The sequence below is a fragment of the Bacillus sp. FJAT-27445 genome, assembly GCF_001510665.1.
Lineage (GTDB): Bacteria > Bacillota > Bacilli > Bacillales > Cytobacillaceae > Bacillus_D.
Map to the genome: position 1 here is coordinate 459,772 of NZ_LMTI01000001.1, position 115,343 is coordinate 575,114.

The following is a 115,343-nucleotide window of genomic DNA, read 5'->3' on the forward strand; positions in this document are numbered from 1 at the left end:
AGGTTTGGTTGTCAGATAAAGCCTGGATATGTGACAACCGCAGGTCAAAATCGGGTTTGGTTGTCAGATAAAGCCCGGATATGTGACAACCGCAGGTCAAAATCGGGTTTGGTTGTCACTCAAAATCATTTGAGTGACATTCTAAGGGGGAAATCCGGTTCGGTTGTCTCTCAACCCCCATTTGAGTGACATTCTAAAGGTAAAATCCGGTTTGGTTGTCACTCAAACTCCGGATGTGCAAAATCAATAGCCAATTAAAAAGAGAGGAAGCCTAAGTACCAAGGCTTCCTCTTTCCTTATAACTTTACTGCTGTCCCTTTTCAAAATTTAAATCCCAGATCACGCCGAAATCATCGCGGACTTTTGCGTATTTCGCTCCCCAGAACGTATCCTGGAGTTCCATAAAAACGGAGCCATTTCTAGAAAGCGCTTCGTAAACGCGATTGATTTCCTCTTCGCTTTCGAATTCTAGGACAAGCGAAACATTGTCGCCCGCAGTTACATCGCGGCCCGGCGATGAGTCGGATGCCATGATGACCAACTCGCCAACACGCAGGCGGCCATGGATGATAAGGTTATCCGCTCCGGGAGGGGTTGGGAAATCGGCTTCCCCGTAAGTTTGCATGCCCTCAAGTTCTCCACCGAAAATTTCCTTGTACCTTTCCAAAGCCGGCTTTGCATTTCCATTAAAGCTCAAATAGGGCGTTATAACCTGTTTCATAAACGTTCACTCCTCTTAAAATAGTTCTTTATATAGTTTCCATAATAAGATTGGAACTCCTGCACAAAACTAATATTAATTCAAGAAGGCAGGGATCCAAATGAAAAAGCTAATCCTCTTTATGGCAGCATGGCTGTTGTTCCTTTTTCCAACATACACTCTGGCGCAAAAGAAAATCCCCATCCTTGTTTACCACTCCATAGCTGAATTCAAAGGCACAGGGCAAAAAGAGCTGTATGTGACGCCGGAGAATTTTCAAAAGCAAATGGAGTACTTAAAAGCGAATGGCTTCACGTTGTTGACGTTTGAACGCTTGGGTGAAGCACAGCGATTCGAGAAACCAATTTTCCTAACATTCGATGACGGTTATAAGAACAACCTGAACGTGGGGGCCATTTTTACAAAAATAAGGGGTGAAACATTCCGGCCGGCCGCGACATTGTTCATCATTTCCGACTTTATCGGGAACAAAAACCGTTTGTCTAAAGAAGATATACAGCAACTTGCTGCGTCGGGGATGTTCTCAATCCAGTCCCATACAGCAAACCATCCGGACTTAACGAAAATCACAAATTACAATTACGAACTTGGAGAATCCAAGCGGAAAATCGAACAAATTACCAAAAAGCCAGTCATTGCGATTTCGTATCCTTACGGGAATGCGAACCGGAAAGTGATTGATGAAACAAAAAAGTACTATCAATTTGGATTGACGACAACGCCAGGCCCTTTTGTAAAAACTAATGGGCCAAATGAGAACTACGAGCTGCCGCGCACGTATGTAAAATATTCAACCACATTGGAGGAATTTACGCGTATTGCCGCTGGGGAATAAGGATTCTTCAGCGGAGCCAGCCTTCAGTTCAAGGCATAACAATTTCATCCACTTTCGCAACGTGATAAGATGGACATTAGAACAGAGAGAGCTTGGAGTGTGATTGAATGGATAAGGAACAATTGGACATCAAATTGATTGCACTGGACATGGATGGCACACTTTTAGATGACAGCCATCAGGTTTCCGATGAAAACCGCAGGGCAATCACGGATGCGGAAGCGAAAGGAGTAAAGGTTGTACTCAGCACCGGCCGAAATCTGGCAACGTGCAGGGACTATGCGGTTTCGCTCGCGTTATCTTCCTACCTGGTGACAATTAATGGAGCAGAAATTTGGGGGCCGGAAGGGGAGCTTGTAGAACGGAACCCGGTCAGCCTGCCATTGATGGAATGGATGTATGATATTTCAAAAAAGCATAAAACAAACTTTTGGGCGATCAGCACGGAACGAGTTTTCCGAAACGAGATGCCTGAAAACCTCGGCGACCACGAGTGGTTAAAATTTGGCTTCGATGTCCCTGAGGATGCAGTAAGGGAGACGGTTCTAAAACTCCTCCGCGATAAAGGCGAGCTTGAAATCAGCAATTCAAGCCCGACAAACCTTGAAGTTAACGCAATCGGCATCAACAAAGCGGAAGCACTGAAAAAAGTGTGCGAGTTTCTGGAAATCAAAATGGAAAATGTCATGGCTGTCGGTGACAGCATGAATGACATGTTGATGATAAAAGAAGCGGGTCTTGGAGTCGCCATGGGAAATGCCCAGCAGCTTGTTAAGGACGAAGCGGATTGGGTAACTTCCACCAACAATGAGTCAGGCGTTGGCAAGGCAATCCGAAAGTGGGTATTAAGCGAATAAACTGATTTACCCCTCGCAATTGCGGGGGGTTACTTTTTTCATTCGGGAGACAATTGAACACTCCCTATGGGGTTTTAATCTGCCTGAATTATTTTCAAAGAGGAGGAGATAATTTTGGGGGACGCAAAACTTCTGATATAATAAACGCAATATAGGATGAAAGGGGATTGCTATGGGAATCGTTGGCACTTCGATGTTCAAAGCCTATAAGAAAAAGATTTTTTCATTGCCATCCCCTTTACGGGACGAAGATTTGAGGAACAGGCAATTCCTTTTGGAAAAAGACGAGAAGAGGAAGCTTGAAATCTATTACACGCCATTTGACTACATAAATACAAATGCAAAAATCCTGATCGCCGGCATCACACCGGGCATGCATCAGATGCGGGTTGCATACCAAACCGTCCATAGTTTTTACAGCCGACAGGTTTCGGATGAGGAGATTCTTCATGAGGTGAAAAAGCGATCAAGCTTTGAAGGATCAATGAGGAGAAATCTCGTTGCGATGCTGGACGAGCTTGGACTGGCTGAACATCTTGGCATACAATCGTCGATGGAACTTTTCGGAAAAGAAAACCACCTTGTTCAAACAGCTTCCATCTTGCCACATGCGGTTTTTTTTGATGGCAAAAATTACAACGGCTCAAGGCCGGACCCGTGGAAAACGGACTTGCTCCGTTCCCACATCGAAACCTATTTCGCGAATGACCATTCGATATTGGAAACTCCGCTCATTATTCCGCTCGGAGTGAATGTCGCGCGTGTGTTCATGGAGCTTGGCAAAAGCGGCCGAATGGATACACGGCATATGGTGACAGGCTTCCCGCATCCGTCAGGCAGCAACGGACATCGCCACAAACAATTCGCGGCAAACAAAGAAAAAATGCGGCAGGAGATTGGCCACTTTTTCAAGTAATCACTGTCCCGCCGCATTTTCCGTTCAGTTCGTATCATTAACCAGAAATCCTCATCAAACGTTGGCTCGTCATCTCGTCGAGCAGCTTGTTATTGAGTGTCCTGGCCATTTTTTGCGTCATATCAAGGACGCGCCTCATGCCTTCCTTATAGCCGCGCATAATCGCCAGCTCGTCGCAGCGAATTTCGGATTCAACACTCAGCTGATCCCTCTCAACTGGATGGTCAATATGGCCGAGCTCATGCCAGATGATCGCTTCCTTGACCTCTGGGTCAGCGCAAAATTGTTTGTAATCGTAAACGACAATGAACCAGTCAATCCCAGGCATCATCGATTTATAAAACATTGTCAAAAGCCTCGTATCAATTCCGGCCAGTTCCAAAATACGTCCGCTTTTCAGCCCATACGCCTGCAGGATTGTATCCTGCCCTTCCAAAATGACAACCTTCCCGCTAAGCCCGTATTTATCCTTATCTAGCACCTCGCAAAAACAAATCATGCTGTTTTCCCCCGTTTGCTGTTTTTCTCTGTTATCATTGTTAAATGTATATGCACCATTTAAACAATGTTTTATAAAAATATTATTTTTGTAATTATACAACAGTGAAAACGCTTACTAAAAGAGTGAAATTTGTGAATTTTCAAAATAAATTACTTGACAAACGAAAAGAGGTTTTTCCATTTGGTTGACAAAGTTATCGTTTATACAATGAATGACTGTATTGAGTGCACAATGGTGAAAAGGGTTCTCGCGGAGGAGGGAATCCCGTTTGAAACGAGAAATATTTCCGAGGATCCTCTTTTTAAAAAAGAAGTCGAACAGTATGGCTTCCTGGGCGTGCCAGTAACTGTTTACGGAGAAAAAGCCGTAAAGGGCTTCAGGAATGAATTGAAAGAAATGATTGATCTAGCAAAAAGAAACAGGCCGCTGCCCTGATTAAGGGTGCGGCCTTTATTTATATTTTTCCTTAATCAAGCTTCCTCAAGGTCTCGCCCTTTGCCCGTAGAATTTCATCCACAAAAAAGAAAATCAGCGAGGCACCGAGGCTGTAGAAAACCATGAATTCGCCGCCAATTAGGACGAGCCCAAAGAGGACGTGTAGGATGAACCTTGTCAGGAAAGCCAGCTTTCCAGATGATATTTTACTAGAAACATATTCTGCGAAGAAGGCGGCTGCCAATCCATACGTCATAATGGCAATAGCGAAGACAAGCAGGATCATCCATATTGGTCCTATATCTATTTGTTTATAAAAATAAATGAAAACAGCAAGCGTGGATAAAGGAATCGCCAGCAAGCCAGCTTTAACTTTCCGCATCGCGATGGTCCAAACCATGGAATCAACCTCCCACATTGCATTTTCACCTTCTAAAAATTCACATAGACGATGGACAACGCCACGACAAAAAGAGGAATAAAGTAGCCATAAACCGCAGCTTTTTTAAAAGTGATGTATTTTCCTACTGAAAAAACGACCGCTCCGATGATCACTCCGTACGTGCCCGGGAAAGTCAGCAATCCGGTAAAGCTCTTTTCAAAAAGGCCAATACCAAAAACTATTGAGAAAAGGATTCCAGCCAATAAGCAATGAACGACATAATTCCAGCGGGATTTAAATTTTTTTATGAGTACATAGGAAAGCACCGTGGCAAGCGTAGTACTGTAGATAAACGGGATGGAATAAACGGACAAAACGATTAAGGAAAGCTCTTGATAATCACTGGTTATAAAAAGGATACTCAATACGAAATTCATAACGGTAACGGAAAGCAGAAAGGCGATAAAACTTAACGAACTGCCAATGAAATACCTATGCAAGGTCACCATAGTTTCCTCCTAACGCGGTAGTGAACAACCACATTCTTACAGTAGTATTTCGTCAAGTTGATTATTATTCCTTCTAGTTCGCGGAAATAGTGTTTGTTGAAGTACTCCTCTTTTTATAAAAATCCAACTGGGCGAAAGCAAAATGTTTCCTATTCCGCCAAGTCTGCTATACTCTTACGTATGGGTTAATTGGTTAACCTGCGATATTGTAATTTTTAGGAGTATTGAGATGTATCAGACTTTTACAACAAAAGAAAAAATCAAACAAATTTTCACCATGCTGATTCCAATCCTGATTACCCAACTTGGGATGTTTTCAATGGTATTTTTCAGCACGATTATGTCTGGAAAATACAATCCTGCCGACCTAGCCGGAGTGGCCATCGGTTCGGCGATCTGGAATCCGGTTTTTGTCGGCTTGAGCGGAATCCTGCTCGCGGTTTCGCCTATTGCAGCACAGAAATTTGGAGAAAAGAAAGACCACGAGGTTTCCTCAATCCTTTCACACGGAATTTACCTTGCGATTGCGGTTGCGTTGATTGTCATCATCGCAGGGGCGATAATTCTGAATCCATTATTAAACGCGATGGATTTGAATTCGCGTGTCCATGAAACTGCGCACAGCTACCTGGTTAATCTCGGGTTAGGAATCATTCCATTGTTTATCTTCAACGTACTGCGTTCATTCATTTACGCGCTTGGCAAAACGAGAATCGTCATGGTTATCCTCTTGCTAGCGCTGCCGGTCAATTTTTTCCTGAACTTTGTGCTTATTTTCGGAAACCTTGGATTTCCCGAGCTAGGCGGGGCGGGTGCGGGGATTGCAACATCCGCTACGTTTTGGGTGATTACGGGAATAACCGCCTACATTGTGAAAACAAAGGAACCTTTTTCGGCCTACGTGTCTTTCGCCAACTTCAAGGAATTTTCGAGTGAGCGTTTTTCGGAAATCCTGAAAATCGGCGTCCCGATGGGGTTGTCACTCTTTTTTGAAACGAGCATGTTTGCCGTCGTTACGATCCTCATTTCAAAATTCAATGTCACAACGATTGCGGCATATCAATCGGCTTTGAATATTGTTTCGTTCCTGTACATGATCCCGATTTCAATCTCAATGGCGCAAACTGTTCTCGTCGGGTTCGAAGTCGGCGCACGGAGGTACCGGGATGCCCGGGCTTACAGTTGGCTTGGCATTATCCTCGCCATCATCACCGCCACAGGCACGGGAATTCTCGTCGTGCTGTTCCGCGATCAGGTTGCCGGCCTCTATTCGAATGATGCGGCTGTAATAGCACTGACCGGATCGTTCCTGATTTACGCTCTGTTCTTCCAGATTGCCGATGCCATCCAGGTAACAGCGCTTGCGGCACTCCGCGGCTACAAGGACGTGAACCTCGCCTTCGTCATGACGCTGATTGCATACTGGCTTGTCTGTTTGCCAATCGGTTATATTTTGGCGCATAACACCGGGCTTGGCGCTCCGGGATACTGGATCGGACTGACAATCGGCCTTTTGGCAGCCGGAATCGCGCTGTCTTCAAGGCTCCTCTACATTCAGAAAAACAAATTTCCAAGCGAAGACGCTTTGGCAAAAAGCCTTTAATCCGGAAACGGGTTGAAGGCTTTTTTCTGTTTAAGGGCCGCTTTTTTGAAAAAAAAAAACCGTTTCTGTCCTTAAACCACGGTTTGGGCATTAAAATGAGGAAGTTCAGTATGAAAATGAGCATCTTCCCTGTAAAAAGGGCAGGGACCACCTTATATTCTAGTCATTATTGGAGATATTCTAGCGATTATTGAGAGTATTCTAGTCATTTTTCAAGACATTTTAGTTTATCTATAGAATTATGGAAATTGAACAGTCGGAATGCAATGATTCTCCACCTTGAATCAGCCGCACCATAACCAATTTTACGAAAAGCCTTTTATCAGCGCTGAACCACATTTAGAGATGAAAAACTAAGTTTAGCCAGCCACACTTAAACCCCTCTAAAAATATTTTCCACAAAATGCTTTCCCTTTTCCAAACCTTGGCTTATAATCAACTGTATTAAGAGTAGTAGTACACCTAGTACACGTAGTACAGATAGGGGGTCACCATGTTCGATCTTGACCTTAGGAGCCGGAAGCCGATTTATGAGCAGCTTGTTGAGAAGCTGAAGGAGTTGATTGTCAATGAAGTTTTAAAGCCTGATGAGCAGCTTCCGTCGGTGCGGACGCTTGCGCAGGAATTGACAATCAATCCGAATACAATTCAGAAGGCATACCGTGAGTTGGAAATTCAGGGGTTCATTTACTCGCTGAAGGGCAAGGGCAGCTTTGTAAACCCAATTGCAAAAGGGATGGAGAAGGAGAAGATTTCGCAGGTGAAGCAGGAACTAGAGAAGCTTATTTTAGAAGCATTGTTTCTTGGCGTGACGGTGGAGGAGCTGCAGGCCATGATCGTAGAGACAGATGCCAAGAAGGGGGCAGACTGAAATGATTCAAATGAAAAGCGTGGTAAAAGCATTTAACAGCCAGCCTGCCGTTCAACGTGTCGACATGAACATCGGGCAAGGATCCATATATGGTTTGATTGGTTCAAACGGTGCGGGGAAGACAACACTGATTAAGATGCTGGCAGGCATTTATCGTCAGGACAGCGGTGAGGTCACAATGGACGGGGAGCAGGTTTATGGGAACACAGCGTTAAAGGATAGGATCTTTTTCATCCCTGACCAGCCGTATTTTTTGCCGCAGTATACAACAAAGCAAATGGCGCAGTTTTATCGAAGCATGTATTCCCGCTGGAACGGACAGCGTTTTGAAAAGTTGAAGGAAGTTTTCGAGATTGATATGAACAAGAAAATCCATACGTTTTCAAAAGGGGTTCAGCGGCAGGTTGCGTTTTGGCTTGGGCTGTCCGCAATGCCGGATTTCCTGATTCTCGATGAACCGATGGATGGCCTCGACCCAGTCGTTCGTAGGAAGGTAAAGAACCTGCTAGTCCAGGATGTGGCCGAAAGGGAAATGACGATTTTGGTATCATCCCATAACTTGCGTGAGATCGAGGATTTTTGTGACCATATCGGGATTTTACATAAAGGGAAACTTCTTCTCCAAAAAGATATTGATGATTTGAAGTCAGACATCCACAAAGTACAACTGGCTTACAAGGATGGAATTCCAGAGGGCCTGACTGAACAATTGAACGTACTCCACTCCGAGCGAAGGGGTAGTGTACAAGTCCTGATTGTGAGGGGCAGCGAGGACGAAATAGTAGATTTAATCAAAAAGACCAGCCCGGTCATTTTCGATTGGCTTCCGCTTACCCTTGAGGAAATTTTCATCTATGAAATGGGGGATATTGGATATGCCATCAAGAATGTCATTGTTTAATAAGGATTTGATCCTCCAGATTGCACGGAGTGTCGGCTGGATTTCGATCGTGTATTTCCTCGTCCTCCTTTTTATCCTGCCAATCAGGATGTTGATGTTGTATTCGGATAGGGAACTGCATGTATGGACCCCAAGCGAAACTTTATTCCAATATGATTTTGGTATACAATTCGTCCTTGTGATTGCAGCGCCAGTGCTGTTGTCGGTTTTCCTGTACCGATTCCTTCACGTCAAGCAATGGTCGGACCTGATGCACAGCCTTCCGGTAAAAAGAACGCATATTTACCATTTTTATACGGTGGCGGGATTTGTTTTCCTTGTACTACCAATCCTGCTTATTTCGGCAATCATTCTTGCCATGCAAACGGCATATGGCTGGAATCTCTATATGTCTGTTGAAGATATCGCCGTTTGGGCTGGGCTGACGATTGTTTTTAATATTGTCATTTACCTCGCTGGGGTTTTCGTCGCCATGGTAACCGGCATTTCCGCGGTCCAGGCAGTACTAACATATATCTTCTTGCTGTTTCCTGCGGGTATCTCCCTATTGGTCATTTACAACCTCGGGATGTTGCTCTACGGGTTCCCGAGCAGTTATTACAGGATCAACAACATTGAATATTTATCGCCAATCACGCACCTGACGATCATGGAATCGGCAAATGGGCATATTGGCTGGAAACAAGCGCTGATTTATTTGGCAATATCGGCCGTTTTGTATGTACTTGGCCTATTTATCTATCAAAAAAGGAAAACAGAAGCAGCCTCTGATGCGATTGCTTTTGACTCACTAAAAGTAGTTTTTAAATTTGGCGTTACCGTCTGCACGATGATGCTAGGCGGAATGTATTTCGGGAACGGCCAGCACACTATGGGATGGATGGTGTTTGGTTATGCGTTTGGGGCATTCATCGGATACTTTGTTGCCGAAATGGTTTTGCAAAAAACATGGCGGGTTTTCGGGAATCTTCGCGGGTTTGCGGTATACGCCGGAGTAATCGTCCTGTTGATTTTGGGTCTCCAGGCTTTTGGCCCGTACGAAAAGCATATTCCCGCCCAAAACGAAATCAAAAGCGTAATGGTTACCGAATTTCTCCACAGGTATGAAGAAGCCGATTTGTTGTATCGCCCGGTTCCGCTGAAAGGCGAAAAGGCAATCGAAATGGTCCGGAAGCTTCATGCCGCCATTATCCAACGGGAAAAATCAAACTGGCAGGATCCGCGGATTACCCAGCAGTTTTTCTTTACGTATGAACTGGAAAACGGCAAAAAGGTTGTCCGTGAATACAACATCAACGCCGATGAATACAAATCATGGCTCAGGCCTCTCCAGTTAACAAAGGAATACAAGCATTCCATCAATCCGATTTTTAAATTAAAAGAGTCCTCGGTACGGAAAATTCGGATAAACGATGGCGTTGGATTAAACAAAAAAGTTCTGATTTCCGACAGCCAAGAGGTTAAAAAGGCTCTCGCCATTTTAAAAAGAGAAGTCGAAAATGAGTCGTATGAAGAATGGAAATACCCAATCGGCACAAAAGCGGTCATCGAAATCGAATCCTACCAGGGAGTGGTTCAGCTCGACTTAAAAAAATCATACAATGAGTTCGCCGCTTGGCTGAATGAAAATGAACTTTTGGAGGAAGCAACCGTCTCTGCAAATGATGTGGACTACATCGCAGTTATGAAAAATGCCCCGGATTTAATGCACCAATACGGAATCGAAGAATTGTTTGAAGGTCCGATGAAGCAAGATCCAAGTACATTAATCATAAAAGACAAAAAAGACATTCAGCAGGCATTGGACCAGTCAAGGAATGGCTGGAACGAAAGCGATGCCTATGTCACGGTCGTAGTTTATAAACCGTACGGAATGAAGGAATTGAGGTCATTTGACGAAAAGAATGTTCCGGATTTTATTAAAAGCCATTTTTAATATGTACTTTTTTACAAACGAAAGGTGGGCAACCGGATGAACGAGCTGGACTTTGACTATTTATATACAACCTACGCGGGCAAGCTCCGTCAAATCGCATATGGAATTATCAGGGACATCCACCTCGCCGAGGATGTTGTCCAGGAGAGTTTTTTAAAAGCATACAAAAAACTTGGTACGATTCAGGACACGGGTAAAATCGCCGCCTGGCTTGGTTCTGTGACAAGAAGGACTGCTCTTGATTTTGTAAGGGGAGAAAAACGGAAGCGCTGGATGCCTGCCGACCAAACGATTATGGAACAACGGATTTCGGAGCAGGGATCCGCTGAATCGACCGAGAAGAAGATTGAAATGATGGCGCTTAAGGAAGAGGTGCGCTGTGCCGTTTTCCGGATGGGGTTGGAGTACCAGAATGTGCTTGTGCTCCGGATTGATTACGGTTTGAAAGAGGATGAAATCGCGTCCAAGCTGAATCTTAAATCGGGTACGGTCAGGACGCGGCTCTACCGGGCGCGGCTCCATTTGAGAAAGACAGTCCTTGAGAAGCAGTCCGCATGATTCTTGTAAAATTTTTCAGATTAGGAGATTCATTATGATTACGATACAGAATTTGTCCCACGACTTTGAAATTGGGAAAAAGGGTAACAAGACGGTGATTCCAGTCCTTAAGGATGTTTCGCTTACGGTTGAAAAAGGGGAAATTGTTACGATCGTCGGTCGGAGCGGTTCGGGGAAATCGACACTTCTCAACCTTGTGAGCGGGTTTATCCGCCCGAAGAAAGGCGAAATCATCATTAACGGAACGAATGTTTCGAGCTTAAATGAGGCGAAGTTCGCTGATTTCCGGATCAGGCACCTAGGCTTTATCTTTCAAAGCTTTCAGCTGATCCCGAGTATGACGGCGTATGAAAACGTTGAATTGCCGCTTGTTTTACAGGGAATGAGCGAGTCCAGGCGGAAACAGAAAACGGAAGAGATGCTGGCGAAAGTCGGCTTGCTTGAATACAGGGATCACTATCCGGGAGAACTTTCCGGCGGCCAGCAGCAGCGGGTCAGTATTTCAAGGGCGCTAATCATCAATCCGCCAATCATCCTTGCAGACGAACCGACAGGAAGCCTGGATAGCGAAACGGAAAAGGAACTCCTCGATTTCATCGTCCAGCTGAACCGGGAGCTCGGCATCACATTCCTGATCATCACTCACGATGAACAGGTAGCGAGGATTGGGCACCGCACGGTTGAACTGAGGGATGGCAGGGTTTTTGAGGGGGTACACGCATGAAGCTGAAGGATCAGTTCCGGTTCGTCCGGCAAAATATGAAAAAAAGCAAGACCCGCGTTTTTATGACGATATTGGCAGCGGCGATGGGGAGCGCATTCCTTATTGTCCTCGCCTCAGTAGGGTTTGGCCTGCATTCATCGGTCGTAAAAGAAATCACCGAGCGGCAGATTGTAACGGAGATTCAAGTTCACGGGAAGTCGGAAAGTACAGATGGACACCACCAAGTTACTGATAAAGACATAGCCAAATTTGAGAAAATCAATAATGTTAAGGCAGTGACAAGGCGGAAAAGCCTTCAGCAGGAAGGGTACTTTGAATACGGCAGCCATGAAGCGTTCGCCCAGACCGTTGTTACCCATATGCCTTCCGAGCTGAAAGCCGGCTTTGAATTGTCTGAGGGCAAGGTTGCTGAAAAAGACAACGAAATCATCCTTGGCTACAATTTCCTCGATGGGTTTGTCCCGAAGAATTTTGAAGGCGACGACCTGTACGACAATACTGGGAAAATTAAGAAAGAGCACCAGGTTGGCGAATCATTGCTCGGAAAAACGCTGACACTGACGGTCCGGAAGTTCGAGGATGGCAAAGAAGTGAAAAAGCCGTTCGAGGTAATAGTGGCAGGCATAAGAAAAGAGCCTTCGAAACAATGGATGCATGACAGGACCGTTTTTATTTCCGAAGGCCTTATGAAGCAAATTGAAGCATTCACCGGAACGCCGCGGGGCATGATGAAGGACCAGAACAACCCAAATATGGAAGTCGAGCCGCGTCCGGATGATTCCTATGATGAAGTGAAAGTGTACGCTAAAAATCTTGAAGCGGTTAAAGCAATTTCAGATAAACTTGAAAAAGATAAGTATTATGTCTACTCGGTCGTGAGCGAGTTGAAAAATGTTAATACGATGTTCACGATTGTAAAAGCCGGATTGATCTTCATCGGCACCATAGCCGTCCTGATTGCCTCGATTGGCATTTACAACACGATGACAATGGCGGTCACCGAGCGCTCACAGGATATCGGCATCATGAAGGCAATCGGCGCGAATCCGAAAACAATAAAGAGCATTTTCCTTTTGGAGAGCAGCTACATCGGAATTATCGGCGCCATGATTGGAACGACGGTCGCCTATTTGATCAGCTTTGCCGTCAACTTCAGCCTCCCGCTCATCATCGAGCAGGCATTCGGTGAAACTCCGCCGGAAGGTCTAATGTTCAGCAGCATCCCTTGGTCGCTTCCCGTTATCAGCTTCGTCATTTGTTATCTAGTTACAATCATTTCCGGCTTACGTCCGGCAAAGCGCGCGACCCAGGTCGATGTGCTCAGCGCACTGAGAAGGGAAGTATAAGTTTGTTTGTGGAGCATCCTGGCTGGGTTGGGCTGGGGTGCTCTTTTTTTTTAGTTTGTTGCACAAAGACACTGTTGATGAACTCCGGTGGGTTCGGGGTTAACACGTGGCGGTTGTCACGATAATCCATGATGATTAGTGACAACCAATGGCTAAAACCCGTCTTGGTTGTCAGAATAAGCCCGGATATGTGACAACCGAGGGCCCAAATCGGGTTCGGTTGTCAGAATAAGCCCGGATATGTGACAACCGAGGGCCCAAATCGGGTTTGGTTGTCAGAATAAGCCCGGATATGTGACAACCGCAGGTCAAAATTCGGTTTGGTTGTCATTAAGTCAAGACGTGGAATTCTTGTAGTTAGGGCGGAGTTTTTAGTTAAGCGACATTTTGAGATAGCGAGTGCTAGCAGATAGATACCTATTGCTATCAATTGCTAAAATTCATAGATACAGACGGTTCTTACCCATGTGTCCCCAAGCTCTTGTTAGGAAACAGCTATTCTACAAATCCCCCCTCACCCCGCCATAACACAAAAAACCCCAAGCCGAAACCCGGCCCGGGGCACATAAATTTCTAGCAATACAACTCAACAAAATACTGCGGATTCAGTTTCTCGCCTGTTACCCGGGCGATTTTTTCGTTCCATGGATAGACGGCGCCTGGCTTGAAGAATTCCTCAATCAAGAGCCTGCCGGTTTCTTCAGTAAAGAAATCAGGTGAAATCGTCCGCTCAATGTAGCGCTGAAGCTGGGCGGCAGTAAGTTCGCCGAGTGCATAGTTATGATAATAAACCGGTGCTAGCGTGAAATGGATTTTTGCCGCCCAATCCGGATTGTCAACATCATCCGGCGGAGTGACAAGCTGGATGTCCTGGACGGTTTTCCACCAAAGGGAATTCAAATCCTGATCAGGATTGTCATATAGTTCTTTTTCAAAAAAGACGAAGGTAATGATCCAGCGGGCGGAAATAAGCATTTGCAGCTGCTGGAATTTTTCCAGTTCTGGAGCCAATTCAGAAATTGTCGCCTCATCAAGACCGAGGAAACGCGACAGCCAGCGCTGATCCTTGCCCATTTTTCCAAAAAGCATTGCAATGGCTTCGGTTGTCAGCGTGTGGCTGTAGGAACGAAGGGCAAACGGCAGGCTGGAATCAATGTATTTAAAATATGCGGCATGCCCGAACTCGTGAAGGTTCGTTTCCATCCAATACGCATTCTCGGTCAGGTTACACAGTACGCGGACATCGCCGGAACGGTCAATATCGGTGCAAAATGCGGTCGGGTTTTTCTTCTCACGCGGGTAAAGATCACTTTTTTCGTAAAGGTCAGTAACATCTATTCCCATCGCATTGAAAGTGTCCGATGTTAGTCCGACTAGGTCCTTACCTTTGTAAAAACTGTCGAGATTCGTTGCATCGGAAGGGGGAGCTTCCTGGAAAAACGGGTCCACGTAGTGCCACTGGCGGATTTCGGATACATCAATCCCGAATTTCTCCGCAAGCCGGCCATCGAGTTCCGCTTTCATCGAGCGGTAGGTAGAATCCGACTGCTCAATAAAATCCTTGAAGATGCCCATCACTTCATCACGGTCAAGCTCCTGAAGCTCAAACGCCATTTCGTAGTAATTGTTGTAGCCAAGCAGACGAGCTGACTCATTCCGCTTTTTAATAAGCTCAAGCAAATCCTTTTCGACTTCACGGCCCACTTCCTTGCTGGCGAACCAGACCTTTTTGCGTAGCTCTTGGTCGCTGCTGTTCATCAGCACATCACGAATATCATTTGCCGAATACGCCTTGCCATCGACTTCCGGTGAATAGGTATTAAAGCGCAAATTAAGTTCGGAGGACCGCTTTGACAGGTCTGCGAGGATTTCCTCAGGAAGCTGGTTCCGCTTCATGTTGTTAACAAACAGTTCAAGTTGTCGCTTCTGAACTTCATTAAGTCCATCTTCTTTTAAAAATTGCTGGGCTTTCTCATATGTATCCTTGTTGGCAAAAAATAAACTGAATGCAGTGCTTGCTTTTGTCAGCTTGCCAGCCCATTCTGGGTCCCCGGTTGTCTGTGCCATCCAGCTTGTGTTTGTCACGTTTTTTAAAAGTGTTTCCATTTCCTCATTTAACCCCTGCAAAAAAGTTTCAACACTAGACATTGTGCTCTCTCCATTTCTACCATAAAATTGTCTTAATACTAAAAATTGTATAACAATTATAATGAAACTACCATACATTAATATTTTTAGAAAAGGGGTCGTAATCATGGAGATCAAAAAACTGACAGAAAAAGATGCGGAATTATATAGGAACATTAGGCTGGAAGCATTACGTGCCCATCCGGAAGCGTTTGGCTCCAGTTATGAGGAAGAACTGGAATATCCGCTTTCTTTATTCGAGGAAAGGTTCAAGAACGGTCCCGCTGTGACACTCGGAGCCTTTGTGGAGGGCGAATTGGCAGTCACATCTAGCAATTCCCCAGCGAAAAAGCTGTACGAATCACTAGGATTTGTCACATATGGAGTGGACCGAAATGCTCTACTGATAAACGGGCAATACTACAGCGAGGATTTAATGGTGCTCAAGGTTTAGAAAAGAAATTGCGAATAGCGTATCAAAGTGACCGTGTTTACCTTAATAATAGGGGGAATTCTTTTGAGAAAAAGAACGTACCAGGACGGTTTCATGCAAAGAAAATGGTTAGTACTTCTTGCAGCAATCCTGATTGCCCTTTTGCTTTTTATTATCATTTCAGGAATTGCCGACAATAAGGAGATGACAATTTCGGAAGTAGCAGGCGAGGATTTTGAAAAAATCACAAAAATTGTTTTTAGAGATGGCAGAGGGAAGAATCAGCCATTCAGCCTCGAGGATGCCGGCAAAATAGACGAGTTTTTAGGACAAATCAACGGCTATGTGGTTAAAAAAGAGAAGAATCACGAAAAAACTGTTGGGTGGAATCACGGAGCCGACTTTTACATTGGTAACAAAAAGGTTATGAGCATTATTTTCAAAAACCCCCTTATTATTGATGGAAAATACTACGAAACTATAAAAGGGCAAATGAAGCCCGCTGATATCGATCACTTCATCCAATCCGTAAATCCGGAATGGAAGCTGCCCTAAATTAATGAGGAGAGCCTATACATGAGTAGAATCATAGACTTGCCAAAGGATTTTATAGAGAAAATAACCGGTGCTTTCGGAGTGGCGGGAGAAAAGTGGCTAGCTGGGTTGGAGGAACAAGTTCGCTACTATGCCGAAAAATGGAACCTGGAGATAGAAGGTCCGGTTCCAAACCTTTCCTATAATTACGTTGCTAAAGCGAAGGATAAAGGCGGAAAATCAGTCATCCTAAAGCTTGGGGTACCCAATTGGGAATTCACGAATGAGGCCAGGGCGGTAAGGACGTACAATGGAAACGGTTTTGTAAAATTGCTTGACGAGGATACCGAAAACGGAGCTATGTTGCTTGAGCAGCTGGTTCCTGGCCAAAATCTGTCATCAGTCTCAGATGAGGTGCAGGTGACAAATGAATTCATCAATGTCTGGAAAATAGTGCGCAGGCCGCTGCCGCCTGGCCATGCATTTCCATCGATCATGGATTGGGCTGCCGGACTAGACAGGTACAAGGGGATGTTCCCGGCTGGCGGGGAACCGATACCATTTGAAACAATCGACACAGCGGAAGCATTTTTCAAAGAGCTTGCAGAAATGGGTGATGAGCAGCTGCTTCACGGCGATCTCCACCATGAAAACATCCTTTATTCACAAGGGCGGGGCTGGCTGGCGATCGATCCAAAAGGTGTTGCAGGAAACCCGTATTTTGACCTCGTATCCTTTCTAGTAAACTACATAAATGAAAAACCCGATCCAAAGGGTTTGTTAAAGTTAAGAGTCGAGCTGATTTCAAAAGAGCTAGGTATTGACCGGGAATTGCTCCTGAAAGCGGCTATCGCACTCGCAACCCTATTCGCCTGCTGGGGCATTGAGGACAAAGCGGGCTGGAAGGAAACGTACCAGTGCGTACTTTGGTTCAAGGAACTTCTTGCCGAAACAATAATCGATAAAAAATAGAGAAGGTGAACCATTGATTTCACAGGGAGTTGTAATAAAAGGTAACTACGTATTAATGGTTAAACAATATGTCCAAAGGGGCGATATTGTTTGGAATTTCCCCGGTGGCGGGATTGAAATGAATGAAACGCCGGAATGGGCATGCATAAGGGAAATACAGGAGGAAACAGGCTATGAAGTCGCCATTACTAGACTACTCGCAAAGAACGACTCAAAGTATACATTCGAAGCGGAATTAATCGGCGGGAGCCTGCATGTAGACAAAGAACACGAAGCAAACAGCGATATCATTGATGCCGCCTGGATCAGCCTCGATGATAAGGAGAAATTCGACAGCTATACCACGCCCATAATTGAACTTTTGAATTTGAATGTTGGGTAGGAAGAGAAATGAAATTGCCATGCTATTATTTTTAGGTCGCTTAAAAACGATCGATCTTCCAACATGCGTAAGTTACATCCATTGAAGGGTGACACATTTTGAAAAAAGGAGATTCCTGGGAATGATTTAATGAGACCACTCCTTAAAGCTTGTCCTACAAACTAGGTGATTTAGATTGGCTTACTTGCTTTTATAAAAAGGAAAACCAGAAATGGGGTTTAGGATGAAAAGAGCTAGAGTTATAGTTGGTTCGATTCTAGTCTTACTTGCATTTTTGTTTTATACCCAAATAGGCAAAACCCATAATGTTAAAGTCAGTATTGAAAAATCCGATAAGTATTCTAATGAAGAAATAAATGAGGCTGTAAAAGCTGTAAAGAAGAAATTTCGGAGCTTTAAGGGATGTGAACTTACGGATCTATGGTATTCCGAGAAAGAATCCGATGCAGAGATTGAAGGCTATATTAAAAATGGTGGGGGAGCAGTAAAAGGGGTTAAACCTGAAAATGTAATAGTATTGAAGTCGAATTTTAAAGTGATTTCACCTGGCAGCAATAGCAGTTTTGAGCCGAATTCAACTCATACCGGTTGGAACTGGATATTAATAAGGGCTAGCAAAACAGATAAATGGCGGGTCGATGATTGGGGATATTGAATTCGCAGCATATTAGTTCTGCAAGAGTTAAACTCGTGGACAGATTCAGCGATAGTTAGATTTAAAAATGAGGCAATGGATACGTCCCCTGCTTCAATGGATACGTCCCCTGCTTCACTGCTTCACTTCACCTGCTTGGCTTCAAAATTACTACAAAGGTAGTAGTGAAAAACTGCTATGGTTGTATGGGAAGGTTGTTGTGGACTGCTTATAATAGGTTTAAGGCTATTATGAGTGAACGGGGGAACAGGGATGGTACTTGAGGAGAAAGATATAGAGCTATATGAAATTTGCAGGGATTTATCCCCTTTTGATGTGCTCCATATTGTTACGGGAGGAAATGTGCGGGGGCTTGATTTATTGGCGCTTAGGCGTTTACTGTCCAAGGGCAGGACTCAATCCGAGATTGTGAACGTCCTCCTCGTGTATTTTTATCAAACATTCGCAAATAAAGTTTTCGACAGGAATGCTTTGTTGAAAGTCTACGATTATTGGCAAAAAAACAATGTTTATACGTATAAACAGGCTATGGAAATGACAAAAAGGGACATCTATAGCATATTAAAAACGGAGAGCACGGCCTGAGTGGCCGATTTTTCAAAAACTGGCAGTTTCAGTTCTTGTCCTTTCGGGAAATTTCAGAGTAATTGATCGGAAGGAGGGAATGGAAATGAAAATAAAAGAAGTGATGACAACGGATGTGGAGACTTGTTCGCCTGATACGCCAATTAGTGAGGTTGCAAAGAAGATGAAGGAGCTGGATGTTGGCGTTATTCCTGTTTGCTATGGGGATCAGCTAACAGGCCTGGCAACGGACCGTGACCTGGTGGTAAAGGCGCTTGCGGATGGATTGCCGCTTGATACGCCTGTTTCGGAGGTTATGACGGAGGACCCTGTCCGCGGAACGCTCGAGATGTCCGCTGAGGAGGCCGCGGCGCTGATGGCTGAGGTCCAGATCCGCAGGCTCCCTATTGTTGAGCAGGGAAGGCTGATTGGAATCGTTTCTCTAGGTGATTTGGCGGTAACGTATGAGCTGGCGGATGATGCCGGTGAAGCGCTTGAAGAAATCTCGAACCCATCTGAGCCGAAAAAATATTAGTTGTTGAGCCCGCGCTCATGGAGTGCGGGTTTTTTGGTGTGCTGCGGTGAGGAATTGCAGTGCGGGAAAAAGTGGTTGGCACGCGATGTTTTTACACTAAGGAAGTTTGTCCGCCAACTTCGCAAAAACTTTCAGAATGTTGAAAAACGCAAATAAAGAGGCCCCATACAAGAAGCCCCCCTCAAACCGGATTTCCAATTAACCGCCAAAGAATAGGTCCAGCAAATTCGACGCAGTGCTTGTGTTCACATTGTAAAATTCGGAGTACCCGCAGTTATTGCAATAAATGACGGTAAACGTGTTTTTCTGGATATCAAACATTTTGGACAAACCCGTGCCTGTCATCGCCACATCCTTCGAGCCAGCGTCACGGCTGCCGCATTTGATGCATCCCTTTTCCTCCATACTTATCACTCCTCCTAGAATGTCATACGCTCACGAATGAAAAAAGTTTCCCTTGCCAAATAAAAATTTGGTATTCTAATGGAAAAGGAATGGAGGGATGAAGGTGCATCTTGAAGAAGGAGTGCCAGCCATGCTGGCGACAGGCTTTTATGGGATAATGGCGATTGCGATTTGTCTGCTTGCGTTTCTGATGATCCGATATAAAGCCGCAAAAATGGTTCCTTTTTTCATCTTCCTCATTCTCTTTTTGTCGGCGGGCCATTATCTTTTAAAAGCAATTAATGTGGTAAGAAGTGATGTCCCTCTAGCGATGCAATCAGAGGAGGCTTCCTTAAATATGGGCCTCGCAGGCGTTTTTTGGGCATTCGCCATGGCCGCCTTCCTTTTCGGAGCAGGCAGGTCGTTAAGGCATTCCAAGTAAATCATTCTTGTGAAAAAACTTGGCAGCATTTACCCAAGTTTTTTCTTCATTTTAAAAACATAAAACTTTTCAGCTGCGAAACTCGCTGCGAGTCCAATAACAAGTGGAAGAAGAGAGCCTGTGTTCATAAAGAACCCATTTGAAGTTGAAGTATAGTCATAGTGGAACATGAGCATTGGAATCTTAAACAAATGACCAATTAGATAAAGCATCCCCGCAGTCCCGATTAATGTCGAAATTGCCACAATAAACGTTTTTCCTTTCAACCCAACACCTCCGGCTTCATTTTGTTCATTTTAAACATATTTGGTTCGTCTTGGCAATTGTAAAGGGCGAAAGTCTCACTTTTCACTGAATGTGAAACTTTTAAAACCTCCCTGCGTCTAAGTTAATATCAAACGGATAAGGGTGGTTAGAGAAATGTCTAAAAATGTCGGAAAAGCAGCAATCACGATTCTTCTTGCAATCGGGTTAACTGCCTGTGGTTCTGGTGGGGAGAAAGCTGACAAAAAAGCAGTGAATGGCGGCGCAAATACGGAAAAGGAAACACCTGTGGCTGCTGAAGAAGTGTTGGATGCTTCATTGGTTGAAGCAAACGAGCCTGGGGAAAATGGAAAGTACGTGTTGAAGCTGAAAAATACAGGCAGCCAGGAAGCAGTATTGGAGCACGGATCATCCCAGTTATATGATTACACAATTAAAGATAGCACTGGAAACGTTGTTTATACGTATTCAGCCGATAAAATGTTTACCCAGGCGATCGTTGAGAAAAAAGTTAAGCCTTCCGAAAGCCTTGAGGTTGAAGTGGATACCGCTGAAGGATTCAAAGGGCTTGATAAAGGCCAGTACACGCTTGAAGTTTGGCCGGTGGCAATAGGTACGGCAGAGCTGAAAACAGTAAAGACCGTTGATTGGCCTGGGGAAAGCAAAGCCGTTTCCAATGAAACAGTAACTGCGGATGTGACCTATGTTGGCTTGATGGATAACCATACAATTGAAGTAACGGATAAAAATGGAGAAGCGATTGCACTGCAAATCGATGATACGATTCTAAAGCAACTCAAAAAAGCAGAAGCTGATCAGCCAATGACCGTCCACTATACCGATGACGGAGTGTCGAAAAAAGCGGTTAAGGTAGAATTGAAATAATATAATAGAGTCTATAAACGCTTGGAGTAATTTATCCAAGCGTTTTTTCATTGTTTCATTACTGAAGGAACCGTCAGGCGATAAATCCATGGAGAATGCTGATACTCTGATTTTGTTCTATATAAAACACATTTTTCGTTTGGATTCGGTCTAATGTAATGTTTTTCGGTCAAAGACGTGGACTTTTCGGTCTAAGAAACATTTTATCGGTCAAAAGCAGGGACTATTCGGTCAAACGCGCAAATTTTCCTACACTAACTAAACATAAAAAAACCAGCAAGCTTAGGCCCGCTGGTTTACCACTTTATTTAACTGAAACCGTGTATTCCTTATGATCATGAAGCTCGTCGCCTTTTTCCACATGGACGTTCACTGTCCAGTCGCCGGCTGAAGGGAAGGCGTGCTTCAATTCATACATACCGTCCGCGGTCTCCTTCGTTGGAAGGAACTCATGCTTTTGAACACCATCTTTCCAAACCTCGAAGGTGACCCTTGCACCCGTAAGTAGCTTGTCCTCATGTTTAACGTTTGCTTTTAACAATGATTCCTGCCCAACCGGTGCTGATGTTATCGGAAAGTCAATTGCAACGCTGCTGTGCTCGTGCCCGTCGCCATCCTCATGGCCTTCCGCAGCATCGGGAACAGGTTGATCATCCGCGCTATCAACTGAAGGATTGCCGACGACAAATTCTTTTTTCGGCATGTTGTGCATATCTCGTGCGGTCACGTGGCTGATAACGACATATGAACCTTCCTCGGGAAAAGTCTTCTTGATGGCGTAAATGCCATCGCCAGTGTGCTTCGCTTCAATCATCTCGTGATCTTTGTCACCGTTTTTAAAAATCTCGAATTTCACTTCGTTTGCATCCTCGACATTTTTGCCATCCTGGGTAACATGCGCTTTAATTTCGGTTTCCACGTTAGGGTCGGTTTTATCCGGAAGGAGGATGGAGACCTCGACCATCTTAGGCAAATCATCGCCCGAACTTTTATTATTATCCTTTGCATCAGAACATCCCGCCAATGCAAATGCCATTAAACCAATAAGTAGAACCATTAGCTTTTTCATGAACTGTCTCCTTTAGTCCGGTGTAGTATTTGCCCGCCAATCTATCGTCCATTTTACACTATAATGATAGAACATTTAAGGACCAACCAGGTTTACGAATAGCTGAAAAATGTGGCGATTTTATGAACGGTTCAAGAACACACTTGACTTCAGTCATGAGATGAATTGAACCATCTTTTTGTATTCAAAACAGTACACACGTTCTATAATAAAGGTAACATTATCCAAGAAAGGTGACTGTTTTGAACCATCACAAAGCCTATAAGTTTCGTCTGTATCCGACAAGAGTGCAAGCCGCATTAATCAACAAAACCATTGGCTGTACCCGTTTTGTGTTTAATCATTTCCTTGCCCAACAAAGGAAACAGGAAGGCTATTGGCGTATCACCGAAAAAATGGTTCAATATGGTCAGCTTCCCATGGTTTGCATCCACGCAAATCTGTTCGACTTGCGGGCATCAAAACAAGGAAGCCAAGCACCTTTCTGTCAGGGAGTGGACATGCCCGCATTGCGGAACTTGCCATGACCGTGACCACAACGCGAGCCAAAACATTCTGCACGAAGCCAAACGGCTCTTGACAGCATAAAGAATTTGGAACCGCAGGAACTGCGGAGATAGCCTGCTTACCTTGTTCCGTTAGGAACAACAGCGTAGGAATCACGTCACTTTAGTGATGTGAGGTTCAAGACAAAGGCTACTATTCTATGTAGGACATAATAATCTCTCCAAAAAGTAGCTTTCCTATCTCATTTATACCATACTTTAGAAAGGAAATTTAAAATGGCGAATGGGGATGCGCGATGAAGAGAGTAGATGTCGTCTATGGCCTGATTGTAAATGAAGAAAACAGAGTTTTAATGGTGAAAAATGAGGGGGCGGGTTGGACCCTACCCGGAGGAGCGGTCGAAAAGGGCGAAACTTTGACAACAGCATTGATCCGGGAAGTAATGGAAGAGACCGGCTTGGTAGTCGAGGCTGGTCGGCTCTTGGCTGTTAACGAAGCTTTCAGGCCGGACAGGGGGAGCCACGTTCTGTTTTTTACTTTTCAAGTAAAAGTTACCGGCGGTAAAGTTTCCATTTTGCATCCGGACGAAATTGAAGAGTTAAAGTGGGTAGACATGATTACCGCCGACTCACTCATGCCCTACCACGTGGGTGGAGTGGAAAAGCTGTTAGCAACGCCCGCAGGGTATAGGTTCCAAGAATAACGGAAATATTCATCTAGCTTCCAGGACGTAGACGGCCACCTTTGGGAAGTGGTTTATATTGAAGAAAGCACGGAAGAGTAGGCTTGGAAAAATAGCAAACGGAGCCTGTTCTGAGGAGCGGGCTTTATTTAGTTGCCAAGCCCAATTTTTATCGTGCAGTGTGAGGGGAAGGATGAGAAAGCATTTTAAGAAAAATTAGGAGGTAATCCATTGTCATTCGGACTTCTTCATCATATTGAACTATATGTTTCTGAATTAAAGAAGACAATTGAGTTTTGGGGCTGGTTTTTAGAAGAATTGGGATATGATACATACCAAAGCTGGGAAGGCGGCCACAGTTGGAAGCTTGGTGATACATACATCGTTTTTGTCCAGGCCGAGGACCAGTTTTTGGACACTCCTTATCACAGATGCAGAGTCGGCCTGAATCATTTAGCTTTTCATGGCAAGTCCCGCCAACAAATAGACGATATGACAGAAAAACTAAAAGAAAAAGGTGTGAACATTCTGTATGCGGATAGGCACCCTTTTGCTGGCGGGCCGGATTATTATGCCGTTTTTTTCGAGGACCCGGACAGAATAAAAGTTGAATTGGTAGCGCCCAAATGAGGGGGGTTTAGTGAGTGGATATTCTTAAAAACAAAAACTTTAAGGTAAAAGAAATGCCAAAAGGGGGAGTATTCTTAAGAAAAGAATGGGAAAATAACTTCGCCACTCATCTTAGCGATAAAGATAAAAGGTCCATTTATTTATATGACAATGAGGGTTATTCCGGTTATCTATGGCACCTCTTTAGTTTCAAAAAGAAGGATTGTCTTGAGGGTGGAGAAGCTGAAAAAGCTTTTCAAAATGTGCCGAAAAGTGAATGCTTTATCTTCTTCCAAAATTCAGATCACGCATTCCTGCTTGAGGATGCTTCAATGCTACACATTGATGACCTAAGTGATGAAACGGGCTTGGATGTTTATATTGTGGATAAGGAATTTCATTGGACTTTTGTACGAACACACGAAACAGGTTGGTGTGGACCTTTTTTTTGTAGAAAATGAGAGAATTAATGCAAAAACGCTTGGATAGCCAAGCGTTTTTTGTGTGGTATGTACTAAAAGAGCATTAAAAAAAGCAATCTACCTACCTTAAAAAGAACTCCAGCCAAATTGGCGGATTAAAATTTTCCTCGGATAGCTCGATGAATTGGCCCATAATCCCGAGATGGGATATCCCGTATTTTTCTCCAACGATGGGAGTGTAGATCGAAAAAATCAGTAGGTTGGTTTTTTCAATATCATCCGGCTTTGAACGGTCGGGAAGATTTTCAAATTTATCTTTCGTATAAGCTATGTAGTCGTTTTTTGTCGGGTTCAAGAATGCCAGGAACCCTGCTACCACCAGAATGACGGCAGCAAGACCAATTTTTTTGGCCAACATAAACATCTCCCTTAATGATGTAGGAAGTATAAGAATCCTGCAGCGGCCAGGTTGAGAGGCCGATCAAAAGAAAGAAAATGTCACCGCAAAGCCTCCTCCTGTTTTTACTTTGGCGATTGGTAAATCACTTACACAAATTCCAAAATAAACCACTATATTTAAATAGTAAGATTAACTTTTCATTTTTGCAATAGGTTTGCAATTAAATACATATTTTTGTAAAATTTCTAAAAATAATGAAAAATTATGTTTAAAGGCCGCTAAGTTGGGGAAAGTATAAGGTCGTGCAGAAGACATACAAATAATATTGTTGAAAAATACCAAGGCCTACTTTTTTTCAAAATAGCAGAGGATACTGTATACTTTATTTACACTATGTTCAAAGTATTAAATTAAACTACATTGTCGAGGGAGATTAAGATGGTATCTACATATAAACATGGGAACCAAATCTGGGAATATGTGTCGTATAACCGTGATGAGTTTAAAGAAATGCTCCTTTCGGAAGCGGTTGGGGTAGCATCAAAGATTAACGACATTCTCAGGCAAGGCAATATCGATCTTTTGAAGAATGCCGAAAAGCTAGCGAATTATGTGCTAGAGGAAAAAGAAGCTGAATTAATCGCGTTTGCCGAACAGGAGGGCATTGTTTGGGCTGAACACGCGCTGACACTTTCCTTTAAGCTTGAGTGGATTCAGGCAATCAGAAGGACGCTTTGGCAATTTGTCTATCGATTTGATGAAAGCAACGAAACCTTTTTGGAAAAGGAAGACTTCTTCATCCTTGAGAAAAAAATCAATGACAAAATTGACCAGTTTTTAAACAACTTTTTCCTTAGTTATTCGACGTTTAAAGACGAGCTCTTAAACACTCAGCGTAAAATGGTCGAACATCTCTCTGTTCCAATAATCCCGGTCAGCCCTGCTGTATCCGTATTGCCGTTGATTGGGATAATTGATTCGTACAGAATACAAACAATTGAAGAAAAGGCACTCACCGAAATTGGCAACCAAAAAGTACAGACACTGGTCATAGACATGTCCGGGATCGCGACCATGGAAATGGATGTCATCGACCATTTTCAAAAAGTATTAAAAGGTGTTGAAATGATGGGATGCAGGGCAGTCATAACAGGAATGCGCCCGGATCTCGTCAGAAAAATGATCCATTCCGGAATCAATTTCTCAGACAAGGCCGAAACAAAAGGGACACTTCAGGAAACGCTTAAGAAGTATCTTAGCCTTGAGTAATTCAGTGCTTTTACCTGTAACTAAATGAATTTTGGCCGCCTTCATACCAATGGGGCGGCCTTTTACTGCAGAAATCCTTCGTTTCGCTTTTCCTCACCATCAAGCTCGTCAAAAATGGATTGCCCGCTGTTTTTCTGGGGAGATGTGTCGGCGAATTGCAACTCAGGAAAATAAGCCTCCATCAGCTTTTTGAACTCCCCGACAGTAAGCGGCTTCGCATCATCCTTCAATTCATATCCAAGTTCCCCGTTTACTTCGAGTGTCGCGTTCTTAATATCCTTGAAATTTGATATCCCTTTAATACGCAGCCTCATCTCAAGCTGGTCAACCGTAATCCTTAATTTTTTCATCGTCTTCGTATCAAGCTGGCCGTTTTTGATTATCAGCTTTGATTTGCCTGTAATGAATTTTTCACATGCATTTGATTTTACCTGGATATATTCAAGAAAGACAACTCCAAAAATAAAAATGGCCAAACAGATTATTGTTTTTAGCAAACTGTTTTCGACAACCGGCTGGGCGATAATTGTACCGATAGCAAGCATAACAACCGTCTGGGCCAAGGTCAGCTGAGATATGGATTTCCGGCCTGCTATTTTCATTAGGACGATTCCTGCAAGAATTAAAATGAACGACTGCCAGATAAAATCCATCCCATCACCCTTTTTGAAAAGAAGTCTCTTCCTTAAAATTCGCATATTTCGCAATTCTATTCTTTTCTTAGAATGGAAATGGTTCTAAAAAATTGCCCTGGAAAAACGAAAAACGCCTCCGGAACCCGGGGCGTCAGTCTTATTTGTAGAACACTTTGTCGATATTGTATTTTGCCTTTAGGGAATTGATGGCATAGGTTTCGTAAATTTCACGGTCCATTGGCTCGTCGACCACCAGGACTGCGATTTTGTGGATTTCATCGCGGTGGTTTTTCAGCGGAGAAACCGTATCTTCAAAGTGCCTTTTTACACGAGGGCGCAGCTTACGCGCCTTGCCAACGAACAACAGATCATCATCCGCATTGAAAAATAAGATGATACCGCCCTTGTCCCTTGGAATGCGGTTGTAATCTGTAAAGCCATATTTGCTGCTGATTGGAGCCTCCACAGGTTCGCCCATTTGGTTTTTTCTTGTTAGGACGACTTCGGGTGTTGGCAATTCAATTTTTATCATCGTATCACTTCCTTGTCTTCACCTACTTTACCATAAGGAAAGCATGGAATCCAAGAGTACCAATTATTTTTTTTAAAAACGAAAAAGGATTTTGGTCAATAACATGGAATAAAATCATAAAGATGAGTTGAAAAAAATAGTGGTTTAAATGAGGGACATGTACAATGCGCCTTTTGGATAATTTTTCTACCGGTACATAATCAATTTGAAGGGAGGCATGAATATGCATATAGTCGATAAAGCGCTTCGGTTTGCGGCCGAGGCACATGAAGGGCAGTACAGGAAGGGGACGAAAACGCCTTACATATCCCATCCTGTCGGGGTAGGAATGCTGCTTTTAAAACATGGATACAGTGAGGACCTGGTCGCTGCGGGAATTTTACACGATACAGTCGAGGATACTGATGCCACACTCGAAGATATTAAAAGGAAATTTGGGCGTTTAGTCGCTGATATAGTCGCAGGTTGTTCGGAACCCGACAAAACACTCAGTTGGGAAGAACGAAAGGAGCATACTATTGAATTTTTGAAAACGGCTCCCTTGGAAATCAAGGCTGTCGCCTGTGCAGATAAGCTACATAACATAACATCAATCTTTGAGGATGTTAAAAAAGGTGGGGAAGAGGTCTGGAGCAGGTTCAACAGGGGCAGAGACAAGCAGGAGTGGTATTATCGAAGCCTTATTGACAGCTTGGGAAGCCAGGGTTCCTTTCCATTGCTCGAAGACTTAAAATCAGCCGTCGATAAAGCCTTTAAGTGAAGCAGGGGGCTGTGAAGGTTTTTCAGGAGTAGTAACAGCCCGCTTCTCCAGGAGTGAGTGTATCATAATAGGAAAGGCCTGTGGCAAGTGCCGCAGGCTTTATTCTATCTCCTAGTCCTATTTATTGTTTAAAATACCCCCGACCATAGAAAAATGATAAAATGAGCAGTAGATTCAACATACATTTAAAATAATGCAGCGATTGTAAAAATGGAGGCAATATGAAAAAGAGAACGATTGTATTTACTGGCGGGGGGTCCGCCGGACATGTGACCCCGAACCTCGCGATCATCAAAGAGCTAGATAAAAATACGTGGAACATTCAATACATTGGATCCAAGCAGGGAATCGAGAGGGAATTAATTGAAAAAGCCGAAGTGCCATACCATGGCATTAGCAGCGGAAAACTCCGCAGGTATTTTGATCTGGAAAATGCGAAAGATGTGTTTAGGGTTCTTCGCGGTTGTTTTGAAGCGAGAAGCATTTTAAAAAGATTAAAGCCTCGTCTTGTTTTTTCAAAAGGGGGCTTTGTCAGCGTCCCGGTTGTGATTGCGGCGAGGACGTTAAAAATACCAATCTTTATACATGAAAGTGACATGACGCCTGGGTTGGCAAATAAAATTTCACAGCGTTTTGCCACGAAAATTTTCACGTCATTTGAAGAAACAGTCAACTATCTTCCAGCAAATAAGACGCACGCCATTGGTTCCCCAATTAGGAGGGAAATACTGAGTGGTTCGTCCATGAAAGGGAAGCAGTTTCTCGTATTTGACTCCAAGAAACCAGTTCTTACAATCATGGGAGGAAGCCTAGGAGCAAGAAGGATTAACGAAGCCGTCAGGGCCGTGTTGCCAAAATTGGCGGCTGACTATCAAATTGTTCATATTTGTGGGAAAAACAATCTAGATGACAGCCTTTCTTCTGTGCCTGGCTACAGGCAGTTCGAGTACATCCATGATGAATTGCCGGATATTCTGGCGGCGACGGACATCGTGATCACCCGTGGCGGCTCCAATTCAATCTTTGAATTTCTCGCTCTTGAAATCCCAATGGTAATTATTCCACTCACACTCCAGCAAAGTAGGGGAGACCAAATCCTGAATGCGAGGTCGTTTGAGGAAAAGGGATACTCCATTACTTTACAGGAAGAAAATCTTACAGAAGAGAAATTGTTGGCAACGATTGAGGAGTTAAGGGAAAAGTCGAAAGAGGTAAAAAAGAGAATGCGTACTGCGTATCGAGGGAACGCGCTGGATACGCTTCTTGAGGAGATTTCAAAGGTGAAATCTTAATATATTGATTATTAAGGATGAAGGCCATTTGCCGGTAAAAAAACCGCTGCAAAGGCCTTCATCTGTAAGTAAATGTAAGATGAAGACCACATTCTGCTAGGAAACGAAGCAAAACGTCTTAATACCGCATTTTTCTTCAATAGTATGGCTGTTTTCGTAATAACATGTGTTACACTATAATTTATAAAATATTCAGAAAATAGCAAAGGGGTGTTCTTATCTATGTTATTTTTCTTTTTATTTGTTATACCATTAGTGGGTGTTTTATGGTTTTTAAATTTCACTACTTTTCTGAAAAACTTAAAAGGTGATAAAAGCACTGATAACCAAAGAGTGTTAGGGGCTGTTTTAACATTTATTTTCATATTTGCAGTAATGTACGGGTTCGCAGGATTACATTAACAACTAAAAAGCATCGTAAAAACAAACCTTCTAAATAATGGTTTGTTTTTTAAAACTATTCCTCTCAACAAATTGGCGGTTGGTATATTGGATTCTTGGCAACATGAAAGTCATATACGTCTTCCCACATCCTCAAGCGTCTCCTTAAACTCTATTATATAAACGAAATAGTATGGTCAAGTAAGCAACAATCTTTACGAAAACAGCCATTAGTAATAAGAAAATCAAAACACCCCCGCTCAATTTAGAGAGGGGGTGCCTTAATTAAGGGGTGAATCAGTTACCCTGTTTAATTTCACAGTATAGTTGATTTCAGCCTTAAAGTTTTACGGGAATAGTTATTCACTTACATGGTACACTAGCATGGCTACTAATTGCCCGTTTTGCTGGGAAATGTAGAATCCTAGGTCGGAAACGGTTTTAGTGCCTTCCCATGATGCTTCCAGGACCATATCATTATTGTTATTGGTCCAGTCATTATCTAGGACTGCCGGTTTTCCTTCATATTCCTCCAAATAGCCAGTGATTTCATTAAAGAACTCCCCTGCCTCGGAAGTATTATTAAATTGGAGTTTAAATACCACGGTAACATCGACCAATTTCCCATTTTTGAAGCCGTAGACTTCAAGTACCGGGTAATCAAAATAGTCGATTTCATCGAAAACAAGGGTGTCTGCCTCTTCTTTAATCAAAGTACCGTATTCTTCATTGACTTCTTTCACTTCAGCTTTTGTCATGCCAACGTACATTTCTTCATTCAAGTAAACCTTCAATGTTTCTGGAGCGAGAACTGGAATACTCTTGTGCTCAGTTGTTAGGTGCTTTTTCCAAACAAATGACTCATCAACCGAGATGGCGAAATTTAAGCTTGTTCCAAAGATACCACTTGATGTAATGCCGATTAGTTCGCCTTTGGTATTGAAAAGTCCGCCGCCTGAGCTGCCGAAAGAAATAGGAGCTGTTGTTTGAATATACTTCACTCCGCCTTCATCCCTGAAGCTGCTGATTAAGCCTTGGGAAATAGAGTTTTGCAATCCAATCGGGCTGCCAATCGCAACGACTGAGTCGCCTTTTTTGCTGTTGGCAACAGTGCCCAATGTGACCGGTTTAACGGTAACTGGTGTGGCAAGTTTAATAATTGCCAAATCTTTATCCTTGTCCTTCACCACAACTCCCGCGATATCAACCTCTTCACCATTCAGGAAAAGGGCTGTCATGTTCGGGTTATGGCTTACGACATGTTCATTTGTCAAAATTAAGCTTTTGCTGATCAGGACTCCGCTGCCCTGGCCGTCTTCACCTTTTAGCAACACAACTTTGTCATCATTTAGGGAGACAATTTCTTGAATGGTAAGCGTTTTGTCCTTATTATTATTGTTAGTGCTGCCAGTGGTATTGTTAATGCACTTCACCGCATCGAGCTTTGCTTTGCTTGGAGTCTCATACTTTACTTTTGCATCGCGGTTTACGAAATAGCCGCCGCCAACACTCAGCATGCCAGGCTTAAAGGCGTAAATTCTATAAAACTCACCTTTTTTTAAGGTTCTTTCAACTGTTTTCTTATCTCCGCTTACTTTATAAAGCGTTGTATTCTGTACAACTGTCAATCTGCCAATCTGGCCGGATTTCAACTCTACACCATTCCAAAATATTTTTTTCTGGCCCTTAAACTGCGCGCAAAATGCTGCATCTGCTGCTGATGCTTCTTGCGTGTTGAATAAAAAGATAGAACTAACTAAAAATACGAACGCTAGTAAAAACTTCCTCATTGACTGACCCCCTATATGTAATATCTAAATATTACCATATTTTAAAATATATTGTCTTTCAAATTTTTAAAGTTTTTCTGCTAAAATGTTAACTATTTCTATATTAAAATAATCATCGTATTTTTGTAGAATAAGGAGGATATTTTCATTTTAAGAAACCTTTTGAGCCCACATCCAACTCCTCATGCCAATCCTTTTACAAACAGTAAGGTAATGAAGGAATGCCTGGAGAACCGCACCCGCATTCATCCCCACAATGACTCCGTCCATATTTAACCCTGGCATTGAGCCTAGCAGAAAAACCGCCCCGAACGTAATTGAATTTGCCCAGATGCTGTGCAAAAAAGCATCCTTGATCAAGCCCACGCCAATTAAATACGCCTGGAGCGGAATTATGAAAAAATGAAACAGAAAACAAGGCCAGAGCAATTTTAAATAGTAAGCCGCCGCCGGTGAAGAAAAGAAAAGCGAAGATAATTCTTCGGCGAACATTTGCATGACAAATACGGATACAATCCCATACAGCATCGTCAGCCACATCGTTTGCCGCAATAGGGCATGAAGTTTGGCCGCATCCAACCGTGCAAATGCATCCGATACATTGGGAATTAAGGCAACCATTAGTGAATGGGCAATGAATGCCGGAAAAAAGCCGACCGACATGGCGACTCCCATTAACATGCCGAAATGCTCTGTTGCAGCAACCGCGGTAAAGCCTGACCGAATGAGCGTAGCCTGGATGAGAAAAGGCTGCACAGCATTGACAAATGACTGAAAAATACGCAGGCCAATTGTCGGAACGGATACCGCCATCAGCTTTTGGCGGGCTTGTGTTCCTGATAGTTCTGTGAACATTTCTGTTTTTAACCCATGCAGGTGAATAAGAAAAAAGCTAATCAAGTAAAGGAATACAACCAATTCGCTACCAACCAAAGCGCCAAGGGCAATAAGTAAGGAGGTTTCAATTGAAGTATCAAACAGGCTAAAGATAGTAACAAGCAAACCAAGCTGAACGAACTTCCTGAGAAAATTCGAAACAGCTATTTTGCTCATCTGCTGAATCCCCATAAAATACCCTCTGGCAATTGATGAAAAGGCTGCAATCGGGACAAGAGCAAACAGCAGCCAATGGATGTGTGCGGGAAACCTGCTTAACGCAGATGGAATTGAAGCAGCAACCGCGACCACGATAATAAAGAATAATGTTGAAAGCAGCCCGAGCCGCAGTGCGTGCTTTAACAGGCTCAAATGGGTATCGCGTTTATGTTCAGCTATGTATTTTGAAATTGAAATCGGCAGTTCCAGCCCTGCTAAAATAAAGATTAAAAAAACAATTGGCATGGCGGACATATACAAGCCCATGCCTTCCTCTTTAAGTTCCTTGGCCAACTGCATATTCACCAAGAACTCAACGCATTCACTCAAAAAAGCTGCGGCAATCAAAATTGCCGTTCCCCTTAAAAAAGTATTCACAGAAACACCCCCGATATATAAAACCATATGAGACGAGCCATGGAATTATCCCAATCTTGGCTGGCAGTAGCACCCATCTGATGGAAGATGCATTTTATGTAAAAAGAGCCCTTGCTTGGCTAATTCATGAAAATAGTGGGGAGAATAGGGGAATCAACGTTTAAGGAGGAATCCCTTTGGAGGCAGTATTGAAGATTGGTGATAGGGCCCCGGATTTTTCACTGGAAGCTACAACAGCCGAAAAAATTTCCTTGTCGGACTATAATGGGGAGAAAAATGTGCTTGTCGCATTTTACGGGATGGATTTTACCCCTGGCTGAATTAAGGAAATCGCCTCTTGGAAAGAGGATTATATACGTTTTGAGGAATTAAATGCGGAAGTTTTGGCGATCAGTGTCGACCACATTCATTCCCATCGCGTTTTCGCCGCCAGTATGGGTACACTTCCGTATCCCCTTTTATCGGATTGGAAGAAACAGACGATAAAGGATTACGGAGTTTACAATGAAAAAGGGCAGGTCGCGAAACGGTCTGTATTTATCGTGGATAAAGAAGGGAAGATTGTCTACCTGAACACATCGTTCAAGGCCGATAAGAAAGACGATTACGAAGCGGTTTTTGAGGCGCTTGGAAAAATGACAACCCATTAAATTCCGAAACCGTACCGGGGGATGTCCACTGGTACGGTTTTTTCCGCTCCCACATAAACTACTCAGGAAATGGTTTTTTGATTAAAGCCTAATCTGGATAGCAGGGGGTCAGCCATGGCAAATGAAAAGGATACGTTGGGCGGAAGGGAAACGCAGCTCCCGTTCTGCGCCCATACGAATGACGCCGCGCCATTATTTTCAGTCGAAGCATATGACAACCGAGAAAAAATGATAAAGCAAATCCGCCTCGCCGATTACCGCGGCCGATGGGTGGTTTTGTTCTTTTATTCCAGCAATTTCACATTTGTCTGACCGACAGAACTGGCGGCGGTCGCTGCCATTCACGATCAGTTCAAGGCGCTTAACACGGATGTGCTGGCGATCAGTACAGACAGCGTATATGCTCATAAAATTTTTACTGAAACATCACCGTCCGCGATGAAGGTGCAATTTCCCTTGCTAAGTGACCGGACCCATTCAATTAGTAAAGCCTATCGTGCCCTGAATGAACAAACTGGCGCAACCTTCCGGGTAACCGTCATCATCGACCCCGAAGGAAAAATCTGCGCCAAATTCGTCTACCCGCCTGAAGTCGGCCGCAACGTCTACGAAATACCCCGGGTCATCCAGGGAATCCAGTACGGCCGCATGACAGGGGAGGGCGTCCCCGCAAATTGGGTGCCAGGCACACCGGGAATCAAACGCGACCCGAAAAATATTGGGAAGTATTGATGACAACTGAGTGAAAACAGAATCAGTCCAAGGATCCTGGTATCTTTGGGCTTTATTATTTTTGGGGTGGCTGAATTGACCTCCTTTAGTCTAACGTCTTTAGACACCTGCTTTTAGTCATAATATTTATCGAATTGGTAAAAATAGCTCTAGAAAAGGAGGGATTCCAGAATGATTGTAAAAAGGTTAAACAGATTTGCCGTGTTACTCCTAATGATTATGGCTGTGAACACTTTAGGCTCCCTCAGTGTATTTGCCGAAACCAGTGTTATTACACAGCCTGTTGAGCGAGTGAATACGATTGAAGTCGAGTTGAACGATAATTATTTTAATCCGAAAATGATCACCTTGCCAAATGGACAAGAAACAACGGTTATATTGAAAAACAATGGTCAGAAAGAGCACACATTTACCGTGGACAGGCTCGGAATTGACGCCGTTATCCCGCCGGGAACAACAAAAACCATTAATGTAAAACCGAATACGCCGGGTACATATGATTTAATATGCCGGTACCATTTTCAGACCGGAATGGTTGGAAAAATAAGAGTCAAATAAACAGGAGCTAGGAAAGATTTTTATCACAGCAAAGGGCTACTAAGGTAGCTCTTTTTATTTTGAAAAAATACCAGGGTGTTTTTTGTCGAAAAAAGTAGTTTAATGTTCTTGTTTCTAAGGAATAGTAATAGTTAGAGTTCCGGGAATTTAGCAAGATAGGAGTGAAAGGGTTGGAAGTCAATAACACAAGGACATGGACGTCAGATACGATTAGTATTGGAGCTTTGGATGCAAATGCCATCAAAGTCATTGCGATTATCGCGATGATTGTTGACCACACGGCTATATGGCTGGTTGCGAATGGGACAACGCTGGACATTGTTATACATACTTTTGGAAGGCTCGCCGCACCTATTATGTGTTATTTAATCGCTGAAGGATACCATTATACTTCAAATTTAAAAAAGTATAAGAAACGCTTGTTTATTTTTGCGGTCATTTCGCACTTCCCCTTTGTTATGTTTCTAGGGCTGGAATGGTGGCAGGCGACAAGTGTCATCTGGTCCTTGCTGATGGGGCTCGTTGCCTTGGGGATTAGCCAAAGAGAAGATATTCCCCTTGCCTTAAAAGGAGTATTGGTCGGGGTATGCTGTCTGCTCGCCTGGACCGCTGATTGGAATTATATCGCTGTATTGTGGGTTTTGTTTTTCGGCATATTCAGAGGAAATTTCAAAATGCAAATGACGAGCTATGCAACGATTGGGATGCTTTTCTATATTATCCCTGGCATCTTTTCCATGGGATTAGATTCCATTTTCCGCTTTGGAATTTTTCTAGTCATTCCTCTATTGGCATTTTACAATGGGGAACGGGGCAAAAAATCGAACTTGATCAAATGGGGATTTTACGTTTTTTACCCGGCACACCTGATTATCTTGTATCTTTTTAGACATGTAATTTTTGGGTAATAGAAATTGAGGAGAAGGTTGATGTTTAATAGCAAAAATAAGTCTCTGCCTGCTTTTTTGATGGTATTCATCCTTATTCTTGCAGCCTGCACAACTAAACCGGACGGAGAGCGTTCTGGGAACGATCGACAAACACCGCCGGCTGCAGAGGATCAGGAAACCAATTCAAATGCATCAAAAAAGGAACCCGCCGAAAAAGAGGCAGTGGAAAGAAAACCATATATAGGTGAGCTGGAACTCCCGGTCGAAGGTGCAACAGGCTATACATCTGTAGCACTGGAATTAAAGGCTTCGGCAAATCCCGATGCAAAGACAATTGAAACAATGAAGGCTGGAACAGCTTTTGAAATCATAAGGGAGGAAGGGGGTTGGTGGTTCATAAAACGGGGGCCATCATCTGGTTGGCTGCCGCATCAATATTGTTTTATCAATCTGCCCGATGTCATTCCTTCGATTGTTTATGACAACACGAATACGTATTCATCAAAATTTGTCTCATCAGGCAAGGCCATTCCCACTATTTCCAACCGGGCTTTATACCCAGGGAAGACATTTAACGAGCGGCTGGGAAAAGAAGAATATATCATGCCAGTTCTTTATAAAATGTCGAAAAAAATCCACAACGCACAACAGCATGCATTGAAAAAAGGGGACTCCCTCAAAATATATGAAGCGTTCAGGCCTTTAATGGTGCAAATGGCAGTCGTTGACGGCTTAAGTGAATTGGCAAAAAAAGACCCGAACGTGATGGCGGGAATCAATACGCCGCCATGGGATATCACCTGGTTTATTACAAACGGTGTTTCGAATCATCAAAAGGGCTATGCCATCGATGTGAGTTTAGTAAAAGTAAATGGGAAAAAAGAGGTGCCAATTGGCGATTACACCGTTTCAATGATAACCGATTATACGGAGTATGAGATGCCGACACCGATTCATGAATTGAGCGGGGCATCGGCGATTTTTACCGCTCCAGTCCCATCGAGGTCAGCAACAGCCTGGAAGAATGCGGCGTATTCCGATTCCATGAATGAGGCTGCCATGAAATTGCAGACCTATTGTACAAGCGCCGGGCTAAGCCCGCTGGCTTCGGAATGGTGGCACTTTAACGATCTGGAGGCAATGAATGAAATAGCCGACAATCCCGGAGAGGGAAAGTTTATTTTAAATGAAAGCCATAGTTCGAGTCCAGATTGAATGTTTTCAAAACCTTTAAAGAAAACTAGTTAAATGATGTATTAATTTTACCATGTTAAGAAATGCTTAAGGGGGAGCTGATAAGCGCTCTCCATTTTATAACTGACCTTAACAAAATTATATAAATCGGGTTGCCTAATTGTTAGAATAAAGCGTCTGTTTTAATATGATCACTTGAACAAGCTTTCCCGTATAATGTTTAATCCGCCCCTTTAATCGCTAAGCGGTACCTAAAAAAACCAGATTGGTTGCCACAATAACCACCTTTAAGTGACAACCAACCCTGTGAGAGCAATATCAGTCCTGAAAAGCATGGAATTGGGACACAGATCATGTTGTGCCGCAATGATTCAGAAACAGCCCCGTCTTCTGACAGCTTTTTGGTTCTAAAGGCGATATGAGTCAGCAGATGCCTCGTCTTCTGACAGCTTTTCGTTTCTAAAGCCGAAATGAGTCAGAAGTAGCTCCCTCTTCTGACAGCTTTTCGTTTCTTAAACCAAAATGAGTCAGAAGTAGCCCCGTCTTCTGACAGCTTTTCGTTTCTGAAGCCAAAATGAGTCAGAAGATGCCACGTCTTCTGACAGCTTTTCGGTTCTAAAGCCGATATGAGTCAGAAAATGCTCGATTTGAAACTTCTCAATGGTTATTAGCACCTAAAGTAGTCAGAAGCAGCCCCGCTATCGGACGTCTTTTGGTTACAACCCCAACAAATTCCGCCCTTCTACCTATACCTTCTTAATAGGTTAACAACACGGTCGTGTGGTATACTGTTTTTGAGAACTGGTCTTAATACCAGGAGCTGAATTCGGTAAAGGCATATGGAACAGGTAACACCACTGGATATGAACTATGAACCATTTTTTACAAACATGGAGGGGCTATTTTGTTAACAAACCATTTAGATTTTAGACTTGAACCAAGATTGAGAGAGTTGTATGAAGAGCACAAGAAAAGGGCGGATAAAATCGATTGGGGCTATCATGAATTTTTGCCATGGGATAAAGCGATGGATTTCAGGCGAGTGCCGTGGGATCCAAGCCAGGTGACGCTTCCTTCATCCGTCATCACTGCTGTTGAAACAGCCCTGTTGACCGAAGTGAACCTTCCTTGGTTTACTTCCTATCTTGAGCAAACTTTTAAGGGCTCATTATCAGTCATAAAAGATTTTGTACATACATGGACATCAGAGGAAGACCAGCACTCCAATCTGCTGGAAACCTATTTACTGATTACCAGGAACGTCGATCCGATGCATCTGCACAAACTGCACAAACAAACGGTTGAGAATGGTTGGAACCCTGACTTTCACACTCCATTTGAAACAATGGTGTACACGTCGATGCAGGAGCTTGCCACGATGGTGTTTTATTACAATGTCGCCAAGGTTGCAGCCCCTCATGACAAGGACCTTTCCACCCTTCTAAGGCGGCTGGCAAAGGATGAAACGCTGCATTACGCCTTCTACCGGGAAGTTATCAAGTATCACCTCGAACTCGAACCGAATTATTGCTACCACCTTGCGAACGTCATCATGAATTTCCAGATGCCGGGAGCTGTCATGCCTGATTTTGAAAATCGGATGGCCATCATCGCCAAGGAAGCGAATTACGGGCCGCTCGAATATTTTGACCAGGTGCTCGATGTTATCATTGAATACTGGGATGTTGAAAACCTGCGTCCAATCGCGCCGGAAGCCGAAAAAGCGCGCCTTGATATTTTGAATTACCATGCGCGTCTGAAAAGAGTCAGGGATCGTTTTTATCGAAGTAAATAAAACTAGACCAGCGGGAAACTGCTGGTCTTATTAATTTTACATGGAATGCCCGCTAATCCTATAACTTCCGTCTCAACGCCAACAAAGAATCCGAAGAAAATCAACGTAAATTTGCATATCCGCCCGAGGTTGAGGCCGAAACGGTACTTTAGTAAAACACTAAAGTATCTTTTTTTATCCGTTTTTACGGACCATTTATAAAATTAAATTGATTTCGTTTCAATAATAGTGTACGATGCATAGTATATACTAAATACTGTACGTCATATAGTAAGAGAAAAGAGGTGGATGAATGAGTAATTTATTAAATTCCCTAATGATCGAGCTTAGAAGAGGAACTTTGACATTGGCAGTATTAAGCCAATTGCGAACCCCCCAGTATGGATATTCACTTGTTCAGTTGCTGGAAGAATCGGGCATTCCGATCGACCAAAGTACCTTATATCCACTGCTTCGCCGGTTAGAAAAACAGGAGTTGGTGTCGAGCAGCTGGGATACAACCGAGAGCAGACCCCGGAAGTATTATGTTTTAAGTGAATATGGCCATGAACTATTTTTGCAGTTGAAAAAAGAATGGATTAAGAATACAAATGAGCTTTACAGCTTATTAAAGGGGGATGAGGACGTTGAATCTAATTGACATTTATATTCAGGAAGTTACCCGAAGACTGCCGGAGAAAAGTCGTGAGGATATTGCGCTTGAGTTGCGGTCAACGATAGCGGATATGCTACCTGATGACCCAAGCCAGGAAGATGTGAAGGCTGCTTTGGAAAAATTGGGCAATCCAGTCAGTTTAGCGAACGGTTATCGGGATTGGCCTATGCACCTGATTGGGCCGCGCTATTTTGATGTATATGTGACGCTGTTAAAAATGATTTTCCCGATTGCGGCGGCGATTTCTCTCATTTCAGTCGTTGCTGAATTTTTTATTGGATATAGTGGAAATGAAGCTGTAATGGATGTCGTATTGAATCTTATGGGGAAAGCTATTTTGAGAGTCATTGATGTAGGTGTCCAAGTATTCTTTTGGTTAACGGTTGTGTTTGCGATTTTAGAAAGGACCGATAAAGGAAAAGAGGAGCAGCCTTTAACAGCAAGCTTAAAGAAATGGACTCCGGATGATCTGAAAAAAATTCCTTATATCCCTAAGAAAAAAGCTATTTCAAAATCAGAAGTATTTGGGTGTTTAATATGGACCGCAAGTTGGGCAACATTTTATTTCTATGCGGATCATTTAGTAGGCGTATATGAAGGCGGCAAAGGCGATCTTGACTTTGTGATACCAGCATTTAATCAGGAGGTTCTGCTTCGGTACTGGCCGATTGTTGTTATGATGATTGGCCTTGAAATTGCGCTATCCCTCTATAAATTAATAAAGGGGAGATGGACGAAGAGAATGGCGATTTACACTGCTTTTCTTCAGCTCATTCAAACAATCGTATTTATCGTAATCGTAGCCACCCCAAATATCCTAAATAATAAATTCCTTACTTATATGGCGGATTTATTTACCATTACAAATGATCAGTTTAAAACGGGGTTACTTGGCGGGGCAATCCTCTTATTCATTGTTTCAGCGGCATACAATGTATTTGATGGATTTCGCAAAGCTAACAAAAATTAGTGGGTAAAGCAAGGTCATTTACATTTTTCCCAATAGTGCCATTCTCCGTAAAATGCTTAATATACTATAAAGTACACTGGATTAAGCATTGGAACGAGGTGGCACGATGTATTTTTTTAAAAAGATTACCCCCGATATTCATTTAGCTCAGTTAAAAAGCGATACGTATTCACCAGCTATGATGCTAGTTTTAGGAGCGCTACTAGCGGGTATTGCAACAATTCTCCAATCAGCGGGCGGCATTTTTCCGGGGGTAGGCTATTTTATCAGTCCTTTAGCAACTGCTCCGATATTGTTCTGTTTCATCCTTTCATTTTGGACAGGGATGATTTCTTATGTCCTTACAAGCCTTTTGCTGCTAATTTTTCAACCAAGTGAACTCATTGTATTTCCTTTTACGACAGGCTTGCTAGGAGTGGGGTTAGGAATTGCTTTTTCGAGGCTTAATAAGAGATTGAACATCATCGGTATCGGAGCCGCATTTTTGACCCTCGGAATCATCACTCTCTTATACGTTTTTCGTTTTCCAGTCCTTGGCCCAGTTGTTTCTACTGCATTTTCATTCCTAACCATAAGCGGAATTTATCTCTTTGCATTCCTGTATGCGTGGATGTGGGTGGAATTCGTTTTGTTCTTTTTTAAAAAAATCAAGAACATCATCCCCTAGTTGCTTGCGAAATTCCTTTCACATTGCCAATTCTATTAAGGTAATCCCATCCGATTTAGCGAGATATTCTTTAAAGGCTGCTTCAAACTCATCCAAAGTAGAAACACGCTTGCCAATAATTCCAAAACTAGCTGCCAATTCAACAAAATCCGGATTTTGAAATGTAACCCCGTAACTTTCACCGAATTTCTTTTCCATTTGCTTCACTTCAAGTTTTAACATCGAGTCATTTATCACAATGATTAACAAGGAAAGTCCAAGCCTTACAGCAGTTTCAATTTCAGCAAAATTCATCAATGCCCCGCCATCTCCGGTCACTGCGACGACCTGGGAATCCGGACAAGCGAGTTTGGCGCCGATACAGCCCGGTATGGCAATGCCCATCGTAGCCAGCCCGTTCGAAATGATGACTCTGTTTGGCAACTTTGGCTGATACGTCCGGGCGATGGAAATCTTATGTGCACCAACATCCGAAATCAGCACGGTATCGTCAGGGGAGAGAGTTTGAATCAATTGAAGTATTTTTTCAAGCTTCATCGGCTCGCCGCCAGGCTTGGACTGATTTGGATTTAGCTGGTAGGCTTCAGCCATCGTGGCTTTAAGATTCCCGGAAGGTTCCCACGATTTCATCGGCACGTCTGACTGATTAAGCAATTGAAGGGTCTTTTTTATGTTCCCGACGAGTTCGACGGCTACCGGGTAAAATTCATTCGTTTCCGCTGGCAATGAATCAATATGTACAACCGGAAGCTTGTTCTTGTTCCAATGGCTTGGCAATGTCTCAACAAAGTCTAGGCCAATAACTATTATCATATCAGCTTCGTTAATACCGGATAAAACCTCATCTTTTTCACTAAACCCAATTGTAAAGTAATTGTGAGGATGGTCTGCCTCTAAAATCCCCTTTGCCATAAAACTGTGTGTAACAGGGGATTGGAGAGTATCAATAAACGTCTTTAGCTCGCTAACAGCATCCTGTCTAATCACCCCATTCCCAATGAGAACAAAAGGTTTTGAATGATTTTTTAAAAGACTGATGGCCGAAGTTAAGGTTTCCCCAGTTGGAACGCTCTCAGGCAGGGGAGGAACAGCCAAGGGAAGGCTGGCGATTTGCTGTGAAAGAATATTCTCTGGAAAAATAACCGCCGCCGCGCCAGGTTTCTCCTTCGTAGCCTGTTTGAAGGTTTTCCGAATGGCTGCTGGCAGCGTTTCAGGTTCAACGATTTGTATGCACACTTTCGTGACAGGTTCAAAAGTTTTAGGAAGGTCCACGTATTGATGAGATTCCGGATGAAGACGGTTCATGTCCGCCTGGCCAATTAGCGCCACTAAAGGGGAATGGTCCAACTGCGCACTCGCCACTCCGGTCAATAGGTTCGTAGCCCCTGGACCCAATGTTGACAAACAAACTCCGGCTTTCTTGGACAGCCTTCCATAAACATCGGCCATGAAAGCCGCACCCTGTTCATGCCGGACATTAACAAACTTTATTTGTTTTGAATCAGCCAAGGAATCCACAAACTCAAGGATCTCCTTGCCAACAACACCAAAAATAAATTCAACACCCTCATTTTCCAAACACTTGACCAATGCCTCCGCTGCTTTCATAGTACCTCCTAGAAAAATATAATATACAAACAGATATACCTCCTTTATTAGTTTGTTGAAACATATGGTACTTATTCGGTTTGTCCGGTAGAATCCTTGGAAACTAATCCTTTAATGTGAAAATGGATTCTCGATAAACCGGACGGAGCAAGAGAGGGTGTCCTCAGAGAATCGGGACACAGATTATGTTTTAGGAGCAACATGAGTCACAATAAGCCAGGAATCGGGACACAGCTAACGTTCTAGGAGCCATATGAGTCCCAATAAGACTGGAATCGAGACACAGATTATGTTTTAGGAGCAACATGAGTCCCAATAAGCCAGGAATCGGGACAGAGCTTACGTTTTAGGAGCCATATGAGTCCCAATAAGCAACATGAGTCCCGAAAATACTTTTTTAAAAGTTTACTACATAAATAGTGGTGCATTAAAAATTGAAACCAAATACTCCTCTTAAACGACTTATTAGCAAAAGGGAGCCAGGAGGGACATAGGTGAATGAAAACGCTTCTTTAATTGGCAGTTTGTATGAAGAATATTACAGAGATGTTTATCAATTCGCATTATATTTCACCAACAATAAACAGGAAGCAGAGGATATTACGCAGGAAACCTTTATTAAAGCAATGAAGAACATCCACCAATTAAAGGATCAGAATAAGAAGAAGACTTGGATTCTTTCCATTGCAAGAAATACAGCGGTCGACCTTAAGAGAAAGCAGAAAATGATCAGTTTTTTACCAAAAATCTTTTATGAATCCATGTCCAAGGATGAAAAATCCCATGACAGCGTGTTGATCAGCAAGGAAAAATGGACGGAGCTGCAACAGGCCTTGCTGCAGCTAAAACCTCATTATCGAAGCGTTGTCATTCTTAGGGTATTAAAGGATTTAAGTGTAAAAGAAACAGCCCAGGTTTTAGGATGCAATGAAATAAAAGTCCGGGTAGATTTGCATCGGGCATTAATCCAATTGAAACGAATTCTAAATTTACAAGAAGGGTGGAAGTACCTTGAAGAAACAAAATAACCATCCAAATGAATTCGACTTTTTGCTCCCACTTACGAAGAGAAATGATTTAGAGCCCCATGTTGATTTTGTGGAATCACTTAGGTCCAAGCTTACCCAAACTTCAAATGAAAAAATGAACCAACCTGACAAGATGCGCATTACCCTGGCAAGTTCACTAGCCCTTATTACATTTTGCATCCTGGCTTTTTCATTTTCAGATACAATCTCAATGAAAAATGAACTTTCTCAAAAGCGTGAACAAAGAATTCCGCCCACAGAAGTTCCAACTGCATCAGATATCGAAACTCCACCACCTTTAGAGACACACTCCTATGATCTCAATGAACTTTTAACAAACTATCCATACTACCATGACCTTTATCAATCACTTTCAAAAGCAATACAATCAGAAGAGGGTGCGAAGGTGTTTATCCTTTATCTGCATGCCCTTCAGCAAAATGATATGGACGAAATCAAAAAGCAAGCATTTACGAGAATGGAATCTGAAATTGAGGATTTAATTGAAATTTATAATAAAATCGATTATGCAACCATTACGATTGATAAGGCAATTCCAAGCAAAGCGGAGCCTAGTTATGAAGTTCAGCTTGGATATCAACTACGTGAAAGCAACAATCCAGAGAAGAGAACGATTCATATCCATCTCAACGACGGAGTTACGATTACGATTTATGAACCTGATATCGCACTAAATTAGTTTTTCGAGAATTTATTGAAAATGGAAAAATATGATAAACTCAAGGAGTGGAGCGAGGATGGCGTATGTAGTTGGCAGCTTTTTATTTATAGCCGTTTCGGTAATTCTGATGAAAAAGTTTCATGTGAGGGAGCCTTTTACAAAGGGAGCTGGCTTGTTTATCGTAATCGGGCTGCTTGCGAATATCAGCCTGGCGGAAAATATCGCAGCGAACCTTCATCCCGAACAAAACGATGGCCTCGCCATATCAAAAGGTATTGCCACCTGGATTCTCGGAGATGACGGAGGGATTATGGAAGACTTTCGAGCAGCATTCCAAACATCGATGAATTATACACTGGGATTCCTGGTTTTGTTTGTAATCATAGCCATTATAGAAGCAAGATTTTTGAAAAATAAGAGACAAGGAAACTAGCTTTTCCTATTTGCTCAATTGGAAGGCATCCCTTTTTAATTGGAAGGTATTTTAATTCAAATAATTTTAGTTAAAGTTTTAGAAGACCCTGATTTACCATTCTCACAAGACCATTTTTCTTGGATGGTACGCTTTAAAACAAAAGATGGTCAGGAATATAATGCCACACAACTTTACTTTGTAACCAATGAGGTTTGGAACAAAACTTAATGAGCTTCTTTAAGAACCACTTCGGATTGGAATAGTTTTTTCTTCTTCAACAAACGCGGAATTGAAAAGGTATTGGATTCTAAACCATATTTTTAATTCTGAAAGGAGTTAAGTAATGAGGAAGGTTATTAATGTTTTGTTGCTTGCAATTTGTTTTATTGCATTAGTTTCTTGTTCATTGAGTAATGAAAAAACAATGCCATTAAGCAATGCTCAATTAGATGACTTTATAAAGAGTAATGAATTAAACGTACTAGCCGTTGAGGAAATTGCCAATAGAATCACTGTTATAATGTTTGAAAATGAAACTACTTTGGGATTTTACACAGCGTATGTAAGGGATGGCAAAATTGAATCAGGAAATGTAACGCATAACAATAATACTGAATCCACCCCGATTTCAACTAGCGGAGTTGCTAGTGGAATTCCATTTGCCACAATCAAAATTAATGATCAAGGACTTATACAAAAGGCAGAAAAAATTAGAGTTACCTGGGATGATGGCAAGGAAATAGTTGAAACCGTAAAAAATCAGAATGCCCTTATCATTCCTTACGATGATAACAACTCTAATATAGAGAAAAATATTCAGGTTATCGAGCTTTTAGATGCAGAAGGGAATATTATTTTCCATCAATAATGAATAAATGAACAGTTGCTAGAATTTATTCAACTGGGAGTGCTTTAATCCAAGAAGGATTAAGTTTTTGTTAAATTTCCTATTGGCTAAGGGAGTTCAACAAATATGACAACAATAAAAAAGTGTTAAATGGATTGTATAATATGAACGGTTAAGAAAGGGGGAACGCAGAAGATGATAAACCTGCGGGAAAGCAAACCACTATTTCTTACTTTACGTTTTTTACTATCTGTTACAACCATCACTTTTGCCATAAGGATTTTTATAAATCCATCTTGGAATATAAACTCGGTATTTATAATCTTTTCTTTGGGTTTGCTTTTTGCAGTACAAGCGATTGAAATGATTTGTTTGAAACAAACCAAATATTTCACATTAACTCTTTTAACTTCAATATTTTTATTATTTGTAGGGTTTTATAGCTTGTGGACTTATATATCAGTAAATTAGCGGATTATATACGCCTGCTAATCAAGGCAGCTTTATAATTCACAAGAGGGAACTTATATAGAAATGTACAGTTCAAGGATACCTTCGGAAAAGATGTTAGAGATTGCGGGTCTATGAAGTAGTCCATCTAAAAACAAACGAACGGAAGCGTTGATCCAGGCAGGATTAATGCTATTTTTGTGATCCGACTTTTTTGGGCATTTTTTTATTCGACTGACAGGGAAGTTTAGTGTACAAGAATTAGTTTTTTCACCTAGTTGTTTCCATCAATTTAACGTCAATTATTTGCTCTGTTTTACTATCGAATATAATATTGACAAATACACCAAATTCTTTGTTGTTTTGTTTTAACCATAATTTGAACTTTTCTACGGAGGTATTTTCCCCTTTGTCCCTTCCAATATGAAGATAATCAATAATATTTGCTTGAGGATACTTTTCCTTTGTCTTATGCAAGGCGATTTGACCCCATTTAGCATATGGGGGAAATTGCTTTTGTTGTGCATATGCCGAATTGATAAAATTAAATGAAAAAAAATTATTAGAACTGAAAATTGAAGCTATAAATAAACAAACAAGCAGCCTTTTCAATTAACATCCCTCTTTGTTATTTTCTTTTATTTTTACATTCTTAAAGGAAATTATGTGTTGAAGTGTATATTATGGCGTAAACAAAAATATAGATAGAAATCAATGGTAGCGCACTTTTGTTTCAGCATGGGTGCTTTCTCCAATCCAAAAACGGATATATGATATTCTTAGACATAAGGACACCTTTTTCTTGAGTTGGTTGTGTGGTAACACCCATAGTACAAGAAAAGTGTTCTTTTTGCATTTATTCCACTGTATAAAACTGGTTAATTAACACGCTTGAAAATATAATGATTATAGGAGGAAATGAGGTGATTTTATTTTAGAGAAACTTAGAAAAATTAATATGAGAACTGCTGTAATTATGGGGATTATTTTTTACTTTTTGACTATCTTAATCCATGTTCTAGTTCTTAGCGGTATTATTCCATTCACATGGGTAAATGGCGGACGCTCTGATTCCTTCGCTACGCAGCTACCACTATCTATTATCAGTATCATTATTGCTATTATTGGAGGCGTGTTTACGCTGATTGTTGGCAGAAATATACGATATTTATACAAAAAGGGAATAACCCTTATATGCTGGTTTTTTGTCATACTTTGGTCCTTTGGGTTTATACAACAATTGTTTGGAACACCTTTTGAAAAAATGGTTTGTTCGATAATATTGCTCATTGGGGTCATCTCAAACTTACGTATGGCGATTGAAAAAAGATAACAGCAAAACAAAAATTATCAAGGTTGTGAAAGAATGCCTTAAACAACAGGTAGCTTTATTCACAACAAAAGGGCTGTTTTCGACAGTCCTTTTCATTGTGGCTTTTTAACGAACGGTGAGGTCCGTTATATTCATCATTTTATTATTGTCCTAGTAACTCCCTTGGAAATTTACCAGTTATTCTATCCACTATTCTCATTACGTGTAACTGACATTTAATATCAGTTCAATTTTTCTTGTATTCTTTAATAATAGCTTCAGAAGGAAAAAGCCTGCTTTGTTTTAAATAAAAGGGAGGATTATGAATAAAGCCGCGATACCAAAGTCAACCAGGTATCTTTTTTTGGCTTCTTTTTTTACAAAACCCTCTATGCCATCCACGATCCAAATACATCCGAAAGTAACCCAAAGGATTTTTAGAAAAACGGGAGGGAAACCCTTAAAAGCCGCCACCCCAAATACGGTCAACACAACCAGCATAATCAAAGACTTTATCAAAATAAAAGGCTTGCTGTTTTTTCTTCTTTCAAAAAATAACCCCATGTAAAAAACTCCTTAATATTTAATAATCTTAGCAAAATGATATAACTAGTATATCAGAGTGCCGACAACTTTAAGGGCTCTTTTCAGAGAGTATATAAGAAAAGCTTTTTCCGAGGTGAACTGATGTTCAGCCCAAAAAAACAGAATATGATTTCATAAATTCAATTGATGATTACAGATCGATATGTAAACCTGACGGAATCATGAATTTCGTCAGCTTCTTTCTGCATTCTGGCCTTTGTTAAATCAAAGTAATCTAAGCAAACGTAAAGTTTTTTAGTGATTTTGTATAAGTTTACTTTACTTTTATAAAAGTTAGTTTATAATTTTATTCAAGAGGTGAATGTCATGAAGAAAGATTTTGGTGATTCGATATCCAATAGGGTTTATGAATATCGTGTACTTGCCAGAATGTCTCAGCAAGAACTAGCAGAGCAAGTCGGGGTTTCCAAACAAACCATCTTCGTAATGGAAAAAGGAAATTATGTACCGACACTGCTGTTGGCTTTTCGAATTGCCGATTTTTTTAAAGTTGATGTAAACGAGATTTTTACTTATGAGAAAGGAAATGATCAAAATGATAACTAATTTTTTCTCAGATATCCATAAAGCAATTTTTCACCCTTTAAAGTCCTGGGCTGAACTATCTACTGGAAATTGGAATATCCTCATTGGAGTTGGTTTTTTAATACTTATGGGTAGTGCGATTTTTGCCTATGTATTTCATAAGAAGATGGGGCCAGCAGATGAACGGACAAATAATATCTCTTTGAAAAGTGCTTACTGTATATTGTTGGTAATTATTCTATGTGACTTGATTTTTCCCAAAGACGATATGTGGACCATCTATTTCTTGTTCAAATATGCGCTGGCATTTTTAGCTGGTGGAATTTACCTGGCTGTCCAATATAAAAAGGATTTTTTATAAGGAAAGGTTGAGAAACGAGGGTCTGCCATGAAGGGGGGATTAGACTATGTTGTTAAATATGCTAACTAAGCGATATCGAAGTTCAATAGTTTTAAACGATTTCTCTCTAGATTTCAACCAAGGAGAAATCCGTTGGTCTGATTGGCAGAAATGGCGCTGGAAAAGTACCCTGATGAAGATACAAATAAATGCCCTCCCAATCGGAAGGGCATCTTGCCTTTCTATTTATGCAAGTTCATTTCCTTCATTACATACATGAGCCCGCTGTTTAGCGACCCGAACGTTTTTATCTCCTTTAAATGAATGCCTAACCCAACAATGGTTTGGGCGATTTCCGGCCTCATCCCCACGATGATGCATTCTGTTCCAAGCAATTCAGCTGCCCTGGTGGAGTTCATGAGTGACTGGGCTACAAAGGTGTCGATCGTCGGGACCCCGCTAACGTCCAAAAAAACAATTTCCGCCTTATGCTTTTCAATTCCCTCCAGAAGGCTTTCTGTAATCGTGGCTGCCCGGTTCTCATTGATGTTCCCAACTAAAGGTATAACGATGATGTTATCAAAAAGTTGAATCGCCGGGGCGGACAATTCCTGGATAATTTGCCGCTGCTGCGAAAGGGCGTTTTCCCAATTGCCGGAACAATCGTTTACAATCTTGGAGATGATCGGATCGAACCAACGATCAAATTCGTAATAAACCTGAAGAACTTCCTCCTTGGTCAAATTTTCTTGAAGCAGCGTTTTTAAAGCAATCCTTCTAAAAACCTGAAATCCATAGGTCAAAAAGTTAAAGGAGCCATTGAAGTCTAGCAGTTTTGTATAAAAAGCACTCAGGTCAGTAGAGGATTCGGTGTCTACTTTTTTAACGCTTTCAAAAATAATTTCAAACAGATCATTTGCCAATATCCCTTCCGTATCCACTGTTTTAGGAAGGGCAAGACCTAATTCAATCCTCCAATTTGATAAAAGGTCACTTCGATGTTCATTTAAAATTTCAATAATCCTCGTTCGCATATTCACCCTGCCCTAAAAAATTATTGTTGTTTCCCAGTGAATTTACCCGTTTTTAGCTTGATGTAATCGCCTTTTAAGTCAATAAAGCAAATAGGCTATGTAGGACAGGAGTTTGTTTTGAAAATAATGGATTTTTGTCCGGGACAAGTCCACCCTTGGTGAATTAGATATATTGTCCGAACTTGAAAAAGGGGGGAGGTGTTTTGATGTTTAACCGAAATAATAGGTGCGGCTGCCATGGAATGGAGGAGGATGTAATTGTATATCCTACTGAAACCATCGTCAACACGAGGACCAATACCCGAGTGGTGAAACGTATTCACCCAACAGAAATCATTAATGTTCACAGGACGATTATCCGCAATGAAAACTTTTTCCCGGTAACGGAGCGGAATGTGAATGAAACGATTGAAGAAAACTTTGATTGCGGCCGGGATGTTAACAATCCCCGGTGCAGAAGAGTTTCCTATGGACCGGGCTTTGCCGGGACCAATAGGAGACCAGGCAATTGGCTGTTTAGACTATAATTTATTTTGCACCACTCGCAATAGATTTGGAGTTTATTAGTCTATTAAAAAACCAACAGAGCTCGGCTATTAACGGGTTGGTTTTTCGAGTACAAAAACTAAATTAGCACACCAATTCGCAGTCCAATTCGCAACTGAAATGGACTGCTTCTTTTTGTTGGCGAATTGACATTGAAATTAGAACAATTACTTCCGTCAGATTGTTAAAAGAGGTTCGAATTCGGGCACAATTTAGTCTTCGATTTGGTTAAAAACCCCTGTTTAATTAGGACGTTTTACGGAAGATTATTCTCAAAGAAAAAGCACCCTTTTTATAAAGGATGCGCCGATTTAGCTGCATTTAATTATTTCATTTGGCTTTAATCTTCTTCGTTTGAAATCAATAGGCTGCCACTCTAGGGATTTTTCATTGCTAAAAGTGATTGTCACTAAATCATTAGGAGGATTGTGAGCACCTTCAAATGTTCTTACCTGCACGGTAACACTAAATAAGTAAGTGCCTATGGGTAGCCTTTTAATTTGGATAATTTCACCACACTCATTTTGTTTTATTTCTCCATATTGCTTCTCCAATTCCTGTTGAATGGAGGGATAAAGCATAATGAAAATCAAGTCATCACGCAGCTGTATATCATTTTTAGTTACGGTTTTGGCTTTGACAGGGGAATAAGAGAAAAGCGTCAAGCAAGCAATCAATATTAAAAGGCTTTTTTTCATAAGAACCCTCCATTCAATGCTGCTCTTATTATGAACCATTTGAGAATTCTTATTTTACTAAGGCGCAGGTTAGTTGGATTTTCCGTTTTTTATAAATGTTTAAATTCAACATTAGGTGGATCCTAGCTGCCCTTAAAGTATTATTGTTTTATTTTTATCCTCCAAAAAATAAAAGAGACCAAAATAAGAATCACTGTGATAAATAAACCAATAGCTATCCAATGAGTTGAATTATTCGCTAGATCTCCATCTAAAGATAAAGATGCTGCTTCTTCAGATACAGGACCTTCGCTCGCTGGGTCTGGTATAGGTTGTACTTTTGGCAACTCACCTTGATAGATGGTTTCAGCAGCATTCGTATCCTCAATATTAATGATCCCATCGTAGTATTCTTTAGGAATGACCTTGGTAAGTTCCTTATTTTCGTATAACATAGCCCCAATTAAATGCATTGAATGTTCATTTGATAACCAAGTTTCTATATCACGATCCGTTGAAGCAGTAGTAAAATCTAAGAAGCTTATTGGATTGCCTGTTTCCTTGAAATAAGAACTAAATATTTTCTCTTTAGGTTCATCTAATTCGACTATCCCTAGTGTATTTCCCATATCATTTTCCCCAATTGTAACGAGACTGCCTTTATAAAATTCAAAGCCTAAGGAATAGTACCTATTTTTAAATTCATCTTTTAATAGACTTCCCATATTGGTGGAAAAATAGTGATTACTGATATGCCCGTTGTGAGCCCAGAGCATTATTTTATCATTCTTAAAATATTCCTTTTCATAATTGTGGATCCACTTCACATTTTCCGCCATGCTAGCGTCCCGAAAACTAAATGATTTACGATTGGTTTCCTCTGAATCCTCAGTACCGCTATCCAAAATAGTTGAAGAGATTTCTTCAAGATGAAGGTTTTGACTAATGATTTCTAATTCCCTGCGGATAATTTCATATTCTTCTTTAGATGATAGGGATACGTATGTATTTTTATTAGTTTCAAAGGCGTTAACCAGTTTTTCTAATAAAGGTTTAGTATATGACTTTTCAAATGGAGGGTAAAGATGACTGAAATCGGATGGAAGTTCACTAGTAGGATCTACTTTTTCTAGATAAGCCTGAATATTAGCAACAGTATCGTTAACGCCTTGCATGTCAAATCCATAAAATCGAATCTTTTCAATGTTATTGGGATTTTGATTGTAATCCTTCATCCAATCGATCATATCTGCAACTTCTTGAGTTGACCAAGTCCAAAATATCATCACAGAGATAACTTCTTCAATACTGCCAGTACCGTTTAAAATGTAATCATTTATTATCTTATGGATCCCAAATTCGGCCTCAATGGCAAAGGCTCGATAACCCATTTCTTCTACTAAAAATTCATACATTCTGTGCTTCATTTGAAAAAATTCCTTAGTACCATGAGTGGCCTCGCCCATACCCAGGATTTTAACACCTTTTAATATGTCCTTTAATGGTTGCAAATCTTCAAACCCATTACCTGCTTGAGCAGTCTTCAAAGGAATAATCATTTCTTTTAATTTTGGACTAATTGAATTAGGATCAAAGACAGAGTCAGCTTTTGAAATAGTAGTATGAAACGATCCCGTAAAAAAAATAATTATAGCCAATAAAAGTGAAAATGTTTTATTAAAATTTTTCATGTCATCCCTCCAATTATTTTTCTTCATTACGGCTTAGCTCTATAGTACCAAATTCCTAAAATTGTTAAAATATATATATATTGTAATTTTGATACAGATTATTGAACTTGCTTAATGCTTCACTTAAAGTACTAAAATTTCTCATTCCCGAGGAGGGCAAAAATAATTACGTCTGTTTTATCAGGAACTAATATTAATTTCTATTTTTTCTTGTGTATGGAAAATTTTCAGATTGGAAGAAGTGATTTATATGGGAGATGTCGGAATGACTAAATGGGATTATAGTGAAGTCAATGACAAAGATAGGTTGGGAGTATTTATAGGGGAAAGTAAAAAAGATAAATATCTACTTAAATTCGGCATGAAAGTTTATGATGAAAGTTGCAAAAACTTACCATATCGAGCAAAACTATCGTGGAATTGGAGTATAGAGAAAGATTTAAACTCTTTATCCTTGTTATCCCTCTTTTACATTTAGCAAAGTATAATGAATTAGATATGAGTCCAAAAAATCGAAAAAACAGGCCGTTGATCCAACAGGATTAGTGGCCTCTTTTATTGAATTGTATATTGAACGAACGGGTTAGGCTAGCTCAAGAAGCTTTGATTAGTTTTATTTATGAAATAATAGGAGAAACGTGTTTAGATATAGAAATTACTTAACAGGACATATTTAAGGAGGATGGTATGAGCAAATTTAGTTTATTAAACAAGTTTATGGTACAAGAAGGCGAAAGAGAAAAAATGGTTGATATTCTGTTAGAAGCGGCAGAATCAATGAAGAATCTGGATGAATGTGAGATATATCTTGTGAATATTTCTGAGAATGAACCAAGTTCTGTTTATGTTTATGAAGTGTGGGCTAATGAAAATTCCCATCAAGCTTCTCTAAGTCTTGAAGCTACCCAACAGTTAATAAGACGTGCGAAGCCAATTATTACTGGTATGGAAAGAATCTCCACTTTAATAACAAAAGGCGGGAAGGGCATTTAATCTAATTAGATTTAACTCCCGTACATATTAAATTGGAACTGGCTGTCGTTGTGACAGCTTTTTTTTATTCAAAGCAAAGATTGTGAACAAATGTAATTAAACCGAACCCGTTACTCAGCTATTAACGGGTTCGCTTTTCGAGTACAAAAACTGACTTAGCACACCAATTCGCAACTGAAATGGACTGCTTCTCTTTGTTGACATAGCAAGGTTTTAATTAAATTGAGGATTAAATAGCACCCGAATTCGAACCTCTTTTAACAGTTTGGCGTAAAGTTATTGTCACCATGCGAATTCGTACGTTAATTCTAATGCTAATTGGGATGTTAAAAATTCAAAGGAGGTCCATTGGTTATTTATGTTGAAATTAAAGGAAGCATATTTTTTAAAACGGGGAGTTTAGTGCCTTAAGGACTTATTTTAAAATGCAAATAATTTAGGAGACGGTAAGACTTTTAATTTGGTAAAAATATGATAAATTGGAGGGGATCGCATGAAAAAAAGGAAACGATTGGTATTTGGAATTGTAATTATAATTGTTTTGGTCTTCCTTGCGTTAACAAATCCTAATGAAACAGATTATTATAAAGAGTTTGGGGACCCTCATCTTGATAGCTTGTATATTTCCAAATTGGAGAGAATAAATTTTTTTGTTTTCTCTACCTATACTCCCTATTTTTTTACTGAACATGGAATAACTCATCTTGGTATAATGGGTAAATTTATTCAGATTTCAGATGGTCAGTTTGATTATCCATGGTGGTTGGAATTCTTCAACTAAAGGGTGCGCGCGACAAGTGTTGTTGTAACCGCTTTATGGCGCGAAAGACACAGAGGATTTTGATTCTCATCAAAATCCTAACTTTACAATGGAAGATGGGAATGACTGAACTATGTTTCCCGAAATAAACGGTGGCCAGTGTAAATTAAAGGTGTTGATAAAGAGCATCTTTTTCGGCTAGTTTAGTGTGAAAGGTCAAATATAAAATGGATAAATATGTTATAATAACAGTGGTTAAAGGAGGGGGAAAATTGAAATTTTTCATAAATTTTTTGCCTTTACTTTTAGTTGGTTTGGCTGTTATAAATTATATGTATTTAGCAAAAGACATTTTTTCCACTGCTGTACTTTTATTACTCAGTGTTATATTCGCGTTGTTTAATCTATATAAAAAGAAATATGTGATTTCTTTATTATCCATTGGAATTGTTATAAGTATAATAGGTTTATTTTCTTATTTGGTTAATGCGGGTATATAAAGTAATTGCAGAACTTAAAGCAATTGGAATAAGACACAATGATTGGGTTGCTGCGCCAGCCCTTTTTTCTGATTTCACAAAGGATGCATCATCTTACAATAACATTTTGAAATTCAGTTAAGCTAACGGTTGCGATTTTCCTGGCAGTTCAACAAGGTTAATTAACATTTGACCCCCTATCGGCTGTTTTAATTAAGGCGGACTTTTTCCGGGTTTGTTGTAATTTTTTGTTAAAGTGGAGATAGCCAACTAGTTGAGGGGGGAGAATAAAGTGATCAAATTCAATAAGCTGTTTTTTTTGTGTATTATGGCAATTGTTTTAATTACAGGATGTCTATCAAAAACAAATACACAAGTACAAATAAAGATGAAAAGCGAAGAGGAACAAAAAGAGATTTTCGTTACTTATACTTTTGATGATTATAAAAAAGTTTTTGATGATGCTGTATCTGAAGCGAATGAATTTGAAGGTGATGAAAAGCTAAAAAAATGGATTATCAGAACATTAGCTCAAGAAAAACTGTATTATGAAACAGATTTGACTGATGAGCAAGTAATAGAAGTATCTAAACAAGCGATGGAAGAAGATAAAGCGTGGAAGTCTATTGTAAAAGATGAATATGGTATTACTGTATCTGTTGAAGAAGTTAAAAATTTTATTAAGGAAGGACCCGATACAAGTGATTTGCCGCAACACCTGGCATATGCAGCTGCTTTAGGTTTAACATTGGAAGAACTTAATCACGATTTTGACAGAGATATTTATGAAAAGAATGTTATTTGGTTAAAGCTAAAACCTGAACTGGAAAAGAAATATGATATTACTGACAATAACAAACAGGTTGCAAAGTATGAAGAGGAAGTAAAAAAACACCTAAATTAGATAGAAATCATCACTATTATAAATAGTTTTATTTAGGGGGGAATCATATGGTTGAAAAAGCTAATACAAATAGTAATTCGGTAATTTCTTTAACAGTAGGAATTCTTTCAATTTTAATACCAGTAATTGGTTTAGTGCTTGGTGTTATCGGTGTTGTGGTATCAAGAAAGGCGATAAAAGAAATTGGGAAAACAAATGAGGATGGTAGAGGATTAGCGACTTCGGGTTTAATTTGTAGTTCGGTTGGAATTATTATTCAAATCTTTGCAGTGTTAGGTATTATTGCTTATTCTTCTCTAACTACCGTAGGATAATTTCACATTTAATTATTGTGCTAAGGGATTTCTTTAGCGCAACTATAAGTGAAAGGCTTGGAACCATATCAAAAATGGTCGCCAAGCCTTTTGTTGTGCAATTTTATCTTTGAAATCGCTTGCGAATTACTGTGCGAGAAGCGCAGTTAATTCGCATTTTATACTTGAAAACCGAACCGTTACTCTGCTAAAGGCGTTATCTTATTAAAAAAATTTATGCCTTTAATTTTAAACTCCTGACTGCCTGTCATAATTCCTGAAAAGCATGCCGTTTGATTTGAACATGCCGAACTTTTCATAAAAGGGGACGAGTTCGTCATCACAGCACAGGTCGATCATGTAATTGCTGCCGAGTTGTTCGAGCATCCGCTTAACGAGTTCCTTGCCGATGCCTTTTCCTTGGTACTCCGGCAGCACTTCCAGGAAAGGGATGTAAGCGGAAAGTACGCCATCACTGATTGCCGTGATGAATCCGACAACTTTTTCATCATCCACTGCAATCACAATATGGCTGCTGTTCTTCATCAGTTTCAAGTGCGTTTCCGGGCTCGGCGGATTTAGCCATCCAACGAAAAATCCGTGCAACATGTCAGGTATTATGCCATCAAGCGTATCTTTATAAATCATGCTATCAACTCCTATTTTTATTAAAATTGAATGGGAAGTTGATAGAAATCAATTGTAAAGTAACAAAGCGAATGCCTCCAAACATAGTGTACTCTCTAACACCATTCGGCATGAAATCGAAAAAACCTTTTTCTTGTATAAGCCAACATAACTCAGTACAGTAAAATGGATTGTCCTATAATCAGACAATCCATTTTTATAATTAATTCTCCAATTCAACCGTTTCATTAATATTAGCCGATTCCGCATTTTGCCCTGTCATACGTTTATACATAAACGCTACTTTCTTCGCAAAATTTCCGGTTTCCCAATATTCGGCTGCTTCCGCTTTAACCTTTATTAAGACAACGTCAGGATCATCATAAGAGGTTTGCATAATCTTTTCATAAGCTTTGCTCCACAATTCCTTTTTCTTGTTTATATCCTCAACGATTTCCGCTCTTCCACGGACGGAAACATAGGATTTACCCGCATACGCCACATTGACTTCTTGGTCATTTAAAATTTCTTCATATTTATTAGTCTCTTTTTTCGTGAAAAACCATAAGTCGCCATCGAACTCTACTTCTTGTGTTTTCATTGGACGTGAAACAAGCCCTTCATCCGTTACCGTAGTCAGCATGGCCGTGTCCACGTCTTTAATTAACTCTGTTAAAGTTTCCATTTCTTCTTGTTTCAGCATGTTAGACATTCCAAACACCTCATTCATGATCATAGAGGTATAGTACCCTTAGCGGATGCTTTTATTCCGGTAAGGCGGAATCAAGAGGAGTGTCCTTTTTTATCAAAGCTCATGTTCAAGATAATCTTTTAAAGGCTTCAAGAATGACTTCAGGTAGGGAATGTTTATTTTTTCTTCAATGTGAAATGCCCAGTTTCAAAGATGAAATAACTGAATTTTCGAATTATAATAAAGCTAGAATGCAGACTGGAAAGTGAAATCCAAACGGCGCTTTTTTTACAAAAACAAAGGAGGTTGTACGAAATGGCTGAGATAATGAACATTTCAATTGGCAGGCTACTCGAGGAAGCCGCAGCAAGTCAGCCGGAGCATGATGCAGTTGTTTATCCTGACAGGGGGTTGTGCTATACATACAGGGAGTTTGAAAAACTTTGCCGGGACGTTGCGAAGGGATTGATGAAGCTTGGCATCGAAGCGGGGGAGCATGTGGCCATCTGGGCGACGAACCGGCCCGAATGGGTGACTGCGCAGTTCGCGACAGGGAAGATGGGAGCAGTCCTCGTTACTGTGAACACAAGCTACCGGACCACAGAGCTTGAATACCTCCTGAAGCAGTCCGATTCGACAACCTTGATCCTGATGGAGAAATTCCGGGAAGCCTCCTACATCGATATGCTCTATGAAATCGCGCCTGAATTGAAAACGTCCGAGCCAGGGAAGCTGAAGTCGAAGAACCTTCCTTTTTTAAAAAATGTCATCGTACTCAGCGACAACCGCTATCCCGGGATGCTGCACTGGGACGATATACTCGCGCTGAAGGATGAAGTGGCCGATGAGGAACTGGACAGGCGGATGGACTCGCTCGATCCAGATGACCCGATCAATATGCAATACACCTCAGGCACGACCGGGTTCCCGAAAGGCGTCATGCTCACCCATAACAACCTAGTCAATAACGCCATCAACATCGCAGAATGCATGAAGCTGGGAGCGGCAGACCGGCTCTGCATCCCAGTGCCGTTCTTCCATTGCTTCGGCTGCGTCATCGGCACACTCGCCTGCGTTTCGGTCGGGGCAACGATGGTCCCTGTCCAGGTATTCGACCCAAAAAAGGTTCTTGAAGCGGTCGAAAAGGAACGATGCACCGCGCTGCACGGCGTCCCAACAATGTTCATTGCCGAACTGAATCATCCCGATTTTGATAAGTACGACCTTTCAAGCCTTCGAACAGGCGTCATGGCGGGATCCAATTGCCCAATCGAAGTCATGAAAGCCGTCATTGAAAAAATGGGCGCATCCGAAATCACCATCTGCTACGGCCAGACGGAAGCATCGCCTGTCATTACGCAGACACGGACAGACGACCCAATCGAACTGCGCGTCTCCTCGGTCGGTAAAGCACTCCCGAGTGTCGAAGTTAGAATCGTCGACCCGGTAACGAACGAAGAAGTGCCATTTGGTGAGCAAGGTGAATTGTGCACACGCGGCTACCATGTCATGAAAGGCTATTACAAAAATCCCGAAGCAACCGCGGAAGCAATTGACAAGGAAGGCTGGCTGCACACGGGAGACCTCGCTGTCATGGATGAATACGGCTACTGCCGGGTTACCGGCCGCCTCAAGGACATGATCATCCGAGGCGGCGAGAACATCTACCCGCGCGAAATCGAGGAATTCCTCTATCAGCACCCGGCCATCCTCGATGTCCAAATCGTCGGTGTCCCGGATGAAAAATTCGGTGAAGAAGTGGTGGCCTGGATCCAATTGAAAGAAGGCCAAACCGCTACTGCCCATGAAATTAGGGAGTTCTGCCTTGGGAAAATCGCCCGGTACAAGGTGCCGAGGTATATTGAATTTTGCGAGTCGTTCCCGACAACGGCGTCAGGGAAGATTCAGAAGTACAGACTGAGGAAAATGGCGGAGGAATTTGTTTTGGAAGACAGCAAAAAGTAACCGGGTGCTGCAGGAGAATTATTGCAACCTTTAAATCTAACAGCTGTGGACTTATTTTTATATCCAACTATATAAATGGCAGCCCAAACTGCTGACAATATTTGCCCAGTACTTTCGCTGGGCATTTTTCTGTGGAACGGCATAAACGAAATTCCTTCTCCAGGCTAAACCTGTGTATTTCTTTTTACAAATTTTATCTATAATTGAAACAAATGGCGACTTGTTTCGACTTGTTATATAAAGGGGGGGAGCCGGTGGAGGGGCAGCTGGATATTGAAACTTTGTTTAAGAACTACCATCGTGATATTTACCAGTTTTGTTTATATTTTACGAATTCCGTCGAGGACGCGGAGGATATAACCCAGGAAACGTTTATTAAAGCAATTAATAATATACGGTCACTATCAAATCCGGAACGAAGCAAATATTGGCTATTGGCAATCGCAAAGAATACAGCAATTGACCATTTGCGAAAAAGAAAGATGAAGGAGTTCCTGCCTGAGTTTTTTGAAAAAATCATAGCTGGCGATACGTCGCTGGACGACCAGGTCATTCGAAAGGAAGAATGGGCAGAAGTTCACCATGCCCTATTAAAAATGAAACCCCATTATAGAGCGATCATGATTTTAAGGGGAATACAGGAACTGACTATAAGTGAAACCGCAGAAATACTGCAAATAACAGAATTGAAGGTTCGAGTCGACTTCCATAGGGCAGTCAAGAATTTGAAAAAAGAAATGCAGTCCAGGGAGAGGATGGTGGTACAGGATGAAAGCGAACGACGAATTGACTCAAGAGGTTAAACAATTGCTGAGCCCGATCAAAAATCATCCTTCGCTTGAACCCCGGCAGCAATTTGTCTATGAATTACAGAACAAAATCAAAGACACGCAGTCAGCTAACAAAAGAGGATTCAGCCTAAAACCAGTTGCCGCTTTTTGTATTGCCGCGTTGCTTTTCACAATAGTCTTCCTATCCACTAATAACTTGCCAGATTTGGAGCTGGCGGGGGAAGCAGAAAAACCGTTTGCCATTAAAGAAGAGTCCAACTTAAAGCTGCTCCAGACAATTAAGTATGGGGACGGCGAAGGGGAGGCTGGCTTGAAATTCATTGGCGAAAACCAAACATTGCCCATCACGGTAACTAGCTTTGATGTGGAAGACGGTGCGTTTTATTTATTGGATGAGGCGAAGAGGCAGGTCCTCATTGTCGGTAAAAATGGCGTCACAGGTTCCTTTCCTATTAAAGGAAACAATCATACAACCGGTACACTTAAAGATATTCTTGTAACATCGGATAAACAAATCTACATTTTGAACACCTGGGATCCATTCGTTGTGTATCAATATACGGAGAAAGGAACGCTGGTTAAAACCCACAAGATAACAGCCGACCTGTTTCATCCGGATGAATTGGTTTATTTTAAAAATCGTGGAGTTTTCGTAAGCCAAAGCCAGGAAAGGTTTCTAAATCTCGAAACCGGAGAAATGGTCGAAGGAAACTCGCTTCCCTATCACCTGGCAACAATCCATCGAAAAGAAGCCGTTCTCACTATCAATGAGGATGGGCACCAAACGAAGCTGACCATACCTTACCAAGAGGGGAAAGGCCAAAGCGCGGTGGAATCCCTTAGGGAAGGCCAAATCATCTTTACGAAAACAGAACAGCCGGCGGTCTATAAACCCCTATCTGAAACGCATGTTTTCGCATATAACAAACAGGGCGGAACCCTTGGAGGCATTCGACTGCCAATCGAAAAACTTCTTGAAGTTCCTCAAACGATCGAATCGAACATCAAGGCGGATAAAAATCGGATCTATTTCCTTTCCCCTGAGAAGGAGCACTTAGCCATTTATGAATTAACCCTTGGGGAAAAATACGAAAGTTTCATTCAAAAACAAGCCGAAGAAGCAAAAGTCGGCTACGATTATAAAACCTTCGGACGGCCATTCCCGGAACTCGAGCAGGAGCTTAAAAAGCTGTTCACATCCGGCACGATTTTCTCGGAATACGGAGATGAAAACAGTGTAAACGGCGCCGCCATCGATGACTCCGGAACAGTCGTTATCGATTTCAAGGAATTCCATGCCGGTGGCCCATCCAGCCATCAGGCAGGGGAAATTGGCAAAGCATTGAATGAAGCGATTTTTCAAAAATTCCCGGAAGTGCAGACAGTTTATTTGCAGTTCGACGGAAGCTTCAGCGCCTGGTGCATTTGGATGCAATCGACCGAAGAGCCGTGGGTGCGGCCTTAAGCTTGGCTGTTCCGATGAAAAATATGGAAAAGTCCCTTTTGATTAAGAAGGAAATAAAGAAATTCCTAGAATAAAAGCAACGTCAATAAAGTCCTCCTTTCCTGTTTATTAGTCTAAATTCTGAACTATTGAGTATTATTTTATAAGATAAGGAGGGGGATTTGGTGAAACCAATTGGAATCTTGGGCGTAGGCCAGGCAGGTGGCAATATTGCGGAGGCGGCATCGGCCATGGGCTTTCCAACCGCACTTATCAATACGAACCAGCGTGACGGACTCGTCAATACGAGGGTTGAAAACAAGTATTTTGTTCCAGGGTATAACGGGGCCGGACAGGATCGGTCGATCGGTGCCCGGGCAGTACACGATAATTACAGGGAGATAGTCGAGTTTGTTGAAAAGTCATTCAAAAAAGTAAAGTTCCTGTTTGTGGCATTCTCCACTGACGGCGGGACCGGCTCGGGGATGAGCCCGCTCCTGATTGAAATGCTGCTGAACCAGCTGCCAAAGCTGAAGGTAGGAGCGATTGCTGTCGTGCCTGAACGGAATGTCCTTGCTGGCAACCGAATCAATGCAGCAGAATGCCTTGAAGAATTGTCCAAAATTGACGGGATTTCATCCACCTTCATGGTCGACAATGACCAGTTGCGCCGGACCAATCCCCAATCCAGCAAACAGCAAATTTACCGGGCTTCAAACCACAAGGCTGTGGAAGCAATCAACCATGTCCTGCAAATAACACGTAAAAGCTCTCTTTATGGAAATTTTGATGAGACAGACCTCATGAATATTCTTAGCACACGAGGCGTAACCGTCATCTCAACAAGTACAGTGACAGATGCCAAAACGACTTCAGATGTATCCCTCTTAATCCAGCAATCATGGGCAAACTCGGTTTTCTGCCCGGTTGAATCGCCTGGTGTCATCCGTGCCGGATTGATTTATGAAGGACCTGAGAATGTCTCAAAGCTGATTAACATCCCATCGATTTTCGAGAGGGTCGGGGAACCCCTCGAACTGTACGAAGGGACCTATATCTCAGAAACAGACCCTTCCATCACCACCATTCTCGCCGGACTAAGCTTCCCAACGCGTCGGCTTCAAGTAATGGAAGAAATGTTGATTAAAAACAGGGACCGGCTCCATGAGCTTGTGCAAAAGGAATACACACAGAAATATGAATCCAAAATCGGCTGGGCATCCAATCTAAAAGCAAGAAACAACTACAGGCCAACACGGACAGTCAATCAAAAACCGACAAAATCCAATAGCTAAATTAGACACTGGACCTTCCCAGTGTCTTTTTTTGTGAGCTTTCTCGCAAGTGCTGTTTATGCATTGAAGCTGAGCTGACACTGGAGTAAGGCGAAAATTCTATTTCCGTTCAAGCCAAAGGTTTGGCTGGCAATGAAACAACAGAAAAGGTAACTGTAAAAGTCTACTCCATTGCCCTGGTCATCACGATTGATTCACCAGTTGAAGGAGAAACCGCACGCAAGAAATCAGTTTCTGTCAAAGGGCAGGCAGTTGATATAAATCTGCAGTTTTTCAGGGTAAATGGCAAAGAAATTTGTGTGAAAAATGGTGTATTCAGCACAAATGTAATGTTAGAAACCGGTGAAAACATCATTCAGATTAGGACTAAAGACACCTCTAGAAATGAAGCTTGGAAACAAATTAAGGTCATTTATACGAGTAAAAACGGAAAATAATCGCTCAGTCCATTAAAATAGGATTGCCCTGTATCAAAAATGGGGCAATTCTATTTTATGTTTCTAAAGCTCATGAACCAATGAATGTTGCGGCGCATATCGTGTATGTATTGAAATGTATCCAATCCTTCATGTCCTCTCCTCAAAGATTTCCATCCATTTTTCCCTATCATCTACTCACCAAAAAATAGTATAATATCCTTTAAATAAACAAAATTCGATATATTTTGTAAATATAGAAAAATTTGAAAGAAATAGAAACCTATTAATAACTAATCCGTATAAAGACATACATATTTTTTCAAAATCTTACATAAATGATTTTGGATATTTAACCGGTTTATTTTCCGAATTTTTCCACCTGTGGAAAAGTTGAAATTATAAATAGTTTAGGGGGAGTGAAGGATGTCAAAAATTTGGAAATTGATTACGCTACTATTCGGGGTAACCCTTGCTAATGTAATTCTTCTTTCCCCTGGATTTATGGGGGTAAGGATTGTCGGCGGCAGTGCTCTTGAGACATCCTTTGGGGTGACGGTGCTGTTTGTCAGTCTCATTGTAATTCTTTTAAGTATTTATGGGATCCTGTTCAAAAAGGTTCCAGCCGTACATTTGAGGGAGCTAAAAACAAATGAGGATTATGTAAAAGCCCTTCAATCTTATCAAAATATTAAAGCATTAAGGGAAGACATTGTATTCGCTTTAGGGCAGGAGCTTCGCTTGAAAAAGAAAAAAGGCGGGCTGCTGACCCTTCTGGATGAGCGGTTCGACAAAACCGAATTAAGTTATCAAAAATTCGCCAATGTCGTAGCCGAAGTAGAAAAGCTCTTTTATTTGAATATCCGCAACATCCTCAACAAAGTCAGTACGTTCGATGAAACAGAGTACGAAAGCGTGAGTGGAAAAAATACGAGCCGTTTCTCTAAAGAAATTCTTCAGGAAAAAAAGGAACTTTATAATGAATACCTTTCTTTTGTCAAAAATGCAGTGAATATTAACGAAGAGATTCTTTTGTATATCGATAAACTTGTCTTGGAAATTTCAAAGCTGAACACCATTGATATTGACGATATTGACAATATGGCTGCAATGCAGGAAATGGATGCATTGATCAAACAAACAAAACACTATAAATACTAGAAGGAGCACTGGCTTATGAATAAAGGTAAATTTCTGATCGTCTCACTAATTGCTGTTGTTGTATTTTTTGGGGTTGTCTATGCTGGCATCTCGCTTACTTCGAATCTAGGAAAATCTAAAAAACAGATTACGGCTGAAAATGCTGAAGCACAGCTGGATAAAATGTATTCCAAGATCGATGTGACAAAAGGAAAGCCTGCTAAAGGGCAGATTGACTTAAATCCAGCGGATCTGGCTGAAGAACTGCCTGATATCAATAAGTTTCCTGTAACCGTCGAAAATTCAACCGAATCATTTGTTGAAATCTTCTCGTCGCCTGAAAAAACGGGCAAAGGGAATGATTCATGGCTAAACGAAGTAGCAAAAGACTACAACGCTGCAAAGCTCCAAGTGGATGGAAAGGTCGTCAGTGTGAAGATTCGAAGCATTGCCTCTGGTACAGCAACAGACTATATCAAATCAGGAAAATATGTTCCCGACGCCTTTACCCCTTCTAATGAGTTTTGGGGAGAGATGGTTAAAGATAGCGGGGTAACAGCTGAATTAATTTCAAAAAGGATGGTCGGAAACGTGCCTGGCCTTGTCATCAAGAAAAAGAAATATGACCAGTTAGTTGACAAATATGGCTCGGTAAATGTGAAAACTGTTACGGATGCGATGGCGAAAAATGATTTTGCCATGGGATATACCGATCCATTCGCAAGTTCGACAGGCCTTAATCTCCTTTTGACCGCTTTAAACACTTTTGACAAATCCAACCTTCTGGGGGAAAAGGCAGTACAGGGTTTCGAACAATTTCAATCGAATGTGCCATTCACAGCATCTACGACATTGCAGATGCGGGAAGCAGCCAAATCGGGTGCGTTGGATGGGTTCGTGCTTGAGTATCAAACATTCATCAATTCACCTGATTTGAAGGATTCATATGTATTCACTCCGTTTGGCGTCCGCCATGACAGCCCATTGTATGCCATTGGCAATATCTCTGATGAGAAAAAGCAAATCATTCAACAATTTGCCCAATTCTCCCAGGAGAAAAAGTATCAGGAACTCGGCAAGAAATACGGATTTAATGGCCTTGATTCTTACGCACCGGAAATGCAAACGGTTGACGGCGCCACTCTTTCGGCCGCTCAAAAGCTATGGAAAGACAAGAAAAACGCCAATAAGCCGATTGTAGCAGTGTTTGTTGCGGATGTTTCTGGAAGCATGAATGGAGAACCAATGAACAGAATGAAAGAAAGCTTGCTTAAAGGCCAGAAATATCTTGGCAAAAATAACAGCATTGGGTTGGTTACTTATTCTGATGATGTAGAAATCAATTTGCCGATTGCTCCATTCGATACGAACCAGCAATCATACTTTGTCGGAGCTGTCGAAGGCCTGCAGGCAAACGGGGGAACCGCGACATATGATGGGATTGTCGTCGCCATGAAATTGCTGAAGGATGAAATGAAGATGAACCCTGATGTGACCCCTCTCATTTTCGTTTTGAGCGACGGGGAAACGAATCGGGGACACTCATTGGACGACATCCGCGGATTAATTCAGGCTTATAAGGTTCCAATCTATACAATCGGATATAACGCTAACCTCAAGGCTCTTCAGACCATTTCATCGATCAATGAAGCAGCGAGTATTAATGCTGATTCAGATGACGTCGTCTATAAGATTAAAAACCTGTTCAACGTACAATTGTAATTTTCACGCCAATTAAAAGCATGAGCTTGTAAAATACACTATAACGGGGGGAAAACCTATGTCGTTTTCAATGACTGTTGCAAGTCCTGAAGAAGTAAAGGCGCTTATCGAAGAACAAGTCAAACCTGTTCCAGAGGAAATTTCAGAGCTGCAAAAGGCAGCCAATCAGAACGTTTCAACGATTATGGGATTGGATGTCGAATCACTTGATCAGCGAAGTGAAGTATTAAAAAGCATCGAAAGTTTCGGGTTAAACACAATGAAGGCTTCGTCCAACAAGAACTCACTTCTTCAAGTGTCGGTCGGGAACCTGGCAAAACAGGGCGATGAAGGAAGCCGTGTCGCAAAAGGCCTTACTGACCTTCAAACTCAATTGAAGGACCTCGATCCAAGTGTGATCGATTTTGCAAAAACGGGCTTTCTTGGGAAGCTGTTCAACCCTCTTCGGGCGTACTTCCAGAAGTACGAAAAAGCGGACAGCGTCATTTCGGATATTGTAACAAGCTTAGAAAAAGGAAAAGTGACTTTGAAAAATGACAATACGACGCTTCAAATCGAACAGCAGGGACTTCGGGATTTAACGAAAATCCTTCGAAAAGAAATTGAACTTGGATCGTTGATGGATGAAGCGATCGAAGCTCAAATCGAACAGGCTAAAACAAGAGGTGAAGACCCGGATAAAATTCGATTCATCACAGAAGAATTGTTATTTCCGCTCCGTCAGCGAGTAATGGATTTGCAGCAAATGCTCACAGTTAACCAGCAAGGGATTATTGCGTATGAAGTCGTCATCCGCAACAACAGGGAACTGATCCGTGGTGTTGAACGGGCTAAAACCGTTACGGTTTCCGCTTTGAAAATTGCTGTTACCGTAGCAAGTGCTTTGTACAATCAGAAGATTGTCTTAAAAAAGATCGAAGCCCTTAACGCAACAACGAACGATTTGATTGCAGGAACTAGCAAAATGCTGAAAGTGCAAGGTGTGGAAATTCAAAAGCAGGCAATGGAATCAAGCGTTTCTGTTGAGACATTGAAAGTCGCGTTTGCTGATGTAATCGAGGCGATGGACTCAATCAGTACGTACAAACAGGAAGCATTGCCGAAAATGCGTGAAACCATCAACCAATTCAAAGAGTTGGCTGAAACAGGCGAAAAACAGATTCAGCGTCTCGAAAAAGGCAATGAAGTAAACCTCCTAAGTAATTAAAATTATAAGAAATAATAATTCCCCTCAGCTAAATTAATCGTTTCAATCTGATCCGGTATACAATGACCCGGCCGTAACGAATATAGTTGCTGAGATTCTCCAAAATGCAAATGATAATAATATTTAAGAAGTAAAGGAATTCCCAGCCTTGCCGCCATCAGAAGACTTTGCTTCTTTTGCATTGCTCGTACTCCAAAAGGGGTGGAGTAGCCTTATTTTAACCATAACCCTAAATATGATATTGATGAAGAATCGCTGGTTGTCGCTGCCAAGGCAGTTGGACATATTGTATGTGGCTTTTATGGATTAGACTAGAAAAAATAGGTCTGGATAACCTTTTCCTCCTTGGGTTATAATGAGTTTTTGTTTTGTGACGAAAAGGTGAAATTTCAATCAGTGGAGGTTTTCATCCCTCCACTGATTTTTAGTTACATCTATTACGAATACACTCGGTGAAAGGAGGGGTGCGCTTTTACGTGGGACATACTTAATATCATTGGTACCCTTGCTTTCGCAATAAGTGGTGCCCTTATAGCCAGGGAAGAGGATTATGATATCCTTGGAATTTACGTTCTTGGGTTTACGACTGCTTTCGGGGGAGGTCTTGTCCGAAACTTATTAATTGGAATTCCGATTGAAAACACGTGGATGCAAGGGAACTTATTTCAAATAGCCTTTTTCGCGATTACGCTTGTCTTTCTGTTGCCCAATAAATGGCTTGACCAAATTAAAAATTGGATTGTCTTTTTTGATGCGATTGGTCTGGCGGCATTTGCGATCCAGGGAGCGAACTATGCAGTTTCGGTTAGTGCGCCTTTCATTGCCGTCATCATCGCCTCGACGATTACCGGTGCAGGCGGCGGGATGATACGTGATGTCTTTGCTGGCCGAAAGCCTATGATTTTTCATTCTGAAATTTATGCTTTATGGGCAGCGCTTGCCGGTTTCGCAATCGGTTTAGACTTGATACGTGGGCCTTACATGACAGCGTTCCTGTTGATTCTTATTGTATTCTTAAGGATTATATCGGTTCGCTATAATTGGAATTTGCCACATAACATCCCTTATGAAAATAAGAGAAGTATGGGTGGTTAAGCCAAATGGTAAAGCCTTAATTCACTGTTTATTATCATAGATAAACAATCGGGCACTCGTCTTTAGCAAAGATGAGTGCCTTTTAGTACATAATAATAGAACAAGTTGTACGGAACTTAGTTTTTTACGTATAGAGGAGGTATGTTAAGGGGAACCAGCGCCGTTACGAGTATCTGTTTGCGCGCCAATTTGTACTTCTATATTTCTCAGGCGCAATTCAAAGAACGATTAAGTTGCTAAAAAGCAAAATTAAATTAGACCGACAAAATTCATGTCGGTCTACTAGTAAAAAATTCTTAATCCCTCATTGCTCCTGCTTCACGCGAAGTCATTGCTCCTTGTCCTGCGTTTACATCTTGCTGTATATCCTGTTTCACTTTTCGGCTGTCGGTGCCTGTGGATTTAATAGCGTTGTTTCTGTTTTGCTGTTGATTCTGCTTCATTTTCGATAACCTCCTCTAATTTGGTTATCCATTATTATTAGCAAAATCGGACGTTGTATATTCTTGGTCTTCTTTTAAAGAAAGGGATTTACTGTATTTTTATGGAAATTTTTAATCCGTGGAAATATGTATTTAAATTATAGTTCCTTCGATGACACTGGCAAGAAAAGCTTAATTCCGCGTTTGTTCATTGGCAGGATTTTTAAATCTGCGATTAGGTGACTGACATAGCCTCCTAAACATGTATAGAATACCCCCTCGATTCCGAGTGATGCCTCCAATTTATAAGCAATGAATCCGAAGAAGATAACCCCCAGGAGTGAATGGGTGTAACTGCGGTGCGAAGAAAAGGACGCGATAATAACGTAGACTCCCAGTAGGATTAACCAAAGTTCGTCCAAGGAAAAACCTCCCGCAATGACCACAGCTCCGGTAATCGTCAGCATATGTTTTTGCTTTATAAACGATGCAACCACATTGATCATTACTCCGATGCCGAGTCCGAGCCATCTTTCAGTCGCTGTTTTCTCAATAAAACTGTACAAAATCATGAGTATGCCAATTAACTGGGCGGATAATCTAATCATCTTATGCGACAACGTAATTTTGCCGCGAAGCTTCCCGTCAATATCTAGATCAGGCATCAAGCCTGAAATGCCTCCTAATCCGACAAGCAAGAGTGTTGCGGACGGAGAGGCTGTAAATGAATTGGCTACAACAAACCCTGTTGCTGCTCCAATTGCTGCGTGCGATGTGCCATTCATATTCATTTCTCCTTAAAAATTTATGTAAAAAACCATAAATCTTATTGTACACCAAAACATTTGTTCTGTAGAGGGGTGATAGATAAAATACCAATCGAGGCCCCGTTCTTTTTGTAAAATCATTCATTTTGATTATAAAATCAGAGCATTTGGAGGACCATAATGCCATCGATACTGGAGGTGGTTTTATGGAACAAAACAAAAAGAATTTCACATCAGTCGGCACGGATATCGAAGAAGTGAAACGGCTGAACACCGAGTCCGGATTGTCCTATAACGAGGTAAAGGACCTACTAGCAAAAACAGGCGGAAAGGGAACAGCGATGTATAGTGATACGGATATCGAGGAAGTAAAACGGCAAATACATCCTGGCAGTGAAGAATAAATCTATGAGGAAACCCCATTCGGATACGATATTGTTTCGGAATGGGGTTTTTCTTCTGTTATTTTTTTAATGTTGATAATTGGGTAAATCTTAAGGAAAACCAACTTACAAAGGTTTCCCGATTTTAGTGTTGTTCTATTCAGTAGCGTTTATCTGCTCGCAAAGCCTTTCCCTACAACTGTTTTTTTGTCCAAATCAACAAAAACCGTAAGTTTTCCCGAGGAATCCGTCTCAGTATTATTAAAAGTAACAGAATAAACTTGGTCTTTGTCATATTCCTTATCTATGTAAGATTTGTTTTCACCACTAACTGTTATTTTCTCTACGATTGAATCTTTCGGGCTTACAGGTATTAAATGTTGTTCTTCATCTGTAAGACTATTGAATGCGATCATTTCAATCGGTAATTTTCCATTAGGTTTAATGAAATTGCAACCCATCACAGTTGAAAATAAAACAATTAACACTGGAATAAATACTAATTTTTTCAATATATCTGCCTCCTTTCCATAAGTGACGAACATACTTTATATTAGTTTCTTTTTAATTCCAGTTATTTATCAAACCATCTTTTCCAATTCTCATTATGTATTCATCTCCATCATCTGTCCTTACTGTCTTTACATATTTGAAACCAACTTTTTCATATGTTTTTATTGAGTTTTCATTATCGGGTTCAGGCCCTAATATACAACTATCTGAATCACTAAGAGAGAATACAATCTCCTTTAAAAACCTGCCAACGATTTGTTTGCCTAATCCATTATGAATGAACTCTTCTTCGCCAATGAATAGATCCAGACAGGATGCATTTTCATCTATTGCTACCTGTGTTGCATAATCAGGATAGTCGTTTATTTTATAAGTTTGTATATAGCCAATAGGCTTATTTTCATAAGAAATGATATAACTTTGTGTAGATTTTTCATTGTTTATGTATGGTAAGTACTTTTCTTTAACCTCATCAATGGTCATTTGTTTTTTGCCATACCATTGGGCAGCAAAACCATTGTTTAACCATTTATGCATTTTATCCAAGTCGTTACTATCCAGTTTTCTAAAGCTTAATAAATTGAAATCATAGCCCATAGCCAATTCCTCCAATTTTTTAATTTGCTTTTATAGCCCGGAATATTAGTGGAACTTTCCTCGTTACGAGCGACCTTCACCTTGCCCCTTGTGAATCAATAAAGGAAACCACACGTTTTTTCTAATTGTACCAACTCTTAAATTACTTGAATATAAAAATCAAATTCAACCTTTTGAAACACGTTTACAATTTTTCTCTATTATTGAAACAAATAACGATTTGTTTCGATTTGTTTTATAAAGGGGGGAGTCGGTGGGGGAGCAGTTGGAATTGAAACATTATTTTAGGACTAAAATCGGGATGTTTATCAGTTTTGCTTGTATTTTACGCATTCTGTCCAGGACGTTGAAGATATAACGCAGGAAACGTTCATTAAAGCAATTAAAAATATACGGACGCTGACGAATTCGGACCGGGGGAAGTACTGGCTTTTGGCAATCGCGAGGAACACAGCTATCGACCATTTGCGGAAAAGAAAAATGAAGGAGTTCCTACCCGATTTTTTTGAAAAAATCATCTCGGGCGAACAATCAATTGACGACCATATTCTTCGTAAGGAAGAGTGGGAAGAAGTGCATCATGCGTTATTAAAAATGAAACCCCATTACCGGGCAATAATGATCTTACGGGGAATCCAGGGACTGACGGTAAGTGAAACCGAGGAAATACTGAAAATCACAGAATTGAAGGTAAGGGTCGACTTTCATCGGGCCGTCAAGATTTTGAAAAAAGAAATGCAGGACAGGGAGAGAAAGGTGATAAGCGATGAATACAAACGATGAATTGACTCGTGAGGTAAAACAATTGCTGAGGTCTATTAAAAATCACTCTTCGCTGGAACCTCGGCAGCAAATTGTGTATGAATTGCAGCATAAAATATGGGAAGCCAAATCCAGCGACAAAACGCGCTTCAACCTAAAGCCGCTAGCAGCTGTTTGTGTCGCCGCATTGCATTTCGCACTCGTTGTCCTTTCCAATAAAGATTTACTTGATTTGGAACTCGCGGGGGAAACGGAGAAACCGTTTGCGATTGGTGAGGAATCCAGCTTAACGCTGCTACGGACAATTGAGTAGGGGGACGGAAAAGGCCAGGCTGGCTTGACGTTCATGGGCGAAAACGAAACATTACCCGTCACGATGACCAGCTTTGATGTGGAGGACGATACATTTTATTTACTGGATGAAGCGAAGAGGCAGGTCCTCATTGTTGGAAAAAATGGCAAGACAAACTCTTTTCCTATTAAGGGAAACAACCAAATGACAGGCACCCTGAAAGATATCCTTGTCACACCGGATAAACAAATTTACATCTTGAACACCTGGGATCCATTCGTTGTGTATCAATATACCGAGAATGGAAAGCTCGTTAAAACCCACGAATTTAAGGCCGAGCTGTTCCATCCGGATGAGCTCATTTTTGTTAAAAATATCGGTATTTTGGCAAGCCAAAGCCAGGAACGGTTCCTGAATATTGAAACCAGCGAAATGGTGGAAGGAAAATCACTTCCTTTTCAAATGGCAACGGTCAATCGAAAAGAAGCGGTCATCACCATCAATAAGGATGGAAAGCCGACGGAGCTGACGATTCCATACGAAGAGGGGATGGGACAAAGTGCAGTCGAAGCCATCACGGATCGGGAAATCAACTTTACGAAAACAGAGTAGCCGGCGGTGTATAAATCCCTATCGGAAACACATGTTTTCGCCTATAACAAACAAGGCGAAACACTTGGAGGCATCCGGATTCCGATTGAAAAACTGATTGAAGTTCCGCAAACAATCAAGTCGAATATAAAGGTGGATAAAAACAAAACCTACTTCCTCTCCACAGAGAAGAAGCATATCGCCATCTATGAATTAACCCTTGGGAAAAGGTTTGAAAGCTTTATCCAAAACCAAGCCGCTGAGGCGAAAATAGGCTTCGATTATAAAACTTTTGGCCGGCTATTCCCAGAACTCGAGTATGAAATAAAAAAGCTATTCACAACCGGCACGATTTTCTCGCAATACGGCGATGAAGACAGCCTAAATGGCGTCGCCATCGACGAATCTGGAACAGTGGTTGTAGACTTTAATGAATTCCACGCCGGAGGCCCATCCAGCCATCAAGCCGGCGAAATAGGCAAAGCCCTGAATGAAGCCATATTTCAAAAGTTCCCGGAAGTGCAAAAAGTATATCTTCAATTCGACGGAAGCTTCAGCGCCTGGTGCATCTGGATGCAAACAAGCGAAGAGCCGTGGGTACGGCCGTAAAAGTGCGAATGTAAAGCTAAGTTAGGTCTTATTAGCATATATTATAGGATAGCGTGAAAATTTCTACGACCATTATCACTGGTTGTACAATTTTTATGATTGTCAACCTCAGCCATAAAATACATGTTGAATTATATCTTTGTAAATAACCTTTAACTTTTCCTGAATGTCCTCTACATTCTTTTACTTCACGGAAAATATCATGTTTTTTAAAAAAATAAAAATAGTGAAATTTTTAGGATGTGTTAGGTACCAATATAGGTGAAAGGGTTCATGAAAGAAATTTCATTAAGGTGAATCGCTTAATGATCACCTTAGATAAAACAAATTCTCTTCTTGAACCAAAAATAAACCAAGTGAGATTGACAACTAGCTGTCTCACAAAAATGGAGGAATCAAAAATGGAAGTTACAAAAGAAGAAATGGTAAAACACAACCAGGTTTCTGATCTTATTGAAGTGGATTTAGCTTTAGAAAGTATGAGGGACTCTGGATTTGACCTGCCAACCGCTGCCGGTGAACCAGTAGACAATTCAATTGAAGCTAACGCAAATATCATTAAAGTTGATACAGGAACGAACGTTAAGAGAGTTGAAAAGATAGCGTTTAGTGACAACGGGATTGGAATCAAGCCTGATATATTAGCGAAGACTCTAAAGTTAGGGTTTTCTACTCGATATAATCAGCGAAATGGCCTTGGTAGATTTGGAGTTGGCTCAAAATTAGCAGCCTTAAGCCAAGCTAAACGTATTGATGTATATACAAAGCCATACGGTGATGAAAACATTTACCATGCGTTTTTTGATTTAGAGTTAATAAAAGCAGGAAAGCAATTTCATATCGTTAGTACAAAAGTGGAATCTTTCCCAAAAGAATATATGGATTTAATGACTGATGAAAATGGAGAACCATATTCTTCTGGAACGTTAATTGTTTGGTCAGAGGTTGATCGACTTGTAGACGGCGGCAAATTCGGAAATTCAATTAAAGAAGAGATCGATAAATTGCGTGACTTTCTAGCAAGAGCTTATCGCAAATTTATTGATCAGGGCGTACGAGTCTATCTAAATGGCACAAAACTGAGCTTATATGATCCTACCTTTCAATTAGAAAATCCACGTGCCTCAAAATTACTTGGGGACGATATACGTGCCAAAGTCATTGACTACCAAGAAATTGAAATTGATGGATATAAAGTAGAAATGACAGTAACTCTCTTACCAGAAGAATTTAGGCGAGTTGAAGGGGATGGTGCAATTAAAGGATCGGCAAAACATTTCAAGGAATTAAATATTCACAGAAATCAAGGCAAAATAAGTATTTTACGAAATGGAAGGGAAATTTTTTATGGAGTAATTCGAGGGATTTTTCCGTCAGGTATTCAACATCTAGACCGCTTTATTGGAGTAGAGATTAGTTTTCCTGCACAACTAGATGAATACTTTAGGGTGAAAAACGTAAAGAACGGTGCTCAACCAGTAGGAAAACTCGAGGAAGCAATTGGTAAGTTTTTAGAACGTCCAATTAAAGCTGGTAGAGAGGAAATCAGAACAGTATGGGAAACAACCAATAAAGATAAACGAAAAACCAAGCCAGAACACACTAATGCATCTGAGGCAGTAAAAAAAGCGGAACAAACTTCTCCACGTGGTAGAGCAGGGATGGATATTCAAAAAGAACAAGAACAAGAGTTAATCGATGAATTCATAACCGATGCTGGCTTTGATCCTCAAACAGAGTCACCAGAAATTGCAACTATCAAAAAGCAATTACAAGAGCAACCGATTACAATTATAGATGGTGCATGGAGGGGAAAAGAACTCCTAGATATAACACACTTGAACGGTAGAGCCATTCTAGCTATTAATCATAGGCATCCATTTATTAAAGATATTTATTTGCCAATTAAAAACCTGGCCGATTCTGATATTTCAAACCTTCAACCTGACCAAATTTCATCGTTAGCACGAAAAGTAGAAGGTGCTATTGATGTCCTATTCATGGCTTATGCCAAAGCAGAGAACATGAATGAAAAAGCAGATATTATATATGATGATTTACGCAGTTATTGGGGTCAATTTACGGCCGCGTATGTAAAAGAACTACTCAAAAAAACTGAATAACCTATTTATGTGGTACAGTGCTGATTTTATGCGCTGTACCATTCCATCGGTTTCCAATTTATGGCATAATGATAATTAGGATTGTAATCGACCATTGGCGGCTACAATTACAAAAATCATAAATCATAAATCACATCCACTATTCTACTGTGCGCGACTTTTTTGCAACCACAGTAAGAGGTAAAGGAGAGGTTAAAATGAATCATGATGTCGTTGAGGCATTATTAATTTTGTACACAAAAGAGTCTAAAGTAAATGACATCTATACTTTAGAGAAAATTGACCGGACATTAGATGAGTTAATTAGAAAAGCTAATTCTACAGGGGACCCTCAAAAACTGGTCAACAACTTTTTCGGGAATGCAGGAAATTTTCTTAGGAAAAGATCTAAATATAGGAAATTTACTTGCGAGAACCTTAACATTCTACTTGATTATGATAACTCGACTAATTATCACTCACATGATGAAGATAAAAATATGGAAATTGATTATCGTAATTGGGTTAAAAAATTTATTAAAAATAAGCGATACTGTCGAATCCTTCTGGCATTATGCGACGGTAAAAATGCGGAAGACATAGCTCTCCTCGAAAACGTATCTCTATCACAGGCACGTGTTCTCATAAATCGTGCTCAAGGTAAAGCCCGTAGCTTTAGGAAGGAGAGCATAGCAATATGACTGGTGTTTCCCATAGACTTATGAGTCTAACTCCGTGGTTAATAAAGGCCTTAATCCCATCTGGCAATATAGGCAGCTATGTCTTATATAAAAGATCCCAAATGACTAATATTCACCTTCCAATATACATTGGAAGGTCTGATACAGATCTCCAAAGAAGACTTTGCAACCATCCTTATTTAGGAAAGGCAACACATTTTCAATTTGATATAACTAATTCACCAGAAAAAGCGTTCTTAATGGAGTGTTCTCTGTATCATGCTTTAGTAAATGTCTTAGAAAATAAGATACATCCAGCAGTTCCTGTAGATTCTAAATTAAAATGCCCTTTTTGTAATTTTCATTTACACAAAAAAGTAGCTTTTTCTTTGCCCCATTCAAAATTAACCATTAGGATGATTTCTTATCAGGGTTAATCTTATACCATTATACAACGAGCCATAAAAAGGCTCCCTCTTAAGATGTCTTCGAACAGGTGCTAGAGCTAATGCAATTATGAAGATTGAGTTCGGATTTATTGACCCAACTGTTGAAATAGCATAAATTACAATAACTATGCCTAGCTAATGCTGGGCATTTTTGTTTAGGTTTATTCGAATAATATGGAACTATAAAACCTAAAAAAACCAGAAAGGGAAACTCAATGAATCCAGTAGAAATCGAAGCGGCAGTCTTCGATTTGGCAATTCAGCCTTTTGACAATGAGGAATACCAGTTTGCATTCCTGCGGGCGTTTGGAAACAAGGAGACAACAATTAAGCGCTTGCGCTTTGGTGAATACAATAGCTCAAACCTGGGAGGCGTGCTAAGGACAACCAATTTAAATATAATGGTCACGGAGCCGGGCGAACTAACCAAAACTCTCAATGCACTAAAAGCAAGCCGGGATTGGAGAGGCTGTACGTCGTGCGACTTTACCGTCTTCGTGAGCAGATAGAATGAGGATCCTTCTTGAGCCACTCGATTACCATGGACTACTGATTATGAATGCAACAGTCGAGACGGAGGTATTGCTGGATTACGATGATCATTAACCCTTGGAAAAAAGCAGGAAAACTTTCTCCAAAAACAAGCCCCGATGCAAAAATCAGCTTTGATTACAAAACCTTCAGCCAGCCATTCCCGAAACTCGAGAAGGAGATAAAACGCTATTTACAATTGGGATAATCTTCTCGCAATACGCGATGAAAACAGTGTAAACGGTGTTGCCACCGCTGACTCCGGAATCGTCGTTATCGATTGCAAGGAATTCCACGCCGGAAGCCCGTCCAGCCATCAAGCCAGCGAAATCTATTAAACACTGAATGAAGCCATATTTCAAAAATTCACCGAAGTACAGAAAGTTTATTGTAGCTTCAGTACCTGGTGTATTTGGATGGAAACACTGAAGAGCCGTGGTAGAGGCTGTAAAAAGGCTCTTAAATAGTGATGAAAAAAGTTCCTTTTAGGGAGGACACATGAAAACACTGATTCAAATCCTGGCCGGTATCATCACCGGCTATCATTTATTTTATTTCATGGGGATAGAGCTGGTTACCCACATAAAAATATATACCTTTATATCAATTCACCCCTCTTTTACCTCCTTGTGTCCATCGGTATTGCATTTCTATTCACACTGGTTATCCGGAAACTCTTCCCCTTTGGGCTAAGCATTTCCGTAACCATGATTTTGCTGCTAATATTGTCGTCATTCAACGACGTTTGGGACAGCCTTCTGTTTATTTTATGACAGTTCCCAAATTTTTTCTAAAAAAGTTCCAATTAATATGATATCATTTATTAGGACTATCATAATATAACTATCAGCGCAACGAAGAATAAGCGCCTACTCTATTCAAAGGGCTGTCGCATCGCAAAAAGGTGCTGGAACTTAGGTAATTAGCAGCCTAAATCACCGCTTTTTTTAAGGACACCACACGTATGCCCTTTTTTAGTTCAATGAATAAAAAATGACAGAGTCTAGTAAATCAATATAAAACGGCATAAAATATTTATTTTCAATGGGAGGTGAATTGAATTGAGTTTTCTTGAATTGGATATTAAATCTGAATATCGCTCTTTAAAAGATAATATTGCAAGAGAGTTTTATATTCCTTTATTAAAAAGAGCTACATTGTATAAAAGAGCGGTTGGCTTTTTTTCCTCTACTTCCCTAGCTGAGATATCAAGCGGTATAGCAGGCTTAATTCAAAATGGTGGAAGTATAAATTTAGTTGCTTCCCCTAATTTATCCGAAGAAGATCTACTTGCAATAAAAAAGGGCTACGAGAATAGGGATAAAATAATTGAAAAAGCTCTGCTTACTTCCTTGTCAGAGCCCAAAGATTACTTCGAAGAAGCTAGATTAAATATACTAGCTAATTTGATTGCTGCAAAAAGGCTTGATTTAAAAATTGCTTTTCTAGAAAACAACGAAATGTTAGGCATGTATCATGAAAAAATGGGCTTACTATATGATAAGGAAAACAATGTTATAGCTTTTTCTGGTTCAATGAATGATTCAAGTACGGCATTTAATATTAATTATGAGACTATCGATGTTTTTCTTTCCTGGACAAGTGATCTTCAAAGGGTAAAGGACAAAGAAAAAGCATTTAATAATATTTGGAACAATAATGAAAGAAATATCCAAATTATAGATTTCCCCAAGGTACGGGAAGAAATTTTAAAGAAATATAAAAAGGGGCCAATGGATCTTCAAATTGATCAGAAAGTTTTAGAGACACGATTAACATATGAGACTAAAGACAGTAGTCTTAAAGTTCCTAAATTACCGTCGAGTTTAGAGTTACACGATTACCAAAAATCAGCAATTGATAATTGGAAAGAAAACTCTTTTAGAGGGATATTTGATATGGCAACCGGGACAGGAAAAACTTTAACAGGTCTAGGAGCAATAACTACATTATCCGAGGATTTAAATCACGAATTGGGTGTTGTGATTGTATGCCCTTATCAACATCTAGTAGAGCAATGGGTTGAAGATATAAATTATTTTAACATTGAACCTATTATAGGATATAGTAATTCATCTCAAAAAGACTGGCGGTTAAGATTAGATAATGCTATAAGGGATTACAAATTAAAAGTAAGGAACAGAAAATTTTTTTGTTTCATATGTACAAACGCTACTTTTTCATCTACGTTTGTTCAAGATAAATTGGGAAAAATGAAAGGGAATTTGTTGATTGTTGTTGATGAGGCACATAACTTTGGCTCATATAGATTAAGTTCATTATTAGATAACAAATACAACTATAGATTAGCTCTATCGGCAACACTTGAGCGCCATCGTGATGAAGAAGGTACAGAAAAACTAGTATCATTTTTTGGGGAAAAGTGTATAGAATATCCTCTAGACAGGGCAATTAAAGAAAAGAAGCTAACTCCTTACAAATATTATCCTATTTTAGTAAGTTTAAACGACCAAGAGCTCTCTCAATATAAATTACTTTCTCATGAAATAAGTAAGTGTATTATTATGGATAAAAACGGAAGGAAAAAATTATCTGAAAAAGGGGAGAAATTAGCATTAAAGCGAGCAAGGTTAGTAGCAGCAGCTAAAGCTAAACTCGACACTTTAGAAAAAGTAATTCAACCCTATAAAGAAGATAATTACTTGCTTGTATATTGTGGTGCTGCTTCGATGTTAGGAGAAAACGATGAAAAATCTGAAACATTTGATGAAGAAATTAGACAAATTGATGCAGTGACTGATTTGCTTGGTAACAAGTTAAATATGAAGGTTTCTCAGTTCACCTCAAAGGAAAATGTTGATGAGCGGGAAATTTTAAAAAAACAATTTCAACATGGCGAAAAATTACAGGCCTTGATAGCAATTAAATGTTTAGATGAGGGTGTAAATATCCCCAAGATAAAGGTTGCATTTATCCTTGCAAGTACAACAAATCCTAAGGAATATATACAACGGAGAGGAAGGGTCTTAAGGTTAGCAAAAGGTAAAGACTATGCGGAGATATATGATTTTATTACCACTCCAAGGCCACTTGATGAAGTTTCATCATTAACCCAAGAGGAAATGGAAAAGGATTTATCATTAATAAAAAATGAAATTAAAAGAGCAAAAGAATTTGCTCGAATATCACTTAATCCATTGGAGTCTTTTTCTGTAATAGAAAATATTATGGAAGCTTATTATTTATCTGATGACAATTTAAATAATTTCGATTTGGCATAAGGAGGAAATTTCGTGGAAAATGCTGATATTTTTATTGACCAAAAGAAGGCTGAAAGGTTACTTAGAAAGTTGATTTTAATGGAAAAACAGAATAACAGAACCAAACAGTTTAATGATTCTGAGATGGTTAAAAAAATTAAAAAAGCCATTGAGGAGGAAGTTGAATGTTATTAAAATCAATAAAATTATATAACTTTCGACAATTTATTGGAAAACAATTAGTAAACTTCTCAATTGACCCCAATAAAAATGTGACTATTTTAATGGGCGAAAATGGTTCTGGCAAAACAACTTTAGCACAAGCATTTACTTGGTGCTTGTATGGTGATACCGACTTTGATGATAAAGTGATACTCAATAAAGCAGTGGAAAGAGAATTATTACGAGGTGCTGAGAATAAAGTTCGTGTTGATATTGATTTAGTTCATAGTGGGACAGAATATACTTTGGTTAGAGAACAGGTATATAAAAAAGAGATTTCTGGAAAGCTTAAAGCTTTAAATACAACTTTTAATATCTCTTATAAAAGAATTGGTCAAGTTGAGTTTGTAAAGCCATTAGAAGTTGACTCTCTTATGAAACAAATTTTACCAAAAGAATTAGCAAGATACTTTTTCTTTGATGGTGAAAGAATAGACAATATGAGTAAAGAGATAAAAAAAGGAAAAAGCCAAGATTTTGCTCAAGCAGTTAGAGGACTCCTTGGCTTAAATGCTTTTTTATCTGCATTAGAACACTTAAAGCCAACTTCAAAATATGGAGTAATAGGAAGTTATAATCAAAGTTATGACTCTAGAAGTGATGTAAGAATTGCAGAACACACAAAAACAATTGATGATGCACAGTACCAGATAGATAAAATAGAAAATAGGTTAGTAGATATAGACACGGAAATTGAAATAGCAAATGAGCAAATAATGGATTTAAATATTCAACTGAGTAAATTAGAAGAAGCTGCAAGATTACAAGCTGAAAAGAAAAACTTCCAGTCCCAAGTTAACAGGGATACGAATTTTAGGGTAAACTTAATAAATTCAATGTTAAAAGAATTTAACAAAAATGCACATGGTTTTTTTGTTAAATCTTTGGTTTCAAAATCCCTTGAACAATTATCAAAAGGTGATAAGTTAGACAAAGGTATACCTGATATGCATGCTAGAACAATTGAATTTTTGATTGATCGAGGAAAATGCGTTTGTGGAACTAACATTACTTTTGGGAATAAAGAATATAAAGAATTAATTAGTGCCCTAGAATACCTCCCACCACAATCGATTGGAATAACTATAAATCAATTTGTAGCTGAATCAGAAGTAAAAGCAAAAGCTTCTGAACTGGTATTTGAATCTTTCGCAAATAATTATTCAACAATTAGGGATTATGAAAATAGAATTTTAGATTCTGAATCCAAAATACAATTAATTGAAAAACAGATTGGAGATCAAGATAAGACTGCAAGCTTACAACAGAAATTATGGATGTACCAGAAACAATTGAGGGATAGGGATGAGGAAAAGAATCAATTAAATACAGAAAAAGGGAAATGGCTAACTAAAAGAGATAGAGCAATTTCCGAACGATCTGAACTTAGTTTGAGAGATGAGAAAAATAAAAAAATTGAGATATATAAGGCGTATGCTCAATATATGTATGATGAAATATATAAGGTTTACAAAGCTAACGAAGCTGAAACACGTACAAAACTTCAACAATATGTAAATGAAATATTCAAGAGTATTTATGAAGGCGGATTATCGGTATCCGTTGATGAAAAATATAATATACAAGTGCTAGTGGAAGACGAAGGTGGTTACACTAATGATATTGAGACTTCAACAGCACAAAGTATATCTGTAATTTTTGCTTTCATTTCTGGAATAATTAAAATGGCTAGGGAAAATAGTTCAGATGGAGAAAACGTAAATAAATTATTAGAATCAGAGCCATACCCATTAGTAATGGATGCTCCCTTATCAGCTTTTGATAAAAGGAGAATAAAAACCGTATGCGACGTGTTACCTTCTATTGCGGAGCAAGTTATTATCTTTATTAAGGATACAGACGGTGAATTAGCAGAACAATACATGGGTAGTAAGGTTGGAAAAAGATATCAATTTGACAAGAAAAATGAATTTGAAACAAATTTACTCCCGAGGTGATTAATCATGTTGTTTAATAAGGAGTATTCTTTCCGTGGATCTCATGCTACCAAAGTAACGGAATTAACTGCTAATTTTAATGAGCATTCTGCAAAAATTTTTAATAGAAATATAGACGTTTATTTAATAGCTCCAATGGTTGGTTTTTTGTTTGGGCGTAAAGCTACAATAGATAAGTCTTCAGGTGAAACAACTAAAATATTTCCTGATCAACTTTCACGTGAGCAAACAAATCTAAAATATAATTACCAATTAATTATGTTACTTGATAAGAAAAACGAACCTAATTTTGAAAAGAGGCTAGATAGGGCCTTTAGGAATTATGGTAATGAGAGTCAAGAGACTCTGAATGACGAATCACTTTATGAGGAATACGTTTTGGGTGGAATAGATCTTCTTCATGAGAAATTAATTGACGGGGCTATTAACACAGAAGATTACCTTAATAGGCTTTATGACTTTTTGGAAGATTTTAATGATCGTTATAACACTGATATTTCCGACGAGCATATTTTAGATTTATGTGCTTTAGCGCGTAGTTAACTAAAAGCGGTGTATAAAGTGGCAAAAAAGACCCCTGTTAATTCGTTTCAATTAATGATTGAACTAAATAATGAAAGAGGCTTTTTAACATTTGACGACATAATAGATCATGCAGAAAAAAAATCTTTGCCTATCGATGAATTAGATCGTCTATGTGAAAGTTTGATATTAGAAGGCATAATTATTCTTGATAATGCTCCTGCAAAAACAGTTGTTCAAGCTAATGAAGAAAATAACCCTGGGAAACCTGAGTATGATAAGAGCAAACTTGATTACAATCAGATATATAATCGAGTACTTGAAATAGACAACTCTTTATGTGAGTATATTAATTTTCTAAGGGACATTGCGCCTCCACAACATAGAGAGGAATCACTTTTACTTCATCAAGCAATTGGAGGAAATTCATACGCTAGAGAACGATTAATAACAATGCATTTAAGAGTAGCCTTAAGAATTGCTTTGTGGTACCACGAAAAGTATGGATTTAATCTAGATGAAACAATACAAGAAGCAAATCTTGGGTTAATAGTTGCACTTGAAAAAATTCCAGAAAACACAAATTCTAGATTTTCCACTTATGCACCATGGTGGATCCGGCAAAACATTGATAGAAACACTCAGGGATTAAGTGCTGTGTATTACAGAATTCCTGCACATTTGCAAGAAACATTATATAAAATTGTTAAATATAAACGTAGACATAAATGCGCAGAATCCCAAAAGTTCGGTAATTGTACAAACATATTAAATAAAATTAGCGAACAATTATCGCTTCCTCAAGAAACGGTTCGAAAATATTTAAATATCTTACAAGATCCTTATAGTATAGAAGATCTGATTGAAAATGATACGATATCTGACCATAATGAATTAATGGATAATATAGAAAGAAATCTTGAATTACAATTATTAAATAAAAACCTCTCTGAATTATTTACTCTTTTAAAAGATAGAGAAAGAAAAGTAATCGAATTAAGGTTTGGTTTTTATGACGATAGACCCCGTACTTTAGAAGAAGTGGGTAATTTAATGGGAGTAACTCGGGAAAGAATTAGACAAATAGAGTATAAAGCATTAAAAAAATTAGAAAAACCATTAGCTAAAATTTTGGATACGTCTGTTTAAAAGTGCCATTGGGCACTTTTTTTATCGAATGTTTGTTCTTTCTTTAAACAATAATACTTTCTATGTTAGATTTTTAGTGTATAATTATTACTGGAGAGAGAGAACCAGTAAAGTTTTTAGTTTTTATAATGCTGGGTACCTTATACCAGTAGAAATTAAAAGAGTAGGTGGTATTATGGCTTACGCAAGACATGAGAGTTTTTATTTGCGTGATAAATGGGTGAGTAAGGGATTAAAGGTAATAAATGAGGACCCTCGTTTTTTTTATGATAAGGACGGCTTTGAGAAAATAGGTTTAGGTAAAAATATGGTTAAGTCTTTACGTTTTTGGCTAAGTGCTATGAACCTAATAGAGGAAACAAAAAGTAAAGAGCACCAAATGAGCGAATTAGGGGAACTAATTTTTTCGGTTGATAGACTACTACAAAGAAACGAAACGGTGGCGCTTATTCATTATAATCTAATCCGTAATAAAAATGATTTAGCTACAGTATTTTATTGGTTTTTTAATATCTACAAAGAAACCATTACACAAAGACCCGAATTAAAAAAGTCATTTAAAACTTGGGTTAAAAATAATGAACCTAAACCTGTGTCCGAGACTTCTTTAAATCGGGATATTGATGTACTAATACAACAATATACTAAAAATGCAAATGAAAATGATCCAGAAGACTTTATTTTTAGTCCTTTTACCAAGCTAAACCTTATTAAAGAAGAACCTTCAGAAGAAAAAAACGAAAATATTCGGAAAGTATCTCCTGAAGTTAATGAAATTGGCATTTCAGCATTGTATTACGTTTTATTAAACTATTCACTTGAAAAAGGTTTAGATTTAATTAGTCTTGAAGAAATCATTAATGAGCCGTTCTTATGGGGTAAAGTATTTAATCTTTCTAGAAACAAAATAATAGAAGCATTAAATATTTTAACGAACCATGAAAAATTTCCAATTGAGTATTTGAGAACAAATAATCTTGATAATGTTCGAGTACCAAAGATTCATCCAATTGAATTATTAAATTATGAGTTTAAAGCAGAGACAGGAAGGGCGACTATCAAGCATGGTGTTTAAGACTAGTGTTAACATTCGTTTCGATGTTGGAAAGGAAGAATTTATTAATAGATATATTCCGACTCCTTCACATACAGAAGTTTTGAAAGGTATATTAGACGGGTTCTTAAAAGAGAGCAATAGAGCTCATATTGTAGTGGGAGCATACGGTACTGGAAAATCGCTACTTGCTACAGTGGTAAGCAGCATAGTTTCAAAAAATGCTGATCCCTTAGGTGTAGAAAAACTAATAAAAAAATTTGTGTTTTTCGATGATTACATAGCTAATCAGTTTAATAGTGTAAATAACCTGAATAAAAGATACGTACCAGTACTATTAACAGGTAATGAAGGAAGATTTAGGCAAGCTATACTCTCAAATGTAGTTAAGGCATTAAAAAAAGAAGGTCTTGAAGTTGTTCTACCTGGAGTAAGTAAAAAAATTCTTGAATCGGTTAAGTTATGGGAAGAACGATTCCCACAAACATACTCTTCCTTTCTTGGATACTTGGAATCTTATAATAAGGATATTTCCTCATGGAAAGAGGAAATTAAAAATCAGAATGAAAAAGAGATTTCATTTTTTAGTGAGATCTATCCTTTACTTACATCGGGAGCTACTTTTGAAATAGGATACACTGAAGACTTTCTGGAGCAAATGGGTTACATTTCAAAATTATTAAATGCAAACAATTTAGGGTTAATGATTGTATATGATGAATTTGGACGATTTTTGCAAGGATTAAATAATTCTAGTCTTAATGAAACAATGCAAGATATTCAGGATTTAGCTGAATTAACAGATCGTGAAAAATCTTTGCATTTTATGCTCATAACGCATAAAAGTTTAAGACAATATTTTGGTGGAAACCAAGGTGATATTGCTAAAGAGTTTCAACGAATTGAAAAACGCTTTAGACAATACAATATTACCAGTGATCAAGCAACTTTCCTTAAGATTGCTGAAGTGATAATGACAGAAAATATTAAACAAAAACCTGTAATTCCTGAGTCAACTTATAATGATACACTAAATAGTTTAAAGAATTATTCCTTATTTCCAAGCTTAAATCCAAATGAAAGGGAGCAAATAATTGTAAGGTCTATGTATCCCTTACATCCAGTTACACTGTTTGTTTTGCCGCAACTTTCTAGTATCTTTGGACAAAACGAGAGGACTCTTTTCACATTTTTAGAAAGTGAAGAAACAGGTGGTTTATTAAACCATATAACTAAAACCAAGGGTTATTATAAACCTCACCAATTGTTTGATTACTTCTTTTCTGATACATCTGGTAATGATGTTGATCCTGAGGTTTCTAAACACCTTTTGCTATATAAAAAAGCTGTGGCAAGGATCCCCGACAATTTAGTTGATAAGAAGCTTGCATTTCAAATAATAAAATTTTTATCAATCTGGAGTTTATGTGGATTACAGAATGAACAAAAGATTACAACTGACTTCCTTAAGTTTGCTATACAAGAAATCGAAAATATTGATGCAGTTCTTGAAACATTAGCAAACCATAAAGTAATTAGGTTTAACAGATTGAATGAACATTGGGAACTTCATTCTGGAAGTGCTATTGATATCCAAGAGCAAATATCTGATAAAAAATCCGGACAAATCTTAACAAACACTGATATTCATAAAATATTGTTGAAAAATTTATCAAGAAAGTATTTCTTTCCAGAGAAATACAATGATGATAAAGAAATGACCAGATTTGCCAATATAGAGCTTCTTCTAGAAAGCGATTTGCAGGCGTTCGATAAGGTAAAATTAAAAAATAACATTAATGATTTAACTATATACTACGTTATTCCAGAAGATAGCGAAGCGAAAAATGTAGTAGATGATATTTCTAAATTATCGGGATCCCATAAAGATATTTTTGTAATTCATCCCAAACCCTTATCTTCAATAAAGGAGGAAATCTTAGAGAGTGTGATTATTGAGACCTTAACTTCGGATAAAGAATTACTTTCAGAAGATAAAGGTATTAAGGAAGAATTAACAATTTTATTAAAAGAAGTTAATTATGTTATTAATAGATTTTTATCATTACTAACAAATTTCGATCAAAATTTAATCTGGGTGTCAACTAGAAAAAGGATACCAATTAATAGTTCAATAGAATTGTCTGAGCTTTTGTCGGAAAAATGTTACCAACTCTATGGTGAAAGTCCCAAGATTATTAATGATTCTTTTAATAGAATGAACAGTTCTTCTCAACAAATTTCTGGGGCGAAGTTATTAATTGATCAAATTATAAAGGCACCTACAGAAGATCAATTTGGTGTTTCTGGTAATGGACCAGCATATGCAATTTATGCTTCAATATTTAAAAATAATTTTAATTTTGATTCTAACATCAGGAACTTAGACTACAGCTATATTGAGTATGGCCCATATAAAAAAATGAGAGAGAAATTAGTTGACTTATTAGATAAACAACCTAAAGGGAATTTTTCAGATATTATAGACATTTTTGCAAAACCTCCTTTTGGAATAAGAAAACCAGTTATACTTATTCTTTTAGTTGCTATGCTTAGAGATCGATGGAATGAATTTATGCTTTACCGGAATGAGATCTTTGTCCCCGGGTTGAATGGTAGTAAACTTTATGAAATTTTAGAAGAAGAAGGTCCTGAAAATTACCAATATGTCTATGAACATATTGATGAAGAGTTTATTAAATTCTTTAATACTATTGAAAATTTTTTCCACAGTCATATTGAAGATCGTCTTGAGGGACAACATAATTCGAGATTGATTCAGATATGTGGTACTTTGTTAAAATGGTTAAGATCATTACCAAGATTCACTCAAATTTCTGAGTCAGTCGACCAAGAATTTAGAACACTTCGGGATTTAATAAGAAGGACGGAAGTAAAACCTCAAAAGAGCATCTCGGATATATACTCTATTTACCATGATGAGAATATATTAGATTTATTAAGAATTAAGGAATATGCAGAAAACTTTATCTTGGTTGAAATCCAAGGACTTAAACAGGTAGTTTTAGAGAATACCGGAACTAAAAACTTTGAACAGCTTAGAAAATGGGCTGATAGTCAACATGAATATCTAAAGAAAAACAGTGAGTTAGTAAGGTCGATATTAAGTATTAAAACGGATGACTGGGTAGGGGAGTTTGCTGAAAATTTCTCTGGTGTAAGAGTAGAGGATTGGTCTGACAAAACTAAAGAAAAGTTTATAAAAGATATTGAACAAGGCGTCCATGAAATTAATCGGTTTTATATTGAGAGGGATAACCTATCACATTCTGTCAAAGAAACTCCTTCTAGCTATTATACTGTTCAAATTGGTAATAAATCAAAAGTAATAAATAAAGTGGAGTTCTCTGTAAAGGCAAAGACTGTTTATACGAATATTGACAGAATAATTAAAAATGCCGGTCGTAATATTCCGAAAAATGAATTGGAGTATATGATTTATCTTTTAATGGAAGAACATATTGAATAAACAGGAGGTGTTCACTTGGATACTTTAAATCGTAATCAAGTTCATATTGCCGTACTAACAGGTGGCGTTGCAAGTTCTTTTGTAGCAAAAAAAGTTGTTGAAAAGTATGGGAAAGATAACAGTAGACTGTTGTATTTAGATTTCTTTAGCGAAAATGGTGAAAATCCTAATTATATTGATAATCATAGGTTTATGAAAGAGGTATCTACTTTTCTGGATCTACCATTAATTAAAATTGAAGCTGATCCCACTGAAATAAACTATGAGTTTTGTTCTGGAGATGAAGATACATCTATTTTAAAATATGAAGTTGAAGTAAAATTAAAAGAGCTGGTAAATTATGTTCTATCTATTAGGGAGCAAGAAAAACTTAACCCAATATTATATTTTGGTAATGTTCCGGAAAATTTGTATGACAACAAATCTATTTGTTTAGAAAGTATAGAGAAGGGTTTTGCGAAGTCAACGGATATTATATCATTCTTTGAACAGCTCCCTATTGAACCTATCCATATAAAATTCCCGCTATATGATGAGGTCGATACAAAAACTTTAAATATAAAAAAAACTATTCAAGATGAGTGGGGAATAAATTTACCTCGTTCAGAACGTAAACGTATTTACATTGCGATGTTTTCTGGAGGGGCTGGTAGTGCATATGTTGCCTATTACATGGTACAGACTTTTGGGAAAGATAACTGTAAATTATTCTTTACAAACACTCTTTGGGAAGATGAAGATAATTTAAGGTTTATGGATGAAGTCTCAGATTATATTGGTCTTGAAATCACAGAGATATTAGATGGTAGAACTCCAGAGGAAGTCTTCTATGATTATAAGTTTCTAGGTAACTCTCGGTTAGCAAAATGTTCAGAAGAACTAAAAGTTAGACAAACACTTGTCTATTTAGAGGGCTTGCGTGACAACGAAAATTTAGAGCCTGTTTTATATTTTGGTATTTCACCTCATGAAAAACAGCGCCGAGATAATAGTCATATTAGGCGTAAATACAACATCATAGATGAAAATAGTCCGGACATGAATATTAGAAAGGCAGCTGGGATTAGGTCTTTTTATGAGCATTTCCCATTAGAACCCATTGAATCAAGATTCCCGTTAATTGAAACATTAAGGGAAGATCTTGACGCAAAGGGAATTATCCAGAATGAATGGGGTATTAATTTACCTCGGATGTACACTGCAGCAATAGAAAAAGCAGAAAGTGAAAATGATCCTATTGCAAAATTATTAGTTAAGTTCGGTATTTATGGATTCTCTCATGCTAATTGTGGTGGAAGGTGTGTTAGAGGCGGCTTACAACATTATGCAACTTTACTGGCTATATGGCCGGATCAGTACAAAGAACAAGAAGAAATGGAGGAGCGTTTTAGAGCTCACTTTGCTAAAGATGTTTCTATCCTTAAGAAAAATGGTGGGCCATATACATTAAAACAATACCGTTTAGATATTGAAAGAGAAGGAATTGAAAAATATCTGTTTAAACCAGATGATACTATTCCATGCGTTTGTTCCTTTTCATAACATCCTAATCACCTTAACCCCCTAAAATAGGGGGTTTTTATTGAGTTTTAAATATATTTATGATAAGATTAATATAGAACATACGTTCCTAGAATTGTCACCCTCAAAATAAAAAGAGGTGATAGTATTGAAACACGTTATCATGTACTCTGGTGGCGTTGGAAGTTTTATGGCCGCAAAGCTAGTTGCTAAGGAAGTTCCAGTAGAAAACATTATTTTATTATTTACAGACACCCGTACAGAGGATGAAGATCTTTATCGGTTTGTTGAAGAAACCTCAATTGCCCTAGGAGTTCAACTTGTTAAATTATGTGATGGAAGAAATGTTTGGGAAGTATTTAAGGATGTAAGATATCTAGGAAACTCTAGAGTTGCACCATGTACAAGAATTTTAAAACAAAAACCGGCAAGAGATTGGGTTATTAACAATTTTAAACCTGATGAAGTTATTTTGTATGTCGGAATTGATTGGACGGAAATTCATAGATTAGAAAAAATAGAAACAAATTGGAAGCCCTATACTATAAAAGCACCTTTATGTGAAGAACCATATATTACAAAAGAAGAAATATATCATGAAATACTAAAATACGGAATAAAAATACCTCGCTTATATAATATGGGTTTTGCACATAACAATTGTGGAGGGTTTTGCGTAAAAGCAGGACAAGCTCATTTTAAAAACCTATTATTATCGTTACCTGAAAGATATAGTTATCATGAAAATAAGGAGGAAGAATTAATTAATTTTTTACAAAAAGATGTGTCCATATTGAAAAGACAAAGGAACAATGAGATAGAAAAAATTACTTTAAAGAAATTAAGAGAGGAAATAGAAAGTCAATCCGACAGCATTGATCTTTTTGATTTTGGAGGTTGTGGATGTTTTATTGAGGAACAAAGGGCTAATTATTATTACATACAAATACTTTAATATTATAAAAGGATGAAGCTTCCTTAGGAGCATTCATCCTTTTTTTTAACTAAAATCTGGTTCATTGGGATCTGGTTGAATGGTATAAAGGATTAAACAGTCATGTCCTTCATCCTCTAGCCGCACTACTTCTTCTTCATTTTCATTCTCAGATGCCATTTTAATCTTTTCACAAACAAAATGTACTGTACAATCAAATTGAGCTAACGATACTGTTTCCTCGTCATCATGTTGTAATACGAGTGGACTGTTGCATATATTACAGTTCCCTATTTCATCATTACCAAAGCCAATTTTTACTTCTTGTATAAAACAACTTGAGCAATAATTATGTACGCTAGATCCAAAGTCTCTTAATTCGTCTGTTTTTATTATTTCAGACTCTGCAATAGCTGCACCACATTTTTTACACTTACTTTTCAATTTATAACCTCCTTAAGTAATACCCTTTATATTATAGTTATTATGGTATGTTTTATCATTATTAATTTTTTCCAAGCGGAAGAATATGGCCATTGAATTGTACCACCCTTCCTATGTTCCTGGTCCACAACTCTACTACTATGAGAGTCACCACAGGAATACAAGTGCACACGTTACTTTGCACAAGATGCGTCTTCGTACCCTTACAAGCCAATTCAAACTTGCTCCTAAAGAATTTTTTAAAAGAGACTCTACCCGTGGTCGTAAAGGTTTTATCTAAATCTACAACTTTCTACCACTAACATGTACAAAACACATTCGAAAAATTAAAAAATCCTAGCGAATCTAAATTTCGCAAAGTAGCACTCAGTAGTAGTAATCTATCCCATAAGACGACCTGTTAGTTACCAGCAACTTTTTGTATTAGTAAACTTAATTGTGACATTATAACCTAATCATTACCGCCATTTTAAAGGACCACCTCTAACTTCCCAAGTGAGGTAACCATAAAGGGGCCACGACTTCAATTTCCATTGAGAAGAGATAGAGACCGAGTTTTGCAGGTCGAGTCGTCCAGACTAGCCGTGGTGCTACTATTGTGACTGGGATCCATTCTTGGGGTGCCCTATGTAAAAGTGATTGACATAATAAATCTTGGCTAATGCGAAAATTTTCTTAAGACTTTATCTACACATACAGTATATGAATCAGTATGATAATTGCAAATTTTGTATAAAAAAGAGGATTTTTAATATATGATATAGTATTTATATAATTACTGAATTAATTACAAATTATTAGAGTATTTCTTAAAATTGTGGGGTGTAACTGTGAAATTAAAGGAATTATTTGAAAAAAATGATGAAGGGAAGTTAATACTCCCAGACTTCCAAAGAGATTTTGAATGGGCCAGAGAAAAACAAAAAAGCTTATTATCATCCTTTATTACCCACTTACCAATAGGTAGTCTTTTAATCTTAGAAGGGGAGAAAGGAGATTTTGCGGCAAAAAAACTATGTTTTCCCACTTCTCTTTCATTAGAAGAGAGGAAAGATGATTGCCTGTATTTATTAGATGGCCAACAAAGAATATCAAGTTTGAAAACAATATTCTCTGACTACTATTACAAAAATATTAACTGGTTGAGCACATGGGAAAAAATGTATTCAGATTTAAACAACAGATGGTTTATTAGAGTGCAACCTAGAAAAAATGAAACAGATATTTTCGGTTTGGAAAAACTTTATTTTGAAGATTTTAAGAAACAATACTTGGAACCTTCGGAGGTATTAGATTTTATAGAGTTCAAGAAGATTTTTAAAACAAAAACAAATGAATGGTTTAATCCAGGTTATTCACCTAGGGACATCCAAGGCAATTATATTAAGGGAAATAGGCTTAAAGTTCATATAGCGAAAAAAGCTGCTGAAGCGAGTTTAATTCCTCTTTATACCATTGGAAATAAAACAATTGAAGGTGAAAAACCACTTCATGAATATGTAATAGAGCAGATTGCAAATAATCGAATAGAGGAACTAAAAGCTGCTGTTAGTGATGGAGAATTGGAAGTTATAGATATTTTAGAACCGGTAGATCCAATGATCTCTGACTATTTAGATAATGAAGAAAAAGTTAGAAATGTATGGTCGACACTCGGAGCTAAATGGAGTGAAAAAGTCATTAAATATCTAAATGAATTAATAGAACAAAAAATACCTATAATCCAACTACCATCTGAAGAAATTAGTAGAGCTATTTCAATTTTCGAAAATATAAATGAAGGTGGAACAGATCTTAATACATTCGACTTAATCGTTGCAAAAGCTGCTAGAGCCGGGAATGTCGAAGAAGGTTCCCTGTCCCAAAGAATTATAAAGAATCTAGGGACCGAAGTAAAACTTTCTAATGCATTGGTCAATAAAATAATTGGTGAAAAGCCCGTAGTGTTTATACCAGTAAATATGAAAACAATTGTTGATAATAAGATTTCCAAGAGTTTTAAGGAAATGTATTTAAATTTGTTATCTATCTTTTCACATTTAGAATACGGTGAGTTTGATGAATTAAAAGTTGATTATATAAAGAGGCAAAAGATATTAAATTTAAACTTTGATCAAATTAATTCAAATACCGAGGTTGTTTTAAAATCCTTAGCAAGAGCATTAGCTTTCTTAAACCTTCGTTTAGGCATAACTGATATTAACAAGCTATCTTATGAATTAATGATTTTACCTATCGCCTACCTACTTAGGAGTGACGATGTTTGGGAAAATGAAAATAAATTAAATAAAATTGAATATTGGTATTGGGCATCCTTATTTGGAGGTGCATATAGAGAAGCACAAAACTCTCAATGTATAAAGGATATCAACCAATTATATTTGTGGATAATTAAAAATGAACCAAACAAGTTTGAATATTTATATGAAAAAGTCCTAAATGAGGATGGATATTCAAACAAGGAACTTTTATTACTAAAAGATGAGAATAATGATCTTCGTTCTTCCGTTACTCTTGGTATATTGCAATATATTTTAAGCAAGCAACCAAAAGATTTTTTAACTATTAATCAAACTGAAATTAGATTAAATCCATGGCAAATATCTGAGGGAAAATCAATAACAGTAGATGGAAATTCTATTCTCTTAGAAGTTCACGATCATCACATTATACCTTTGGCTGATGCAACTACAATTGATGAATCCTCAAAAAAAATAAGAAGTAATAAAAAGCATATACTAAATAGTCCATTAAACAGAACCTTTATCTCGTCAATAGCAAATTTAAAAATTAGAGATAAATCACCAGATAAGTATTTAAAATTTGTAAATGATTCTGCCAAGTGGGGCCATTGTTTACCTGACCAACAAATTAATGAACAAACGAGTTATGAGGAATTCCTAGAAAAACGATATATTGAGTTGAAAAAAGAAATAAAAAGGGAATTAGAAAGCCTAAAAGAATAAATTAAAATATATTTTTGCATAGAAAATGTTTCCCATACTTGAAGGCTAATTTCGTTGAGGAAGCCGATAGCCCGTGTACAATTATGGCATACTCGTTCTGAATTTCCATGCCTGGCTGAAAAATGATTTGAAGATAAAGGAAGGGAAAATCCAAAATTTCATTGAGAAAATTAAGCGGAAAGAAGCGATCCTTCCGACTTATGATGCAATATTGATTGATGTAGGCCATGATTTCCAAGCGGATTGGCTTAGCCTGGTCAGCTCCCTTCTTAATGAGCAGACGCAATCGCTGTTGCTAGTGGAAGACAGGGCGCAGGAAATTTACAAAAGGAAGCGCTCCTATGTCCAAGATACCGGCCTCAGTTTTCAGGGAAGATCGAAAATCCTATCTATTAACTACCGTAATACTGCGCAAATCGTCAAGTTTGCCTGGGACTTTTACCGAAAGCATTCGATGCTTAAGAACAAAGTTGTGAACCGTGAATTGGAAGGGGAAATCATCGCCCCGCAAAGCACAAAACGGAAAGGGCCTGAGGCGGGAATCATCCGTGCGACCAATTTTTATGAAGAGATGAAGCTTGTTGCCCGCCAGATGAAGAAGCTCCATGATGAACGAAAGGTTCCGTACAATGAAATGCTTATCCTCTATCGGGTCAAGCGAACCTCGAAGTATCCTATTATTGATATGATTAAGCGGTCGCTGAAGGATGCCGGGCTGCCTTATTTCTGGATAACGGAAAACGAGCAGTCAAAGCGTTCTTTTGAAAAAGAAGACGGCTGCATTAAAATCAGCACAATCGATAGCAGTAAAGGCCTCGATTTCCGGGCCGTGTTCATCGTCAATACGGATTCCATGCCATTCCCGTTGGAGGAAGACCGAGAAAGGGAAGTGTCTCTGCTTTATATTGGCATGACCAGGGCAAAGGAATTCTTGTGCCTTTCGTATTCCGGCACATCCGAGTTCACCCAATATCTGGATAGCATTTTAGTGGAGCGCACGAAACAAAAGAATGAGAAGGTTAACATAAAATAATTATGTAAACTCTAGCCCGCATTCGCTGGGCTTTTTTTTCAACGAAAAGCAGTTCAGAAGTAATGTTATCCGGACATTTTTTTATATTTGGCATGTTTGGCTTTTTCAAAAGGAATTAGAAGGTGTTTACGCCTCAAGTTTTTTTGAGATTATGTAGTTGATTAAATTCAAGGCTGCTTCTCTGCCAGGAAGCTGCCACAGCTTATTTTTCACAAAAAACCTCTTATCAATTTTCATCCTAACCATTCAATTCATAATACATCGCTGCTTCTTCCACACGCAGTTGATCGGTCAGCAGCCTGAATTTCATTTCCATGATTCCATAGAAATAGGCAATTGGGTTTTGGATGGCGTTCCTGATGCTTAGTTTGCGCGCCATTTCCATGAAGGCTTGTATTGCGTATTCTAGGACGGTTTCCTTTTCGTTTTCGTAGCAGTTGCGGTATGCTGCGATTTTTGTCATCCTCCAGTACTCTTCAATTGTTTTCGCTTGTGGAAAGAAGGAACTTACGATCTCCACAAATTGCTGGGGAATGCTCTTGGAAACTGATCGATTGAATGGTTGGGATTCCGCTATACGTTCTTTTAATTCTTTATTTTTTTGTTTTAAAGGAATACCGGTTTCAGGCTGGTTCAAAATTCCGGCTTTGGGTGGTTCATTTTGTTGGAAACGATTAAACGAGTACAGGTTGCTCGTCTGGGAGCCGTTTTTCCGCTCGGTCTCATATACGGTCATTACTCCGAGTGCGATCGCCTTTTGGATCATACGTTTGAATGTCGAGCGGGAAATCACGTTTCCCTTGTTATCCTCGTTGATTGCCTTGAGTACGGTTGCAATTTTTGCATTTGAGACGCCGGGTACTTTTGCGCAGAATCGGGCAAGCCTCTTAATGCCAGTGAGTTCACCTTTTGTGAAATTCTTCTTGTACAGCAAAATCCATTGCTCGAAATGGTTGTTAAATTCCTTTAAATCATTAAAATTAGAATACTGGCTGAACTTTTCAATTTTACCGGTTTTAATATTCATCATTTGAACCACCCTCTCACTCTTTATATATAGTTGAGGAGCCAAAAAGGACAGGGTAGGGAAGGGGATGTTGTGACAAGATGGTGAACATTAGTTGAAGGAGTGAATCGCGTTCTTAACTATTTTATCAAGTATCAAGCAAATATAATTCAGAGACGAAGAGAGGGGGGCACTAACATGGAAAAAGTATCAAATCAAGTTAAATTGGAATCATTAAAATCCTGCCAATCGACAATTGGTAAACTCGAAAATGCCTTGATTCAGATGACTCAGAAAGGTGCAAATACTACCTTAGTAATGAAACGGCTCAAAGCAATTTACATCGGCTTAGCCATGCTAGAATACATTTGGTATCAAGAACCCCATCAATACACCCGGGAAGATTTAGCAGAAGCTCGCAAAGTTCTAACTGGTTTATTCCCATCTATTGAGAACGCTTATGCTAAGTCAAAGGCAGGCAGTCCTCAAAGAACGCTTTTAGAAAGAAGAATTAAAGCATTGGAACTTGCTGTTCAAGCGATTGACGAACTTTCCAATGAATAACTTAATATCTAAAGGTTTAAGTGGTTGCACGACAACGGAAAATGGCTAATATAGAAACTATATCCGGAGAGGATGACGAATTAGACCCGTAATACAGCGATCGTGGCTTTGCTGTAGCATAATGAGCCGGATAGCGACAGAAATTGAAATTGAATAATGAAGAGGAAATATTAGGAATCCTCTAGAACTTAAGAAGAAAAAAAGCCTAATTCCCCCGTATTTTTTGCGGGGAATTAGGCTTATTATGTTAAGCATCGTTACAAAAACTAGTCTATTCTTTATTAGAATACATACCGCTCATTTGAAGCGCGTACTGTGATGTCACTGATCGAAACGCCCCATGGCTGGTTAATAGCGTATACGACATTTCTAGCTAAGTCTTCAGGTTCGATGAAGAAGAGTTTGATGCTTTCCTTATCGAATTCTTCTGCTGGAAGATCATTTTCCGCGAATTTACCGAGTTTTTCTAAGTATTCATTTCCATTATGTCCTGCCAAACCAAGTTGTGCTTCAGGGTTGACGACGGAATTTCCTAAGTTTGTTCCGGCTACGCCCGTTGGTTTAACGGTTGTCACTTTAATTTTACCCTGCGTTTCAACACGTAAAGAATCGGAATGGACTTTGACTGCTGCTTTTGTAGCCGAATAAACCCCTGAACCATAGATTCCGTAATTTCCGTATATCGAAGAGATGTTGATGATTTGCCCTTGGCCTTGTTCAATCATTTGATCGTAAACGGCGCTGATTCCATATACGACACCCTTAAAATTAATGTCTATGGACTTATCCCATGCTTTATATGCCTTTTTATGGTCCGAGAAGAATGAAAGTGGCATAATTCCTGCATTATTGACCAAAACATCGATGCGGCCAAATGTATGGATTGCGAACTTTGCCATGTTATCCATGTCTTCTTTTTTCGTGACATCGGTTACAACGTATTCAGCTGTTTGTCCTTTTGCTTTGATGCCTTCGACAACGGCTTGTAAACTTTCTTCGTTAATGTCAGCAGCAATGACTTTAGCCCCTAATTCAGCAGTCATGCTCCTAAGTTCCGAAAAATTGAATCAAGCACTTAAAAAGAAAGAATTCGATACAAACCCAACAGTTTGTTAATAAAGTTTGAGGGCAATGCAAAATTTAGTTTTATCGTTTATAATGATGAATGACCAATATAAAAATCCGCTAATTGGCGGTAGAGGTTTTAGCTACCCTCTTTAAAAAACTAAGGAAACAGTACTGCTTTCTTTAGCCGTGCTGTTTTTTTGTTGGAAGGAGAAAGAGAATGTTAAAGAATGAAAAAGCGTTAGTTGTGTTTAGTGGGGGACAAGATAGTACGACCTGCCTTTTTTGGGCAATGGAACAATTTGCTGAGGTTACCGCTGTTACTTTTGATTACAATCAACGGCATATAACAGAAATCGAATGTGCTAAAAATATTGCAGCAGAACTTGGCATTACCCATCATATTTTAGATATGAGCCTCTTGAACCAGCTTGCCCCGAATGCGTTGACCCGGGACGACATCGAAGTGAAGGATGGGGAAGGCGGCACCCTGCCTAACACCTTTGTGCCGGGCAGGAATTTGCTGTTCATGTCATTTGCCGGGGTACTGGCTAGCCAAATTGGGGCGAAGCACATCGTTACAGGGGTATGCGAAACGGATTTCAGCGGTTATCCCGACTGCCGTGATATTTTTGTTAAGTCACTTAACGTAACCCTAAATCTTTCAATGGATCAGAATTTTGTCATACATACTCCATTGATGTGGATAGATAAGGCTGAGGCCTGGAAACTCGCGGATGAGCTGGGAGCTTTCGAGTTTGTCCGTGAAAAGACGCTAACTTGTTATAACGGAATCATCGCGGACGGCTGCGGCGAATGCCCTGCCTGTAAGCTACGAAAAAAAGGCCTGGATGATTATCTGGCAGAACGGAATGGGCTGTAATCATGTACGGATTCAGGATTGTAGATAAATTGCAAAAAATTGATGAAGATATTAGGCGTGACCAATTAAAGTACCATTCAAAACGGGTCTTGGTCAGCAAGGAATTCACGTTTGATTCAGCTCATCATCTGCATGAGTATGAAGGTAAATGCAAAAACCTTCACGGCCATACGTACAAAGTGATCTTTGGGATTAGTGGATTTGTTGATGACCGTGGATTGATGATTGACTTTGGCGATATAAAGGAAATTTGGAAATCCGAGATTGAAATATTTTTGGATCATCGATATTTGAATGAAACACTTCCTCCAATGAATACAACAGCTGAAAATATTGTTGTCTGGATTTATGAAAAAATGGCTGAGGCGTTGAAAAAGGGGAATCGCGCAAGCCAATACGATGGCGCGCGAGTTGAATTCGTTCGCCTCTATGAAACTCCCACCAGTTATGCAGAAGCAAGAAGGGAGTGGATGGAGGTTGAGTAGTAAGATTCCTGTTATGGAAATATTCGGGCCAACCATCCAGGGTGAAGGGATGGTTATGGGCCGCAAGAGTATGTTCGTCCGGACAGCAGGGTGTGATTACAAGTGTTCCTGGTGCGACTCAGCTTTTACATGGGACGGGTCTGAAAAAGAAAAAATCCGAATGATGGCACCAATGGAAGTCTTTCAAGAGCTTAAGGAACTTGGTGGAGATAACTTCAACCATGTTACGATTACGGGTGGAAACCCCGCTTTGATTGGCGAGGCAATGAAAGAGTTCATTGAACTTCTTCATCAATTCAATATTGAAGTAGGATTAGAGACTCAGGGCAGCAAGTGGCAGGATTGGTTTTATCTTGTCAATGATTTAACGATTTCTCCTAAACCACCGAGCAGCGGAATGAAACCGGACCTTGAACTTTTAGATGATATCGTTCTTAAGTTAAGCAACTTCAAATCAAATTTTTCACTGAAAATTGTTGTATTTGATGATGTGGATTTTGAATATGCAAAGATGTTAAATAACCGTTATATGAAGGATAATATTCCATTTTTCCTTTCGGTAGGAAATAGCAATCCCGGTGAGGATGGGGATATTTCAAGTCGGTTACTTCATTCGCTGGACTGGTTGTGGGGTAAGGTGCTGGACGATCCTGAAATGAACAATGTTCGCCCTTTGCCACAACTTCATGCTTTAGTTTGGTCGAATAAGCGCGGTGTTTAAGGGACCGCAGGACTAGAGATTTGGAAATCTATTATGGATAAGATAACAGTGGTCTAATTGATGACTTATCTCCTATTGAGTAGTAAGCTATGTTCAACAGTAGGGGGCTTTTAGGAATAAAAGTACAGCCAATATTAAAAAAAATCCTAATTTCTCGGTATTGTAAGCGAGAAATTAGGATAGTATCGGTTTATCTTTAAAAATTATAGCCAAACCTTAACCTCCGTACCGTCATTAGCTTTGACATCTACTAGCACGATCCCCTTATGATTTTTCAGTTCTTTTACGATGGGCTTTAGCATTTTCTCTTCTATCAGAGGAAAGCTAAAGTCCAGTTTTTTTCTCTCGAAATACTTTTTGGTCCATTTATTTGCATGTTGATGAAAAAATTTTGAAGAAAAAATTGAAATACCAATATTTAAAATAGCAAATGGAATTGGTATTGTGAACCGGACGTCTTTTGAATTCACTTTTAAATGGAGCATAGGTAACTCACTATTCAATGATGACAGAAACGGTATCTCCGTTTGCCGACTTAACATCAAGAATTTGACCATCCAATTCGTTTTCGATTGCTTCAATAATAAGGTTTATGTCAATATCCTTAACATATTTTTCTGATTGAGGAAGACTCGCAGCAATGCTGTGTCCAGCCATTAATACTACCTTAATAAGTTTTATGGGCAGATTGGCCGTGACGTTATCACCTTGAGCTGTTAGAACACGAATTTTTAATGTTTTATCTAAATATTTAGTCGGTTTTTCTATCAGCGTACTTCCTGTTTCTTCTTTCTCTTTTAATACTTGGATCAGTGCGGATCCCTTATCTGCATCAATTTTCCCCTCTTGTACCATTGTTAACACTCTTGTAATTTCCTCTTTCATAGTAAATTCCTCCCTATTCATCTTTTAATAGCTTAATGGCTTCCTCTGGAGTGATTTCGCCATTTTCCAACATAGTGATAACCTTTTCCTCGTCTACTTCATTTTTCTTCTTCTGTACATATCCAATGGATGAAATGATGTCTGTTAGCTTCCCACGAACTGTTGGATATGAAATCCCCATTTCCTTTTCAACTTCTTTGATATTCCCTCTACATGTTAAAAATACTTCCACAAAATGAAGCTGATCTTTTGATAATGATGCCAGCTTAGATAATTCAAACTCATTTTCAATCGTAGTTTGACAATGAGAACACTGCAGCTTCGTAATCTTCAATGTTTTGCTGCAGACAGGACAATTTGTAATTACTTTATAGGCCATAAATCAAATTCCTTTCTTTTATTTGATTTGATTATATATCAAGAAATGTGAAGTGTAAATAATTAAAATAAACTTTTATTTATAAAAACATTAAAATAATTAATTTGTAAATAAATATCATTAAGATTATGTTATTGCTAATTGATTTTGTGTTTTTAATTATTTTTACATTTATATCAAGCATTTATTAAGAAAAAGGAACCTGTACCATGATTTCAGGATTGAAATGGATAGGAAAATTGGGGGAAGGGGAGGTAACCAATGCATCACTACATAAACTGAGGATTTACAAAAATGAAGCCGGGGATTAGTCCCTGGCTTCACTTTTATTATTCGATATTTGTGACTCTTACTCCAGTGTTGTTTAATTCATCTAGGATTTGGTTGACTGTTTCCGTCGGCGTGTCCTTTGGAATGGACAGGTGGATTTGGCGGACGGCGCGGTTGCTGCCGAGTGTGAACATTGAAAGGATGCTCGTATGTTTGCCGACGATCGCCGAGATACGCTCGATGGCATGGTTCTGTTCGAACAGGCCAATCGTCAGCGAAATACCGTCGCTGTATGTATCTTCAAGGAGATCCATGATTTGAGCGTGTGTCAGGATGCCGTCGAATTTCCCTTGCTCATCGACGATGGCCAGGTAAGGAAGCCATTTTATTCTATTAAAAATCTTCTTGAAGGAATCGTCGCCGCGGACATAGCCGTCTTCTTCCTTAATGATATTCAGGACGTTGTCTTTTTTATCGCCCGAATATTCAAAAATATCAATTTTTTCGACATTTCCCAAGAAGCGGTTTGAGACGGACTCGATGACCGGAACCCTGCGGTAACCTGTTTCATCAAGAAACGCCAATGCTTCCCCAATGGTCGCCCTTTCTGAAAGGGAGCTAACTTCCTGCTTGCCAATCATGAATTGTTGAATTTTCATGCCATTCCTCCTCAATTCCCATTAAATTCTCTTTCTCACTATATGTATTCTCCAAAAATGAGAAATTTCCTTCTTGCTACAAACCAAGTTGGTTAAAGAATGAGGCCTTTCCATAAAAAAGTAAGTTGAGTGCAGATAATAGTGTATTCAATATGGAAAGAGTGAAAATTGAAATATTATGTCTAGCGATTGTTAAATCCAGTATTAAGAACGGACAAATTTCGCCTTCCAAACTACTTATAATGAATTTTAGTAGGACTACGTCCCTATACGTTTTTATAATGATGCCTATAATATATAGTTGAATTTTATTTGATAAAGGAAGATTTAATCATAATAAAACATTGAAATCCAGATTTTCTTTGTTATTTTATCCAACTTTGTCACTAAACAATAGTTGAATTTTTAGTTAATCAGGCATTTTTTTGAGGTATAAAGACTTAGTAGGATTGTATAAATATTAGTTCCTTATACCCTTACATATTTTTACACATACATGGTACATTCGGATTATTCTGACAATGTAAAAGTTGGAAGGGTGAAGGACAGGAAGGGGGGTGGTTATTTTTTAAAAGTGAAGGGGTTTGGCCGGTTAAAAAAGAGAGATTATTAGAAGAGGAGAGTCCTAATGCGAAGAATGAAAAAGAGTTTTAGTTTATTCCTTATTTTTCTACTTTCATTTTCCAGTTTTGCTTTTGCGGCCCCGCAAAATGGTGCCGAGGAAGTAATCCCTGCATTGGCAGCAGTGCAGAATGGGGAAGAATCTGTCACACCAACGGATGGAAATGAACCCGCTTTTTCCGATAATGAAAAAGTAAGGGTCGTTGTCGAACTCAAAGAAGAATCAGCGATCGAGTTCGCGACAAAAAAAGGAGTTAAGTTTTCCAATCTCTCAAAAGAAGAAAAGAAAGCGCTGAATGGCAAAGCTGCCAACGCGCAGCAAAAAGTGAAACAGAAGCTTGCCGATAAAAAGGTCAAGATGAATTATAAAAACAATTTTTCTACCGTAATGAACGGCTTCAGCGGCGAGGTTACATACGGTGAGATTAAGGAGATCGAAAGCCTGCCTGAAGTCAAAGAGGTATACTTGGCCAATGAATATGAGCGGCCTGTTGTAGAGCCTGATATGACGACAAGCCATGAGTTCATCCAGTCGTACAGTGCCTGGAATACTGGCAATTATAAAGGTGAGGGCATGGTTGTCGCAATTATCGATTCCGGAATTGATCCATCCCACCGCGATATGATTTTAACGAAGGCGAACAAAGCCGACCTGACACTGCCAAAAGTGAATGCCGCGATTTCCGAGCATGCGCTTCCAGGTAAGTTCTTCTCGGACAAAGTCCCTTACGGCTACAACTATTTCGACAAGAACCAGGAAATACGTGACCTGGTGCCTGGCGGTTCCAACCATGGCATGCACGTTGGGGGCACGGTTGCTGCGAACGGCAATCCTGACAATGGCGGTGTAAAAGGTGTTGCACCTGAAGCACAGCTTCTTGCAATGAAGGTTTTCAGTAACGACCCGAACTATGCGTCCACTTTCTCCGATATTTATATCGTTGCGATTGATGAAGCAATCAAGCTCGGTGCCGATGTACTGAACATGAGCCTTGGCTCGGTTGCATCGTTCTATTCCGCTGATGATCCAGCCAACCTGGCGATCACGCGCGCAGTAGATAATGGAATTGTCTCCTCTGTATCCGCAGGGAACTCCCGCCACATCGGCCGCGGTTACAAGACGCCATTTGCGGAAAATCCGGATATCGGCCTAGTCGGCGCGCCTGGACTTTCGTACAATTCTATTCAGGTTGCGGCTTCCGGAAATAAGCAAACTTGGTATGATTATTCACTTTCTTTGTCTGGAAATCCACTTAACGGAGTTGCTTATTCCGGAGATGACTGGATGAAGAAACCTGGCAACAAGGAATATGATTTGGTATCCCTTGGCGCCAAATTTGGAGCTCCAGCCGACTATGCGGGGCTAGATGTAAAAGGAAAAATTGTAGTAGTGACGCGCGGCGGCACACCAGGTCCGTTCATCGATAAGGCTGCTGAGGCTGCAAGGCAGGGCGCAGCAGGAATCATTGTTATCGATGCAGGTACAGGCGGTGCTATTCTCAGAGACCTTAGTGGTTTTGATGTTCCAATCATGCTCGTTACAAAACCGACGGGAGACCAGCTGAACCAGCTGTACACCGCTGGCAATACTAAGCTGACATTCACTGTTGCCAATTCCCAGGTAGCTCCACAAAATGGACGTCCAACAGAATTCTCGTCCTGGGGAACAACGCCAAGCCTTGACATCAAGCCTGAAATCATGGCCCCTGGCGGAAATATTTTCTCTACGCTGAATGATAACAAATACGGTTTCATGAGCGGTACTTCGATGGCAGCTCCTCACGTTGCAGGTGGATCCGCACTTGTAATGGAGTACATTAAGAAGAGCCCGCTTTATAAAAATCTGCCGCTCAGCCAGCAAACACGCCTGGCAAAGGTTCTTTTAATGAACACGGCAAAGCTTGCAATCGGCACGAATGATTACCCGTATTCCCCTCGCCTCCAGGGTGCGGGAATGATGCAGATTCACAATGCCACTTTGACTCCAGTCCGTGTCGTTAACCCGGCAACGAATGAAGCAAAAGTGGAGCTGAGGGATTTTAAAAACAAAGTTATTGATTTCAAAGTAAAAGCAATCAATGATTCGACGAGTGCTGTCACTTATAATGTAAATGTCGATGTCCTGACTGACGCAATCCAGCGCCTGGCATCCGGTGATGTCAACTGGTCCGCTGCTGTTGGCTCGACAGGAGACCCGCATTTGAGAGGCGCCGAGCCAATGCCTGGAGCAAATGTAACAGCGCCGGCTACGGTAACAGTACCAGCAGGTGGAAGTGTTGAAATTCCTGTTACGATTGATATTACAAATGCGCGAATTCCTGGCTACAATTCTGCGGGAGCGAAGACAACCTTCGACCTGAAAGAAGATATTTTCGTTGAAGGCTTCGTCCGCCTGACAGATGTAAATGGCCAAAAAGTAAACCTCGGTCTGCCATATGTCGGCTTCTACGGCGAGTGGGACCGTCCAAGCATCCTTGATGGAATGCGCAATATTGACACCAAATTCTTCTTCACGGATGGATCTGGCGGAACTCCGCAAGCGGGTATGGTTGATAACCGTGGAGTCTACATCGGTTTCGATCCACTCACGGGTTATGCTAATGCGATGAGTAAATTTGCGCTTTCTCCAAACGGCGATGGCATGTTTGATACGATTGTGCCGATTATGAGTCTCGTGCGTAACGCAGCAGACATGCAGTTCAATATTTTGGATGCGAATGGCAATAAACTCCGTACTATCCGGAATGAGACCTATGTCCGGAAGCATTATGGAAGCTTGACAACTGCCCGTTATACCTATTCCACTACACGTGCATGGGATGGAAAGGTCAATGGCTCTGTTGTGCCGGATGGACAATATTTCTACGAAATTAAAGCACGTGTTGATATGCAGCACAGGGATGCCAAGTGGCAATCCAAGCTGATTCCGTTTGTACTGGATACAACAAAACCGGTCGTTCTGAATGCAGTGTACAATGCTGCTAATAAGCAACTTACATGGGAAGCAACGGACGGCGGAGGTATTGGCCTTCAAAACTTCGATGTAAGAGTAAATGGAACGAGCATACTGCCAGCCAATACAGCGATTTTACCAACAGCAAAATCGTACAGCCTGGAAAAAATTGAAGTACCTGCAGGGGCGAAAGTTGAACTTGTAGCCTACGACTATGCCAACAATATCACTATCCAGGAAGCGACAATTAAGGAAAGCGGCGATACGACGCCACCTGTGATTATGCTTTCAACTCCTGGAAACTCAACAATTCACTCTGTCAAAACAATTGCAGTAAGCGGCTATGCCACTGACGATACCGCCGTAAAAGAAATTTATGTTGATGGCAAGGCAGTTGCCATTACAAAGGTTACTGTAGGTACTGTCGATCAGTATCGCTTCTCAACTAACGTAACGGTGGAGAACGATGGGGTTCATGAATTTGCAATCAAGGCCATTGATATGGCTGGAAATGAAATGCAAATTGTAAGGCGTCCGGTATTTGTCGATACGACTCCGGCCACAGTGGAGGTAAATGCTCCGGCTACGGTTGATTTACCTGTGGATAAAGCGAACCTTGAAATTACGGTGAAGGATAATTTCGATTCGATCCGGATGTATGTGAATGACGACGAAGTGTTGTTCAACTCCGGTCCAAGTTCATTGGTAGCCGCGGTGCCATACGAAAAAACCATTAGCCACGAGGTAAGCCTGAAAGAAGGAGACAATACCTTCACAATCCGCGCGGTTGACCTGTCCGGAAAAGCGACAATTAAAGAGGTAACAATTAAACGAGTGGCGAAGGCTGAAGAGCCGAAGCCAGATCCGAAACCAGAACCAGCGCCTGTACCGGAAATTAAGTCTGTAAGCGTCACTCCGAACACGGATGTCAGCCACAAGACTCCGGTTTCCATCAGTGCCGAGGCGAGCGAGTCCATCACTTGGACAGTCAAAATCGTAAAGCCTGACGGATCTGCTATTACCCTGAAGTCCATGGAAGGAAAAACGTACAAAGATACGTACACTCCTGCTGCAAACGCAGCAAAAGGAACGTACAAAGTCATCTTCAACGGCGTCAATGACAAAGGCGTCAAAGTCGTTGAAAAGCAGGCTTCGTACACAATCGGCAAAAAATAATCTGATTTAATAAAGGTGCATGGCCCCGCTGCAACGCGGGGTCCAGGCACCTTTTTTTAGTGAGTGAAGCAGGGGACGTATCCAGTGCTTCACTTTGTGTTTAATCATCGGGTTTTTATCAAAGAAGGTACTATCGTTCTTAATATCTAACAAAAAGGAGGGGGTTCGGTCAAACAAGAATTTTCATCGGCTAAACAGTAAGCCTGCTTGGATAATCTGCCGGAATTACCAACTTTTTAAAGAATATAGAAAAAATTGGTTGCACACTTGTTATAACTGTTATACTATATATATAACAGATGCCACACGGAAAGGAGTGTGAACTATGTGTATATCGCACTAGATCTTGAGTCGGAAGAGCCAATTTATACACAATTAAGGAATCAAATCATTGCCGGGATAGCGAGGGGAGAGCTTAAATCAGGTGAAGCTCTGCCATCGGTAAGGTCGTTGGCCGCGGATATTGGCATTAATTTTCATACAGTCAATAAAGCTTACCAGCTCCTGAAGCAGGAAGGATTCATCCTTATACATAGGCAAAAAGGGGTTGTTGTAAATCCAGAAGGAACGCCGCTAGCGGATGACGTTTACTGGTCGCAGTTGAAAGCAAGGCTTCACCCGTTAATTGCGGAATCGGTGTGCCGGAAGGTTTCGGAGGAAGAGTTTTTACGGATGTGCCAGCAGCTTTATAAAGAATTTTAGGGAAGGGGATAGTTTTATGAGTGCTTCGATTCTTCTTTTAATGGTAATTCTAATGATACCAGTGTATATTTCGATGATTTGTATCCCGTTTTGGACGAGGAAAACAGAAAGCTTTGGGGTCTCTATTCCGGAGGAGGCTTACCACCGTCCCGATATTAAAGAAATGAGGAAAAAATACGCATTTTCAACGGGGTTCGTTGCACTTCTAAACGCAATTATTCTTATTTTCACATCAAACGGCCGCTCTGAAGATGCCATTAGCATTCTGTATTCGGTTATGCTGTTAATTTTTATTGCCGCCAGTTTTGGAGTGTACCTTGTTTTTCATAAAAAAATGAAGCAGATTAAGGAACAGCACAAAGAATGGGTTCAAACACCCCAGCTGGTCATGATTGACACCGGATTTCGCAGGAAAAAGCTAGCCTACTCAAATTTATGGTTTATCATTCCCTTTTTGATTTCGATTCTCTCTATCGTGATTACTTTGGTCAAATACCAGCAAATCCCCGAAAGGTTTCCGATGAAGTATGATTTAAACGGCGAGGTGAAAAACTGGGGAATAAAATCCTACCGATCCGTATTGGCCATGCCTATTATGCAAATTTATTTAACACTTTTATTTCTCTTCATCAATACAGTGATTAGCAAAGCAAAACAGCAAGTTTCAGCTGCCAATCCCGAGGAATCCATCCGGAAAAACATTATTTTCAGAAGAAGATGGTCTCTGTATACGATTTTCGTAGGTACAGGCGTTGTTAGCTTATTCCTGCTCCCGCAGATGTCGATTATCTATCCGATTGATCCCAATCTCCATAATGTCGTTCCGCTTGTTTTCGGCGCTGCCGTTTTGATTGGGTCACTTGCCCTTTCAATTTCCACCGGCCAGGGCGGAAGCAGGGTAGAAGTGAAGGGTTCTGGTTTGAAGGGAAAGGTGGTTAGCCGGGACGATGACCGGTATTGGAAGCTTGGAATGTTTTACTATAACCCAAATGACCCTTCGATCTTTTTGGAAAAAAGGTTTGGTATTGGATGGACTAATAACTGGGCACATCCATTGTCGTGGATTATTGTTCTGGGAATCGTCCTAATAGCTGTAGGTATTCCGTTTTTGCTAGGATAATAGCTTGCTTTTAAAATGAGAGAATTGTACGTAATAGCCTTCCTTAATATGGGAAGGCTATTTTTTATGCAGAATAAATGGTTGATCTATCTCCAAATTCAGCCTATGCCAGCGGTTATAACCTATGATAAACTTTATTTATTAGAATTTTCAGAATAGGGTGAAGGGAAAGATGGGTTCAAGAATTATGCATTCCATTATCGGCCATAAGATTGCTGAGATTTTATCAATAGGAGATAAAACATCATTTTTGCTTGGTAGCATCGCAGCAGATGCTGTTTTTTCATTCGAAGATAAAAATGCATCCCATTTCTTTGTTGGTGATGTACAGGATTTTTCGAGAAGGGTTGATTATAGTGGGTTTTTACACAAATACAGGACGCACGTAGAAGGTAAAAATGAATACATATTGGGCTATTATACACATTTAATTGCGGATGACATATGGTTACGAGGCTTTTATCTGTCCTGGTTAAAGAACAGGATGGATGCAGATGAAGGTTTATTCAAGTTATATCACAATGACTTCCGGCTGCTGAATGGCAAACTGCTGGAACACTTTGGTTGTAAGGATGAGCTGAAAAGAACGTTCAATCATTTTCCTGCAATTTTGGACCTGGAAGAGGTTAACGCTAGGGACGTAGAAAAATTCGTGCCTTATGTATTGGGCGATATGGAGTATGGTCACGACTTCCTAAATGAAAATCTGAAAGTTTTTACGATGGATCAGATTGTTGGTTATATTGAAACATCCGTTGAGCTCGGGGTACAGAAATTAAAAGAGATCCTTGTATAATTTTTCCAAAAAAGTGGCTTGATAGATACAAGGGAGCTCGATCAGTTAATCGGGCTCCCTTTTTTTTTCAAAAGTTAACCGGATATGTGCCGGAGGAAATACGTAAAAGCCATAGTGATTAGGGCGATTACTACAGCGGAGCCTAAGTAAATCATCACTCCTATACCCTGGCTGATTCCATCCGTTTCTGTCAGGAACCACCAAATGCTTCCTGTTCCCAGGATCATTATATTGATAATTATTGCTTTAAATGCCGCTTTTACCGGGTGTTTGTTGTTCTTTAACTCTTTTCGGCTAATTAGAAGAGAGGCTGATAAAGAAATCATAATAAGACCAAAGAAAAGAAATAATTTCATAGTCCACCACCTATTTATTTTTCAAATTAAATCGAGAAATCTTACTATTCTTTAAAATAAAAACGGCTACAACAAACCATAGTAAGAAAAAAGTCGCCACATAAGGGTAAGAGGAATATTGGAAGCCGTATACGGTTCTTTTAAAAATAGAGGGGGTGCTGTCGTATCCATTTGCATGACTCCCGATGATCCCGGACAAAAACGTAAAAAAAGCAAAACCAATTGTGCTTATGATCAGCTGGATGAATAGAAGCCACTTTGGCATTTAAATTATCACCTCTTTCGGAACGGGAATTTAGTGTAATTTTACACTAAGTGGGTGTATTTGTAAATCGTAGGGAAGCCGTATTTTTCATACCGGCAAATCCCAGTGGTAAACTAAAAGAAGGAATTTTTTAATAAAGGAAGGGGAAGTCCATGAATCCTTGGAACGAGCGGTTTAAAGCCAATAACTATGCCTATGGAACAGAACCAAATGAGTTTCTCGCCGAGATGCAAAGGAAGCTGAAGTTGGAGGGTGAAGCACTTGCGATTGCGGAAGGCGAGGGTAGGAATGCCGTTTTCCTGGCCGAGCAAGGAATGAAGGTGACTACATGGGATTATGCGGAATTCGGGCTTGAGAAAACAAAAAAGCTTGCCAGGTCGAGAGGTGTAGAGGTCGAAACCCAGCTAGTTGATTTAAATGAGGCAAAATGGGATAAAGACAAATGGGATGAGATTGTTTGTGTATTTGGGCACTTTCCCGCTGACTTGCGCGCGAAGACCTTGGAAGGAGTAAAGGAAGCGGTAAAGCCAGGCGGATTCTATGTAACGGAAGTATATTCGGTCAACCAGATTCCGTATAAGAGCGGCGGTCCAAAAGAGGTTGGATTTCTATATCAGCCCGAGGAGTTTTTAAAAACGTTCCGCGACTGGCGGTTTGTCCACTTTTTCATGGGCGAAGTAATGCGGCACGAGGGAGAGCTTCATAACGGGCTGTCGCATGTCATCCAATTTGCCGGGCAAAAACCGCAGGCATAGTGATTGTTGTAATGTAAGGGAGGGATTCCATGGGGGACGAAAATGCGAAAATCGTTGAACAGAACAAGACAGTCGATTCAAAATATATCCAGCAGCACCTCGCGAATGAGCGGACGTTTCTCGCCTGGATCCGGACCGCCATTGCGATTATTGGGGTTGGTTTCCTAGTTACAAACCTGCATTTTAATATGCGGTCCAGCCTCACCCCAATAGGTGATTTCATGGCTAATTTAATCGGAATTTCTTCCGTTTCGCTAGGAATTTTAGTGATTATCATGTCAATGGCTGGATATTTACGAAAGGTTCGATCAATCAATGAGCAAACATTCAGGACACCACGGCTATCAATCATTCTTCTCGGTGTCCTGGTGGTAGTCATTACGGCGTTTTTCGGTGTTTATTTTGTCATGGTCAATATGTAGCGCTAAAAATGCTCGTCCGGTCGAACTGGGACTATCTGATCCGTCTCCAGCGGTTCCTGTTTCTGCTTGTCCTCGCTGATTTCACGAACCAATACCCAGGTATGTTTGAGGAATTGCTGGAAATCGCCGAGCAGCAGCCAAGCCGCCTCCGTCACTTCGGGATTTTCCTTAAGCGCCCGCAGCTCGGTTTGGACACGGTCAACCGCTTCACCGGGGTTTTCCAGCTGCCGCTCAATCGCCGGCCAGGATGAAAGTAGGAATATCATCGATAAAATAAGCGTAATGAAACGAAACATTTTCGTCAGCCTCCATATTTTTATTAAAACCTATACTATTGACTATTTTGTATGGGACGTTTGAGGAAATCGGTCTATAGGAATTCTCTAAAGACCGATTCGCTTTGATGAGCGTACCTAACTGGTCAATAGAACCTCGCTAAAGACGGGTTTGCCTTGGAGAGCGTACCTAGCTGGTCTTTAGAACCTCGCTAAAGACCGGTTCGCCTCGGAAAGCATCCCCCACTAGTCTTTAGAACCTCGCTAAAGACCGGTTCGCCTCGTAATACCTACCCGCACAGTCTTTATTCTGCTTTTCAAAATCCCTAAATCACAAACCATTGCATTTCATAAAATTTATTCCATTTGTCTGTACAGTTTTTTCCATATCCGGCTCGTTCTATAAGCAGGAAAGCCGTTAAATTCATGTTTTCATAAGAATTGAAAAAATTTTCAAAAGAGATATCCTTCCGGGTACTCAAGAATCGTTCTTTTTATAAAAAATGCTCACATTTACCCCATGTCATGCCGCATTTTCTCGTACCTATATCGATATTGGCATGAATTATTAACATTAGAAGAAAATGATGGATATTTTTTTCTAAATATTAAATGTTGGTGAAAATAATTTACACAATCTTAAAAAGTGTGATATGATTTTTTTGTAAACGCTATCTTGATAAAAAACTAGGTGGGGATAGAAAATGACAGTCGAAAAATTCAAGGGTATAATTCCTGCTTTTTACGCGTGTTATGACGAAGCTGGCGAAGTTTCGGAAGCGCGTACAAAAGCGCTTTGCAGCTATCTATATGAGAAAGGCGTCCAAGGCCTTTACGTTGGGGGCAGCTCGGGGGAATGCATTTACCAAAACCTCGAGGAGAGGAAGGCGACATTAAAATACGTCGCGGAAAGCATGAAAGGGAAGCTCACCTTAATTGCCCATGTTGGCGCCCCGTCTACAAGGGAGAGCGTGGAACTGGCGAAATTTGCGGAGGAATTGGGATACGATGCTTTGTCGGCTATCCCGCCAATCTATTTCAAGCTTCCTGAAAGCGCTATCTCCAACTATTGGACAAGCATCATGGACGCGACCGGGCTGCCGTTCATCATTTACAACATCCCGCAAACAACGGGATACAATCTATCGCTCAACTTGTTTACCAAATTAATCGAGAACAAAAAGGTAATCGGCGTTAAGAACTCGTCAATGCCTGCGCTTGATATCGAACGGTTCAAAGCAGCAGGCGGTGATGGCTTCATCGTATTCAACGGACCGGATGAGCAATATGTTTCTGGACGGGTGATTGGCGCTGACGCCGGAATTGGCGGAACGTATGCCGCGATGCCGGAACTGTATCTGAAAGCGGAACAATTCGTTTCAACAGGAAATTTTGCACAAGCTAGAAGCATCCAAAAAGACATCAACGACATCATCATCGCTCTCTGTTCCTTGAATGGAAACATGTATTCCGCCATTAAGGAAGTACTGAAGCTGCGCGGAGTAAATGTTGGTAGCGTGCGCGGGCCGCTTGAGCCGGTTACCGGCGAGGACCTCGAAAACAAGATTCCCGCCATCCGTGACATGATCGATGTAGCAATTGAGAAATACGCAGAGTAATAGATTGCTGGAAAGCTACTTTCAAAGAAAATTTTTTACAAAGGGAGCTTCAGGCCAAAACGGTCTGTCTTCATAAAACAAAAAGCAACTATCAGGGGGAATAGGATATGTTAAAAAAACGATTTGTCGCATTAACGTCCGCCGCTGTTCTTGGCCTCGGCCTTCTTGCTGGATGTACTAGCGGAACAGAAAAGGATGCCGCAAGCGGCGATTCAAAGAAGCCTGTAGAAATTTCTGTTTGGCTCACTCCGCAGTGGAAGGGAGTCATGGATGCGAATGAGGAAGGTGCTGATTTCGACAGCTTCTTCAAACACGCAGCCGAAAAATTCTCCGAGCAGTACAAGGATCGCAAGGTAAAAGTAAATGTTGAAGTCGTTGCCGGCGACCAGCGTGATGAACTGCTGAACGTCAACCTGAACGGCGGCACGCCACCGGATATCTTCTTTGAAAATACATTCGCGATGGGCGATTATGCCCACAGGGGTGCCCTTGTTCCGCTGAATGACATTGTGGACGAAGACGCGAAAAAAGACATTGATCAAAACTTCTGGGACACCGTGACTTTCGGAAAGGATATTTACTTCTATCCGTTCTCCCACATGCCTGGAACACTTGTGTATAATGCTGACATGTTCAAGGCTGCAGGGCTTGAACAGTATATCGGTGGCCAGGATGAAATCAAAACTTGGACACTTGAAGAATATGAAACAATCTTGAATGCACTGAAAAATGACCTTCCAAAGGACAAGTATTCAAACGCATTTCCAATGGGCCTCTACGCACTTAACAACCAAGGGGATACATGGAACCTGGCATACATGAGGATGTTCGGCAACAAGTTCTTTAACGACGATGCAACTATTGTCCTAAATGATAAAAAAGGCGAAAAAGCGGCAGCATGGCTGAAGAAAATTTATGATGCCAAACTGACAAACCCAGGCGCGGAATCCGTATCATCAAACGATGTTAACGCGATGTTCCAAAACCAGCAGCTTGGAGTCAGCTTCACAAATTCGGTCCTGTATAAAAACGCTCTGGCGGATATGAACAGCGGAAAGGCGCCGAAGTTTGACGCAAGGCTTGCAAACATTCCATCCGAAAGCGGCGACCCGTTGACTTTCACGTATGTATCTGGTGCAAGCGTCTTCAATACTGGTGACGAAGAGAAAATCAAGATCAGCAAGGATTTTGTCAAATTTTTCTCCACTGATCCCGAGCTTGTAAAAGCATCGAAAAACGGCGTTCCAGTAAGGACTTCCGTAGTTGAAGAATTCAAATCCGAAAATCCATTGTTTGAAGCATATGACAAAAACGCGCAATACATGTTCAACTTTACAGGCAGCGTACCAGGATACGGCGAATTGAG

General features: G+C 40.0%; 123 protein-coding genes and 2 pseudogenes (1 of these 125 running past the window's edge). 91 read left to right on the forward strand and 34 right to left on the reverse strand.

What is annotated here, in order from left to right:
• Positions 1-304 precede the first annotated feature (304 nt).
• Positions 305-721: a VOC family protein gene (locus AR337_RS02220; RefSeq protein ID WP_059170373.1), complete on the reverse strand. Its 417-nt coding sequence runs from the start codon at positions 719-721 to the stop codon at positions 305-307.
• 100 nt (positions 722-821) lie between these two features.
• Between AR337_RS02220 and AR337_RS02225 the strand changes: the two genes are divergently transcribed.
• The 3 genes from AR337_RS02225 (at position 822) to AR337_RS02235 (ending at position 3,329) form a co-directional block, all read left to right on the forward strand.
• Positions 822-1,556, forward strand: a complete 735-nt coding sequence (locus AR337_RS02225; RefSeq protein WP_059170374.1) for a polysaccharide deacetylase family protein — start codon at positions 822-824, stop codon at positions 1,554-1,556.
• 107 nt (positions 1,557-1,663) lie between these two features.
• Positions 1,664-2,413 (forward strand): Cof-type HAD-IIB family hydrolase, encoded by a 750-nt coding sequence (locus AR337_RS02230; protein ID WP_059170375.1) that lies wholly within the window; start codon positions 1,664-1,666, stop codon positions 2,411-2,413.
• Between the two features lie 172 nt (positions 2,414-2,585).
• Entirely contained in the window at positions 2,586-3,329 is a 744-nt protein-coding gene (locus AR337_RS02235) for a uracil-DNA glycosylase family protein (RefSeq protein WP_059170376.1), read from the forward strand.
• 37 nt (positions 3,330-3,366) lie between these two features.
• On the opposite strand, the gene AR337_RS02240 is transcribed toward AR337_RS02235, so the two are convergent.
• The gene (locus tag AR337_RS02240) at positions 3,367-3,828 is read right to left on the reverse strand and encodes a hypothetical protein (RefSeq protein ID WP_059170377.1); all 462 of its coding nucleotides are present in this window, start codon (positions 3,826-3,828) and stop codon (positions 3,367-3,369) included.
• Positions 3,829-4,011: 183 nt separating this feature from the next.
• Here AR337_RS02240 and AR337_RS02245 point away from each other — a divergent pair, with 183 nt between their 5' ends.
• On the forward strand, positions 4,012-4,266 hold the full coding sequence (locus AR337_RS02245) for a glutaredoxin family protein (protein WP_156424280.1): 255 nt from the start codon (positions 4,012-4,014) through the stop codon (positions 4,264-4,266).
• A 31-nt stretch (positions 4,267-4,297) separates the two neighbouring features.
• Here the strand turns inward: AR337_RS02245 and AR337_RS02250 are convergent, their stop codons facing one another.
• Complete coding sequence (locus AR337_RS02250) at positions 4,298-4,666, reverse strand: hypothetical protein (RefSeq protein ID WP_156424281.1); 369 nt, start codon at positions 4,664-4,666, stop codon at positions 4,298-4,300.
• 32 nt (positions 4,667-4,698) lie between these two features.
• Positions 4,699-5,157, reverse strand: coding sequence for a hypothetical protein (locus AR337_RS02255; RefSeq protein ID WP_059170379.1), 459 nt, complete (start codon positions 5,155-5,157; stop codon positions 4,699-4,701).
• Between the two features lie 229 nt (positions 5,158-5,386).
• On the opposite strand from AR337_RS02255, the gene AR337_RS02260 reads away from it, so the two are divergent.
• The 7 genes from AR337_RS02260 to AR337_RS02290 all read left to right on the forward strand — a co-directional run bounded on the left by AR337_RS02260 (position 5,387) and on the right by AR337_RS02290 (position 13,096).
• On the forward strand, positions 5,387-6,760 hold the full coding sequence (locus tag AR337_RS02260) for an MATE family efflux transporter (RefSeq protein WP_059170380.1): 1,374 nt from the start codon (positions 5,387-5,389) through the stop codon (positions 6,758-6,760).
• Positions 6,761-7,253: 493 nt separating this feature from the next.
• Positions 7,254-7,631 (forward strand): GntR family transcriptional regulator, encoded by a 378-nt coding sequence (locus tag AR337_RS02265; RefSeq protein ID WP_059170381.1) that lies wholly within the window; start codon positions 7,254-7,256, stop codon positions 7,629-7,631.
• Position 7,632: 1 nt separating this feature from the next.
• Positions 7,633-8,532, forward strand: coding sequence for an ABC transporter ATP-binding protein (locus AR337_RS02270; protein ID WP_059170382.1), 900 nt, complete (start codon positions 7,633-7,635; stop codon positions 8,530-8,532).
• Positions 8,507-10,468 carry a DUF6449 domain-containing protein gene (locus AR337_RS02275; RefSeq protein ID WP_059170383.1) on the forward strand — a complete coding sequence of 654 codons (1,962 nt, stop codon included), beginning with the start codon at positions 8,507-8,509 and terminating at the stop codon, positions 10,466-10,468. Before AR337_RS02270 ends, AR337_RS02275 begins: the two co-directional genes overlap by 26 nt.
• A 36-nt stretch (positions 10,469-10,504) precedes the next feature.
• Positions 10,505-11,026: an RNA polymerase sigma factor gene (locus tag AR337_RS02280; RefSeq protein WP_059170384.1), complete on the forward strand. Its 522-nt coding sequence runs from the start codon at positions 10,505-10,507 to the stop codon at positions 11,024-11,026.
• A gap of 34 nt (positions 11,027-11,060) precedes the next feature.
• Entirely contained in the window at positions 11,061-11,750 is a 690-nt protein-coding gene (locus AR337_RS02285) for an ABC transporter ATP-binding protein (RefSeq protein ID WP_059170385.1), read from the forward strand.
• A complete protein-coding gene (locus tag AR337_RS02290; RefSeq protein WP_059170386.1) occupies positions 11,747-13,096 on the forward strand; it encodes an ABC transporter permease in 1,350 nt (449 codons plus the stop codon). The genes AR337_RS02285 and AR337_RS02290 overlap by 4 nt, the downstream gene beginning before the upstream one ends.
• A 573-nt stretch (positions 13,097-13,669) precedes the next feature.
• Here the strand turns inward: AR337_RS02290 and AR337_RS02295 are convergent.
• Positions 13,670-15,244 (reverse strand): M2 family metallopeptidase, encoded by a 1,575-nt coding sequence (locus AR337_RS02295; RefSeq protein ID WP_059170387.1) that lies wholly within the window; start codon positions 15,242-15,244, stop codon positions 13,670-13,672.
• Positions 15,245-15,350: 106 nt separating this feature from the next.
• Between AR337_RS02295 and AR337_RS02300 the strand changes: the two genes are divergently transcribed.
• The 7 genes from AR337_RS02300 to AR337_RS02330 all read left to right on the forward strand — a co-directional run bounded on the left by AR337_RS02300 (position 15,351) and on the right by AR337_RS02330 (position 19,298).
• Positions 15,351-15,677, forward strand: coding sequence for a GNAT family N-acetyltransferase (locus AR337_RS02300; RefSeq protein WP_059170388.1), 327 nt, complete (start codon positions 15,351-15,353; stop codon positions 15,675-15,677).
• 63 nt (positions 15,678-15,740) lie between these two features.
• A complete protein-coding gene (locus AR337_RS02305) occupies positions 15,741-16,211 on the forward strand; it encodes a hypothetical protein (RefSeq protein ID WP_059170389.1) in 471 nt (156 codons plus the stop codon).
• Positions 16,212-16,232: 21 nt separating this feature from the next.
• Positions 16,233-17,162 carry an aminoglycoside phosphotransferase family protein gene (locus AR337_RS02310; RefSeq protein ID WP_059170390.1) on the forward strand — a complete coding sequence of 310 codons (930 nt, stop codon included), beginning with the start codon at positions 16,233-16,235 and terminating at the stop codon, positions 17,160-17,162.
• Positions 17,163-17,175: 13 nt separating this feature from the next.
• Entirely contained in the window at positions 17,176-17,544 is a 369-nt protein-coding gene (locus tag AR337_RS02315) for an NUDIX hydrolase (protein ID WP_059170391.1), read from the forward strand.
• Between the two features lie 223 nt (positions 17,545-17,767).
• Positions 17,768-18,199 (forward strand): DUF4829 domain-containing protein, encoded by a 432-nt coding sequence (locus AR337_RS22985; protein ID WP_156424282.1) that lies wholly within the window; start codon positions 17,768-17,770, stop codon positions 18,197-18,199.
• A 252-nt stretch (positions 18,200-18,451) separates the two neighbouring features.
• Complete coding sequence (locus AR337_RS02325) at positions 18,452-18,784, forward strand: hypothetical protein (RefSeq protein WP_059170392.1); 333 nt, start codon at positions 18,452-18,454, stop codon at positions 18,782-18,784.
• 85 nt (positions 18,785-18,869) lie between these two features.
• A complete protein-coding gene (locus AR337_RS02330; protein WP_059170393.1) occupies positions 18,870-19,298 on the forward strand; it encodes a CBS domain-containing protein in 429 nt (142 codons plus the stop codon).
• A gap of 198 nt (positions 19,299-19,496) precedes the next feature.
• Here AR337_RS02330 and AR337_RS02335 read toward each other — a convergent pair whose 3' ends face one another.
• The gene (locus tag AR337_RS02335; protein ID WP_059170394.1) at positions 19,497-19,703 is read right to left on the reverse strand and encodes a zinc ribbon domain-containing protein; all 207 of its coding nucleotides are present in this window, start codon (positions 19,701-19,703) and stop codon (positions 19,497-19,499) included.
• 103 nt (positions 19,704-19,806) lie between these two features.
• On the opposite strand from AR337_RS02335, the gene AR337_RS02340 reads away from it, so the two are divergent.
• Positions 19,807-20,124, forward strand: coding sequence for a hypothetical protein (locus AR337_RS02340; RefSeq protein WP_059170395.1), 318 nt, complete (start codon positions 19,807-19,809; stop codon positions 20,122-20,124).
• Between the two features lie 29 nt (positions 20,125-20,153).
• Here the strand turns inward: AR337_RS02340 and AR337_RS02345 are convergent, their stop codons facing one another.
• The gene (locus AR337_RS02345) at positions 20,154-20,390 is read right to left on the reverse strand and encodes a hypothetical protein (RefSeq protein ID WP_059170396.1); all 237 of its coding nucleotides are present in this window, start codon (positions 20,388-20,390) and stop codon (positions 20,154-20,156) included.
• Positions 20,391-20,544: 154 nt separating this feature from the next.
• Between AR337_RS02345 and AR337_RS02350 the strand changes: the two genes are divergently transcribed.
• Positions 20,545-21,273, forward strand: coding sequence for a BsuPI-related putative proteinase inhibitor (locus AR337_RS02350; protein ID WP_059170397.1), 729 nt, complete (start codon positions 20,545-20,547; stop codon positions 21,271-21,273).
• Between the two features lie 304 nt (positions 21,274-21,577).
• On the opposite strand, the gene AR337_RS02355 is transcribed toward AR337_RS02350, so the two are convergent.
• Complete coding sequence (locus tag AR337_RS02355; protein ID WP_059170398.1) at positions 21,578-22,342, reverse strand: FixH family protein; 765 nt, start codon at positions 22,340-22,342, stop codon at positions 21,578-21,580.
• Positions 22,343-22,765: 423 nt separating this feature from the next.
• Here AR337_RS02355 and AR337_RS23675 point away from each other — a divergent pair.
• The 4 genes and pseudogenes from AR337_RS23675 to AR337_RS02375 form a co-directional block, all read left to right on the forward strand.
• Positions 22,766-22,930 (forward strand): annotated as a pseudogene (locus tag AR337_RS23675) (zinc ribbon domain-containing protein); the annotation flags it as partial.
• 214 nt (positions 22,931-23,144) lie between these two features.
• A complete protein-coding gene (locus tag AR337_RS02365; RefSeq protein WP_059170400.1) occupies positions 23,145-23,552 on the forward strand; it encodes an NUDIX hydrolase in 408 nt (135 codons plus the stop codon).
• Positions 23,553-23,762: 210 nt separating this feature from the next.
• The gene (locus AR337_RS02370; RefSeq protein WP_059170401.1) at positions 23,763-24,161 is read left to right on the forward strand and encodes a VOC family protein; all 399 of its coding nucleotides are present in this window, start codon (positions 23,763-23,765) and stop codon (positions 24,159-24,161) included.
• 14 nt (positions 24,162-24,175) lie between these two features.
• Positions 24,176-24,601 (forward strand): DUF4275 family protein, encoded by a 426-nt coding sequence (locus AR337_RS02375; RefSeq protein WP_301335702.1) that lies wholly within the window; start codon positions 24,176-24,178, stop codon positions 24,599-24,601.
• Positions 24,602-24,683: 82 nt separating this feature from the next.
• Here AR337_RS02375 and AR337_RS02380 read toward each other — a convergent pair whose 3' ends face one another.
• The gene (locus AR337_RS02380) at positions 24,684-24,977 is read right to left on the reverse strand and encodes a hypothetical protein (RefSeq protein WP_156424283.1); all 294 of its coding nucleotides are present in this window, start codon (positions 24,975-24,977) and stop codon (positions 24,684-24,686) included.
• 423 nt (positions 24,978-25,400) lie between these two features.
• Between AR337_RS02380 and AR337_RS02385 the strand changes: the two genes are divergently transcribed.
• Complete coding sequence (locus AR337_RS02385; RefSeq protein ID WP_059170403.1) at positions 25,401-26,231, forward strand: STAS domain-containing protein; 831 nt, start codon at positions 25,401-25,403, stop codon at positions 26,229-26,231.
• Between the two features lie 62 nt (positions 26,232-26,293).
• Here AR337_RS02385 and AR337_RS02390 read toward each other — a convergent pair whose 3' ends face one another.
• Together AR337_RS02390 and AR337_RS02395 are read right to left on the reverse strand one after the other, a co-directional pair.
• Positions 26,294-26,884, reverse strand: coding sequence for a DUF421 domain-containing protein (locus AR337_RS02390; protein ID WP_059170404.1), 591 nt, complete (start codon positions 26,882-26,884; stop codon positions 26,294-26,296).
• Positions 26,885-27,023: 139 nt separating this feature from the next.
• A complete protein-coding gene (locus tag AR337_RS02395) occupies positions 27,024-27,398 on the reverse strand; it encodes a nucleotide excision repair endonuclease (protein ID WP_059170405.1) in 375 nt (124 codons plus the stop codon).
• Positions 27,399-27,621: 223 nt separating this feature from the next.
• On the opposite strand from AR337_RS02395, the gene AR337_RS02405 reads away from it, so the two are divergent.
• Both AR337_RS02405 and AR337_RS02410 read left to right on the forward strand, forming a co-directional pair.
• Positions 27,622-28,158 (forward strand): HD domain-containing protein, encoded by a 537-nt coding sequence (locus AR337_RS02405; protein WP_059170407.1) that lies wholly within the window; start codon positions 27,622-27,624, stop codon positions 28,156-28,158.
• A gap of 221 nt (positions 28,159-28,379) precedes the next feature.
• On the forward strand, positions 28,380-29,450 hold the full coding sequence (locus AR337_RS02410; RefSeq protein WP_059170408.1) for an undecaprenyldiphospho-muramoylpentapeptide beta-N-acetylglucosaminyltransferase: 1,071 nt from the start codon (positions 28,380-28,382) through the stop codon (positions 29,448-29,450).
• A gap of 740 nt (positions 29,451-30,190) precedes the next feature.
• Here the strand turns inward: AR337_RS02410 and AR337_RS02420 are convergent.
• Complete coding sequence (locus AR337_RS02420; RefSeq protein ID WP_059170410.1) at positions 30,191-31,621, reverse strand: S1C family serine protease; 1,431 nt, start codon at positions 31,619-31,621, stop codon at positions 30,191-30,193.
• 150 nt (positions 31,622-31,771) lie between these two features.
• The gene (locus tag AR337_RS02425) at positions 31,772-33,094 is read right to left on the reverse strand and encodes an oligosaccharide flippase family protein (RefSeq protein ID WP_059170411.1); all 1,323 of its coding nucleotides are present in this window, start codon (positions 33,092-33,094) and stop codon (positions 31,772-31,774) included.
• Between the two features lie 188 nt (positions 33,095-33,282).
• Between AR337_RS02425 and AR337_RS02435 the strand changes: the two genes are divergently transcribed.
• The 9 genes from AR337_RS02435 to AR337_RS02480 all read left to right on the forward strand — a co-directional run bounded on the left by AR337_RS02435 (position 33,283) and on the right by AR337_RS02480 (position 41,205).
• The gene (locus tag AR337_RS02435) at positions 33,283-33,744 is read left to right on the forward strand and encodes a redoxin domain-containing protein (protein ID WP_301335705.1); all 462 of its coding nucleotides are present in this window, start codon (positions 33,283-33,285) and stop codon (positions 33,742-33,744) included.
• Between the two features lie 114 nt (positions 33,745-33,858).
• The gene (locus tag AR337_RS02445; protein ID WP_253701443.1) at positions 33,859-34,476 is read left to right on the forward strand and encodes a peroxiredoxin; all 618 of its coding nucleotides are present in this window, start codon (positions 33,859-33,861) and stop codon (positions 34,474-34,476) included.
• Between the two features lie 171 nt (positions 34,477-34,647).
• A complete protein-coding gene (locus tag AR337_RS02450) occupies positions 34,648-35,034 on the forward strand; it encodes a cupredoxin domain-containing protein (RefSeq protein WP_059170416.1) in 387 nt (128 codons plus the stop codon).
• Positions 35,035-35,204: 170 nt separating this feature from the next.
• Positions 35,205-35,942 (forward strand): TraX family protein, encoded by a 738-nt coding sequence (locus AR337_RS02455; protein ID WP_253701445.1) that lies wholly within the window; start codon positions 35,205-35,207, stop codon positions 35,940-35,942.
• A gap of 21 nt (positions 35,943-35,963) precedes the next feature.
• Positions 35,964-37,139 (forward strand): M15 family metallopeptidase, encoded by a 1,176-nt coding sequence (locus AR337_RS02460; protein ID WP_059170417.1) that lies wholly within the window; start codon positions 35,964-35,966, stop codon positions 37,137-37,139.
• A gap of 883 nt (positions 37,140-38,022) precedes the next feature.
• Positions 38,023-38,913 carry an acyl-ACP desaturase gene (locus AR337_RS02465; protein ID WP_059170418.1) on the forward strand — a complete coding sequence of 297 codons (891 nt, stop codon included), beginning with the start codon at positions 38,023-38,025 and terminating at the stop codon, positions 38,911-38,913.
• Between the two features lie 292 nt (positions 38,914-39,205).
• Positions 39,206-39,553 carry a PadR family transcriptional regulator gene (locus AR337_RS02470; RefSeq protein WP_059170419.1) on the forward strand — a complete coding sequence of 116 codons (348 nt, stop codon included), beginning with the start codon at positions 39,206-39,208 and terminating at the stop codon, positions 39,551-39,553.
• The gene (locus AR337_RS02475) at positions 39,540-40,538 is read left to right on the forward strand and encodes a hypothetical protein (RefSeq protein WP_059170420.1); all 999 of its coding nucleotides are present in this window, start codon (positions 39,540-39,542) and stop codon (positions 40,536-40,538) included. The genes AR337_RS02470 and AR337_RS02475 overlap by 14 nt, the downstream gene beginning before the upstream one ends.
• A gap of 106 nt (positions 40,539-40,644) precedes the next feature.
• Positions 40,645-41,205: a hypothetical protein gene (locus AR337_RS02480; protein ID WP_059170421.1), complete on the forward strand. Its 561-nt coding sequence runs from the start codon at positions 40,645-40,647 to the stop codon at positions 41,203-41,205.
• A gap of 18 nt (positions 41,206-41,223) precedes the next feature.
• On the opposite strand, the gene AR337_RS02485 is transcribed toward AR337_RS02480, so the two are convergent.
• A complete protein-coding gene (locus AR337_RS02485) occupies positions 41,224-42,813 on the reverse strand; it encodes an acetolactate synthase large subunit (RefSeq protein WP_059170422.1) in 1,590 nt (529 codons plus the stop codon).
• A 494-nt stretch (positions 42,814-43,307) separates the two neighbouring features.
• On the opposite strand from AR337_RS02485, the gene AR337_RS02490 reads away from it, so the two are divergent.
• From AR337_RS02490 to AR337_RS02505, 5 genes are all read left to right on the forward strand, one after another.
• Positions 43,308-43,841, forward strand: a complete 534-nt coding sequence (locus tag AR337_RS02490) for an RNA polymerase sigma factor (RefSeq protein WP_059170423.1) — start codon at positions 43,308-43,310, stop codon at positions 43,839-43,841.
• The gene (locus AR337_RS02495; protein ID WP_059170424.1) at positions 43,825-44,541 is read left to right on the forward strand and encodes a hypothetical protein; all 717 of its coding nucleotides are present in this window, start codon (positions 43,825-43,827) and stop codon (positions 44,539-44,541) included. Before AR337_RS02490 ends, AR337_RS02495 begins: the two co-directional genes overlap by 17 nt.
• Before the next feature lie 58 nt (positions 44,542-44,599).
• Positions 44,600-44,956, forward strand: coding sequence for a hypothetical protein (locus AR337_RS02500; RefSeq protein WP_059170425.1), 357 nt, complete (start codon positions 44,600-44,602; stop codon positions 44,954-44,956).
• Positions 44,957-44,995: 39 nt separating this feature from the next.
• Positions 44,996-45,166, forward strand: coding sequence for a hypothetical protein (locus AR337_RS22990; protein WP_156424284.1), 171 nt, complete (start codon positions 44,996-44,998; stop codon positions 45,164-45,166).
• Between the two features lie 115 nt (positions 45,167-45,281).
• Complete coding sequence (locus AR337_RS02505) at positions 45,282-45,806, forward strand: hypothetical protein (RefSeq protein WP_059170426.1); 525 nt, start codon at positions 45,282-45,284, stop codon at positions 45,804-45,806.
• A gap of 699 nt (positions 45,807-46,505) precedes the next feature.
• On the opposite strand, the gene AR337_RS02515 is transcribed toward AR337_RS02505, so the two are convergent.
• Entirely contained in the window at positions 46,506-46,775 is a 270-nt protein-coding gene (locus AR337_RS02515; protein ID WP_301335706.1) for a DUF3889 domain-containing protein, read from the reverse strand.
• 1,684 nt (positions 46,776-48,459) lie between these two features.
• On the opposite strand from AR337_RS02515, the gene AR337_RS02530 reads away from it, so the two are divergent.
• Both AR337_RS02530 and AR337_RS02535 read left to right on the forward strand, forming a co-directional pair.
• On the forward strand, positions 48,460-48,699 hold the full coding sequence (locus AR337_RS02530) for a helix-turn-helix transcriptional regulator (RefSeq protein ID WP_059170431.1): 240 nt from the start codon (positions 48,460-48,462) through the stop codon (positions 48,697-48,699).
• Complete coding sequence (locus AR337_RS02535; RefSeq protein ID WP_059170432.1) at positions 48,689-49,039, forward strand: hypothetical protein; 351 nt, start codon at positions 48,689-48,691, stop codon at positions 49,037-49,039. The genes AR337_RS02530 and AR337_RS02535 overlap by 11 nt, the downstream gene beginning before the upstream one ends.
• A 221-nt stretch (positions 49,040-49,260) precedes the next feature.
• Here AR337_RS02535 and AR337_RS02540 read toward each other — a convergent pair whose 3' ends face one another.
• Positions 49,261-50,052, reverse strand: a complete 792-nt coding sequence (locus AR337_RS02540) for an STAS domain-containing protein (protein ID WP_059170433.1) — start codon at positions 50,050-50,052, stop codon at positions 49,261-49,263.
• A gap of 206 nt (positions 50,053-50,258) precedes the next feature.
• Between AR337_RS02540 and AR337_RS02545 the strand changes: the two genes are divergently transcribed.
• Entirely contained in the window at positions 50,259-50,579 is a 321-nt protein-coding gene (locus AR337_RS02545; protein WP_082686803.1) for a spore coat protein, read from the forward strand.
• Positions 50,580-50,909: 330 nt separating this feature from the next.
• On the opposite strand, the gene AR337_RS02550 is transcribed toward AR337_RS02545, so the two are convergent.
• Positions 50,910-51,296 carry a DUF3888 domain-containing protein gene (locus AR337_RS02550; protein ID WP_059170434.1) on the reverse strand — a complete coding sequence of 129 codons (387 nt, stop codon included), beginning with the start codon at positions 51,294-51,296 and terminating at the stop codon, positions 50,910-50,912.
• Between the two features lie 140 nt (positions 51,297-51,436).
• Positions 51,437-52,966, reverse strand: a complete 1,530-nt coding sequence (locus AR337_RS02555) for an erythromycin esterase family protein (protein WP_059170435.1) — start codon at positions 52,964-52,966, stop codon at positions 51,437-51,439.
• Between the two features lie 265 nt (positions 52,967-53,231).
• Here AR337_RS02555 and AR337_RS02560 point away from each other — a divergent pair, with 265 nt between their 5' ends.
• The 6 genes from AR337_RS02560 (at position 53,232) to AR337_RS02585 (ending at position 56,416) form a co-directional block, all read left to right on the forward strand.
• Complete coding sequence (locus AR337_RS02560) at positions 53,232-53,444, forward strand: hypothetical protein (RefSeq protein WP_059170436.1); 213 nt, start codon at positions 53,232-53,234, stop codon at positions 53,442-53,444.
• A 209-nt stretch (positions 53,445-53,653) separates the two neighbouring features.
• On the forward strand, positions 53,654-53,959 hold the full coding sequence (locus tag AR337_RS02565; RefSeq protein WP_059170437.1) for a putative quinol monooxygenase: 306 nt from the start codon (positions 53,654-53,656) through the stop codon (positions 53,957-53,959).
• A 493-nt stretch (positions 53,960-54,452) separates the two neighbouring features.
• On the forward strand, positions 54,453-54,740 hold the full coding sequence (locus tag AR337_RS02570) for a hypothetical protein (RefSeq protein WP_059170438.1): 288 nt from the start codon (positions 54,453-54,455) through the stop codon (positions 54,738-54,740).
• Positions 54,741-54,991: 251 nt separating this feature from the next.
• Positions 54,992-55,219 (forward strand): hypothetical protein, encoded by a 228-nt coding sequence (locus AR337_RS02575; RefSeq protein WP_059170439.1) that lies wholly within the window; start codon positions 54,992-54,994, stop codon positions 55,217-55,219.
• Between the two features lie 271 nt (positions 55,220-55,490).
• Positions 55,491-56,102 (forward strand): hypothetical protein, encoded by a 612-nt coding sequence (locus AR337_RS02580; RefSeq protein ID WP_059170440.1) that lies wholly within the window; start codon positions 55,491-55,493, stop codon positions 56,100-56,102.
• A 47-nt stretch (positions 56,103-56,149) separates the two neighbouring features.
• A complete protein-coding gene (locus tag AR337_RS02585) occupies positions 56,150-56,416 on the forward strand; it encodes a DUF4190 domain-containing protein (protein WP_059170441.1) in 267 nt (88 codons plus the stop codon).
• A gap of 228 nt (positions 56,417-56,644) precedes the next feature.
• On the opposite strand, the gene AR337_RS02590 is transcribed toward AR337_RS02585, so the two are convergent.
• Entirely contained in the window at positions 56,645-57,043 is a 399-nt protein-coding gene (locus AR337_RS02590) for a GNAT family N-acetyltransferase (protein ID WP_059170442.1), read from the reverse strand.
• Between the two features lie 202 nt (positions 57,044-57,245).
• Positions 57,246-57,734 carry a pyridoxamine 5'-phosphate oxidase family protein gene (locus AR337_RS02595; protein ID WP_059170829.1) on the reverse strand — a complete coding sequence of 163 codons (489 nt, stop codon included), beginning with the start codon at positions 57,732-57,734 and terminating at the stop codon, positions 57,246-57,248.
• Positions 57,735-58,037: 303 nt separating this feature from the next.
• On the opposite strand from AR337_RS02595, the gene AR337_RS02600 reads away from it, so the two are divergent.
• The 9 genes from AR337_RS02600 (at position 58,038) to AR337_RS02645 (ending at position 68,788) form a co-directional block, all read left to right on the forward strand.
• Entirely contained in the window at positions 58,038-59,678 is a 1,641-nt protein-coding gene (locus AR337_RS02600) for an AMP-binding protein (protein WP_059170830.1), read from the forward strand.
• Positions 59,679-59,932: 254 nt separating this feature from the next.
• Positions 59,933-60,481, forward strand: coding sequence for an RNA polymerase sigma factor (locus tag AR337_RS02605; protein ID WP_059170443.1), 549 nt, complete (start codon positions 59,933-59,935; stop codon positions 60,479-60,481).
• The gene (locus AR337_RS02610; protein WP_059170444.1) at positions 60,447-61,934 is read left to right on the forward strand and encodes a hypothetical protein; all 1,488 of its coding nucleotides are present in this window, start codon (positions 60,447-60,449) and stop codon (positions 61,932-61,934) included. The genes AR337_RS02605 and AR337_RS02610 overlap by 35 nt, the downstream gene beginning before the upstream one ends.
• Positions 61,935-62,098: 164 nt before the next feature.
• A complete protein-coding gene (locus AR337_RS02615) occupies positions 62,099-63,208 on the forward strand; it encodes a tubulin-like doman-containing protein (RefSeq protein ID WP_059170445.1) in 1,110 nt (369 codons plus the stop codon).
• A 122-nt stretch (positions 63,209-63,330) separates the two neighbouring features.
• Positions 63,331-63,645: a hypothetical protein gene (locus AR337_RS02620; RefSeq protein WP_059170446.1), complete on the forward strand. Its 315-nt coding sequence runs from the start codon at positions 63,331-63,333 to the stop codon at positions 63,643-63,645.
• Between the two features lie 405 nt (positions 63,646-64,050).
• Positions 64,051-64,785: a hypothetical protein gene (locus tag AR337_RS02625; protein ID WP_059170447.1), complete on the forward strand. Its 735-nt coding sequence runs from the start codon at positions 64,051-64,053 to the stop codon at positions 64,783-64,785.
• A gap of 15 nt (positions 64,786-64,800) precedes the next feature.
• Complete coding sequence (locus AR337_RS02630) at positions 64,801-66,486, forward strand: VWA domain-containing protein (RefSeq protein ID WP_059170448.1); 1,686 nt, start codon at positions 64,801-64,803, stop codon at positions 66,484-66,486.
• Between the two features lie 58 nt (positions 66,487-66,544).
• Positions 66,545-67,693 (forward strand): toxic anion resistance protein, encoded by a 1,149-nt coding sequence (locus AR337_RS02635; RefSeq protein ID WP_059170449.1) that lies wholly within the window; start codon positions 66,545-66,547, stop codon positions 67,691-67,693.
• A gap of 495 nt (positions 67,694-68,188) precedes the next feature.
• Complete coding sequence (locus tag AR337_RS02645) at positions 68,189-68,788, forward strand: trimeric intracellular cation channel family protein (RefSeq protein ID WP_367576246.1); 600 nt, start codon at positions 68,189-68,191, stop codon at positions 68,786-68,788.
• Between the two features lie 296 nt (positions 68,789-69,084).
• Here AR337_RS02645 and AR337_RS23415 read toward each other — a convergent pair whose 3' ends face one another.
• Positions 69,085-69,231: a hypothetical protein gene (locus AR337_RS23415; RefSeq protein ID WP_172797488.1), complete on the reverse strand. Its 147-nt coding sequence runs from the start codon at positions 69,229-69,231 to the stop codon at positions 69,085-69,087.
• Positions 69,232-69,368: 137 nt separating this feature from the next.
• Complete coding sequence (locus AR337_RS02650) at positions 69,369-69,995, reverse strand: metal-dependent hydrolase (protein ID WP_059170452.1); 627 nt, start codon at positions 69,993-69,995, stop codon at positions 69,369-69,371.
• Between the two features lie 188 nt (positions 69,996-70,183).
• Here AR337_RS02650 and AR337_RS02655 point away from each other — a divergent pair, with 188 nt between their 5' ends.
• Positions 70,184-70,381: a hypothetical protein gene (locus tag AR337_RS02655; protein ID WP_059170453.1), complete on the forward strand. Its 198-nt coding sequence runs from the start codon at positions 70,184-70,186 to the stop codon at positions 70,379-70,381.
• A gap of 149 nt (positions 70,382-70,530) precedes the next feature.
• Here AR337_RS02655 and AR337_RS02660 read toward each other — a convergent pair whose 3' ends face one another.
• A complete protein-coding gene (locus tag AR337_RS02660; RefSeq protein ID WP_059170454.1) occupies positions 70,531-70,872 on the reverse strand; it encodes a hypothetical protein in 342 nt (113 codons plus the stop codon).
• A gap of 52 nt (positions 70,873-70,924) precedes the next feature.
• A complete protein-coding gene (locus AR337_RS02665; protein WP_059170455.1) occupies positions 70,925-71,470 on the reverse strand; it encodes a GNAT family N-acetyltransferase in 546 nt (181 codons plus the stop codon).
• 309 nt (positions 71,471-71,779) lie between these two features.
• Here AR337_RS02665 and AR337_RS02670 point away from each other — a divergent pair.
• The 8 genes and pseudogenes from AR337_RS02670 to AR337_RS02705 all read left to right on the forward strand — a co-directional run.
• Positions 71,780-72,253 (forward strand): annotated as a pseudogene (locus AR337_RS02670) (RNA polymerase sigma factor); the annotation flags it as partial.
• Positions 72,237-72,545, forward strand: coding sequence for a hypothetical protein (locus tag AR337_RS02675; protein ID WP_059170457.1), 309 nt, complete (start codon positions 72,237-72,239; stop codon positions 72,543-72,545). The pseudogene AR337_RS02670 and the gene AR337_RS02675, both read left to right, overlap by 17 nt.
• 33 nt (positions 72,546-72,578) lie before the next feature.
• Entirely contained in the window at positions 72,579-73,136 is a 558-nt protein-coding gene (locus AR337_RS02680) for a hypothetical protein (protein WP_059170458.1), read from the forward strand.
• A gap of 6 nt (positions 73,137-73,142) precedes the next feature.
• Positions 73,143-73,724, forward strand: a complete 582-nt coding sequence (locus AR337_RS02685; protein ID WP_059170459.1) for a hypothetical protein — start codon at positions 73,143-73,145, stop codon at positions 73,722-73,724.
• A gap of 401 nt (positions 73,725-74,125) precedes the next feature.
• Positions 74,126-75,847: an ATP-binding protein gene (locus tag AR337_RS02690; protein WP_172797489.1), complete on the forward strand. Its 1,722-nt coding sequence runs from the start codon at positions 74,126-74,128 to the stop codon at positions 75,845-75,847.
• Positions 75,848-76,044: 197 nt separating this feature from the next.
• Positions 76,045-76,527, forward strand: coding sequence for a hypothetical protein (locus AR337_RS02695; RefSeq protein WP_059170461.1), 483 nt, complete (start codon positions 76,045-76,047; stop codon positions 76,525-76,527).
• On the forward strand, positions 76,524-76,943 hold the full coding sequence (locus AR337_RS23570; RefSeq protein ID WP_059170462.1) for a hypothetical protein: 420 nt from the start codon (positions 76,524-76,526) through the stop codon (positions 76,941-76,943). The genes AR337_RS02695 and AR337_RS23570 overlap by 4 nt, the downstream gene beginning before the upstream one ends.
• 227 nt (positions 76,944-77,170) lie before the next feature.
• Positions 77,171-77,464 carry a hypothetical protein gene (locus AR337_RS02705; RefSeq protein WP_059170463.1) on the forward strand — a complete coding sequence of 98 codons (294 nt, stop codon included), beginning with the start codon at positions 77,171-77,173 and terminating at the stop codon, positions 77,462-77,464.
• 171 nt (positions 77,465-77,635) lie between these two features.
• Here AR337_RS02705 and AR337_RS22995 read toward each other — a convergent pair whose 3' ends face one another.
• Complete coding sequence (locus AR337_RS22995) at positions 77,636-77,848, reverse strand: hypothetical protein (protein WP_156424285.1); 213 nt, start codon at positions 77,846-77,848, stop codon at positions 77,636-77,638.
• Positions 77,849-78,547: 699 nt separating this feature from the next.
• Between AR337_RS22995 and AR337_RS02710 the strand changes: the two genes are divergently transcribed.
• The 9 genes from AR337_RS02710 (at position 78,548) to AR337_RS02745 (ending at position 91,578) form a co-directional block, all read left to right on the forward strand.
• Positions 78,548-80,728: a DEAD/DEAH box helicase family protein gene (locus AR337_RS02710; RefSeq protein WP_059170464.1), complete on the forward strand. Its 2,181-nt coding sequence runs from the start codon at positions 78,548-78,550 to the stop codon at positions 80,726-80,728.
• 12 nt (positions 80,729-80,740) lie between these two features.
• Positions 80,741-80,902 (forward strand): hypothetical protein, encoded by a 162-nt coding sequence (locus tag AR337_RS23000; RefSeq protein ID WP_156424286.1) that lies wholly within the window; start codon positions 80,741-80,743, stop codon positions 80,900-80,902.
• Entirely contained in the window at positions 80,893-82,887 is a 1,995-nt protein-coding gene (locus tag AR337_RS02715) for an AAA family ATPase (protein ID WP_059170465.1), read from the forward strand. Before AR337_RS23000 ends, AR337_RS02715 begins: the two co-directional genes overlap by 10 nt.
• 6 nt (positions 82,888-82,893) lie before the next feature.
• A complete protein-coding gene (locus AR337_RS02720; RefSeq protein ID WP_059170466.1) occupies positions 82,894-83,430 on the forward strand; it encodes a hypothetical protein in 537 nt (178 codons plus the stop codon).
• Positions 83,431-83,448: 18 nt separating this feature from the next.
• Positions 83,449-84,558 (forward strand): sigma-70 family RNA polymerase sigma factor, encoded by a 1,110-nt coding sequence (locus AR337_RS02725; RefSeq protein WP_059170467.1) that lies wholly within the window; start codon positions 83,449-83,451, stop codon positions 84,556-84,558.
• A gap of 175 nt (positions 84,559-84,733) precedes the next feature.
• The gene (locus AR337_RS02730) at positions 84,734-85,633 is read left to right on the forward strand and encodes a DUF4007 family protein (protein WP_059170468.1); all 900 of its coding nucleotides are present in this window, start codon (positions 84,734-84,736) and stop codon (positions 85,631-85,633) included.
• Positions 85,623-89,102 carry a hypothetical protein gene (locus AR337_RS02735; RefSeq protein ID WP_059170469.1) on the forward strand — a complete coding sequence of 1,160 codons (3,480 nt, stop codon included), beginning with the start codon at positions 85,623-85,625 and terminating at the stop codon, positions 89,100-89,102. Before AR337_RS02730 ends, AR337_RS02735 begins: the two co-directional genes overlap by 11 nt.
• A gap of 15 nt (positions 89,103-89,117) precedes the next feature.
• On the forward strand, positions 89,118-90,644 hold the full coding sequence (locus tag AR337_RS23680) for a hypothetical protein (RefSeq protein WP_253701447.1): 1,527 nt from the start codon (positions 89,118-89,120) through the stop codon (positions 90,642-90,644).
• A gap of 127 nt (positions 90,645-90,771) precedes the next feature.
• Positions 90,772-91,578 (forward strand): phosphoadenosine phosphosulfate reductase family protein, encoded by an 807-nt coding sequence (locus tag AR337_RS02745; protein ID WP_059170470.1) that lies wholly within the window; start codon positions 90,772-90,774, stop codon positions 91,576-91,578.
• Between the two features lie 45 nt (positions 91,579-91,623).
• Here AR337_RS02745 and AR337_RS02750 read toward each other — a convergent pair whose 3' ends face one another.
• On the reverse strand, positions 91,624-92,001 hold the full coding sequence (locus AR337_RS02750; RefSeq protein WP_059170471.1) for a hypothetical protein: 378 nt from the start codon (positions 91,999-92,001) through the stop codon (positions 91,624-91,626).
• 830 nt (positions 92,002-92,831) lie between these two features.
• On the opposite strand from AR337_RS02750, the gene AR337_RS02755 reads away from it, so the two are divergent.
• Positions 92,832-94,967 (forward strand): DUF262 domain-containing protein, encoded by a 2,136-nt coding sequence (locus AR337_RS02755; RefSeq protein ID WP_059170472.1) that lies wholly within the window; start codon positions 92,832-92,834, stop codon positions 94,965-94,967.
• A 73-nt stretch (positions 94,968-95,040) separates the two neighbouring features.
• Positions 95,041-96,000 (forward strand): 3'-5' exonuclease, encoded by a 960-nt coding sequence (locus AR337_RS02760; RefSeq protein WP_082686808.1) that lies wholly within the window; start codon positions 95,041-95,043, stop codon positions 95,998-96,000.
• A 238-nt stretch (positions 96,001-96,238) separates the two neighbouring features.
• Here AR337_RS02760 and AR337_RS02765 read toward each other — a convergent pair whose 3' ends face one another.
• On the reverse strand, positions 96,239-97,030 hold the full coding sequence (locus tag AR337_RS02765; RefSeq protein WP_059170473.1) for a hypothetical protein: 792 nt from the start codon (positions 97,028-97,030) through the stop codon (positions 96,239-96,241).
• A 174-nt stretch (positions 97,031-97,204) separates the two neighbouring features.
• On the opposite strand from AR337_RS02765, the gene AR337_RS02770 reads away from it, so the two are divergent.
• Positions 97,205-97,570 (forward strand): hypothetical protein, encoded by a 366-nt coding sequence (locus tag AR337_RS02770; protein ID WP_059170474.1) that lies wholly within the window; start codon positions 97,205-97,207, stop codon positions 97,568-97,570.
• A gap of 281 nt (positions 97,571-97,851) precedes the next feature.
• Here AR337_RS02770 and AR337_RS02775 read toward each other — a convergent pair whose 3' ends face one another.
• Positions 97,852-98,613, reverse strand: coding sequence for an SDR family oxidoreductase (locus tag AR337_RS02775; protein ID WP_059170475.1), 762 nt, complete (start codon positions 98,611-98,613; stop codon positions 97,852-97,854).
• Positions 98,614-98,855: 242 nt separating this feature from the next.
• Here AR337_RS02775 and queC point away from each other — a divergent pair, with 242 nt between their 5' ends.
• The 3 genes from queC to queE are packed head-to-tail and all read left to right on the forward strand — an operon-like array spanning position 98,856 to position 100,724.
• Positions 98,856-99,518: a 7-cyano-7-deazaguanine synthase QueC gene (gene queC / locus AR337_RS02780; RefSeq protein WP_059170476.1), complete on the forward strand. Its 663-nt coding sequence runs from the start codon at positions 98,856-98,858 to the stop codon at positions 99,516-99,518.
• 2 nt (positions 99,519-99,520) lie between these two features.
• The gene (gene queD, locus AR337_RS02785; RefSeq protein WP_059170477.1) at positions 99,521-100,003 is read left to right on the forward strand and encodes a 6-carboxytetrahydropterin synthase QueD; all 483 of its coding nucleotides are present in this window, start codon (positions 99,521-99,523) and stop codon (positions 100,001-100,003) included.
• Positions 99,966-100,724, forward strand: coding sequence for a 7-carboxy-7-deazaguanine synthase QueE (gene queE / locus AR337_RS02790; protein ID WP_059170478.1), 759 nt, complete (start codon positions 99,966-99,968; stop codon positions 100,722-100,724). Before queD ends, queE begins: the two co-directional genes overlap by 38 nt.
• 203 nt (positions 100,725-100,927) lie before the next feature.
• On the opposite strand, the gene AR337_RS23685 is transcribed toward queE, so the two are convergent.
• From AR337_RS23685 to AR337_RS02810, 4 genes are all read right to left on the reverse strand, one after another.
• A complete protein-coding gene (locus tag AR337_RS23685; protein ID WP_059170479.1) occupies positions 100,928-101,209 on the reverse strand; it encodes a hypothetical protein in 282 nt (93 codons plus the stop codon).
• Positions 101,210-101,219: 10 nt separating this feature from the next.
• Entirely contained in the window at positions 101,220-101,609 is a 390-nt protein-coding gene (locus AR337_RS02800; protein ID WP_059170480.1) for a hypothetical protein, read from the reverse strand.
• 13 nt (positions 101,610-101,622) lie between these two features.
• Complete coding sequence (locus AR337_RS02805; RefSeq protein ID WP_059170481.1) at positions 101,623-101,988, reverse strand: DUF2089 domain-containing protein; 366 nt, start codon at positions 101,986-101,988, stop codon at positions 101,623-101,625.
• A 329-nt stretch (positions 101,989-102,317) separates the two neighbouring features.
• Positions 102,318-102,917: a CBS domain-containing protein gene (locus tag AR337_RS02810; RefSeq protein ID WP_059170482.1), complete on the reverse strand. Its 600-nt coding sequence runs from the start codon at positions 102,915-102,917 to the stop codon at positions 102,318-102,320.
• Positions 102,918-103,545: 628 nt separating this feature from the next.
• Here AR337_RS02810 and AR337_RS02815 point away from each other — a divergent pair.
• From AR337_RS02815 to AR337_RS02830, 4 genes are all read left to right on the forward strand, one after another.
• The gene (locus AR337_RS02815) at positions 103,546-107,667 is read left to right on the forward strand and encodes a S8 family serine peptidase (RefSeq protein ID WP_059170483.1); all 4,122 of its coding nucleotides are present in this window, start codon (positions 103,546-103,548) and stop codon (positions 107,665-107,667) included.
• Positions 107,668-107,994: 327 nt separating this feature from the next.
• Complete coding sequence (locus tag AR337_RS02820; protein ID WP_059170484.1) at positions 107,995-108,369, forward strand: GntR family transcriptional regulator; 375 nt, start codon at positions 107,995-107,997, stop codon at positions 108,367-108,369.
• A gap of 16 nt (positions 108,370-108,385) precedes the next feature.
• Positions 108,386-109,489: a DUF1648 domain-containing protein gene (locus AR337_RS02825; RefSeq protein ID WP_059170485.1), complete on the forward strand. Its 1,104-nt coding sequence runs from the start codon at positions 108,386-108,388 to the stop codon at positions 109,487-109,489.
• A gap of 172 nt (positions 109,490-109,661) precedes the next feature.
• A complete protein-coding gene (locus AR337_RS02830) occupies positions 109,662-110,285 on the forward strand; it encodes a zinc dependent phospholipase C family protein (protein ID WP_059170486.1) in 624 nt (207 codons plus the stop codon).
• A 74-nt stretch (positions 110,286-110,359) separates the two neighbouring features.
• On the opposite strand, the gene AR337_RS02835 is transcribed toward AR337_RS02830, so the two are convergent.
• Positions 110,360-110,641: a hypothetical protein gene (locus AR337_RS02835; protein WP_059170487.1), complete on the reverse strand. Its 282-nt coding sequence runs from the start codon at positions 110,639-110,641 to the stop codon at positions 110,360-110,362.
• Between the two features lie 417 nt (positions 110,642-111,058).
• On the opposite strand from AR337_RS02835, the gene AR337_RS02840 reads away from it, so the two are divergent.
• Both AR337_RS02840 and AR337_RS02845 read left to right on the forward strand, forming a co-directional pair.
• The gene (locus AR337_RS02840) at positions 111,059-111,661 is read left to right on the forward strand and encodes a cyclopropane-fatty-acyl-phospholipid synthase family protein (protein WP_059170488.1); all 603 of its coding nucleotides are present in this window, start codon (positions 111,059-111,061) and stop codon (positions 111,659-111,661) included.
• Positions 111,662-111,690: 29 nt separating this feature from the next.
• Positions 111,691-112,083: a YidH family protein gene (locus AR337_RS02845; RefSeq protein ID WP_059170489.1), complete on the forward strand. Its 393-nt coding sequence runs from the start codon at positions 111,691-111,693 to the stop codon at positions 112,081-112,083.
• A gap of 2 nt (positions 112,084-112,085) precedes the next feature.
• Here AR337_RS02845 and AR337_RS02850 read toward each other — a convergent pair whose 3' ends face one another.
• The gene (locus AR337_RS02850; RefSeq protein WP_059170490.1) at positions 112,086-112,379 is read right to left on the reverse strand and encodes a hypothetical protein; all 294 of its coding nucleotides are present in this window, start codon (positions 112,377-112,379) and stop codon (positions 112,086-112,088) included.
• Between the two features lie 683 nt (positions 112,380-113,062).
• On the opposite strand from AR337_RS02850, the gene AR337_RS02855 reads away from it, so the two are divergent.
• A complete protein-coding gene (locus AR337_RS02855; protein ID WP_059170491.1) occupies positions 113,063-113,977 on the forward strand; it encodes a dihydrodipicolinate synthase family protein in 915 nt (304 codons plus the stop codon).
• A 107-nt stretch (positions 113,978-114,084) separates the two neighbouring features.
• Positions 114,085-115,343, forward strand: partial view of an ABC transporter substrate-binding protein gene (locus tag AR337_RS02860; protein ID WP_059170492.1) — the 5' portion only. The gene runs 136 nt beyond the window's last position; 1,259 of the gene's 1,395 nt are visible here — the first part of the coding sequence; the start codon lies at positions 114,085-114,087; its stop codon lies off the right edge, out of view.

What these genes read in the sequence shown, in the direction of transcription:
- AR337_RS02250 (WP_156424281.1), bottom strand. Translation starts at nt 4,666, where the DNA reads ATGGTTTGGACCATCGCGATGCGGAAAGTTAAAGCTGGCTTGCTGGCG.
- AR337_RS02420 (WP_059170410.1), bottom strand. Translation starts at nt 31,621, where the DNA reads ATGAGGAAGTTTTTACTAGCGTTCGTATTTTTAGTTAGTTCTATCTTT.
- AR337_RS23570 (WP_059170462.1), top strand. Translation starts at nt 76,524, where the DNA reads ATGACTGGTGTTTCCCATAGACTTATGAGTCTAACTCCGTGGTTAATA.
- AR337_RS02220 (WP_059170373.1), bottom strand. Translation starts at nt 721, where the DNA reads ATGAAACAGGTTATAACGCCCTATTTGAGCTTTAATGGAAATGCAAAG.
- AR337_RS02715 (WP_059170465.1), top strand. Translation starts at nt 80,893, where the DNA reads ATGTTATTAAAATCAATAAAATTATATAACTTTCGACAATTTATTGGA.
- AR337_RS02540 (WP_059170433.1), bottom strand. Translation starts at nt 50,052, where the DNA reads ATGCGAACGAGGATTATTGAAATTTTAAATGAACATCGAAGTGACCTT.
- AR337_RS02300 (WP_059170388.1), top strand. Translation starts at nt 15,351, where the DNA reads ATGGAGATCAAAAAACTGACAGAAAAAGATGCGGAATTATATAGGAAC.
- AR337_RS02590 (WP_059170442.1), bottom strand. Translation starts at nt 57,043, where the DNA reads ATGATTTATAAAGATACGCTTGATGGCATAATACCTGACATGTTGCAC.
- AR337_RS02410 (WP_059170408.1), top strand. Translation starts at nt 28,380, where the DNA reads ATGAAAAAGAGAACGATTGTATTTACTGGCGGGGGGTCCGCCGGACAT.
- AR337_RS02835 (WP_059170487.1), bottom strand. Translation starts at nt 110,641, where the DNA reads ATGAAATTATTTCTTTTCTTTGGTCTTATTATGATTTCTTTATCAGCC.
- AR337_RS23415 (WP_172797488.1), bottom strand. Translation starts at nt 69,231, where the DNA reads ATGAAGCAGAATCAACAGCAAAACAGAAACAACGCTATTAAATCCACA.
- AR337_RS02335 (WP_059170394.1), bottom strand. Translation starts at nt 19,703, where the DNA reads ATGGAGGAAAAGGGATGCATCAAATGCGGCAGCCGTGACGCTGGCTCG.
- AR337_RS02565 (WP_059170437.1), top strand. Translation starts at nt 53,654, where the DNA reads ATGAGCAAATTTAGTTTATTAAACAAGTTTATGGTACAAGAAGGCGAA.
- AR337_RS02260 (WP_059170380.1), top strand. Translation starts at nt 5,387, where the DNA reads ATGTATCAGACTTTTACAACAAAAGAAAAAATCAAACAAATTTTCACC.
- AR337_RS02570 (WP_059170438.1), top strand. Translation starts at nt 54,453, where the DNA reads ATGAAAAAAAGGAAACGATTGGTATTTGGAATTGTAATTATAATTGTT.
- AR337_RS02505 (WP_059170426.1), top strand. Translation starts at nt 45,282, where the DNA reads ATGAGGAAGGTTATTAATGTTTTGTTGCTTGCAATTTGTTTTATTGCA.
- AR337_RS02720 (WP_059170466.1), top strand. Translation starts at nt 82,894, where the DNA reads ATGTTGTTTAATAAGGAGTATTCTTTCCGTGGATCTCATGCTACCAAA.
- AR337_RS02695 (WP_059170461.1), top strand. Translation starts at nt 76,045, where the DNA reads ATGAATCATGATGTCGTTGAGGCATTATTAATTTTGTACACAAAAGAG.
- AR337_RS02295 (WP_059170387.1), bottom strand. Translation starts at nt 15,244, where the DNA reads ATGTCTAGTGTTGAAACTTTTTTGCAGGGGTTAAATGAGGAAATGGAA.
- AR337_RS02535 (WP_059170432.1), top strand. Translation starts at nt 48,689, where the DNA reads ATGATAACTAATTTTTTCTCAGATATCCATAAAGCAATTTTTCACCCT.
- AR337_RS02330 (WP_059170393.1), top strand. Translation starts at nt 18,870, where the DNA reads ATGAAAATAAAAGAAGTGATGACAACGGATGTGGAGACTTGTTCGCCT.
- AR337_RS02285 (WP_059170385.1), top strand. Translation starts at nt 11,061, where the DNA reads ATGATTACGATACAGAATTTGTCCCACGACTTTGAAATTGGGAAAAAG.
- AR337_RS02280 (WP_059170384.1), top strand. Translation starts at nt 10,505, where the DNA reads ATGAACGAGCTGGACTTTGACTATTTATATACAACCTACGCGGGCAAG.
- AR337_RS22985 (WP_156424282.1), top strand. Translation starts at nt 17,768, where the DNA reads ATGAAAAGAGCTAGAGTTATAGTTGGTTCGATTCTAGTCTTACTTGCA.
- AR337_RS02585 (WP_059170441.1), top strand. Translation starts at nt 56,150, where the DNA reads ATGGTTGAAAAAGCTAATACAAATAGTAATTCGGTAATTTCTTTAACA.
- AR337_RS02775 (WP_059170475.1), bottom strand. Translation starts at nt 98,613, where the DNA reads ATGACTGCTGAATTAGGGGCTAAAGTCATTGCTGCTGACATTAACGAA.
- AR337_RS02830 (WP_059170486.1), top strand. Translation starts at nt 109,662, where the DNA reads ATGGGTTCAAGAATTATGCATTCCATTATCGGCCATAAGATTGCTGAG.
- AR337_RS02810 (WP_059170482.1), bottom strand. Translation starts at nt 102,917, where the DNA reads ATGAAAATTCAACAATTCATGATTGGCAAGCAGGAAGTTAGCTCCCTT.
- AR337_RS02560 (WP_059170436.1), top strand. Translation starts at nt 53,232, where the DNA reads ATGACTAAATGGGATTATAGTGAAGTCAATGACAAAGATAGGTTGGGA.
- AR337_RS02470 (WP_059170419.1), top strand. Translation starts at nt 39,206, where the DNA reads ATGAGTAATTTATTAAATTCCCTAATGATCGAGCTTAGAAGAGGAACT.
- queE (WP_059170478.1), top strand. Translation starts at nt 99,966, where the DNA reads ATGCAGAAGCAAGAAGGGAGTGGATGGAGGTTGAGTAGTAAGATTCCT.
- AR337_RS02825 (WP_059170485.1), top strand. Translation starts at nt 108,386, where the DNA reads ATGAGTGCTTCGATTCTTCTTTTAATGGTAATTCTAATGATACCAGTG.
- AR337_RS02855 (WP_059170491.1), top strand. Translation starts at nt 113,063, where the DNA reads ATGACAGTCGAAAAATTCAAGGGTATAATTCCTGCTTTTTACGCGTGT.
- AR337_RS02275 (WP_059170383.1), top strand. Translation starts at nt 8,507, where the DNA reads ATGCCATCAAGAATGTCATTGTTTAATAAGGATTTGATCCTCCAGATT.
- AR337_RS02635 (WP_059170449.1), top strand. Translation starts at nt 66,545, where the DNA reads ATGTCGTTTTCAATGACTGTTGCAAGTCCTGAAGAAGTAAAGGCGCTT.
- AR337_RS02610 (WP_059170444.1), top strand. Translation starts at nt 60,447, where the DNA reads ATGAAAGCGAACGACGAATTGACTCAAGAGGTTAAACAATTGCTGAGC.
- AR337_RS02800 (WP_059170480.1), bottom strand. Translation starts at nt 101,609, where the DNA reads ATGAAAGAGGAAATTACAAGAGTGTTAACAATGGTACAAGAGGGGAAA.
- AR337_RS02705 (WP_059170463.1), top strand. Translation starts at nt 77,171, where the DNA reads ATGAATCCAGTAGAAATCGAAGCGGCAGTCTTCGATTTGGCAATTCAG.
- AR337_RS02225 (WP_059170374.1), top strand. Translation starts at nt 822, where the DNA reads ATGAAAAAGCTAATCCTCTTTATGGCAGCATGGCTGTTGTTCCTTTTT.
- AR337_RS02530 (WP_059170431.1), top strand. Translation starts at nt 48,460, where the DNA reads ATGAAGAAAGATTTTGGTGATTCGATATCCAATAGGGTTTATGAATAT.
- AR337_RS02485 (WP_059170422.1), bottom strand. Translation starts at nt 42,813, where the DNA reads ATGAAAGCAGCGGAGGCATTGGTCAAGTGTTTGGAAAATGAGGGTGTT.
- AR337_RS02230 (WP_059170375.1), top strand. Translation starts at nt 1,664, where the DNA reads ATGGATAAGGAACAATTGGACATCAAATTGATTGCACTGGACATGGAT.
- AR337_RS02240 (WP_059170377.1), bottom strand. Translation starts at nt 3,828, where the DNA reads ATGATTTGTTTTTGCGAGGTGCTAGATAAGGATAAATACGGGCTTAGC.
- queD (WP_059170477.1), top strand. Translation starts at nt 99,521, where the DNA reads ATGTACGGATTCAGGATTGTAGATAAATTGCAAAAAATTGATGAAGAT.
- AR337_RS02270 (WP_059170382.1), top strand. Translation starts at nt 7,633, where the DNA reads ATGATTCAAATGAAAAGCGTGGTAAAAGCATTTAACAGCCAGCCTGCC.
- AR337_RS02655 (WP_059170453.1), top strand. Translation starts at nt 70,184, where the DNA reads ATGGAACAAAACAAAAAGAATTTCACATCAGTCGGCACGGATATCGAA.
- AR337_RS02365 (WP_059170400.1), top strand. Translation starts at nt 23,145, where the DNA reads ATGAAGAGAGTAGATGTCGTCTATGGCCTGATTGTAAATGAAGAAAAC.
- queC (WP_059170476.1), top strand. Translation starts at nt 98,856, where the DNA reads ATGTTAAAGAATGAAAAAGCGTTAGTTGTGTTTAGTGGGGGACAAGAT.
- AR337_RS02650 (WP_059170452.1), bottom strand. Translation starts at nt 69,995, where the DNA reads ATGAATGGCACATCGCACGCAGCAATTGGAGCAGCAACAGGGTTTGTT.
- AR337_RS02765 (WP_059170473.1), bottom strand. Translation starts at nt 97,030, where the DNA reads ATGATGAATATTAAAACCGGTAAAATTGAAAAGTTCAGCCAGTATTCT.
- AR337_RS02545 (WP_082686803.1), top strand. Translation starts at nt 50,259, where the DNA reads ATGTTTAACCGAAATAATAGGTGCGGCTGCCATGGAATGGAGGAGGAT.
- AR337_RS02665 (WP_059170455.1), bottom strand. Translation starts at nt 71,470, where the DNA reads ATGGGCTATGATTTCAATTTATTAAGCTTTAGAAAACTGGATAGTAAC.
- AR337_RS02325 (WP_059170392.1), top strand. Translation starts at nt 18,452, where the DNA reads ATGGTACTTGAGGAGAAAGATATAGAGCTATATGAAATTTGCAGGGAT.
- AR337_RS02265 (WP_059170381.1), top strand. Translation starts at nt 7,254, where the DNA reads ATGTTCGATCTTGACCTTAGGAGCCGGAAGCCGATTTATGAGCAGCTT.
- AR337_RS02235 (WP_059170376.1), top strand. Translation starts at nt 2,586, where the DNA reads ATGGGAATCGTTGGCACTTCGATGTTCAAAGCCTATAAGAAAAAGATT.
- AR337_RS02450 (WP_059170416.1), top strand. Translation starts at nt 34,648, where the DNA reads ATGATTGTAAAAAGGTTAAACAGATTTGCCGTGTTACTCCTAATGATT.
- AR337_RS02385 (WP_059170403.1), top strand. Translation starts at nt 25,401, where the DNA reads ATGGTATCTACATATAAACATGGGAACCAAATCTGGGAATATGTGTCG.
- AR337_RS02595 (WP_059170829.1), bottom strand. Translation starts at nt 57,734, where the DNA reads ATGTCTAACATGCTGAAACAAGAAGAAATGGAAACTTTAACAGAGTTA.
- AR337_RS02255 (WP_059170379.1), bottom strand. Translation starts at nt 5,157, where the DNA reads ATGGTGACCTTGCATAGGTATTTCATTGGCAGTTCGTTAAGTTTTATC.
- AR337_RS02630 (WP_059170448.1), top strand. Translation starts at nt 64,801, where the DNA reads ATGAATAAAGGTAAATTTCTGATCGTCTCACTAATTGCTGTTGTTGTA.
- AR337_RS02690 (WP_172797489.1), top strand. Translation starts at nt 74,126, where the DNA reads ATGGAAGTTACAAAAGAAGAAATGGTAAAACACAACCAGGTTTCTGAT.
- AR337_RS02845 (WP_059170489.1), top strand. Translation starts at nt 111,691, where the DNA reads ATGGGGGACGAAAATGCGAAAATCGTTGAACAGAACAAGACAGTCGAT.
- AR337_RS02550 (WP_059170434.1), bottom strand. Translation starts at nt 51,296, where the DNA reads ATGAAAAAAAGCCTTTTAATATTGATTGCTTGCTTGACGCTTTTCTCT.
- AR337_RS02730 (WP_059170468.1), top strand. Translation starts at nt 84,734, where the DNA reads ATGGCTTACGCAAGACATGAGAGTTTTTATTTGCGTGATAAATGGGTG.
- AR337_RS02355 (WP_059170398.1), bottom strand. Translation starts at nt 22,342, where the DNA reads ATGAAAAAGCTAATGGTTCTACTTATTGGTTTAATGGCATTTGCATTG.
- AR337_RS02675 (WP_059170457.1), top strand. Translation starts at nt 72,237, where the DNA reads ATGAATACAAACGATGAATTGACTCGTGAGGTAAAACAATTGCTGAGG.
- AR337_RS02680 (WP_059170458.1), top strand. Translation starts at nt 72,579, where the DNA reads ATGGGCGAAAACGAAACATTACCCGTCACGATGACCAGCTTTGATGTG.
- AR337_RS02840 (WP_059170488.1), top strand. Translation starts at nt 111,059, where the DNA reads ATGAATCCTTGGAACGAGCGGTTTAAAGCCAATAACTATGCCTATGGA.
- AR337_RS02770 (WP_059170474.1), top strand. Translation starts at nt 97,205, where the DNA reads ATGGAAAAAGTATCAAATCAAGTTAAATTGGAATCATTAAAATCCTGC.
- AR337_RS02735 (WP_059170469.1), top strand. Translation starts at nt 85,623, where the DNA reads ATGGTGTTTAAGACTAGTGTTAACATTCGTTTCGATGTTGGAAAGGAA.
- AR337_RS02290 (WP_059170386.1), top strand. Translation starts at nt 11,747, where the DNA reads ATGAAGCTGAAGGATCAGTTCCGGTTCGTCCGGCAAAATATGAAAAAA.
- AR337_RS02815 (WP_059170483.1), top strand. Translation starts at nt 103,546, where the DNA reads ATGCGAAGAATGAAAAAGAGTTTTAGTTTATTCCTTATTTTTCTACTT.
- AR337_RS02390 (WP_059170404.1), bottom strand. Translation starts at nt 26,884, where the DNA reads ATGGATTTTATCTGGCAGTCGTTCATTTTAATTCTTGCAGGAATCGTC.
- AR337_RS02350 (WP_059170397.1), top strand. Translation starts at nt 20,545, where the DNA reads ATGTCTAAAAATGTCGGAAAAGCAGCAATCACGATTCTTCTTGCAATC.
- AR337_RS02500 (WP_059170425.1), top strand. Translation starts at nt 44,600, where the DNA reads ATGGCGTATGTAGTTGGCAGCTTTTTATTTATAGCCGTTTCGGTAATT.
- AR337_RS02555 (WP_059170435.1), bottom strand. Translation starts at nt 52,966, where the DNA reads ATGAAAAATTTTAATAAAACATTTTCACTTTTATTGGCTATAATTATT.
- AR337_RS02460 (WP_059170417.1), top strand. Translation starts at nt 35,964, where the DNA reads ATGTTTAATAGCAAAAATAAGTCTCTGCCTGCTTTTTTGATGGTATTC.
- AR337_RS02480 (WP_059170421.1), top strand. Translation starts at nt 40,645, where the DNA reads ATGTATTTTTTTAAAAAGATTACCCCCGATATTCATTTAGCTCAGTTA.
- AR337_RS02625 (WP_059170447.1), top strand. Translation starts at nt 64,051, where the DNA reads ATGTCAAAAATTTGGAAATTGATTACGCTACTATTCGGGGTAACCCTT.
- AR337_RS02395 (WP_059170405.1), bottom strand. Translation starts at nt 27,398, where the DNA reads ATGATAAAAATTGAATTGCCAACACCCGAAGTCGTCCTAACAAGAAAA.
- AR337_RS02850 (WP_059170490.1), bottom strand. Translation starts at nt 112,379, where the DNA reads ATGTTTCGTTTCATTACGCTTATTTTATCGATGATATTCCTACTTTCA.
- AR337_RS02405 (WP_059170407.1), top strand. Translation starts at nt 27,622, where the DNA reads ATGCATATAGTCGATAAAGCGCTTCGGTTTGCGGCCGAGGCACATGAA.
- AR337_RS23685 (WP_059170479.1), bottom strand. Translation starts at nt 101,209, where the DNA reads ATGCTCCATTTAAAAGTGAATTCAAAAGACGTCCGGTTCACAATACCA.
- AR337_RS02805 (WP_059170481.1), bottom strand. Translation starts at nt 101,988, where the DNA reads ATGGCCTATAAAGTAATTACAAATTGTCCTGTCTGCAGCAAAACATTG.
- AR337_RS02310 (WP_059170390.1), top strand. Translation starts at nt 16,233, where the DNA reads ATGAGTAGAATCATAGACTTGCCAAAGGATTTTATAGAGAAAATAACC.